The 115,343-nt window shown below is 63.2% G+C and carries 100 protein-coding genes (2 of these 100 only partly in view); 61 read left to right on the top strand and 39 right to left on the bottom strand.

Annotated elements, in window-relative coordinates; translation table 11 throughout:
• Positions 1–37, bottom strand: the 5' end (the start) of a protein-coding gene (locus tag FA04_RS20520; RefSeq protein WP_034789738.1) for a dicarboxylate/amino acid:cation symporter. The gene continues 1,325 nt to the left of window position 1, outside the view; the window shows 37 of its 1,362 coding nt (coding positions 1–37); the start codon lies at positions 35–37; its stop codon lies off the left edge, out of view.
• Between the two features lie 397 nt (positions 38–434).
• Between FA04_RS20520 and FA04_RS20525 the strand changes: the two genes are divergently transcribed.
• From FA04_RS20525 to FA04_RS20545, 5 genes are all read left to right on the top strand, one after another.
• Positions 435–1,787, top strand: coding sequence for an LLM class flavin-dependent oxidoreductase (locus tag FA04_RS20525; RefSeq protein WP_034789736.1), 1,353 nt, complete (start codon positions 435–437; stop codon positions 1,785–1,787).
• A gap of 9 nt (positions 1,788–1,796) precedes the next feature.
• Positions 1,797–2,681, top strand: a complete 885-nt coding sequence (locus FA04_RS20530; protein ID WP_034789734.1) for an ABC transporter permease — start codon at positions 1,797–1,799, stop codon at positions 2,679–2,681.
• Between the two features lie 35 nt (positions 2,682–2,716).
• Complete coding sequence (locus FA04_RS20535; RefSeq protein ID WP_034789726.1) at positions 2,717–3,700, top strand: ABC transporter substrate-binding protein; 984 nt, start codon at positions 2,717–2,719, stop codon at positions 3,698–3,700.
• A 9-nt stretch (positions 3,701–3,709) separates the two neighbouring features.
• The gene (locus FA04_RS20540) at positions 3,710–4,480 is read left to right on the top strand and encodes an ABC transporter ATP-binding protein (RefSeq protein ID WP_034789724.1); all 771 of its coding nucleotides are present in this window, start codon (positions 3,710–3,712) and stop codon (positions 4,478–4,480) included.
• Between the two features lie 113 nt (positions 4,481–4,593).
• Positions 4,594–4,980: a hypothetical protein gene (locus FA04_RS20545; RefSeq protein ID WP_034789721.1), complete on the top strand. Its 387-nt coding sequence runs from the start codon at positions 4,594–4,596 to the stop codon at positions 4,978–4,980.
• 112 nt (positions 4,981–5,092) lie between these two features.
• Here the strand turns inward: FA04_RS20545 and FA04_RS20550 are convergent, their stop codons facing one another.
• The 4 genes from FA04_RS20550 to FA04_RS20565 form a co-directional block, all read right to left on the bottom strand.
• Positions 5,093–6,115 (bottom strand): LLM class flavin-dependent oxidoreductase, encoded by a 1,023-nt coding sequence (locus tag FA04_RS20550; protein WP_034789718.1) that lies wholly within the window; start codon positions 6,113–6,115, stop codon positions 5,093–5,095.
• A 133-nt stretch (positions 6,116–6,248) separates the two neighbouring features.
• Positions 6,249–6,560, bottom strand: coding sequence for a cupredoxin domain-containing protein (locus FA04_RS20555; protein ID WP_034789875.1), 312 nt, complete (start codon positions 6,558–6,560; stop codon positions 6,249–6,251).
• An 11-nt stretch (positions 6,561–6,571) separates the two neighbouring features.
• Positions 6,572–7,093: a DUF4142 domain-containing protein gene (locus FA04_RS20560; RefSeq protein WP_034789715.1), complete on the bottom strand. Its 522-nt coding sequence runs from the start codon at positions 7,091–7,093 to the stop codon at positions 6,572–6,574.
• An 89-nt stretch (positions 7,094–7,182) separates the two neighbouring features.
• Positions 7,183–7,884: an RNA polymerase sigma factor gene (locus FA04_RS20565; RefSeq protein WP_082584561.1), complete on the bottom strand. Its 702-nt coding sequence runs from the start codon at positions 7,882–7,884 to the stop codon at positions 7,183–7,185.
• A 312-nt stretch (positions 7,885–8,196) separates the two neighbouring features.
• On the opposite strand from FA04_RS20565, the gene FA04_RS20570 reads away from it, so the two are divergent.
• The 3 genes from FA04_RS20570 (at position 8,197) to FA04_RS20580 (ending at position 11,781) form a co-directional block, all read left to right on the top strand.
• Complete coding sequence (locus FA04_RS20570; RefSeq protein WP_034789708.1) at positions 8,197–8,607, top strand: hypothetical protein; 411 nt, start codon at positions 8,197–8,199, stop codon at positions 8,605–8,607.
• 325 nt (positions 8,608–8,932) lie between these two features.
• Positions 8,933–10,636: an amidohydrolase gene (locus FA04_RS20575; RefSeq protein WP_034789705.1), complete on the top strand. Its 1,704-nt coding sequence runs from the start codon at positions 8,933–8,935 to the stop codon at positions 10,634–10,636.
• A 206-nt stretch (positions 10,637–10,842) separates the two neighbouring features.
• On the top strand, positions 10,843–11,781 hold the full coding sequence (locus FA04_RS20580) for a LysR family transcriptional regulator (RefSeq protein WP_034789702.1): 939 nt from the start codon (positions 10,843–10,845) through the stop codon (positions 11,779–11,781).
• A 57-nt stretch (positions 11,782–11,838) separates the two neighbouring features.
• Here FA04_RS20580 and FA04_RS20585 read toward each other — a convergent pair whose 3' ends face one another.
• From FA04_RS20585 to FA04_RS20590, 3 genes are read right to left on the bottom strand one after another with little or no spacing between them, the layout of a single operon-like run.
• Positions 11,839–13,671 (bottom strand): carbamoyltransferase family protein, encoded by a 1,833-nt coding sequence (locus FA04_RS20585; protein WP_034789695.1) that lies wholly within the window; start codon positions 13,669–13,671, stop codon positions 11,839–11,841.
• Between the two features lie 11 nt (positions 13,672–13,682).
• Positions 13,683–13,832 (bottom strand): DUF5989 family protein, encoded by a 150-nt coding sequence (locus tag FA04_RS35685; RefSeq protein WP_089043047.1) that lies wholly within the window; start codon positions 13,830–13,832, stop codon positions 13,683–13,685.
• A 46-nt stretch (positions 13,833–13,878) separates the two neighbouring features.
• Positions 13,879–14,310 (bottom strand): SxtJ family membrane protein, encoded by a 432-nt coding sequence (locus FA04_RS20590; RefSeq protein WP_034789693.1) that lies wholly within the window; start codon positions 14,308–14,310, stop codon positions 13,879–13,881.
• Between the two features lie 317 nt (positions 14,311–14,627).
• Here FA04_RS20590 and FA04_RS35275 point away from each other — a divergent pair, with 317 nt between their 5' ends.
• The 6 genes from FA04_RS35275 (at position 14,628) to FA04_RS20615 (ending at position 20,462) form a co-directional block, all read left to right on the top strand.
• Positions 14,628–14,795, top strand: a complete 168-nt coding sequence (locus FA04_RS35275) for a hypothetical protein (protein WP_156400694.1) — start codon at positions 14,628–14,630, stop codon at positions 14,793–14,795.
• Positions 14,792–16,600: a sensor histidine kinase gene (locus tag FA04_RS20595; RefSeq protein WP_082566252.1), complete on the top strand. Its 1,809-nt coding sequence runs from the start codon at positions 14,792–14,794 to the stop codon at positions 16,598–16,600. Before FA04_RS35275 ends, FA04_RS20595 begins: the two co-directional genes overlap by 4 nt.
• Positions 16,561–17,244, top strand: coding sequence for a response regulator (locus FA04_RS20600; protein ID WP_034789687.1), 684 nt, complete (start codon positions 16,561–16,563; stop codon positions 17,242–17,244). Before FA04_RS20595 ends, FA04_RS20600 begins: the two co-directional genes overlap by 40 nt.
• 382 nt (positions 17,245–17,626) lie before the next feature.
• Positions 17,627–18,040 (top strand): hypothetical protein, encoded by a 414-nt coding sequence (locus tag FA04_RS20605; protein ID WP_060519282.1) that lies wholly within the window; start codon positions 17,627–17,629, stop codon positions 18,038–18,040.
• A 66-nt stretch (positions 18,041–18,106) separates the two neighbouring features.
• Positions 18,107–19,354: an SGNH/GDSL hydrolase family protein gene (locus FA04_RS20610; protein ID WP_034789684.1), complete on the top strand. Its 1,248-nt coding sequence runs from the start codon at positions 18,107–18,109 to the stop codon at positions 19,352–19,354.
• A 25-nt stretch (positions 19,355–19,379) separates the two neighbouring features.
• Positions 19,380–20,462: an SGNH/GDSL hydrolase family protein gene (locus tag FA04_RS20615; protein ID WP_060519284.1), complete on the top strand. Its 1,083-nt coding sequence runs from the start codon at positions 19,380–19,382 to the stop codon at positions 20,460–20,462.
• A 46-nt stretch (positions 20,463–20,508) separates the two neighbouring features.
• Here FA04_RS20615 and FA04_RS20620 read toward each other — a convergent pair whose 3' ends face one another.
• The 3 genes from FA04_RS20620 to FA04_RS20630 all read right to left on the bottom strand — a co-directional run bounded on the left by FA04_RS20620 (position 20,509) and on the right by FA04_RS20630 (position 25,466).
• Positions 20,509–23,493, bottom strand: a complete 2,985-nt coding sequence (locus tag FA04_RS20620; protein WP_034789678.1) for an autotransporter outer membrane beta-barrel domain-containing protein — start codon at positions 23,491–23,493, stop codon at positions 20,509–20,511.
• Positions 23,494–23,679: 186 nt separating this feature from the next.
• Positions 23,680–25,074 carry an NAD(P)/FAD-dependent oxidoreductase gene (locus FA04_RS20625; RefSeq protein ID WP_034789670.1) on the bottom strand — a complete coding sequence of 465 codons (1,395 nt, stop codon included), beginning with the start codon at positions 25,072–25,074 and terminating at the stop codon, positions 23,680–23,682.
• A gap of 14 nt (positions 25,075–25,088) precedes the next feature.
• Positions 25,089–25,466: a cupin domain-containing protein gene (locus FA04_RS20630; protein WP_051659170.1), complete on the bottom strand. Its 378-nt coding sequence runs from the start codon at positions 25,464–25,466 to the stop codon at positions 25,089–25,091.
• Positions 25,467–25,851: 385 nt separating this feature from the next.
• Here FA04_RS20630 and FA04_RS20635 point away from each other — a divergent pair, with 385 nt between their 5' ends.
• Positions 25,852–26,736, top strand: a complete 885-nt coding sequence (locus FA04_RS20635; protein WP_051659169.1) for a helix-turn-helix transcriptional regulator — start codon at positions 25,852–25,854, stop codon at positions 26,734–26,736.
• A 52-nt stretch (positions 26,737–26,788) separates the two neighbouring features.
• Here FA04_RS20635 and FA04_RS20640 read toward each other — a convergent pair whose 3' ends face one another.
• Genes FA04_RS20640 through FA04_RS20655 form a run of 4 tightly spaced genes read right to left on the bottom strand, consistent with a single transcriptional unit; the run spans position 26,789 to position 30,729 of the window.
• The gene (locus FA04_RS20640; protein WP_034789668.1) at positions 26,789–27,586 is read right to left on the bottom strand and encodes an ABC transporter permease; all 798 of its coding nucleotides are present in this window, start codon (positions 27,584–27,586) and stop codon (positions 26,789–26,791) included.
• 10 nt (positions 27,587–27,596) lie between these two features.
• The gene (locus tag FA04_RS20645; RefSeq protein ID WP_051659178.1) at positions 27,597–28,505 is read right to left on the bottom strand and encodes an ABC transporter permease subunit; all 909 of its coding nucleotides are present in this window, start codon (positions 28,503–28,505) and stop codon (positions 27,597–27,599) included.
• A gap of 20 nt (positions 28,506–28,525) precedes the next feature.
• Complete coding sequence (locus FA04_RS20650) at positions 28,526–29,593, bottom strand: ABC transporter ATP-binding protein (RefSeq protein ID WP_234798796.1); 1,068 nt, start codon at positions 29,591–29,593, stop codon at positions 28,526–28,528.
• Between the two features lie 29 nt (positions 29,594–29,622).
• Positions 29,623–30,729 (bottom strand): extracellular solute-binding protein, encoded by a 1,107-nt coding sequence (locus FA04_RS20655; RefSeq protein WP_034789666.1) that lies wholly within the window; start codon positions 30,727–30,729, stop codon positions 29,623–29,625.
• A 239-nt stretch (positions 30,730–30,968) separates the two neighbouring features.
• Between FA04_RS20655 and speB the strand changes: the two genes are divergently transcribed.
• On the top strand, positions 30,969–31,922 hold the full coding sequence (speB, locus tag FA04_RS20660) for an agmatinase (RefSeq protein WP_034789665.1): 954 nt from the start codon (positions 30,969–30,971) through the stop codon (positions 31,920–31,922).
• A 75-nt stretch (positions 31,923–31,997) separates the two neighbouring features.
• Here the strand turns inward: speB and FA04_RS20665 are convergent, their stop codons facing one another.
• A complete protein-coding gene (locus FA04_RS20665) occupies positions 31,998–32,966 on the bottom strand; it encodes a DUF808 domain-containing protein (protein ID WP_034789661.1) in 969 nt (322 codons plus the stop codon).
• Positions 32,967–33,231: 265 nt separating this feature from the next.
• Between FA04_RS20665 and FA04_RS20670 the strand changes: the two genes are divergently transcribed.
• Genes FA04_RS20670 through FA04_RS20680 form a run of 3 tightly spaced genes read left to right on the top strand, consistent with a single transcriptional unit; the run spans position 33,232 to position 38,230 of the window.
• Positions 33,232–33,840 carry a TetR/AcrR family transcriptional regulator gene (locus FA04_RS20670; protein ID WP_034789660.1) on the top strand — a complete coding sequence of 203 codons (609 nt, stop codon included), beginning with the start codon at positions 33,232–33,234 and terminating at the stop codon, positions 33,838–33,840.
• Positions 33,841–33,896: 56 nt separating this feature from the next.
• On the top strand, positions 33,897–35,048 hold the full coding sequence (locus FA04_RS20675) for an efflux RND transporter periplasmic adaptor subunit (protein ID WP_082572805.1): 1,152 nt from the start codon (positions 33,897–33,899) through the stop codon (positions 35,046–35,048).
• Positions 35,049–35,074: 26 nt separating this feature from the next.
• A complete protein-coding gene (locus FA04_RS20680) occupies positions 35,075–38,230 on the top strand; it encodes an efflux RND transporter permease subunit (protein ID WP_034789658.1) in 3,156 nt (1,051 codons plus the stop codon).
• Positions 38,231–38,284: 54 nt separating this feature from the next.
• Here FA04_RS20680 and FA04_RS20685 read toward each other — a convergent pair whose 3' ends face one another.
• On the bottom strand, positions 38,285–39,082 hold the full coding sequence (locus tag FA04_RS20685) for a C1 family peptidase (protein WP_034789655.1): 798 nt from the start codon (positions 39,080–39,082) through the stop codon (positions 38,285–38,287).
• A 339-nt stretch (positions 39,083–39,421) separates the two neighbouring features.
• Here FA04_RS20685 and FA04_RS20690 point away from each other — a divergent pair, with 339 nt between their 5' ends.
• From FA04_RS20690 to FA04_RS20785, 20 genes are all read left to right on the top strand, one after another.
• Positions 39,422–40,351, top strand: a complete 930-nt coding sequence (locus tag FA04_RS20690) for a sugar ABC transporter substrate-binding protein (protein ID WP_034789652.1) — start codon at positions 39,422–39,424, stop codon at positions 40,349–40,351.
• Positions 40,352–40,462: 111 nt separating this feature from the next.
• Complete coding sequence (locus tag FA04_RS20695) at positions 40,463–41,356, top strand: DMT family transporter (RefSeq protein WP_034789649.1); 894 nt, start codon at positions 40,463–40,465, stop codon at positions 41,354–41,356.
• A gap of 282 nt (positions 41,357–41,638) precedes the next feature.
• Entirely contained in the window at positions 41,639–43,252 is a 1,614-nt protein-coding gene (locus tag FA04_RS20700; RefSeq protein ID WP_234798813.1) for an ABC transporter substrate-binding protein, read from the top strand.
• Between the two features lie 19 nt (positions 43,253–43,271).
• Positions 43,272–44,255 carry an ABC transporter permease gene (locus FA04_RS20705; RefSeq protein WP_034789647.1) on the top strand — a complete coding sequence of 328 codons (984 nt, stop codon included), beginning with the start codon at positions 43,272–43,274 and terminating at the stop codon, positions 44,253–44,255.
• Positions 44,252–45,154 (top strand): ABC transporter permease, encoded by a 903-nt coding sequence (locus FA04_RS20710; protein WP_034789645.1) that lies wholly within the window; start codon positions 44,252–44,254, stop codon positions 45,152–45,154. The genes FA04_RS20705 and FA04_RS20710 overlap by 4 nt, the downstream gene beginning before the upstream one ends.
• Complete coding sequence (locus FA04_RS20715; protein ID WP_034789644.1) at positions 45,151–45,966, top strand: ABC transporter ATP-binding protein; 816 nt, start codon at positions 45,151–45,153, stop codon at positions 45,964–45,966. The genes FA04_RS20710 and FA04_RS20715 overlap by 4 nt, the downstream gene beginning before the upstream one ends.
• Positions 45,963–46,904 carry an ABC transporter ATP-binding protein gene (locus FA04_RS20720; protein WP_051659167.1) on the top strand — a complete coding sequence of 314 codons (942 nt, stop codon included), beginning with the start codon at positions 45,963–45,965 and terminating at the stop codon, positions 46,902–46,904. The genes FA04_RS20715 and FA04_RS20720 overlap by 4 nt, the downstream gene beginning before the upstream one ends.
• 87 nt (positions 46,905–46,991) lie before the next feature.
• Positions 46,992–49,016, top strand: coding sequence for a beta-N-acetylhexosaminidase (locus tag FA04_RS20725; RefSeq protein WP_034789642.1), 2,025 nt, complete (start codon positions 46,992–46,994; stop codon positions 49,014–49,016).
• A 256-nt stretch (positions 49,017–49,272) separates the two neighbouring features.
• Positions 49,273–50,151, top strand: coding sequence for a LysR substrate-binding domain-containing protein (locus tag FA04_RS20730; RefSeq protein WP_090427612.1), 879 nt, complete (start codon positions 49,273–49,275; stop codon positions 50,149–50,151).
• A gap of 194 nt (positions 50,152–50,345) precedes the next feature.
• On the top strand, positions 50,346–51,770 hold the full coding sequence (gene aldA / locus FA04_RS20735; protein ID WP_034789638.1) for an aldehyde dehydrogenase: 1,425 nt from the start codon (positions 50,346–50,348) through the stop codon (positions 51,768–51,770).
• A gap of 68 nt (positions 51,771–51,838) precedes the next feature.
• Positions 51,839–53,155, top strand: a complete 1,317-nt coding sequence (locus FA04_RS20740) for an MFS transporter (protein ID WP_051659166.1) — start codon at positions 51,839–51,841, stop codon at positions 53,153–53,155.
• Positions 53,156–53,160: 5 nt separating this feature from the next.
• On the top strand, positions 53,161–54,378 hold the full coding sequence (locus FA04_RS20745; RefSeq protein ID WP_034789633.1) for a mandelate racemase/muconate lactonizing enzyme family protein: 1,218 nt from the start codon (positions 53,161–53,163) through the stop codon (positions 54,376–54,378).
• Positions 54,379–54,399: 21 nt separating this feature from the next.
• Positions 54,400–56,013 carry a GMC family oxidoreductase gene (locus tag FA04_RS20750; protein WP_034789849.1) on the top strand — a complete coding sequence of 538 codons (1,614 nt, stop codon included), beginning with the start codon at positions 54,400–54,402 and terminating at the stop codon, positions 56,011–56,013.
• A 245-nt stretch (positions 56,014–56,258) separates the two neighbouring features.
• Positions 56,259–57,998, top strand: coding sequence for a gamma-glutamyltransferase (ggt, locus tag FA04_RS20755; RefSeq protein ID WP_034789631.1), 1,740 nt, complete (start codon positions 56,259–56,261; stop codon positions 57,996–57,998).
• Positions 57,999–58,205: 207 nt separating this feature from the next.
• Complete coding sequence (locus FA04_RS20760) at positions 58,206–58,562, top strand: SPW repeat protein (RefSeq protein ID WP_034789629.1); 357 nt, start codon at positions 58,206–58,208, stop codon at positions 58,560–58,562.
• 784 nt (positions 58,563–59,346) lie between these two features.
• Positions 59,347–60,375 (top strand): YdcF family protein, encoded by a 1,029-nt coding sequence (locus FA04_RS20765; RefSeq protein ID WP_234798797.1) that lies wholly within the window; start codon positions 59,347–59,349, stop codon positions 60,373–60,375.
• 235 nt (positions 60,376–60,610) lie between these two features.
• Positions 60,611–61,321 (top strand): 7-cyano-7-deazaguanine synthase QueC, encoded by a 711-nt coding sequence (gene queC, locus FA04_RS20770; protein WP_034789627.1) that lies wholly within the window; start codon positions 60,611–60,613, stop codon positions 61,319–61,321.
• A complete protein-coding gene (gene queD / locus FA04_RS20775; RefSeq protein ID WP_034789625.1) occupies positions 61,321–61,677 on the top strand; it encodes a 6-carboxytetrahydropterin synthase QueD in 357 nt (118 codons plus the stop codon). Before queC ends, queD begins: the two co-directional genes overlap by 1 nt.
• The gene (gene queE / locus FA04_RS20780) at positions 61,674–62,411 is read left to right on the top strand and encodes a 7-carboxy-7-deazaguanine synthase QueE (RefSeq protein ID WP_034789624.1); all 738 of its coding nucleotides are present in this window, start codon (positions 61,674–61,676) and stop codon (positions 62,409–62,411) included. The genes queD and queE overlap by 4 nt, the downstream gene beginning before the upstream one ends.
• Positions 62,412–62,513: 102 nt before the next feature.
• Positions 62,514–62,864 (top strand): DUF488 domain-containing protein, encoded by a 351-nt coding sequence (locus FA04_RS20785; protein ID WP_034789623.1) that lies wholly within the window; start codon positions 62,514–62,516, stop codon positions 62,862–62,864.
• A 19-nt stretch (positions 62,865–62,883) separates the two neighbouring features.
• Here FA04_RS20785 and FA04_RS20790 read toward each other — a convergent pair whose 3' ends face one another.
• The gene (locus FA04_RS20790) at positions 62,884–63,729 is read right to left on the bottom strand and encodes an arylamine N-acetyltransferase family protein (RefSeq protein WP_034789622.1); all 846 of its coding nucleotides are present in this window, start codon (positions 63,727–63,729) and stop codon (positions 62,884–62,886) included.
• 2 nt (positions 63,730–63,731) lie between these two features.
• A complete protein-coding gene (locus tag FA04_RS20795) occupies positions 63,732–64,898 on the bottom strand; it encodes a serine hydrolase domain-containing protein (RefSeq protein ID WP_034789620.1) in 1,167 nt (388 codons plus the stop codon).
• A gap of 198 nt (positions 64,899–65,096) precedes the next feature.
• Here FA04_RS20795 and FA04_RS20800 point away from each other — a divergent pair, with 198 nt between their 5' ends.
• From FA04_RS20800 to FA04_RS20810, 3 genes are all read left to right on the top strand, one after another.
• A complete protein-coding gene (locus FA04_RS20800) occupies positions 65,097–65,912 on the top strand; it encodes an SDR family NAD(P)-dependent oxidoreductase (protein ID WP_034789616.1) in 816 nt (271 codons plus the stop codon).
• Between the two features lie 7 nt (positions 65,913–65,919).
• Positions 65,920–66,813: a LysR family transcriptional regulator gene (locus tag FA04_RS20805; protein ID WP_034789613.1), complete on the top strand. Its 894-nt coding sequence runs from the start codon at positions 65,920–65,922 to the stop codon at positions 66,811–66,813.
• Positions 66,814–66,962: 149 nt separating this feature from the next.
• Positions 66,963–67,814, top strand: a complete 852-nt coding sequence (locus tag FA04_RS20810; RefSeq protein WP_034789610.1) for an alpha/beta fold hydrolase — start codon at positions 66,963–66,965, stop codon at positions 67,812–67,814.
• A 57-nt stretch (positions 67,815–67,871) separates the two neighbouring features.
• On the opposite strand, the gene FA04_RS20815 is transcribed toward FA04_RS20810, so the two are convergent.
• From FA04_RS20815 to FA04_RS20845, 7 genes are all read right to left on the bottom strand, one after another.
• Positions 67,872–68,948, bottom strand: coding sequence for an ABC transporter ATP-binding protein (locus FA04_RS20815; RefSeq protein ID WP_034789608.1), 1,077 nt, complete (start codon positions 68,946–68,948; stop codon positions 67,872–67,874).
• Positions 68,945–71,209, bottom strand: coding sequence for a glycoside hydrolase family 2 protein (locus FA04_RS20820; protein WP_034789846.1), 2,265 nt, complete (start codon positions 71,207–71,209; stop codon positions 68,945–68,947). The genes FA04_RS20815 and FA04_RS20820 overlap by 4 nt, the downstream gene beginning before the upstream one ends.
• An 8-nt stretch (positions 71,210–71,217) precedes the next feature.
• Positions 71,218–72,039: a carbohydrate ABC transporter permease gene (locus FA04_RS20825; protein WP_051659165.1), complete on the bottom strand. Its 822-nt coding sequence runs from the start codon at positions 72,037–72,039 to the stop codon at positions 71,218–71,220.
• A complete protein-coding gene (locus tag FA04_RS20830; RefSeq protein WP_034789839.1) occupies positions 72,036–72,935 on the bottom strand; it encodes a carbohydrate ABC transporter permease in 900 nt (299 codons plus the stop codon). The genes FA04_RS20825 and FA04_RS20830 overlap by 4 nt, the downstream gene beginning before the upstream one ends.
• 82 nt (positions 72,936–73,017) lie before the next feature.
• Positions 73,018–74,286 (bottom strand): ABC transporter substrate-binding protein, encoded by a 1,269-nt coding sequence (locus FA04_RS20835; protein WP_034789605.1) that lies wholly within the window; start codon positions 74,284–74,286, stop codon positions 73,018–73,020.
• 126 nt (positions 74,287–74,412) lie between these two features.
• Positions 74,413–75,441 carry a LacI family DNA-binding transcriptional regulator gene (locus FA04_RS20840; protein ID WP_034789603.1) on the bottom strand — a complete coding sequence of 343 codons (1,029 nt, stop codon included), beginning with the start codon at positions 75,439–75,441 and terminating at the stop codon, positions 74,413–74,415.
• Between the two features lie 134 nt (positions 75,442–75,575).
• Complete coding sequence (locus tag FA04_RS20845) at positions 75,576–76,463, bottom strand: LysR family transcriptional regulator (RefSeq protein WP_051659164.1); 888 nt, start codon at positions 76,461–76,463, stop codon at positions 75,576–75,578.
• A gap of 91 nt (positions 76,464–76,554) precedes the next feature.
• On the opposite strand from FA04_RS20845, the gene FA04_RS20850 reads away from it, so the two are divergent.
• From FA04_RS20850 to FA04_RS20880, 7 genes are all read left to right on the top strand, one after another.
• Positions 76,555–77,454, top strand: coding sequence for an EamA family transporter (locus FA04_RS20850; protein ID WP_034789599.1), 900 nt, complete (start codon positions 76,555–76,557; stop codon positions 77,452–77,454).
• 203 nt (positions 77,455–77,657) lie between these two features.
• Entirely contained in the window at positions 77,658–78,620 is a 963-nt protein-coding gene (gene ytfQ, locus FA04_RS20855) for a galactofuranose ABC transporter, galactofuranose-binding protein YtfQ (RefSeq protein ID WP_034789595.1), read from the top strand.
• A 133-nt stretch (positions 78,621–78,753) separates the two neighbouring features.
• Positions 78,754–80,268, top strand: a complete 1,515-nt coding sequence (ytfR, locus tag FA04_RS20860; protein WP_034789593.1) for a galactofuranose ABC transporter, ATP-binding protein YtfR — start codon at positions 78,754–78,756, stop codon at positions 80,266–80,268.
• A complete protein-coding gene (locus FA04_RS20865; RefSeq protein WP_034789590.1) occupies positions 80,265–81,290 on the top strand; it encodes an ABC transporter permease in 1,026 nt (341 codons plus the stop codon). Before ytfR ends, FA04_RS20865 begins: the two co-directional genes overlap by 4 nt.
• Positions 81,287–82,255 carry a galactofuranose ABC transporter, permease protein YjfF gene (gene yjfF / locus FA04_RS20870; RefSeq protein ID WP_034789588.1) on the top strand — a complete coding sequence of 323 codons (969 nt, stop codon included), beginning with the start codon at positions 81,287–81,289 and terminating at the stop codon, positions 82,253–82,255. The genes FA04_RS20865 and yjfF overlap by 4 nt, the downstream gene beginning before the upstream one ends.
• 15 nt (positions 82,256–82,270) lie before the next feature.
• A complete protein-coding gene (locus FA04_RS20875) occupies positions 82,271–82,999 on the top strand; it encodes a FadR/GntR family transcriptional regulator (protein ID WP_034789585.1) in 729 nt (242 codons plus the stop codon).
• Between the two features lie 150 nt (positions 83,000–83,149).
• On the top strand, positions 83,150–84,673 hold the full coding sequence (locus tag FA04_RS20880) for an FAD-dependent monooxygenase (RefSeq protein WP_034789577.1): 1,524 nt from the start codon (positions 83,150–83,152) through the stop codon (positions 84,671–84,673).
• A 105-nt stretch (positions 84,674–84,778) separates the two neighbouring features.
• Here FA04_RS20880 and FA04_RS20885 read toward each other — a convergent pair whose 3' ends face one another.
• From FA04_RS20885 to katG, 3 genes are all read right to left on the bottom strand, one after another.
• Entirely contained in the window at positions 84,779–87,967 is a 3,189-nt protein-coding gene (locus FA04_RS20885; RefSeq protein ID WP_034789576.1) for an efflux RND transporter permease subunit, read from the bottom strand.
• Positions 87,968–87,970: 3 nt separating this feature from the next.
• Positions 87,971–89,083, bottom strand: coding sequence for an efflux RND transporter periplasmic adaptor subunit (locus tag FA04_RS20890; protein ID WP_034789574.1), 1,113 nt, complete (start codon positions 89,081–89,083; stop codon positions 87,971–87,973).
• Positions 89,084–89,488: 405 nt separating this feature from the next.
• Positions 89,489–91,696, bottom strand: a complete 2,208-nt coding sequence (gene katG, locus FA04_RS20895; RefSeq protein ID WP_034789573.1) for a catalase/peroxidase HPI — start codon at positions 91,694–91,696, stop codon at positions 89,489–89,491.
• A 439-nt stretch (positions 91,697–92,135) separates the two neighbouring features.
• Between katG and FA04_RS20900 the strand changes: the two genes are divergently transcribed.
• Positions 92,136–94,424: a prolipoprotein diacylglyceryl transferase gene (locus FA04_RS20900; protein ID WP_034789566.1), complete on the top strand. Its 2,289-nt coding sequence runs from the start codon at positions 92,136–92,138 to the stop codon at positions 94,422–94,424.
• A 42-nt stretch (positions 94,425–94,466) separates the two neighbouring features.
• Here FA04_RS20900 and FA04_RS20905 read toward each other — a convergent pair whose 3' ends face one another.
• Positions 94,467–94,847: an alpha/beta hydrolase gene (locus tag FA04_RS20905; RefSeq protein WP_064817024.1), complete on the bottom strand. Its 381-nt coding sequence runs from the start codon at positions 94,845–94,847 to the stop codon at positions 94,467–94,469.
• 319 nt (positions 94,848–95,166) lie between these two features.
• Here FA04_RS20905 and FA04_RS20910 point away from each other — a divergent pair, with 319 nt between their 5' ends.
• The 10 genes from FA04_RS20910 (at position 95,167) to FA04_RS20955 (ending at position 104,654) form a co-directional block, all read left to right on the top strand.
• Complete coding sequence (locus FA04_RS20910) at positions 95,167–96,060, top strand: helix-turn-helix domain-containing protein (protein ID WP_089043014.1); 894 nt, start codon at positions 95,167–95,169, stop codon at positions 96,058–96,060.
• Between the two features lie 133 nt (positions 96,061–96,193).
• Positions 96,194–97,102 carry a helix-turn-helix domain-containing protein gene (locus tag FA04_RS20915; protein ID WP_034789564.1) on the top strand — a complete coding sequence of 303 codons (909 nt, stop codon included), beginning with the start codon at positions 96,194–96,196 and terminating at the stop codon, positions 97,100–97,102.
• Between the two features lie 227 nt (positions 97,103–97,329).
• Positions 97,330–98,238, top strand: a complete 909-nt coding sequence (locus FA04_RS20920) for a helix-turn-helix domain-containing protein (protein WP_034789557.1) — start codon at positions 97,330–97,332, stop codon at positions 98,236–98,238.
• A gap of 146 nt (positions 98,239–98,384) precedes the next feature.
• Positions 98,385–99,035 (top strand): hydrolase, encoded by a 651-nt coding sequence (locus FA04_RS20925; RefSeq protein WP_034789554.1) that lies wholly within the window; start codon positions 98,385–98,387, stop codon positions 99,033–99,035.
• Positions 99,036–99,119: 84 nt separating this feature from the next.
• Complete coding sequence (locus FA04_RS20930; RefSeq protein ID WP_034789552.1) at positions 99,120–99,407, top strand: XapX domain-containing protein; 288 nt, start codon at positions 99,120–99,122, stop codon at positions 99,405–99,407.
• A 2-nt stretch (positions 99,408–99,409) separates the two neighbouring features.
• Positions 99,410–101,392: an amidohydrolase gene (locus FA04_RS20935; protein WP_064817025.1), complete on the top strand. Its 1,983-nt coding sequence runs from the start codon at positions 99,410–99,412 to the stop codon at positions 101,390–101,392.
• Between the two features lie 23 nt (positions 101,393–101,415).
• Complete coding sequence (locus tag FA04_RS20940; RefSeq protein ID WP_034790285.1) at positions 101,416–101,631, top strand: hypothetical protein; 216 nt, start codon at positions 101,416–101,418, stop codon at positions 101,629–101,631.
• Positions 101,632–101,753: 122 nt separating this feature from the next.
• The gene (locus tag FA04_RS20945; protein WP_413814635.1) at positions 101,754–102,140 is read left to right on the top strand and encodes a DoxX family protein; all 387 of its coding nucleotides are present in this window, start codon (positions 101,754–101,756) and stop codon (positions 102,138–102,140) included.
• A complete protein-coding gene (locus tag FA04_RS20950) occupies positions 102,137–103,738 on the top strand; it encodes an MFS transporter (protein WP_034790280.1) in 1,602 nt (533 codons plus the stop codon). Before FA04_RS20945 ends, FA04_RS20950 begins: the two co-directional genes overlap by 4 nt.
• A gap of 85 nt (positions 103,739–103,823) precedes the next feature.
• Positions 103,824–104,654, top strand: a complete 831-nt coding sequence (locus tag FA04_RS20955) for an alpha/beta fold hydrolase (RefSeq protein WP_034790278.1) — start codon at positions 103,824–103,826, stop codon at positions 104,652–104,654.
• A 223-nt stretch (positions 104,655–104,877) separates the two neighbouring features.
• On the opposite strand, the gene FA04_RS20960 is transcribed toward FA04_RS20955, so the two are convergent.
• Both FA04_RS20960 and FA04_RS20965 read right to left on the bottom strand, forming a co-directional pair.
• Positions 104,878–105,519: a Vgb family protein gene (locus tag FA04_RS20960; protein WP_034790276.1), complete on the bottom strand. Its 642-nt coding sequence runs from the start codon at positions 105,517–105,519 to the stop codon at positions 104,878–104,880.
• 10 nt (positions 105,520–105,529) lie between these two features.
• Positions 105,530–106,750, bottom strand: a complete 1,221-nt coding sequence (locus tag FA04_RS20965; RefSeq protein ID WP_034790274.1) for a hypothetical protein — start codon at positions 106,748–106,750, stop codon at positions 105,530–105,532.
• 320 nt (positions 106,751–107,070) lie between these two features.
• On the opposite strand from FA04_RS20965, the gene FA04_RS20970 reads away from it, so the two are divergent.
• A complete protein-coding gene (locus tag FA04_RS20970; RefSeq protein WP_034790272.1) occupies positions 107,071–108,285 on the top strand; it encodes an MFS transporter in 1,215 nt (404 codons plus the stop codon).
• A gap of 83 nt (positions 108,286–108,368) precedes the next feature.
• On the opposite strand, the gene FA04_RS20975 is transcribed toward FA04_RS20970, so the two are convergent.
• The 7 genes from FA04_RS20975 to FA04_RS21005 form a co-directional block, all read right to left on the bottom strand.
• Positions 108,369–109,673 carry a CynX/NimT family MFS transporter gene (locus tag FA04_RS20975; protein ID WP_051659188.1) on the bottom strand — a complete coding sequence of 435 codons (1,305 nt, stop codon included), beginning with the start codon at positions 109,671–109,673 and terminating at the stop codon, positions 108,369–108,371.
• Entirely contained in the window at positions 109,670–110,347 is a 678-nt protein-coding gene (locus FA04_RS20980; protein WP_034790270.1) for a FadR/GntR family transcriptional regulator, read from the bottom strand. Before FA04_RS20980 ends, FA04_RS20975 begins: the two co-directional genes overlap by 4 nt.
• A 219-nt stretch (positions 110,348–110,566) precedes the next feature.
• Positions 110,567–110,908, bottom strand: coding sequence for a slr1659 superfamily regulator (locus FA04_RS20985; RefSeq protein ID WP_034790268.1), 342 nt, complete (start codon positions 110,906–110,908; stop codon positions 110,567–110,569).
• 13 nt (positions 110,909–110,921) lie between these two features.
• Positions 110,922–111,482: a slr1658 superfamily regulator gene (locus FA04_RS20990; protein ID WP_034790266.1), complete on the bottom strand. Its 561-nt coding sequence runs from the start codon at positions 111,480–111,482 to the stop codon at positions 110,922–110,924.
• Between the two features lie 4 nt (positions 111,483–111,486).
• On the bottom strand, positions 111,487–113,847 hold the full coding sequence (locus tag FA04_RS20995; protein WP_034790264.1) for a SpoIIE family protein phosphatase: 2,361 nt from the start codon (positions 113,845–113,847) through the stop codon (positions 111,487–111,489).
• The gene (locus tag FA04_RS21000; protein WP_034790262.1) at positions 113,844–115,016 is read right to left on the bottom strand and encodes a class I SAM-dependent methyltransferase; all 1,173 of its coding nucleotides are present in this window, start codon (positions 115,014–115,016) and stop codon (positions 113,844–113,846) included. Before FA04_RS21000 ends, FA04_RS20995 begins: the two co-directional genes overlap by 4 nt.
• A protein-coding gene (locus FA04_RS21005) for a hypothetical protein (protein WP_034790260.1) crosses the window boundary here: on the bottom strand, positions 115,016–115,343 show its 3' portion. It continues 191 nt past the right edge of the window; the window shows 328 of its 519 coding nt (coding positions 192–519); the start codon falls outside the window, past its right edge; it ends in the stop codon at positions 115,016–115,018. The genes FA04_RS21000 and FA04_RS21005 overlap by 1 nt, the downstream gene beginning before the upstream one ends.

Genomic DNA, 115,343 nt, shown 5'->3' on the forward strand with positions numbered 1-115,343 from the left:
TCGGCTTTGGTGAGGATTGGGTGGTTGCTTGGGACACGTCTTTCACTCTCATTGTGTGGCGGCGGCCACATTTTTAGGCAATGGCCGCCGCAAGTGCCCGAAAAATAGTCGAGTATTCTGGTCGAGATAAGAAAACCTTTGGCTCGAAAACTATTCCAAGTGGAATATTTTCCCGGATCAACCGCGCACTCTCGCTCCGGCCGGATTGCGCCTGAGGGCGGCGAAGCGGTCATCGATCTCTAAACCGGGCGAACTGACGAAAAACATTTCAATCCCGGCACGTCTCGTTGAAATCCTCTTTCTCTATAAAATTAGTATATAATGTAACCTGTCTGTCGTGGCCGGAGTTCGCCGCGTGTTGCGGAGCGCCTTGTGCGCTTCGCCCTCGGCAGGGTGATCTCCTCGAGTTTAAAGCGAGACAGGAGAGGATTGAGATGACACGCAAGATCCGGCTTGGAGCCTTTCTTCCCGGCGGCGGGCAGCATATTGCCGCCTGGCGCCATCCCGACCAGCCAGCCGACGGGGCGACCAGTTTCGAGTTTCACAAGCAGCTGGCGCTGACCGCCGAACGTGGTCTGTTCGATGCCTACTTTCTTGCCGACGGGCTAGCGATCGGCTTCGGTGGCGCGCGAGAGGGCGGCAATGCCCGTGTTGCCGGCTTCGAACCGGTGACCCTGTTTTCGGCGCTGGCGCCACTCACCACCCATCTCGGTTTCATAGCCACCTCGTCGACGACCTATGAGGAACCCTATACGACAGCGCGCAAGTTCGCGTCGCTCGACCTCATTTCCGGCGGTCGCGCCGGATGGAACGTGGTGACGACCACGGGTGATCCGACCGCCCAGAATTTCAACCGCGACACGCAGCTTCCGCATGCCGAGCGTTACCGGCGCGCCGCCGAGCATGTCGATGTGGTCAAGAAGCTCTGGGACAGTTTCGAGGACGATACCTTCATCCGCGACAAGCAAACGGGCGTCTTTTTCGATCCGGCGAAGCTGCACGACACGGATCACCGCGGCGAGCATTTCAAGGTCCGCGGCCCGCTCAACATTTCGCGCTCGCCGCAGGGACATCCCGTCATCGTGCAGGCCGGCCAGTCCGATGATGGCAGGGGCCTTGCCGCCGCCACTGCGGAGGTGATCTTCACGGCGCACCAGCACATCGAAACGGCGCAGGAATTCTATCGCGATATCAAGGCCCGCGCCCGGGGCCTGGGCCGCAACCCGGACCACATCCTGGTCATGCCCGGTGTCTCGCCCTTCGTCGGCCGTACGGAAGCCGAGGCGCGGGAGAAATACGAACGGCTGACCTCGCTCATCGTCGAGGAGGACGGCATCGGCCTGCTCAACGGCCTGACCGGCGGAACGCTCGATCTCCGTGGTTACGACCTCGACGGGCCGCTGCCGCCGGCGCCGCCGACCGAGGGCATGAAGAGCCGCCAGGCGCTGATCCGCCAGATCGCCGACGAGAACAACTTCACCATTCGCCAGCTCTACCAATGGATCGCGTCGGCGCGCGGCCACTACACGATTGTCGGTACGGCGGGGCAGATCGCCGATACCCTGCAGGAATGGTTCGAGAACGAAGCCGCCGATGGCTTCAACATCCTGCCGCCATGGTTCCCGACGGCGCTCGACGACTTCGTCGAGCTGGTGATCCCGGAATTGCAGCGTCGCGGCCTGTTCCGCACTGCCTACGAGGGCAAGACGCTGCGCGAAAACCTCGGCCTGCCCGTTCCCGTCAACCGCTGGACTGCTGCCCGGTCGGCCGTTCAGGCAGCAGAGTGAGGTGTTGCCATGTCCTATGAAACCATCAACCCCTCGCTTGCGGCAGGCTTTGCAACGGCGCGCCGTGAGGCTCTTGCCAAGAGTTCCACTTCGCCCGCCGCGCATTCCCGGCCGAACTCCGTGCCGCGCTGGCGCCGCCTGCTCGGCGCAATCGTCGCCCGCTACGGCCTCGTGCTTACGTTTCTGGCCTTCTGGCAGGTTGCAAGCACCGTGGGCTGGGTCAACGCGGCGGTGTTTCCGCCGCTCGACGTGATCCTGTCGGCCCTTTGGGACGGCATCGCCGGCGGCGCGCTGCTCGACGACATCGCCATCAGCCTGCAGCGGTCGGGCATTGCCTTTGCAGCCGCCGTCGCGGTGGGAATCCCGCTCGGGCTGTTCATGGGCCAGGTCCGGCTTGTCGAACAGGCACTCGACCCCGTCCTTCAGCTTTTCCGCCAGACCTCGGCCCTGGCGCTCTACCCGGTCTTCATTCTGCTGCTCGGTCTCGGCGAAACGTCGAAGGTCTTCGTGATCTTCTGGGCGACGCTCTTTCCGATCCTCCTGTCGACGATCGGTGGGGTCAAGGAGGTCGACAGGAAGCTGATCGAGATGGCTCGCACCTACGGCGCCGGCTCGCTCGCCGTCTTCCGCCGCGTGGTTCTGCCGGCCTCCGTGCCTGCGATCTTCGTCGGCCTCAGGCTCTCGGCCACGACCGCGTTGCTGCTTCTGATCGCTGCCGAAATGATCGGAGCGAACAAGGGCATCGGCTTCCAGGTGATGAACGCCCAATACAACTTCCAGATCCCGCTGATGTTTGCATCGATCCTGCTGCTTGCCCTGCTCGGTCTCGCCGCCAATGCGCTGCTCGTTCTCATCCAACGCAATCTCTGCCGCTGGTCTGCGCCGAACGCCTGACCGCCTTACCAGTTCCCCTTCGAAAGGATATCGAGATGACCTTCCACCCCCGCAATCTTCTTCTCTCGGCAGCCGTCACACTTGGCCTTGTTTCACCGGCGGCCGCTGCCGACGCGGTCACGCTTCGCTATCTCGCCAGCCAAGGCGGTCTGTCGGCACATGAACTCGCGCAGGAACTCGGCTATTTTGATGGAACCGGCATCACGATCGAGAGCGTCGGCTACGCCACCGGCGGCCCGGCATCACTGATCGCGCTGGCCTCCGGCGACGTCGAGATCGGCAGTGCGGCGACATCGGCCGTGCTGAACTCGATTATCAGCGGCAACGATTTCGTGGCCGCCTATCCCTCCAACGGCATCAATGACGAAGTGCAGTCGATCTTCTACGTGCTGGAAGACAGCCCGATCAAAAGCATCAAGGACATCGCCGGCAAGAGCATAGCGGTGAACACGCTCGGTGCGCACCTCGACTATACGATCCGCGAGGCCTTGCACTCTGTCGGCCTGCCGACAGATGCCGCCAACCAGGTCGTCGTGCCCGGTCCGCAACTGGAACAGGTCCTGCGCTCCGGCCAGGTGGATATCTCGGCCTTCGGCTATTGGCAGACGACCTTCGAGGGCGCGGCTCGTAAGAATGGTGGTCTGCGCGCGATCTTCGACGACACCGACGTGCTCGGCGAGATCGCCGGCGGCTTCGTCGTGCTCAGACGCGACTTCGTGAAGGAGCATCCGGAAGCGGCAAAGACCTTCGTGCTGCAGTCGGCCCGCGCGCTCGACTATGCCCGCGAACATCCGCAGGAAACGAAGGACATCCTTGCCAAGGCCCTGAAAGCCCGCGGGGAAAATCCTGAGATCGCCCAGTACTTCCGCGGCTATGGGGTGCGGGCCGGTGGCCTGCCGGTCGAGCGTGACCTCCAATTCTGGATCGACGTGCTGGTGCGCGAAGGCAAGCTCAAGCAGGGCCAACTGGCGCCAAGGGACGTGCTCTTGGCCGTCGACGGCGCAACGGCCAGCAACTGAGGACGTTCCATGAGCGTTACCCAGAACCCTCGCCGGGGAGAGGTGACGATCCGTCACCTCTCCAAGTCCTACCGCCTGAACGGCACGCCCTTGCCTGTGCTTCGGGATATCAACCTTAATATCCGCTCCGGCGAGACGCTCGCTATCGTCGGCGCCAGCGGTTCGGGCAAGACGACCCTGCTTCGGGTGCTGGCGGGTCTTGAGGATCCGGATGCCGGAGAGGTGCTGATCGACGGAAAGCTGACGAGAGGTGTCGGCACCGACCGTGCCGTGATCTTCCAGGAGCCGCGGCTCCTGCCCTGGCTGACGGTGCTCGACAATGTCGGCTTCGGGCTGGAGACGCGTGGTCTTTCCCGTGGGCAGGCACGAGACCGGGCGCGGCGCTACGTGCAACTGGTCGGCCTGCAACAGTTCGAAGACGCCTATCCGCGGCAATTGTCGGGCGGTATGGCGCAACGCGTCGGCATTGCCCGGGCGCTTGCGGTCCAGCCGGAAATCCTGCTGCTCGACGAGCCGCTGGGCGCGCTGGACGCCATGACCAAGATCAGCATGCAGCAGGAGTTGGCGCGGATCTGGCGCGACGAGGACGTGACAACCGTGCTCGTCACCCATGATCTCGAGGAGGCGATCTATCTCGCCGACCGTATCCTCATCCTGCCGCGCGAAAAGGGCGGCGAACCTCGGCTGATCGAGATCGACCTGCCGCGGCCGCGCGACCGCAGCGCCAGCGCCTTCGTGCGCCAGCGCGAGGAACTGCTCGGCATCTTCGGACTGCACTAAGGTCGCGTGCGGAACGGTTGCAGCGATTACGCGTTATTCTCTCTCGACGTTCGCATCCACCGGGGGCGATGCTGCCAGATGGTCGGATGCTCAGCCGAGACAGGAGCAACGCCATGAAGCTTTCGAACGGAATGTCATTCGCCGCAATCGTTTTTGCCCTTGGCACGGCAACACCGGCGCTCGCCAACGGCTTCTACACCGGCATCGATCCGCACAATCCGCCGGGCACCCAGAACCGGGTGCTCTACGGGCAACCCTACTATGTCGAACCCGCGCCCGGCCCGGTCTATGTCGAGCCTGTAGAGCCGCAAGTCTATGTCGATCCGATGCCGACTGGCAGCATCTATGTCGATCCGTATGTCGATCCGGCGCCGGGTTATGTCTACCGCCCGCCGGCCCGCACGCTGGGTGATGCCCGCCAGCGCTACACGGGCGAGTATCAGAGCGGCGGACAGGGCGACTACTATCTGGGCGTCGCGCATCCGCCGCAGGTTCCCTGAAGAACCGGTTAAGCGAAGGGGCGCGGCAGTACCGCCGCGCTCCCTGATTCGGCCGGGTGCCTGAATTCAGATGCCTATTTCAGATGCCTGGAGTTTGAGGCGTCGCCTGTCGCTAGCGCCAACCAAGTGCCGGCGCGACATGCTTGAGGATCGCCTCGATCACATGGGCGTTGTACTCGACGCCAAGCTGGTTCGGGACCGTCAGGAGCAGCGTGTCGGCCTCGGCAATCGCCTCGTCCTTTGCCAGTTGCTCGACCAGCACGTCGGGTGCTGCGGCGTAGCTGCGCCCGAAAATCGCCCGCGTCTTGTCGTCGATGAAACCGATCTGGTCTTCCTGCTTGTTTCCGCCGCCGAAATACATGCGGTCGCGATCGTCCACCAACGCAAAGATGCTGCGGCTGACCGAGACGCGCGGCTCGCGCATGTGCCCCGCCGCCTTCCAGGCTTCCCGGTAGGCGCGGATCTGGTCGGCCTGCTGGACATGGAACGGCAGCCCGGTCTCGTCATCCTTCAGCGTCGAGCTCTGCAAGTTCATGCCGAGCTTGGCGGCCCAGACGGCCGTGGCGTTCGAGCTTGCGCCCCACCAGATGCGTTCTCTGAGGCCCGCGGAATGCGGCTCGAGGCGCAGCAGGCCGGGAGGATTGGGGAACATCGGCCGCGGATTGGGTTCGGCGAAGCCTTCGCCGCGCAGGACGTCGAGCAGCACTTCCGCGTGCCTTCTTGCCATGTCGCTCTCAGTCTCGCCCTCGGACGGCTGGTAGCCGAAGTGGCGCCAGCCATCGATCACCTGTTCCGGCGAGCCGCGGCTGATGCCGAGCTGCAGCCGTCCGCCGGCGATGAGATCGGCCGCACCCGCATCCTCGGCCATGTAGAGCGGGTTCTCGTAGCGCATGTCGATGACGGCGGTGCCGATCTCGATCCGGCTCGTCTTTGCACCGACCGCCGCCAAAAGCGGAAACGGCGAGGCGAGCTGGCGGGCGAAGTGATGAACGCGGAAATAGGCGCCGTCTACGCCGAGTTCTTCGGCCGCAACGGCGAGATCGATCGATTGCAGCAGGGCGTCGCCCGCCGATCGCGTCTGCGACTGCGGCGAGGGCGTCCAGTGTCCGAAGGAAAGAAAACCGATCTTCTTCATGGCCGTGCCGCCTCCTCGATGGAACCAGCCGCTTCCATGGCATAATTCGGTTCCCGGATACAGCCGGTGTCTGGTGACTTCGCCGTGAACGGCGGCGCGTGGGGATGCGCTCGCACCGCCGCCCTCAAGTCTTTCATCGCACCTGCAGGCGCGCTTTCATATTTGGGTGAAAGCGGCAGGTATAGTCGAAGGTTCCGGCCTTGGTGACGGTGAGTGTCGCCATCTTTTTCGGTGGTATCACCACGTCGAAATCACCCTTGGCCGTTGCCGTGTGCGCCATGACGTCCTTGTTGTCCCACTCGATCACGTCGCCGACGGCGGCGCTGATTTCGGCGGGCGAAAACACGAGCTTTTCGATCGTCACCCGGATGGTCTCCGCCCACGCCGATGGCGCAGCCAGCATCAGAGCCAGGCCGGAAATGGCGCCAAGGCTTCGCTTCCGCATCATGTCGCGGCCTACTTCATCATCCCGGCGACATGCTCGGCATGTTGCTGGTGCCCCTGGAACAGCTTGAGCCCGGTCTCCAGCAGGTCCTTGAGCTCGGCATTCTTCGCGGAGGGAATAAGCAGGGTTTCAAGCGCGCCATTGACCTGCTTGTGGTAGGCCACCTCGTTGGCGACATAGGCCTTGTCGAAGTCGGCGCCGCTCAGCTTCGCCAGCTTTTCACGCTCTTGCGTAGCCGCTTTCGTCAGCGCGCGGCTGGTGTCGTTGTCTTCGGGCGTCACCTTGAGCTTCTTGACGAGATCGAGGGCCTGCTTGTTCACGGCCTCGTGGTCGCGCAGCATGTCGTTGGCAAAGCCGATGACCTCCTTGTCCTTCGAGATTTTCAGGGCCTGCTTGGCGGCCTCGATATCGATGACGCCGGCGGTATAGGCGATATGGGCGATTTGCGGATCTTTGACCTTCGTGTCGGCTGCATGGGTAGCGCCACCGATGAGACAGGCGACGGCGAGGGCTGAAGTGAAACGGGCATACATCGGGAACTCCTTTTCCGGCCGCAAGTGGCACCGGTCTTGATGGATGACACCCGTTGGATGCGCGCCGCAGTCAAAGGTTCCCGAAAATGTCAGCCTGATAGCCCGAGCCGGTGCATGACCGCCTCCGTCAATCGCGCGCAGCGACGTCCAGCGAAGGGAAAGGCATTCAGGAGCACCGGCCCGACCTGGCGATCGATCTGCTGACGGACGAGCTGACGAGCCCGGTAGAGGCGGCTCCTGACCGTCTTTGGGTTGATGCTGAGGAGGGCGGCGGTTTCTTCGACGCTCATCGCTTCGATGACGCGGGCGGTAAAGACCAGGCGGAAGGCTTCCGGCAAAGCGTCGGCGGCCTCTTCCACCAGCCGCAGGATCTGACGCTGCGCGAGGCTGCGTTCCGGATCGTCGGCGTTCGCAGCATTGGGAAAGGGTACGATCTCGGCGCCGGCGTTGTCCGTCGGAAGCGGAACCTCCCGTCGCGTCGCCGACCGGCGCAGGCGTCCGAGCGCCTCGTTCAACACGACCCGATGCAGCCAGGTGGCGAGGCTGGCATCGCCACGAAACGTTTCGAGGTGTTCGAACGCGCGCAGATAGGCTTCCTGCACCACATCCTCGGCGATGCTGTCGTTGCGCACGACGGCGCGCGCGATGCGAAAAAGCCGCTGGTTGTGCCTTGTCATGATGATCCGGAAGGCTTCCGGATCCCTCGCAAGCGCACGCTCGACGAGAGTCTCGTCCGTCAAATGGTCCGCTTCCGCCGTGGCGGGTTTTGTCTGCACGGCATCCTTCATCATCCACCTCCAAACCACCGTTTGATGCGGATCGGGCAAAAACGTTCCCGAGAAAACATACGCCGCGTTAGCGGCAACCGAAATAGGGGCAGGGGCGTGCTTCCAGTCGCGAGGGTGTCTCTACGAAGCGGCATTTCGCGTGTTTTCGCCAGCGGAAGTTGGGTCTTGGGGCGCTGTTCGCGCAGCGGTATTGGCAAGCCCTCTTTTTTTCTCTGGCCAGGGAACTGGGGTTCCCTCTGGCGAGTTTGAGGATCGGCGACCCCGGTGTGCAGGGGCGCGTATCGCGGTCGCATCTTCGCACTAGGAGAGACGACGATGAAGCATCAAACAATAGAACAGTTGCAGGCGCTCGCCGAAATTCGTCCCGATCCCGTCATGACGAGAACGGAACGGCTTCAGCGTTGGGCCGAACTCTTGGAAAGCAATCCCGATCGCCGGCTTGGCACGCTTTCCGGTACTGAACGTGCGACTGCTGCCGTGCGTCAGGCCATGCAGGTCAACGGTTCGCCCATGACCGTCGCCTTCGAGGATACGCAATTGCGCCTCGCGGGGCTCGCAGACGACAGCTACGGCGAAGCAAAACGCTTTTTCGAAATATCGGATCATCAGCTGCACGACATCGTCTGCGACTGCAATTTCGGTAGTTCGGTGCGGGCTGCCTATGCCGCCCGTCGGGTTCGCGCGGCCATTGGTCTCTGGCCGCGTCTGAAGGCGCTCTTTAGCTGAGGGCTGAGCCCATCGGCCAGCCTCGGGGGAAGCCAGGGCGCCAGCCGGAAGCTTCCCTAACCTCCTGTTTCTCGTAAGCGGCGCGGCCTCGCTTTCGCGCCCGGTAAGGATATTGCGCCCGACTGGGTGGCAAACCTGGTTTTGGTCAGCCCGAGCCGATGCGCACCGCGTTGCAACGGACACAGTGTGGTCGTCGCGCGGCATGGCGCAAACCTAGCCCGAGGGAGTATATCGCGATCCTCCCCTCTTGCAGCATCATCCCCTCAACGCCGGTGCCGCGCGGCTCGCCGGGGGTGGAGGGATGTAGCCGCGGGAGGAGGATTTCATGACATTGGCAGCAGTAACCCGGGCTCTGGGTGCAACGTCCGCGCTGGCGATCCTGGTCGGCACGGCGCAGCCGGTTTGGGCCGCACCCGATCTGATCGTGCTCAACGGCGACGTGCGCACGGTGGACCAGGGCAAGCCGAAGGCACAGGCCTTCGCAATCGAGAACGGCAAGTTCACCGCAGTCGGCAGCAACGACGAGATCAAGGCACTGGCCGATGCCGAGACCAAGGTGATCGACGCCGGCGGCAAGACCGTGACCCCTGGCTTCATCGACGGGCATACGCACCTCACATCTGGCATGGACATGGTGACCGGCGTCGACCTCTCCTACATCCCGGACAAGAAGACCTGGCTCGAAAAGATCAAGGAAGCCGATCAGCGCCTGCCGAAGGGCGTCTGGCTGATGGGCGGCGGCTGGGACTACACGCTCGGCGAGGGCAAGCTGCCGACAAAGGAAGACCTCGACGCCGTGGTGCCGGATCGCGTGGTGGTCCTGCGAGATATCGATTTCCATTCCGTCTGGGTCAATTCCAAGGCGCTCGAAGTGGGCGGCGTTACCGCGAAGTCGGAAGTCGAAGAGGGCGGGCAGGTGCTCTTGAACGACAAGGGCGAGCCGAGCGGCATCCTGCTCGAAAAGGCCGGCGACCTCGTCGAGAAGCATCGTCCGGTGGCGACCGACAGCGAGCGGCGGGCAGCGCTGCTTGAGACGATGAAGTTTGCCAACAGCCTGGGGATCACCGGCGTCAACGACATGTCGGATCTCGCCGCCGTGCACGACTATGCCGCGATCCTCTCGGAAAAGAAGATGCCGCTTCGCGTCTGGTACGGCTTCTTCGAAGGAGATCCGAAGAAGATTGCCGCAGCGGTCAAGGATCGCGACGAGGTCGACAAAGCGGCCGCCGATTCCGGCGAGCAGGAGGTAAAGGGGCCGATGCTCAAGCTCGGCTACACCAAGTCGGTGATCGACGGGGTGCTCTCGACCCGCACCGCCTATATGCATGAGGACTATTCCGACCAGCACGGCTGGAAGGGCAAGCCCTTCGAGACCAAGGAGCAGCTGGCGGCGGCAATCAAGGCCTCCAACGAAAACGGCTTCCCGACGGCGGTGCATGCGATCGGCGATGGCGGCGTCAGCCTCGTTCTCGACGCTTTCGCCGAAGCCTCCGTGCCCCGGCCGCAGCCGAACCGTATCGAGCATATCGAGGTGGTCGAGACCAAGGACATCCAGCGCTTCAAGGATCTCGGTGTCGTCGCCTCGATGCAGCCGAACCATGCGACCGGCACGATCGGTAAGTACATCACCGAACGCATCGGTACCGATCGCGAGCCGCGGGCCTATGTCTGGCATTCGATGCTCGACGCCGGCGTACCGCTGGTGTTCGGTTCGGACTGGCCGACATCGCCGCTGAGCCCGCTGACTCAGATCAACGATGCCGTCTTCCGCGAGAGCCCCTTTGGCTTGGGTGACGGTCCCTGGCACCCCGAGCAAGCGGTCACCTTCGACCAGGCCCTGCATGGTCTCACCCAGGCGGGTGCCGACATGACGCCTTGGGGCGGTGAGATCGGCTCGATCAGCGTCGACAAGTGGGCGGATTTCGTCGTGATCGACGGCACTCTGTCCGATCCACTCGACCGTTCGATCCGCGAGCGCAAGGTGGAGGCGACCTATCTCGCCGGAAACGAGGTCTATCGCCGGCCCTGATCGGGGGCGGCAGCGTCCTTCTCTTGCCGGTCGCCGTGCGAGGACACGTCGATCGGCAGCCTTCCCACCGATCCAGATCACGCTCGGCCGGCGCTACCAGCGCCGGCCGATTTGCCGTTCAGGGCCATGGTGCACTAGCTTAGTGCCTGAAAATTCATAATAATTTCGCTTCACTTTGGAGCTTATCAAGCTAAGGACGCGATGGAATGGCGTTGGACTCGTTGGACGTGCGGCTGCTGCGGATCTTCGTGACAATCGTGGAGGCGGGTGGTTTTGCGGCGGCGCAGGGCGAGCTCAACCTGTCGCTCTCGACGATCTCCAACCATATCTCGGCGCTGGAAAGTCGCCTGGGTCTGATCCTCTGCCAGCGGGGCCGGTCCGGTTTCCGTCTTACCGAGGAGGGGCGTGCAGTCTACGAGGAGGCCAAGCGCCTGTTCGGCACGATCGACCAGTTCGATATCCGCATGAAGGGGCTACAGCACCGGCTGAACGGCACGCTTTCCGTTGGTCTGATCGACAACACCCTGTCCGACCCGGCCTCCCGTCTGACCCGCGTCTTTGCGCGGATGACGGATGAAGCGCCCGAGGTGGCGCTTTCGATCGTCACCCGACCGCCGCATGAACTGTTGCGCGACGTGATAACGGGCGAGCTCCACATCGCGATCGCGAGCTTCCCGCGCACGACGCTGGGGCTCGAATATGTCGATCTTTACGAGGAGACGCAGCGCTTCTATTGCGGGGCCGAGCATCCGCTGTTTTCCCGCGATGACAGCACGATCGAAATCGACGACATCCGGTCCTACAATCTGATCGGTCGCTCCTATTGGAATGCGCGCGACCTCAAGATATTCTCGATCGCCAATCCGCGCGCGACGGTCAGCGACATGGAGGCGGAGGCGCGGCTGATCCTTTCCGGGCGCTGTCTCGGCTATCTGCCCGATCACTTCGCCAGCCGCTATGTCAGCGCAGGGCTGCTGCGGCCGATCCGCCCGGATCTCTTCAGCTACAGGGCGCCTTTCCAGGCAGCCTTCGACAAGTCGCGGGCGAAATCGGGGCTGGTGCCGTTTTTCGTCAAGCTGCTGACGAGCGAGTTCGGCGTCGCGCCCTCCGGCCGAAGCGCCTCGCGGCTGCGTGCCGGACGTTAGAACGCCGGGTCGCTGCTGCGGCCCGGCGTTCTGAAGGAACAGATTACGTGGCCGGTTCTAGTCGAGCTCGAAGTTCTCTTTGTAGTCCTGCTTCAGGTGCTCCGGCTGGTTTTCCTTCTTCAGGATGCAATTGCCGACGACGAGGCGCTCGATCTCCGTTCCCATGAAGCAGCGATAGGCGTCTTCGGGATTGCAGACGATCGGCTCGCCACGCACGTTGAAGCTGGTGTTGACGAGCACCGGGCAGCCGGTGCGCGCCTTGAACCGGGTCAACAGCTCCCAGTAACGCGGGTTGGTCTCGCGGTGCACCGTCTGGATACGGGCGGAGTAATCGACATGGGTCACCGCCGGTATTTCCGAGCGCGGCACGTTGAGCAGATCGATGCCGAACAGATTTTCCTGCGGGTGATTGGCGTGCAGGCGGCGGCTTTCCAGGACGTCGCCGACAAGCAGCATGTAAGGGCTGTCGGTGTCGATATCGAACCAGTCCGACAGGTCTTCACGCCGGATCGACGGAGCGAAGGGACGGAAGCTCTCGCGATACTTGACCTTGAGATTGAGCATCTTCTGCATCGTCGGCGAACGGGCGTCGCCGAGGATCGACCGTCCGCCGAGAGCCCGCGGTCCGAATTCCATCCGCCCCTGCATCCAGCCGACCGCTTTTTCCTCGGTCAGCGCCGAGACGGTGGAGGAGGTGATCTCTTCGTCCGAGAGGACCTCGAAGTTCGCCCCGGCGTTGGCAAGCCGCTGCTCGACTTCACCTTGCGCGAAGGCCGGTCCCAGATAGCCGCCCGACATGGAATCGCTGTCCTTCACGACACGCGCGCTTCCAAGATATTCGTGCCAGACCGAGAGGGCCGCCCCGAGGGCGCCGCCCGCATCGCCTGCGGCGGGCTGGATCCAGATATCGTCGAAGATCCCGGCCTTCAGCAACTTGCCGTTCGCCACGCAGTTGAGCGCGACGCCACCGGCAAGGCAGAGGTTCTTTTCGCCTGTCTGGCGCCGGGCATAGCGGGCGAGCCGCATGACCGCCTCTTCGGTCACGACCTGCACGGAGGCCGCAAGGTCCATCTCGCGTTGGGTCAGCGGCGATTCCGGCTTGCGGGGTTCGCCTCCGAAGAGGTCGTGAAAGGCCGGCGAGGTCATCTTCAGGCCCGTGCAATAACCGAAATAGTGCTGGTCCAGACGGAAGGAGCCGTCGTCCTTGAGATCGATCAGGTTGTCGAGGATCGTCTGCGCAAAACGCGGCCGCCCGTAGGGCGCAAGCCCCATCACCTTGTACTCGCCCGAATTGACCTTGAAGCCCGTGTAATAGGTAAAGGCCGAATAAAGCAGGCCAAGGGAGTGCGGGAAATGCAGCTCCTTCAGGAAGTCGAGGCGATTGTCATGGCCATGGGCAAGCGATGTGGTGCACCACTCGCCGACGCCGTCCATGGTGAGGACTGCGGCTGAGGCGAAGGGCGAGGGAAAGAAGGCGCTCGCTGCATGGGACTGGTGGTGCTCGGTGAAAAGCAGCGAGCCATCCCATTCCTTCTTGCCGACAAGCTTGCCGAGATCCTTGCGCAGCATCTTCTTCTGGAAGAGCTTTTCCTTGATCCAGACCGGCATCGCCACGCGAAACGAACTGAAGCCGTGCGGCACTGTCGCAAGATAGGTCTCGACAAGCCGCTCGAACTTCAGGAACGGCTTTTCGTAGAAGACGACATGGTCGATGTCGTTCATGGTGCAGCCTGCTTCCGACAAGCAGTACTCTATTGCCCGCGCCGGAAAATCGGGGTCGTGTTTCCGGCGCGTAAAGCGCTCTTCCTGTGCAGCGGCTACGATGCGCCCGTCTTCGACGAGCGCGGCCGCGCTATCGTGGTAAAAGGCCGAGATACCGAGGATACGCACGATGGTGCCGCCTAGAACAGCGTATAGATGAAGGGGGCGACGGCCGTTCCCTGCGTCAGTACCACCAGGGTTCCGAAGATGGTCGTCATGACCAGGATCGGCAGCAACCAGTATTTCTTCCGGTTGCCCATGTAAGACAGGAGTTCCCTAGCAAGGTCCATTTTCGTGTCCTCTGTCCGATACAATAAGGGATAGGTTCTTCAAATTTCAGAACTGGTTTTTCATCGTTGCCTGGGCTGCTTCGCCCTGTGGCTTGTCGATCCAGTAGGTCTTGGCGTTCTTGTCGAACTGTTCGGTCAGCGCGTCATTGCCGCGAAGCCTGAGATAAATGCCGATCGGCACGAAGGTCGTGACGTAGATCAGGAACATCACGACCGGATTGACGATCTTGAACAGCACAAGGCCGAGCCGCATCCAGAGATGGTTGGCGCGTGTCAGGGTCGAAGGCGCGATCAGGGCCAGCACGACCAGAACCACGCCGATCAGGGCGAGCACAGCCGTTACGGTCGTAATCTCGGAAGCCCGCCACCATTTCACGAGCGCGATCAGGGTAAGGATGCCACCGACGGTGTAGCCGAAACTTCTGTTCGACGGTCCTTCCGGGGGCTTCTCGTTCAGTGGTCCGTGAGAAATGCTCATTGCTATCCACCTCAAAGCGGTTAGCTAAAAAACGCACAATTTTCATTGTGCCGACGAATGAAAAACTCTTTAGTCATTTATATTGGGAGAATATGAGCGGCAAATACTGGGGTAGGTCAATATGCCAATGGATATAGAGGGTCATATCCGGCTTACGATTCTTGGCGCGATCTTCTGATACTCGGGTTGATGTCCGCCGGTCGGCCCTGTTCCAGGGCTTGCCTGCAGCAGTGCAAGGTTCGTGTGGTCCGGGCGCGCGCGCGTAACCTTGGCTATACTGGTGGCGAATGCATTTGAGCGCTGGAAGAGACGAGCGTATGCTGACGACACTTGAATATGCTGATTGCAGCGGCTGCCAGGGCCGTGCCGTCCTCGTCGTCGAAGATGCGGTCGGCGACGGTCGGTGGCCGCGATTTGATTTATTCTCGCTCGTCACGCGCAGGGTTGTTTTCAAAGGGGCGGCGCAGAGCGGAGACTTGGCATGAAGCTAGAGCCGTCAAACCGTTTCAGCGCCCGCCGCGTGAGCCCGACGGCGGCCGCTCCACCACACGGTGCCGGCGCGCCGATGGATCTGGACCAGGCGTCCGGCCGCAAGGTCTGGACGAACACCTTCCGAGCTCGTTCCGACAAGGTGATCGCCGTCGGGCGCATTCTGCTGGCGCTCGGCAGCGTCTGGATCGCCTGGCTCGATTCCGTTCACGTGCCGCTGCCGCCAGAGCCCATCTACTTCCTGCTGATCGGCTATCTCTTCTATGCCATCGCGGCCGCCTTCCTCGTCTGGCGCACGGAGATTTCGCGCGTGCGCGGCACGCTGGTGCGTCACATCATCGATGTCGCGGCGTTTGCGATCTTCATGTCGATGACCGACGGCCCGGCAAGCCCGTTCTTCATGCTGATGCCGTTCACTTTGCTGTCCGCGACGCTGCACTGGCGCTGGCGCGGGGCGCTCTACACCGGTCTCGTCTGCCTGGCGGCCCTGCTCTACCTCGGTTACTTCGATGCCGGCGATATGCTCGATCCGGATGCCGATACGACGACGAACGCCTCGCGGATCCTCTTCATCTTCGTTGCGGCTGCGCTGCTCGTCTGGCTGGGCGCACACCAGGAGGCGGTCCGGGCCGAGCTTCTTCGGCTGGTGCAGCGAACACCGAGCCAGCCGCGGGGACGCGAGTGGCCGGCGCGCGCGGCCCTCGATTATGCCGCCCATGTCATGCTGGTTCCGCGGGCCCTCTTGTTGTGGACCGATGCGGAGGAGCCCTGGACCTATGCGGCCCTGTGGAACGAAGGCGAACTCGAGGTCATGCAGATGCCGCCCGATGCCTTCGGTACCTGGACGGACGAAAAATTGCTGCGCAGCAGCCTGCTTGTCACCGAGGCCGCGCGTGGTCGCGTTCTCGTGCATATCGGCGAGGGGCGGTTTCATCAATGGTCGGATCCCGATCCCCCGATCTCGCCAGCGCTTGTGGAAGCTTTCAACATCAACGCCGCGGTCTCGACCTTCTTCCAGGTCGACGATCTGCAGGCGCGCCTCTTCGTTCTGGAGCCGCCTGCGCTCACGCTCGATGACGTGGCGATCGCGGAGATCATCGCCGACAGGATCAAGGCGCTGTTCGAACAGGCGATCCTGGTTAGACGCCTGAGTGACGAGGCGGCCGTCGACGAGCGCATCCGCATCGGCCGCGACCTGCACGACGGGGTGCTTCAGGCGCTTGCGGGCACAGCACTGCAGCTTCAGTCGCTGCGCAAGCTCAAGGATGCGGGGCCGGATGTGCTTGCTGAACGCCTCGAGGCCATCCAGGCGATGCTGCTCGAAGAACAGCGGGAGCTTCGCGGCTTCATCCGCGCGCTCGAGCCGGGTGGCAATCTCCAGGCTACCGGCGAAATGCAGCTCGAGCGTCAACTGGAAGCGGTGGCCGCACGGCTGCGGCAGCAATGGCAGATCGACGTCTCGATCGCCTTCGACCCGCCGTCCGGCATCGACCTGCCGCTGGCGCTGACCTACGAGCTTGCGCGCATGACGTCCGAAGCGACCGCCAACGCGGTCAGGCACGGCGGCGCGCAGAAGGTCAGGATCACGCTCAGCATCGACAACGGATCGATCGTGCTGACGATCGACGACGACGGGGTCGGCTTCGGTTATGGTGAGCGTCTTGACCATGCCGAGCTTGAACGAGAAAAAATCGGACCGCGGAGCCTGCGTGAACGGGCGGCAGCGCGTGGCGGAAAACTTGCGATCGAAAGGATAGCGGAATGGACTCGAGTGGTCGTCATGCTGCCAATGCCGCAATAGCGTTGCGCGCGGTCGTCGTCGACGATCATCTGATCGTGCTCGACGGGCTTCGCCGGCTGATCGAGACCGTGCCCGGCTGGGAGGTGGTGGCGACCTGCGAGCGTGCGACCGATGCGCTGCAGGTTCTGTCCGAGCGGGGCGCCGATATCGTCGTCGCAGATCTTCGCATGCCGCATATGGACGGGCTCGAATTCATACGCCGGGTGCGCAGCGCCCACCGACAGCAGATCGCGATCGTCATCCTGACGGCTGATATCGGTGACGATCAGGTTGCCGAAGCGATCCGGCTCGGAGTGAACGGCATCGTCCTCAAGGAACAGGCCCCGGACACCCTGCTCGACTGCATGAATGTCGTGGCCAGCGGCAAGACCTATTTCCAGGATCAGGCGCTGAAGTCCGCGATCGAGCGGATACGCGCGCAGGAGGCCGTTGAGACCCGGGGCGTCGACCTCCTGACACAGCGCGAGATCGAGGTCTCGCGGCTGGCGGCCTCGGGGATCCGCAGCAAGGAGATCGGTGCCCGGCTCGGCATATCGCCGGGCACGGTCAAGCTGCATCTCCACAGCATCTACAGCAAGCTCGGAATCTCGACGCGCGTCGAGCTGGCCAATCTGGCGAACCGGCTCCCGAAGAGCCCACTATGACGGCGTCGCCCGCGCTTGCAGGCCCCCTGCTTCTGGCCTGAGCCTCCCCTTTCGAAAACATCCAGCCCGCGACGAGACGCCGCGACCGGCGCTTTCTGCCGCAAGCGAACTGTAAGAAACAGGGCCGGAGTATATCCATCTGGATATATTCAGAACGAAAATCCTAGGATAGAGTTCGGAATTGTAAGGCGTCTCCGGCAGAGAAGTGAAACCTCCGAAGCTCATGTCGCTATATAACGAATAAGTTCATGTTTTCGTATTCTGAAGATATTGACGGTGTTCTTCTCTGTTCCGGAGAGCCACTATGCATGTTCAAAGTGTTATTGAAATAGCTGAAACAGACGGTCGGCTTCCGGTCGAGATAATCATAAAGGGTTATCGTTTGAGCCAGAAGCGGCTTACCGTCTTCGTTTTAAACGAGGTGACGCCGGCCGCGGTCAACCGGATCCTGGATCCCGTGGTGCCGACGTTGCCTCTTTTCATTCCTGGCGTGCTTTACGTCAAGATTTCGGATGATGCCCGCGTGCGGGAAGCGGTCGAGACGGCGGATGTCGTCTATGCCGCGACCAGCCTGTTTCGCGATCAGTTGACCGGCTACGGGACTTTGCCCGGGCTGCTTCGACCGATCGAGCTCCTGCGGCCGGATTCCTCCAAGCGCATCCGGCTCGCAGATACTGGCGAACACGCAGGCTCCGACGAACCGAAGCGTCCCTCCGTCGCAAAGACATCGAGGCGCACGACCACCTATCTCGCCAGCCTGGCACGGTCCTATTGGCGCGAGGCCGGAAGCGCCTGAACCGGGCGATGCGGCAATCATCCGAAATGCTTCAACACAGATCGCACAATCAAGGTGTCAGCTGACATGCCCCGAAAAGCCGAACGTCAGGATGCGCTCAACAACAACAATCCGACGGCGACGCCTGCGGATTTCATCGATCAGAACAAGCCTCAATCGAGCGGAATCCTGCAACGCATGCGCCGTTCGCGCAATTTCGGCGGTGTCATGGATGGGCTGATCATTCTCGTTTCGGGACTTGTCGCCATTCTGCTGTGCGAACTGCTGCTGCGTCTGGTGCCGAGCCTGCAGCTTCCGGTCGGCGAGGGCGAATATGTCTATTGCGGCGTGCCGCGGGGGCGGCATCAGTCGCACGCGCTCTACGGCTATACGGAAATACCGGGCAACAGCTACTTCGAGCGTTTCAGCCCGCTCGATCCTTGGAACCGCGTCCAGATCAACCGCGACGGTTTCCGCGACAATGCGACGGGCACGGGTTCGCCGGTGTTCGTCCTCGGCGATTCCATGGTGCGCGGCTCGCTCGTCAAGGAAAGCGAAACCTTCAGCTCGCTCCTGAACGCATGGCACCCGCAACTGCTGCTCAAGAACTACGGCACCGGCGGCTACGGCCAGCCGAACGAGATCCGGGTCTATGAGGACAAGGGCCACAGCATCCCTCATAACCTCGTCGTCGTCGGGCTCTCGCTCAGCACCGACCTTGAGGACAATGCCGAGCGTGCGGTTCTGACGCCCTCGTCCATCGATATCACGGTCGAGCCGGCCGGTAGCGGAACCAAGAAGCCCAGCCTCGCTTTGCAGGCACATCTGTACCTGTGGCAGAACAGCAAGCTCTACAACTGGTTCTACTCGACCCTGCTCAGACCCTATGTTGGCGACCGGGCGTCCCGGCGTGACATCGGCCATGCGATCGAGCTGACGCGGCGCCTGTTCGTCCGGCTTGCCGACGATGCCCGCGCCAACGGCGCCGAGCTGCTCGTCGTCATCCTCCCGGGCTGGGCGGAACTGGTTGGTCGCGACGACGGCCTGCAGCCGGAAAAGCAGCGCGAAATGATCAAGGCGCTCGCCGCTGCGACGCCCGGAGTGTACGTGGTCGATCCGACCGAAAAGCTCTCCGCCAACGATCCGATGAAAACCTATGGCATCGGCGACAAGCACCTTTCTCCGCTCGGACATTTTCTTGTGGCCGAGGCGATCGACCAGTGGCTGGTCAATGATTGGAGCGGCGGCAAGGGCCTGACGGTCGGCGAGCACCAGTTCGTAAAAACCGCTCCGGTGGAGCCAGATTGCCTGAAGTTTTCTCAGGTCGGACAGTAATCGGCGGACCTGAAAGGAAGATCCGATGAATTCCAATGTAACACGCGTCGTTCAAATGGAACAAAACAGCGTCCGGAAATCCTCCATTCTCAAGCGAGCCCTGCTTGCGGTTCTCGCGACGGCTTTCAGCCTCGCCCTTTGCGGCCTCATGATCGAAGGCATGGCGCGCACCGTCTTCGACAACGGCATGGATTTCGACCTCGAGATGTGGAAATACGCCCGCGACCTGAAACGGGTCAGCGCCGAGCCGGCGATCGGCCACGAGCATATTCCCAATTCGAGCGGCGTCTTCATGGGTGTGCCGGTCAGCATCAACTCGATCGGCCTGCGCAACCGCGAAATCGGCCCGGTTGCCGCCGGGACGACGCGGGTGATGATGCTCGGGGATTCGCTGACCTTCGGCTGGGGCGTCAAAGAGGAAGATACGCCCTCCAGGCTGCTGGAAACGGTCCTCAACGGCGGCAGCCAGGGGGCGCCGAAATACGAGGTGATCAACACCGGTGTCGGCAACTACAACACCCAGATGGAAGTCGCCTATTTCATGACCAAGGGCGTCGAGCTCAAGCCGGACGTGGTCGTCCTCAACTATTTCATCAACGATGCCGAGCCGACGCCGCGCCGTCACGAGGTCGGCTGGGGCGAGTATTCGCAGGCCTATGTCGTACTCGCCTCGGCGGTCGACAAAATCTCGCGCATCTTCCTCGGTCGGGCGGACTGGAAGGCCTATTACCGGGGCCTCTATGAAGACGACCAGCCCGGCTGGACGGAAGGGCAGGATGCCATGCGGCGGCTGATCAGCTTCTGCCGCGAACGTGGCATCAAGCTCGTGCTCGTCAACTATCCCGAACTGCATGAAGTCAAGCAGTATCCGTTCCCGGAAGTCACCGGCGCGGTCGAGAAGATCGCCGAAAGCGAGGGGGTTCCCTTCCTCGATCTTCGCCCCTCGGTCGAGGATCTCGTTCCCGAAACGCTGTGGGTATCGCCATCGGATGCGCACCCGAACCGGATCGCCAACGAGCGCTTCGCCGCCGCGATCGCCGGAACGCTGGAACGCTCCTATCCGGACCTCTTCGCCGGAGCCGGATCGGTCGCCAAGGTCCAGCCGTGAGGCTAGCGCGACCGGCTGCTGAACGTCCTGGTCGGAGACATGCGCGTCAAAAATCGACGATCAGGTTTGCGCGGCCGGCACTCGACCGCGCGCCGTCGCCGAATTCGCCGAGATAGGTGATTGCCAGCCGCGCGGATTTGGAGAGCCGGGCGGAAATGCCCGCTTCCACCACCAGCGCATCGCGCGCGATGGGCACGCCTGCGATGGTGAAGGGGCTGGCATCGGCAAAGGCAAGGCGCGCGGACGGCGAAAGGTCGCCTTCCGCATGGCGCCAGCCGAGCATGCCGGAGGCTGAGATCGGCATTTGGTCTATCGGCAGATTCGCCCACCAGCGCACGCCGATGGTCGTAAGCATGGCGTCGTCAGTGGCACCTTCTGCCGAGAGCGCCGCCGAACCACCGTTTTCCTTGAACGCATCGGTATCGAGATAGACATAGGCCAGGTTTGCGAACGGCTGAAGCCTGATGTCGTCTGCGCTGAGCGTGAAGGAAAGGTCGGCGAACACCTGGGCAACAGTGCTGTCGTAGTCGGCGGTCAGGCGGTCTGTGAACGAGCCGAAGGCGAGGTCACGCTCCGACGAAACCTCGTTGTGGCTATAGATCGCGCCGCCTGCAAGGTTCAGCGCCCCGATGTTCCCATATCCGTAGAGGCCCGCATGGTAAGCATCGACACGCGCCTGCGGCTGAACGGTGAGATGGCTGTAGCCGAGGATCCCACCGAGGCGCCAATCGTCGGAAACCGCCGTATCAGCGCCGACGAGGGCACCCGCCGTGCGGTTACCGATAGCGGCTGCGTTGCCGTCACCGGACAAATGGCCCGCGCCTGCAAAACCCGACGTCCAGAAGACGGCGTCCTCGGTTTCCTGAAGGGTCGAGACGGCCGAGCCCGCGCGCTCCAGAATGGCGTCCCGCGGAAAACGGCTGTCCCACATCAGCGCGCTCTTGACTGAGGCGTGTACCTCGCCGCTCAGCTGGGAAAAGGCGCTTGCGGCCGTTGCATCATCCAGCGAGAGCACGGCCAGCGTGAGCGGGCTCGTGACGCCCAGCGCTTCGACAGCGCTTGCTGCTGCGCGCCCATTGGCGGTTTCTGCGAGGTCCGCGAACGCAACGTCGTTCCGGTCGAGCCTCAGATCGATGCCGGTGGCGCCATAGGTCAGCGTCGGCGACAGGAACGCAAGATTGCTTGTCACCGCATCGAACCGGCCGCTGACAGTGCCGGCGGAAGCGATCGTGTAGCTCGTCGACGGGTCATAGACGCCGCTGCCGGCGAGGACCGCTAGCCTGCCGCCCTCAAGCGAAAGCGCGCCCGAAACGGCCAGGCGGTCGGATTGCCCCGCCGCATCCACATCCACCTGATAGATCGAGCCCGAACGGAACGTCAGGTCGCCGTTGACGGTGGCAACCGCGATGCCCGGGCCGGGAGAGACCACGCCGCCGGCATTGACCGTCAGGCTGCCGACGATGCCGCTGCCGGACAAGAGACCGCCGTCGAAGATTTCGACCGTCCCGGCGACCGTACCCTGGTTGACGAGAGCGCCGCCCGTGATGTTCGCCGCGCCGCTGATCGTGCCGGTGTTTTGGAAGAGGCCGCCGCTGTTTGCGAGCGAAGCGATGGTTCCGTCGTTCGACCCGGTGCCGGCGTTGGAAACTGCCCCGGCAGTCGCGCCGCTGTTATTGGTGAAAGTGCCGTTGGCACCGATCTCGACGTCGGCGAGCGCCGCATTGTTGACGACGCTGCCGCCGGCGACGGTTGTCTTTCCGGTCACCGTGCCGTTGCCGTTGTTGGTGAAGGATCCGCCATCGTTGCGCACGGAAGCGATGGTTCCGGCATTGGACAGGGTGCCGGCGTTGGTGACGTTGGCGGCCACGGCGCCGCTGTTGTTGACGAAGGCTGCCGCGGCCGCGACGTCGGCGTCGCTAACGACGAAATTGTTCGTCACGGTGCCGCCTGTAACCGTCGTCTTGCCGGTGACTGTGCCACCGGCATTGTTGGCGAAGTTTCCGGCTGTGTTGGTAAGTCCGGCGATCGTGCCGGCATTCGACGCGGCGCCGCTGTTGGTGACCGCGCCGGCGCTTGCCCCCGACGTGTTCGTGAAGGTGCCGCCCGCGCCGACGGTGACCGTACCGAGGGTCGCGTTGTTGTTGACGGCGCCGCCAGAGACCGTGGTTTCGCCGGTCACTTCGCCGCCGAAATTGTTCGTGAAGCTTCCGGCGTCGTTGCGCACCGATGCGATGGTGCCAGCGTTCGAGACCGTGCCGGCGTTGGTAATCGCGCCCGCAGTTGCGCCATTGTTGTTGACGAAGGCGGCCGCTGCCGCGACATCCGCGTCGGTGACGACGAAGTTGTTGGTGACGGTTCCGCCCGCCACCGTCGTTTTCCCGGTGATCGTGCCGCCGGTATTGTTGGTGAAGTTCCCCTGGGTGTTCGTCAGCGAGCCCATGGTTCCGGCGTTGGAGGCGGTGCCGGCATTCACCGTCGCGCCGGCGACGGCGCCGGTGTTGTTCACGAAAGTGCCCCCAGCCGAGACTTTGACGTCACCAACCTCGCCGTTGTTGGAAAGCGACGTGGCGCTGCCGACGCTGGCGCTGTCCAGCGTTCCGTTCACCGACACGTTGCCGTTGTTCAGCGTCAGCCTTCCGTTGAGGTCCCCATCGATCGACAGGCTGCCGCCGTTCAGCTCGACATTGGAGGTGAGTGCGCCGCCCGCGTTGATGCTGACGCTCCCGGAATTGATCGTGCTACCGTTGGTGACGGTCAGCGCGCCGGTGTTGGAGATGGTGACATTGCCGCCGTCGACGCCAAGCTGGCGGATCGTACGGCCGTCGTTGACCTGCGGAGAGCCGGTGTTGACCTCCGCTGCGTCGCTCGCGCCGGGCAGGGCGGGCGCCCAGTTCGCGCCGTTGCCGAATTCGTTGTCGGCTCCCCCGGTCCAAACGGACTGGGCAAGCGCCGGTGTCGAGACGGCAAGAGAGGCTAGTGCCGTGAAAAGGCCGAGGCGTTTGGAAAGGACCGCGAGCGGTGTTTGTCGCATGGGTGCCGCCGGTGCTACGAACGCTCGCGAATCAGCCAGCGGAATGGGTAGCTTTGGCTATCTAATCATGGTTAACGATTTACTACCACCGTTGCTCCCGGGCCGGATGGGCCACCGCCATCGCCCGGTGGCAGAGCCGAAAGTCTCGGCTCCGCTTGCCCTTTGAAGCCGCCGGGAAACGCATGATCAACTGAGCGGGAAGCCCATGGCCGAGACCATCTTGAGCCACGGCCTGCGCCAGCCACCGGACTTGTCGGCGGTGTCGAGCGCATACATGGTGATCTGGGCGCCGAGCCAGCGGAACGGCTCGGGTGGGATCGTATTCGGAAGGCTGGTGGCGAAATCCAGCCGGCTCTCCGGGGTCTTCGAGCCGTCGAGGATATCGAGCGCTATGCGCGCGCCGAAACGTGAGGCCGAGACGCCGAAGCCAGAATAGCCGCCGGCATAAACGACCTTTTCGTCATGGTAACGCTGGAAGTGTACGGCCATGCGGGTGCTGAGGTCGATCGGCCCGCTCCAGGCATGGCTGAAGCGCAGGCCTTCGAGCTGTGGAAAGGTGTCGAAGAAAGCGGCGGCAAGGGGCTCATAGGTATCGAGTTCCCGGTCGATCGACGGAAACGGATCGCCGGCGAAGGCATAGGCGAGGCGGCCGCCGAAGATGATCCGGTTGTCCTTGGTGAGCCGCATGTAGTTCATCTGGGTGCGAGTGTCGTAAACGCCCTGACGATGGCTCCAGCCGATCGCTGCCATCTGCTCCGCTGACAGGGGCTCTGTCGCCAGCACCCGATCGCGCACGGCGACGACCCTGTTTTTGATCTTCCTGTGGCCGGCGGCAAAGGCGTTGGTGGCGAGCAGCACCTTCGGCGCGGTCACGCTGCCGGAAGCCGCGTGTGCCTTCATCCGGTCGCCGAGGTCTTCAAGGCCTGTCAGTTCGGTGTTTTCGAAGATCCGTACGCCGAGCGTGAGCGCGACCCGTTTCAGTCCGAACGCCAGCAGCGCCGGATGCACCGTGCCGCAGATATGCTTCGACCAGACGCCGGCCTTGTAGCGCGGCGAATTGATTTCGGCGCGGACGGCGCTCTGATCGAGGAAGACCGCCTGGTGGCCGTACTTCAGGTGAAGCTCGTGCTCCTCGTGCAGCGCTTCGATATGGGCGTCGTCGACCGCGACCGTTAGCTCCCCGCCCCACTCGGCATGACAGTCGATCGCATGCTCCTCAAGCGTCTTGAGAAAGCCGTGCATGTTCTCCTGGCCGAGCTTCTCGAGCGCTGCGATGTCTTTCGGGAAAATGCGCACGGCGTTCGACAGCCCGTGCATGACCGAGGTTGAGACGACACCGCCCGGCCGACCCGAGGCGCCGTTGGCGACCGAGCCTTTCTCGATCAGAATGACGTCGATCTCGGGCTGGCGCTGCTTTGCCTGGATGGCGCCCCACAACCCGGTAAAGCCGCCACCCACAACGAGAAGGTCGGCCTTCAGATGACGCGTCAGTCGCTCTCGCGGCTCGGGCGCATCCGGCCGGTCGAGCCAGAAGGGCGTCATCGTCACGTCTGCAAGGGCTTTGTTTCTTACCTGGGTCATGAGGACGGCTCACATCACTTCGCGGCAGGGGCGGTGTAGAGGACGTAGACCTTGCGCATCGTCTCCAGCACTTCGAAACGCACTTCGACGCCGGCTGGAAGCACGTAGCTTTCGCCCGCCGAAAAGGTCTCGACCGAGCCATCCGGGTTGGTGATCGCGACCTTGCCAGAGAGGATGACGCTGTATTCATTGCCATCGGGATAGGAGAGCATTTCCGCATAGGGCGTCGACTGCCACGTGCCGATGACGACGGCCTTATCGGGGCTTTCGAAATGAACGTCGCCGAGCTCGTCCGCAAAGCCCGAAAGGATCGCCTCCGGCGGCACGACGCTGCATTTTTCAAGCGCGTTGAGGCCGACACCATCGCGCCCGAGTTTGATGACCTTCGACATGTTCACTCCAGTTCAGAAAGACGAGCGCCAAGTCGATCGGCCGCGCGCCAGGGTTTCGTTGTTTCATTCTTCTACGGAACGATGGGATGTCCGAGATCAATATGCCGTCTCGACAGTCACGTGCCGCCTTGCCTGCCGCGGATCTACTGTGCGGCTTGCATCATTTTTCTAGGCGTCGGTATCGCTGCTCGGAATACGCCAAAGGGCTAGGTTCGCTCCGAGGCGGGCCATCCGTGCCGCGCCGCAAGGCCTTGCCCCGCCGGATGTCGGCCACCTATGCCGTTGTTTTGGTTCGCCAAAAGATAGTTTTGGAAATCCCGTAGTGAAATTCCGTTACTTGCGACCAACCCAACCTTCGCCTAGTCTGCGCTTGGAGGAGAACAATATGAACGACGATACGATCATCAAAGTCTGCGCGCCGGCGCAGCAGGTGTCCGGTGTAGGCGATCTGGCGCTGTCGCTGATGGAGGGGGTGGGCCGTTCGGATTTCCAGGACCGGCTGACACATTCGCTCAAGCGGCACATTGCGATCGATGCCGGTCTGATGCTCCTCTATCGACGCGACGCCGCGCCGAAGATCCTGTTTAACGACTGGCGCACGGACAGGGGGCTGTCGGATATTCGCGCCTATCTGCAGGGGCCGTACCGGATGGATCCGTTCTACCGGCTGGCGCTCGACAATGGCGACGACGGGCTTTATCGCCTGCGGCAAATCGATCCGTCCTTCGACCGGTCGCAGTACTACCGCGACTACTACCGGCATTCGGGCCTGCACGACGAATTCAACGTCTTCATCGGCATCGATGCCGACACGAAGATCGCAATCTCTCTGGCGCGCCGCCATGCGCACGCGGCCTTCAGCGGCGAAGATCAGGATTTCCTGCAGAATGCGGCGCCGCTCATCAGCATGGCCGTGCTTCGGCATTATCGCGACCTCAGACCCGAAGGCCTGGGCGACGACGGCTCGCCGCTTCAAAGCGCCCTGGCGCAGGCGGTGCGCAATTTTGGCCGCAGCCTGCTGACCGATCGCGAGTGCCAGGTGGCGCAGATGATCCTGCGCGGTTACTCGGTCAAGGGTGCTGCCGAAAAGCTCGGCATCTCGCCGGCGACCGTCAAGCTGCATCGCCGCAACCTCTACGCCAAGCTCGACATCACTTCGCAGACGGCATTGTTCTCGCTGTTTATCGATGCCGTGTCTTCGGCAAGCAATGCCTTCGAGGATCCGCTGGCCACGTATCTTTCGCCGGCTGGCGCGCTGAGGCCGCACTGACCCGGCGCATTTGTCGGGAATTCCGGGTAAGTCTATCTTCCTCAGAGTTACCTCAAGCCGCGGCGCTCACCCGTTGTTCGGAGCGCCGCGAGACCAGTTGAGCGGCCACCAATCCAAACACGACGATGCCGAGGATAATCGTCGAGATCGCGTTGATCTCCGGCGTCACGCCGAACTTGATCTGTGAATAGATCTTCATCGGCAGGGTCGATGCACCCGGCCCGGTCGTGAAGCTCGAGATGACCAGGTCGTCCAGCGACAGGGTGAAGGACAGCAGCCAGGCGGAGACGAGCGCCGGGATCATGTTCGGTAAGGCGACGCTGACGAACGCCTTTGCCGGAGGGCAGCCGAGATCGCGCGCCGCCTCCTCCAATGACGGGTCGAGTTCGACCAGCCGCGATTGCAGCACGACAGTCGCAAAACAGAGCGTGAAGGTGGTGTGCGCCAGCGTGATGGTGAGCGGCCCGCGGTCGATCCCGAGCGTCACGAACATCAGAAGCATCGACACGGCCATCACCACCTCGGGCATCACCATCGGGGCGAGCAGCATGCCGTTCAGCAGTGCCCGGCCACGGAAGCGACGCAGCCGCACCATGACGATGGCGGCAAGCGTGCCGAGAAGGGTGGCGGCGGTGGCCGAGACCGCCGCGACCAGGAAGCTGACTTTCGCGCCCTCGATGATCGAGGGATTGTTGAGAACAGTCGCATACCATTGGGTGGAGAAGCCGCCCCAGACCGTCACGAGCTTCGAGCCGTTGAAGCTGTAGACGACGAGCACGACGATAGGCAGATAGAGGAAGGCAAGACCGAACAGGATCGACAGCCGATTGAACCAGCGTGGTTTTGTCATGGCTTGCTCCTCAGCCTTGTTCACGCGATTGGCGCGACTGGAAATAGACGATCGGTACGACCAGCAGAGCGAGCAAGACGATGGTCACGGCAGCGGCCATCGGCCAGTCGCGGTTGTTGAAGAATTCGAGCCAGATGGCGCGGCCGATCATCTGCGTGTCGGCGCCACCCAAGAGATCCGGGATCACGAATTCACCGACGACCGGGATGAAGACCAGCGCGCAGCCCGCGAGCACGCCGGGCAGGCTCAACGGGAAGGTGACCCGCCAGAAGGCGGAGATGCGCGAGCAGCCGAGATCGCGCGCCGCCTCGATCAAAGTCCGATCGGCGCTGCTCAAGGTCGAATAGATCGGCAGCACCATGAAGGGCAGGTAGGTGTAGACGATGCCGATATAGATCGCCGTCTCGGTGTTGAGGATTCGCAGCGGCTCGCTGATCAGCCCGATCTTTAAAAGCAGCGCGTTCAAAAGACCGTCGTTCCTGAGAATGCTCATCCAGGAATAGACGCGGATCAGCATCGAGCTCCAGAACGGCACGATCACCAGAAAGACCAGCAGGGACCTGGAGGAGGGCGAGCAGGACGCGATGCCATAGGCGAGGGGATAGGCGATGAAGAGCATGGCAGCCGTGGAGATCGCCGCGATCTTGAGGCTCGTCAGATACGCCAGAAGATAGGTGTCGTCGGTCAGCACATAGAGGAAATTCTCGAAATTGAGCCTAAGGTTCAGGATCGAGCCGTCCCAGGCGGTCAGCGGCTCGAATGGCGGCATGCCGAGGCGGACGGTCGAAAGGCTGATACCGGCAACCAGCGCGAAGGGCGCGAGGAACAACACGAGCAGCCAGGCATAGGGGATGGCGATCAGCAGGCGCTTGCCCCAGTTCGCCTTTGCGGAGGGGGCGGCTGCGGAAGAATGGGCGATGGAAGACAAGGGTCGACCTCCTATTCGGCCAGCAGCCGGCTTGCCTGCGGCGGCCAGTTTGCGAACACGCGGTCGCCGACGCGAAGATCGCTCTCGGCGCCGAGATTGACCCGGCGCGCGTCGAGCGTCGCGCCCGACTTCAGCCGCACGCGGTAGTGTCTCTCGACACCGGTATAGGTGAGCTGTTCCACGGTGCCTTCGAGGCCGCTGCCCGAAGTTGTAAGCTCTACCCGTTCAGGGCGGACCGAAACCCAGAACGGCCGGTCGAGCGCCACCCGGTCGGTGAAGGCGGCGCGGACACCGCCGCCGGCCTCATCGCTTTCGATCCGCAGTTCTTCGCCATCGCGTTCCGATCGTCCGCCGGCAAAGACATTGGTTTCGCCAAGGAATTTCGCGACGTAGCGCGACCGCGGCGCCTCGTAGACGTCTGACGGCGAGCCGACCTGCAGCACCTGTCCCTGCTTCATGATGGCGATGCGGGTGGAAACGGTCATCGCCTCGTGCTGATCATGGGTGACGATGATGAAGGTGAGGCCGAGTTCGCGTTGCAGGCGGACGAGTTCGAGTTGGGTTTCGGTGCGCAGGTTCTTGTCGAGCGCGCCCAAGGGCTCGTCAAGCAGCAACACCTTCGGCCGCTTGACCAGTGCGCGGGCGAGCGCCACGCGCTGGCGCTGGCCGCCGGAAAGCTGCGCCGGCTTGCGATCGAGCAGTGCGGTCAGCTGCAGCTTTTCCGAGACCTCGTCGATCCGCTTCCTGATCTCGCTCTTGTCGAGACCGTCCTGGTGCAATCCGAAGGCGATGTTCTTGCCGACCGTCAGATGCGGAAAGAGCGCGTAGGATTGGAACATCATGTTGGTCGGACGCCGATGCGCCGGAACGTCGGTGACGTCGGCGCCTTCCAGCCTGATCGCGCCCGAGGTCGGCGTCTCGAAGCCGGCGATCATCCGCAGCAGCGTCGACTTTCCGCAGCCGGAGGGCCCAAGGAGCGAGAAGAATTCGCCCCTCTCGATGCCGAGGTTGATGTTGTTGACGGCCGTGACGACGCCATAGGACTTCGCCAGGTTTTCGATCGAAATATAGGATGGCACGGGATCTGGTCCTGCTGTTGACGGTTGGCCTATTGGCCGGCCCGGAATGCTGACCAGACGCGGGTGCGCTCGCGCGTCTGGCGCGGTGGCAGCGACTTGTCGACGAAGAGCTTGGAACGGACCTCGGCAGGCGGATAGATGTTCGGGTTGTCTCGGATGCCGGCGTCGACCTCTGCCGTCGCCGCGGCATTGGCGTTGGCGTAAAAGACGCGATTGCTGATCGCGGCGACTGTCTTCGGCTCGAGGATATAGTCGATGAAAGCCAGCGCCTGTTCCGGATCCGGTGCGTCGGCCGGGATCGCCATCGTGTCGAAGGAAATGATCGTGCCTTCCTTCGGGATCGAGTAGGCGACCGCAACACCGGTCTCCGCCTCTTCGGCGCGGGCCGCTGCAATGCCGGCGTCGCCGCTCCACATCAGCGCCAGGCAGAGCTGGCCGGAGGCCATGTCGGCCACGAGCTGGCCGCTTTGCATGTGCCGGATAAAGGGGCGCAGCTTCAGCAGCAGTTCCTTGGCTTTGTCGAGATCCTCCGCCTGTGTGGAATAGGGATCGAGGCCGAGATAGTTGAGCGCGATCGGGATCACCTCGTTCGGCGCATCGACGATGCCGATGCCGCAGTCCTGGAATTTCTGGGCGATCTCGGGCTTGAAGAACATGTCGAGGCTATTGACCGGTGCCTCGGGCAGGCGCTCGTTGACCAGCTTGGCGTTGTAGGCAACGCCCGTCGTCAGCCACATGTAGGGAACGAGATACTTGTTCTCCGGGTCGTGCTCGGCGACAAGCTTCAACAGGTCCTTGTCGAGATTGCCGTAGTTCTTGAGCGCTGTGACATCGATCGGCTTCAGTGCGCCGGACTGGATCAGGCGCTCGCCGACCGTGGCGCTCGGGAAGGCGACGTCGAAACCGCTGCCGCCGGCAAGCAGCCGGGTTTCAAGCACTTCAAGGGAATCGTAGAAGTCCACCCGAGTTTCAACGCTGGTCTTCGCCTGGAAATTCGAAACGGTGTCTTCGGCGAAGTAGTCGGAGAAATTGTAGATGAACAGCTTGTCCTGCGCCTGGGCGGTCGTTGAGGCCGCAATGGCGGCGAGCGACGCGGCGAACATGGAGCGCAGGGCGGTGCGGGTTAACTTTTGCATGGTTCCTCCCAAGAACAGCGTATTTTTGTTTTCGCCAAAGTGATTGGCGGGTCCTTTGAGGGCAACACTCCCTTTGGCTAGGTGTGGGAGACGCGGCGGCGTCGTAAACGGCAATCGACGCCGGCCTTTGCCGCATCGGGCATGTTTGTTTGACCGCGATCGAAGTAACGTTCGATCGAAGGGCATTTCTCGGGTGGCAATGGCTGCTAGGGTTCCGGCGACAGAAAGGGAGAACTTCCATGGACGAAAAATTCAACCAGCCGCTGGGCGGCAACGATATGCCCCGCTTCGGCGGCCCCGGCACGATGATGCGTCTTCCCACCGCGACCTCGGCTGAAGGCCTCGACGCCTGCTTCGTTGGCATCCCCATGGATATCGGCGCGTCCAACCGGTCTGGTACGCGCTACGGACCGCGCCAGATCCGCGCGGAATCCGTGATGATCCGTCCCTACAACATGGCGACCGGCGCCGCCCCGTTCGAAAGCCTGCAGGTCGCCGATATCGGCGACATCGCCATCAACACCTTCAACCTGCCGGCCAATATGGAGATCATCACCCGCGGCATCCGCGAGATCCTTAAGCATGACTGTATCCCGCTGACCCTCGGCGGCGATCACACGATCAGCTACCCGATCCTGAAGGCGATTGCCGAAAAACACGGGCCGGTCGCCCTCATCCATGTCGATGCGCATGCGGATATCAACGACACGATGTTCGGCGAGAAGATCGCGCACGGCACGCCGTTCCGTCGCGCCTATGAGGACGGCTGCCTCAATCCCAATCTCGTCTTCCAGATCGGCCTGCGCGGCACCGGCTATGCTTCCGACGATTTCGACTGGTCGCGCGACAGGGGCTTCACCGTCGTCCCGGCCGAGGAATGCTGGCACAAGTCGCTGGTGCCGCTGATCGAAGGCATCCGCGCGAAGATCGGCAACCACAAGACCTACCTGACCTTCGACATCGATAGCCTTGATCCGGCCTATGCGCCGGGCACCGGCACGCCCGAGATCGGGGGCCTTACCGTCATCCAGGCACTCGAGATCATCCGCGGCTGCCGCGGTCTCAACCTGGTCGGCGCCGATCTCGTCGAGGTGAGCCCGCCCTTCGACACGACTGGAACGACCGCGATCACCGCGGCGAACCTGCTTTATGAAATGCTCTGCGTGCTGCCGGGGGTGAAGTACAAGCGGTAACGGCTCCGGCAAGCTTGATTGCGGATTGGCAGGAGGCCGGAGGCGGCCTCCTTTCCGAAAACCTTTCGAACGCCTTTAGCGCTTTGCCGGGCGCAGACGCCCCCAGATCGGCGCGACGACATTACCCAAGACGACGATCGTGATGGCGCCGACGACGAGGGCGAGCAGTGCCTGCTGTGCCGAGGTCGCAAACCAGCCGACGAGCCCGGGCGCGAACTGAAGCGCCTGCGCGACATGCTCGGAGATGTCGTGGATGAAATGTTCAGGCCCGGCCTCGCCAAGTTGCGCCATGCCGTGCACGAGAATGCTGCCCCCGACCCACAGCATGGCGGCGGTGCCGATGGCGGCGAGAGCCTTGAGGAACACGGGCATGCCGAGCACCAGTCCGCGGCCGAGCGGCCGCAGGAGCGCGACGGGGTTTTTGGCAAGCGCGACGCCGGCGTCGTCGGCCTTCACGATCAAGCCGACCGCTCCGTAGACGGCAAGCGTGATGAGGATGCCGACCCCGGCCAGAACTGCTGCCTGTGTGTAGATGCTGGCGTCGGCAACGGTCGAGAGCGTCAGTGCCATGATCTCGGCGGAAAGAATGAAGTCGGTTCGGATGGCGCCCGCAACCTTCTCGTTTTCGAGCGCTACCGGATCGCTCGTCGCGCCGAGCACGGCTTCCTCATGTGCGTGGGCGGCATGGGGGAAGAGGGCACCATAGAGCTTCTCGGCGCCCTCGTAGCAGAGATAGATGCCGCCGAGCATGAGCAGCGGCGTGATCGCCCAGGGTGCGAAGTAGCCGAGCAGAAGGGCTCCCGGCAGAAGGAAGAGCAGCTTGTTCTTGAGCGAGCCGAAGGCGATCCGCGCGATGATCGGCAGTTCCCGTTCCGGCGTCAGGCCAACGACATAGCGTGGCGTCACGGCCGCATCGTCGATCACGACGCCAGCGGCCTTGGTGCTGGCCTTCACCGTCTGGGCGGCAACGTCGTCAAGCGAGGCCGCAGCCATCTTGGCGATCGCAGTGATGTCGTCGAGGAGGGCGATGAGACCTGTGGCCATCGATGGCTGAACCCTTTGAGAGAAATCCGAAAAACACGGCAGTTAAGTCGCCAGTAACCACCATAGCGTGTCGAGTCAACGGCGCCGCGGTTGCACCCCGTCACCCAGTCTGCGTCGCGGAGGCCCTCGTGTGCCAGAGGAGGGCGTCTCGCTCGTTCTTCAAAACGTGATCAACCACGCCCGACTGTGCCATTGACGCACACCTCGTTTCGATTTACGACTGACGAAATACGAAATTCGTCAGTCGTAAATCGAAAGGCCAGCGATGCCGGTGAGCAACGATATCGTCGTCGACCAGACACGGCAGGACAACATCACGCGCATCCTCGATGCAGCGGAGGGGCTGTTCCGGCACTTCGGCTACAGCAAGACCAATGTTGCCGACATCGCCCGCGAGCTCGGCATGTCGCCGGCAAACATCTACCGTTTCTTTGCCTCGAAGACCGAGATCCACCAGGCGCTTTGCGCGCGCATGCTCGCGGCCAGCTACCAGATGGCGCAGGAGATCTGCCAGTTGCCGCTGAGCGCGAGCGAGCGCCTGCACCGCTACGTCCACGCACAGCACAAAATGACGGTCGAACTGATGCTCGACGACACGAAGGTGCACGAGATGGTGATCGTTGCCATCGAACGCGAGTGGCACGTCATCGACAAGCACATCGACAGGATCGACGCGCTCCTCGCCGACGTCATCCGCGAGGGGATTGCCGCGGGCGAGTTTCGCGACCAGGACGCCGATGCCGCGTCCCGTTGCTTTGGGGCGGCGACCGTCACGCTTTGCCACCCGCAAATGGTCGCCCAGTGTCTGAGCAAGACGAACCGCGCAAGCCCGGAAGAGCTGGTCGAGTTCGCGATCAACGCATTGAAAATTTAGCAGAAATATTTCCGGCGCGGCTTCGGCCTGCGCCAGCCTGTTTTGGGAGTGCGAACATGTTTAAGCTCATAGAATTTCGCCGCCGTACTTCATTTTTTGCCACTGCTGCACTCCTCTCGATGCTCGCGGCGACACTGGCCGGCTGCTCGCAGGAAAAGACCGAAGCCACTGCGGTGGTGCGCCCGGTCAAGGTCGTCGAGATTGCTGAGGCCGACACGGCCCGCCAGCTCAGCTATTCCGGCTCCGTGCGGGCACGGACCGAAATGAACCTCGGCTTCCGCGTCAGCGGCAAGATCGTCGAGCGGGTCGTCAATGTCGGCGACCGCGTAAAGGTCGGCGATCTGCTCGCCCGCGTCGACGCCACCGATTATGAGCTCGCCGTGCGCAGCGCTTCGGCCAATCTGGAAGCGGCCGAGCGTCAGGTCGAGACAGTCAAGCTGGTGCGCGATCGCGCCGAACAACTGCTCGCCCGAAAATTTGCCTCGCAGGCCCAATTCGATCAGTCGGTGCTGAGCTACAATCAGGCCGTGGCGACGCGCGACGCTGCGAAGTCGGCGCTGTCGCAGGTGGAGAACCAGGTGACCTATACGAACCTCGTCTCCGACCGGCCGGGCATCGTCACCACGATCAATGCCGATGTCGGCCAGGTCGTCGGTTCGGGCACGCCTGTCGCGACTGTCGCCGTCGAAGGCGAAAAGGAAGTGCAGGTCGCCGTGCCCGAGACGGAGATCGCCAATTTCAAGACCGGCCTGCCGGTCAAGGTCGGGCTCTGGTCCGACACCGGGTTGTCGCTTGACGGCACGGTACGCGAGGTGGCGGGCAGCGCCGACCCGCAGTCGCGGACCTTTTCCGTGCGGGTAAGCCTGCCGAACGATCCGCGGGTTCTGCTCGGCATGACCGCGACCGTCGAGGCGTCGGCCGGCAACGGCAAGCCTTACGTCTCGGTCCCTTTGAGCGCGCTTGCACAGAAGGACGGCTACACCATCGTCTGGGTTGTCGATCGCGGCACCGAAACCGTCAGCAGCCGTCCCGTCACGCTTTCCGACTTCACCGCTGACGGCGTGCGCGTCACCGATGGGCTTGAGGTCGGCGACCTTGTCGTTGCTGCCGGGACGCAGTTCATGGCCGACGATCTCAAGGTGACGATCTCGAACGCGACGACGCAGCACTCCGCTTCGGCCCAGGCCGAAGTCCCGCTCCTGCGCTGACACTCGAAAACCGCGGAACCGAGCCGATGACCACCTCCTCTTCCGACGAAAACCGGCCCTTCAACCTTTCGCGCTGGGCGATCGCGCACCCGAGCATGGCGCGCTTCCTGTTCGGCCTCATCATCCTTGCCGGCGTCTTCGGCCTGATGCGCATGGGGCAGAAGGAAGACCCGGACTTCACCTTCCGCGTGATGGTCGTGCAGGCCTTCTGGCCGGGGGCCTCGATCGAGGAGATGCAGGACCAGGTCGTCAACAAGATCGAGCGCAAGCTGCAGGAAACGCCGCATCTCGATTTCGTGCGCTCCTATACGCGTGCCGGCAGCGCGATCATCACGTTGCAGGTCGAAGGCGACACCAATGCCGAACAGGTGGCGGATGCCTTCTACCAGGTCCGCAAGAAGGTCGGTGACATCTCCAACGAACTGCCCGAAGGTTTGCTCGGTCCCTATTTCAACGACGAGTTCGGCGACACCTTCATCACACTGCATTCGCTGAGCGGCGAAGGCTACAGCTATCCGGAGCTGAAGAAGTTCGCGATCCAGGCGCGTGACATGCTTTTGACGACGCCCGGCGTCGAGAAGGCCGTCATCATCGGCGACCAGCCGGAGAAGATCTATATCGACGTCTCATCCAATGCGCTGGCCGAGCGCGGGCTGACGCTCAACGACCTGCGCAGCACGATTGCCGGCCAGAACAACATCGACCCGGCCGGCGCGGTCGATACCGGCACGCGCTCGGTGCGCATCTCGGTCGAAGGCAGTCTTGACAAGGTGGAGGACCTGAAGAACCTGAGGCTTCGCGCCGGCGGCCAGATCACCCGACTTGGCGATATCGCCACGGTCAGCTCCGGTCTCGAAGATCCCTATTCGCGCAAATTCCGTTTCAACGGTGAAGACAGCGTCCAGATCGGCGTCGTCATGGCCAAGGGCTTCAAGGTGACCGATGTCGGCAACGCGGTGGAGGCGACCTATCAGCACTTCGAAGCGTCGCTGCCCTATGGCGTCAAGGTCGACCAGGTCTCCAACCAGCCTGAAGTGGTCAAGGAAGCCGTCGGCGAATTCATGAAGGCGCTCGGCGAGGCGCTGGCGATCGTGCTCGTCGTGTCGTTCCTGTCGATCGGCTGGCGCTCGGGCCTGGTGATCGCGATCACCATTCCGCTGGTGCTGGCTGCAACCTTCGCCATCATGTACGAGCTCGGCATCGACCTGCAGCGCATCTCGCTCGGCGCACTGATCATTGCGCTCGGCCTTCTGGTCGACGACGCCATGATCGTGGTCGAGATGATGGAACGAAAGCTGGAAGAGGGCTTGGTGAAGGTCGAGGCTGCGAGCTTCGCCTATACCTCCACTGCCTTCCCGATGCTGACCGGAACGCTGATCACCACGGCCGGCTTCATTCCCGTCGGTTTTGCCGCTTCGACCGCCGGGGAGTATGTGCGCTCGCTGTTCTACGTGGTCGGCATCGCGCTCGTCGTCTCGTGGTTCGTTGCCGTCTATTTCACCCCCTGGCTCGGCAATATGCTCCTGAAGCAGCGCAGCCACGCCGGCAATCATCACGACGTCTTCGACACGCGCTTCTACCGTCGCCTGCGCACGACGGTCACCTGGGCCGTGCGCCATCGCATCATCGTGCTGTCGACGACGCTCGCCCTCTTCTTCGTCAGCCTCTGGGCCTTCCAGTTCATTCCGAAGAACTTCTTCCCGCAGTCGTCGCGGCCGGAGATCCTCGTCGATCTCTGGCTGCCCGAGGGCACCAGCATCAAGGAAGTCGAGAAGCAGGCCAAGGCACTCGAAGCCCGCATGATGGACGACGAGGACAAGCGCTTCATCGCCACCTATATTGGCGAGGGCGCGCCGCGCTTCTTCCTGCCGCTCGACCAGCAGCTTCGCAATCCGAACTTTGCCCAGCTTCTCGTGATGGCCAAGGACGAGCCGGCGCGCGAACGGTTGATCGCCAAGATGCGCGGAATTCTAGCTGCCGACTTCCCCTCGATCCGCGCCAAGGTCGATCGCCTGTTCCTGGGCCCGCCAACCGGCTGGCCGGTGCAGATGCGCATCATGGGGCCGGATCGCGACGAAGTCAGGCGTATTGCCGATCGCGTCAAGGCGAAGTTCCACGAGAACCCGCTGCTCGGCGCCGTGCACGACGACTGGCTGGAGCCGGTGCCGGGCATGAAGCTGGTGATCGACCAGGACCGCGCCCGCGCGCTCGGGGTCACCTCGCAGCGCATTCGCCAGATACTGCAGGCAAGCGTCACGGGTGCGCCGCTCGACAATTTCCGCGATGGCGAGGAGACGGTGGCGATCGTTGCCCGCGAGCCCGCTGAAAGCCGCAAGCTGCTGAGTTCGGTCGACTCCATATACATCCCGACCGACTTCGGTGGCTTCGTACCGCTTTCGCAGGTTGCCAAGGTCGTGCCGGTGCTCGAGCAGGGCATCGAATGGCGCCGCGACCGCCTGCCGACGATCACCGTGCGCGGCACCCTGCCGGATGGTGTGCAGCCGAACGACGTGGCGATGAAGATGTTTGGCGAAATGCAGCCGCTGCGCGACAGCCTGCCCGCCGGCTACTCGATCGCCATCCAAGGGGGCGCGGAGGACTCTGCCGAAAGCCAGGCCTCGATCGCCGCCAAGGCGCCGATCATGCTCGGCGTCATCGTCATCCTGCTGATGATCCAGCTGCAGCATTTCGGCAAGGCGATGCTGGTTCTCGCGACCGGTCCGCTCGGCATCATCGGTGCGGCTGCTGCCCTTTTGATCAGCGGTGCGCCTTTCGGCTTCGTTGCGATCCTGGGCGTCATTGCGCTGCTCGGCATCATCATGCGCAACTCGATCATCCTCGTCGACCAGATCGACCAGGATATCGCCGCGGGCATGGACCGCGCCGAGGCGATCATCGGCTCCGCCGTCAGGCGTTTCCGGCCGATCACGCTTACCGCCTTGACGGCCGTGCTGGCGCTGATCCCGATCTCGCGCGGTGTCTTCTGGGGGCCGCTCGCCTACGCCATGATGGGTGGCATCCTGGTCGCGACCGTGCTGACCATCCTGGTTCTGCCGGCGGGCTATGCGCTCTTCTTCGGTCGCGAACCGAAGAAGAGCTCCGTCGAGCCTGAGACGCCGGCAAGCCTTGAGGCCGAGGACACGAAGACCGTAGCCTATCCCGCAGCCGTGGCGGCGGAGTAGGGCCACGGCTCCGTTCAGGGATGGTAGATCGGGCGGCGGGCAAGCCGCCCGACGTCAGCCGGTGATGTACATCGCCTGGCCCTGGGCGAGGCATTGGAACAACTCGTAACCCATCCAGATGTAGCCGCGACGCCCGTTCCATTCGCAGCCCCAATTCTCACCGAAGCTGTTCTGGATGAGGACGGCCTGCTGCTCGTCGTCATAGCCGATGACCAACATGCAATGGCCGGTGTTCGGCAACTTTTCCAGAGGCCCTCTCAATGGGCCCGGCCCTTCATATTGCATGAAGCTCTTGTTCAGTGACGTGCCGTAGCAGAGCGCTCCGCCCGCGACGATGACGGCCTTGATCGCGTCGAGATCGCTGGTCTCGACCGTCGCCCAGCCGGGTATCTGGAAGCTGGCGTCGGGAAGGGCGCCGGGATCGTAGCGCGACCACAGCTCGGGACAATTCGGAAAATAGGGAGCCGTCTCCCAGTTTGGGGTGCCGCCCTGCTTGAGCAGATTGAGATAGGAGGCCAGCTGTGATCCCGCGCAACCCGTTTTCCCGTAGCTCTTCATCACTTCGATGTAGATATGGGCCGGACTTGCCTGCCGCACGGGTTGCAACGGCGCTTCGCCGGTCGAAACGGCCGCCCAATAGGTGGCAAGCCCGTAGGTCGTGGCCCAGGCGGCGCAACTGCCGGGGCTGCCGACATGGCTCGGTGTGCCCTGCGCCTTGGGCGGCGGCAGGTAGAGCGCGTTGACGGTTGCCGCGCTCGGCAGTGATGCGGGTATCGGCGGCCGGAGCGTCGGGCCATCTTCCTTGATCGTGGGATCATAGCCGAAGTTGAGGATTGCTTCCTGTACGGTCATCGGGATCTCCTGCCGACAGCGAGGGTTGCGTGGGTTAAAGGCGTGATGTCACAGGCGTCGCGCGCCGCCGGCATTTCCGGTGAGACACAGCCGAAAGCGGCTCCCTCGTTTCCCGAAGGCGCAGTCGAAATCTCCCCGGATACGCGGTGCTCGTATCAAGATGATGCACTCATAGGTAGCTCTTATCAGGATTTTGCATGCCGAAAATCCCGAGTTTCGCGGGGTTTCGATCATTCCATTGCTGCACAATAATGAAATGCATGTTTCATTATTGACTTTCAATGGACCATGTATTCCGTTTATGACTCACAGGTCATCTGTTCCTTTGGGAGGTTTCGAATGAGGAAGTTGCTGTTTGCCGCCATGTCGGTTCTGCTGGCTGGTACCGCTCACGCCGAAAACATCGGCATCACCATTGCCCGTTCCGATAGCGCGTTCCTGACGATCCTGCGTCAGGGCATGGAAGACCGCGCCGCCAAGCTCGATGGCGTTTCGGTTCAGGTCGAGGACGCCCAGAACGATCCGAGCAAGCAGCTGGACCAGGTACAGAACTTCATATCCTCCGGCGTCGACGCGATCGTCGTGGTTGCCGTCGATGGCGACGGCACGCCGGCGCTGACGAAAATGGCGAGTGCCGCCGGTATTCCGATCGTCTACGCCAACCACCCGCCGGCCGATGCCGATGGGCTCCCGGCGACTGCCGCCTTCGTCGGTTCGAACGAGATCGATTCCGGCACGCTGGAAACGAAGGAAGTGTGCCGGCTGCTTGGCGGCAAGGGTTCCGTTTATGTGCTGATGGGACCGCTCAACAATCATTCGTCGCTGACCCGGACGAAGGATATTCACGACGTCATCGCCACCGATGACTGCAAGGGCATGAGCGTGATCGAGGAACAGAGCGCCAACTGGGATCGCCTCGAGGCGAGCAACATCATGACCAACTGGCTCTCGACAGGACGGGAATTCGATGCCGTCATCGCCAACAACGACGAGATGGCGATCGGCGCGATCCAGGCGATGAAAGCGGCGGGCACCGACATGTCGAAGGTGGTGGTCGGTGGCATCGATGCGACGCCGGACGGGCTTGCCGCCATGGCCGCAGGCGATCTCGACGTCACCGTCTTCCAGAACGCAATCGCGCAGGGCGCGACCGCGATGGATGCCGCCGTCGCCCTGGCGCGGGAGGAAAAGACCGAACGGCATATCTGGGTTCCGTTCGAACTGGTGACACCTGAGAACATGAAGGACTACGCCAAGGCGAACCAGTAGACGGCCGTTCTTGTCACAATCCGAACAATCACTGGTAGATCTCGGTTGTAACCGACAGAGAAGCCGGCAGGCCGCTCGCTACGGCCTTTCGGCTTCTCTGGTGTCCAACAGATGACCCCTGATCGTTCCGCCCAGCCCCCTTCCCAGCCGATTGCCGATCTGCAGATCGCGATCGCGGCCTTTGTGGCGGGCGCCGGATGGCTGTTTTCGATCCACGCTCTTGCCGAGTTTCCGCCACTGCTCTTCCTCAGCAGCCGTTTTGTCATCGCCGGTCTGCTGATCGGTCTCTTGGCGAGGTTCGCATCCTTTGCCGAACTCGGCAGGGCGGTGCGCCTGCTGCTTCCCGCCGCGCTCGCCCTTGCGGTCGCCATGATGGCCTGGATTTTCGGCCTGAAACAGACGACGAACCCGGGCGTTGCGGCCTTCATCACCTCGACCGGCAACCTGCTGGTGCCGGTTTTCGGTCTGCTGTTCTTCGGCTGGCCGGTCGGGCGAGCGCTCGGGATCTCGATCGCCGTCGCGCTTGCCGGGATGGGCTTGCTGTTTCTTGGCCCCGGCGCTCGGGTGGAGGTGGCTCACCTCTATTTTGTGGTCTCGGCCCTGCTTTGGGCGGCGAGCATTGCGTTGGTCAAACGCAATTCCACCGAAGTAGGCGCGGTGGCCACAGCCGCGATCCAGCTGGTGGCCGCAGGGGTGGTCATCCTCGCGGTCTCGCTGCCTGTCGAACAGATGCCCGCGGCAGTCCCTTCGATCGCGATCTGGGGCTGGTTTCTGGCAAGCATCCTGATCTCGACCTGCCTGCGCTTCGTCCTGCAGTTTCGCGGCCAGCAGATGATCTCTGCGGCGCGGGCATCGGTGATCATGTGCTGCGAACCGGTATGGGTTCTCGTCTTCGCGCTGGCGTTTCTGGGGTCACCCTTGAGCCTTTCCCAGATCCTGGGCTGCGCGGTGATTCTGCTCGCGATGCTTGGCCAAGTCGTTTTCCGACCAAATTCCGCCGCCTGAAAGAGCCGCCAAATCGCAAGATTTCGGAAGTGGTATTCTCGTTCGAAATACCACTTGGCGGTTCGGACCATAACTTTAGTCTCGGCGAAAATACCCCGATTGACAGCGCGACTTTGACGGACTTATCGTTAAGTCAAATTACTTGACTTAATAGTTCGATCAACGAAACCTGAGGGGGAATTCGTCATGACGGCAGTCGAGGAAATGCGGCCTTTGCGCAACGCGCCGGGGGGCGGAAGGAGCGGAACGACACGGCGTTTTGTTGGCGTCGCGTCCGTGCTGATGATGATCGGCGCCGCTGAGGCCCGCGCTGAATCCGTGCTCACCATGCACATCGAGGAGCAGACGAGCTGGGTGCAGAATTTCAACCCGTTCGACCTCGGCGGTCGGCGGCAGAGCACCATGGATTTCGTCTACGAGCCGCTGGTGATCTTCAATGATTACGACGGCGGCAAGCCGGTCTTTCGGCTTGCGACCGCCTACAAATTTGCCGACGATCTGAAGTCGATCACATATACATTGCGCGACGGCGTGAAATGGTCGGACGGCAAGCCGCTCACCTCGGCAGATATGAAATTCACGCTCGAGCTGATGCTGAAGAACCCGGCGGTCGATACCGTCGGCGTTGGCGAAACCGTCGCTTCGGTGGAGGCGCCGTCGACGACCGAGGTGAAGATCAACCTCAAGGATGTCGACACGCATTTTCCGGAGTCGCTTGCCGATTTCCCGGTGGTGCCCGAGCACATCTGGAAGGACGTGAAGGATCCGCTGGCCTTCAAGAACGAGACGCCCGTCGGCTCCGGCCCGATGACCGAGATCCGCCGCTTCACGCCCCAGGTCTACGAGCAGTGCCGCAACCCCAACTATTGGGACGCGGCGACGCTGAAGGTCGATTGCCTGAAGCTGCCGCAGATTTCCGGCAACGACCAGATGCTGGCGCTCCTGCCGGAGGGCTCGATCGACTGGTTCGGCTCGTTCCTGCCGCAGATCGACAAGACCTATGTCGGCCTCGACCCTGACCATAATGGCTACTGGCAGCCTCCAGCCGAAACCGTTTCGTTCCAGATGAACTTCAAGTCGTCGAATCCGGGCAACGCCGAGGCCTTCAACGATATGACGTTCCGGCGCGCCTTCAGCCTTTCCATGGATCGCACCGCGATGGTCGATATCGCCGGTTTCGGCTATCCCGTCGTCAACACCCATGCGAGCGGTCTGCCGCCGCGCTTCGACAGCTGGCGCAACAAGGCCGCCGAGGGTGCTCAGGACGAGTGGCTCGCCTATGACATCGACAAGGCCAACAAGCTGCTTGACGATGCCGGCTACAAGAAGGACGGCGAGGGCTTCCGCACCACGCCGAGCGGCAAACCGATCGCCTTTCCGATCATCGTGCCGAACGGCTGGACCGACTGGATCGACGCGGTGCAGATCGCGGCCGAAGGCTTGCGCAAGATTGGCATCAACGCCTCTGTCGCAACGCCCGAATACGAGCAGTGGCAGAAACAGATCCTCGACGGCAGCTTCGAGGCGGTGATGAATTCGCGTGCCGACGGCCCGACGCCTTTCCGCGGCTACTTCCAGTCGCTGTCGACCGGCTTCGGTGGGCGTATCACCAGCGCGCCGTCACGCTATTCCAACCCCGAACTCGACAAGGTCTTCGATGATTACCGCCGGGCGGCGACGGACGACGACCGCAAGAAGCTGTTCGATCAGGTGCAAGTGATCGTCGCCGACAACCTGCCCGTCGTTCCCGTCTTCAACGGTCCGACCTGGTATCAGTTCTCGACCAAGCGCTTTACCGGCTGGGTGACGAAGGACGAGCCTGTCATGAACCCCGAGGATCACGACAACAACCGGATGCGGCTGGTGCATCTGCTCCGCCTGAAGCCCGTACAATAAACGGCAGCGGGTTCCAGCGATGCGACTTTCCCGTCGACGGCTTACCGTCTACTGCGTGGCGTTCCTCTTCGCGATCGTCATGAACTTCGCGGTTCCCCGGCTGATGCCGGGGTCCCCCGTCGACAGCATGATCGCCCAACTCGGACCGCGGGCAACGCCCGCGGCCATCGAGGCGATCAAGGCGCGTTTCGGTGCGATCGAGCAACCGATCTGGCAGCAGTTCGTCGACTATGTCGTCGGGCTCGCCCATTTCGATCTCGGCGTCTCGGTCAAGTATTATCCGCAGACGGTGCTTGAAGTTCTCGGCCGCTCGGCCGGGTGGACGGCGTTTCTCGTGGTCACCGCCATAACCTTCTCTCTTTGCATCGGTGTGCTGCTCGGCGCCGTCGCCGCCTGGCGCCGTGGCGGGCGTTTCGACAGTTTCGTCTCGCCGTTCTCGGTGGTGCTGATTGCCGTTCCGCCCGTCATCATCGCGCTTGCGACGCTTTTCACTTTCGGCGTGACGCTCCGGCTGCTGCCGGTCGGCTACGCCTATGATCCGAGCCTCGACCCGGGGCTGAACTTCACCTTCTTCGGCAGCGTCTTCCTGCACGCGATCATGCCGGTGCTGACGCTCTCGCCCTATCTGATTGGCGAGTTTCAGACGACGATGCGCTCCAGCATGATCTCGGTGCTCGGTGAGGACTACGTCACCATGGGGCGAGCCAAGGGCCTCTCGGAAGCAGCCGTCATGTTCGGCTACGCGGCGCGCAACGCCATGCTGCCGGTGCTCACCAACCTGGCGCTGATGCTGGGGGCGGTCTTTGGCGGCTCGATCGTGACCGAGATCGTCTTCAACTATCCGGGTCTCGGACTGACGCTCTATACGGCAAGCGTTGCCCGCGACTATCCCGTGATCCAGGGGCAACTGCTGCTGATGACGATCGCCACGCTCGGCGCCAATCTTCTGGTCGACATCATCTATGGCGTGGTCGATCCGCGCATAAGGGAGGGCAGGGCATGAATGCGGGCGTCTCCTTGTTCTGGCGGCAGAAGAAAGCCGTCGCCGGCCTTGTCATCATTCTCACGCTCTGCCTGATGGCGCTGTTCGCGCCGGTTCTCGCACCGGGTGATCCGAGCGAGCGTGTCGGTCGTTCGCATCAGCCACCAACCGTCGAGCATGTCTTCGGCACCACGAAGATGGGCCGCGACGTCTTCTCGCAATTCGTCTGGGGTGCCAGGCCGTCGCTTGCGGTCGGCTTTGCCACCGGCCTTGCGATTACTGCGCTCGGCACAATCGTCGGCCTCGTCGCCGGTTACTTCGGCGGCCGCACGGATGCGACGCTTGATCTCGCCACCAATGCCGTCCTTGTCATACCGAATATTCCGCTGCTGATCCTGCTTGCGTCTTTTGCCGGCACGGTCGGGCCGATGGCGATCATGGCGATCATCGCGCTCACCTCCTGGCCCTGGGGGGCGCGGATGACGCGGTCGCAGACCATGGCGCTCCGGCAGCGTGAATTCGTGGTGGCGGCGCGCATGGTCGGCGAGCCGCATTGGCGGGTCATCTTCGTCGAGATCCTGCCCAATCTGGTGCCGCTGATCGGCATCAACGTGGTCGGCAGCATCATCTATGCGATCGTCGCGCAGACGACGCTCGAATATCTCGGCTTCGGCGATCCGCTCCGGGTGACCTGGGGCACCATGCTCTACAATGCGCAAAACTCCTCGGCGATCATCGTCGGCGCCTGGTGGGACATCGCCGTTCCGGCCGCGGGCATCGCGCTCGTCGGTCTTGGTCTCGCGCTCATCAACTTCACCTTTGACGAGATCGCCAATCCGCAGCTTCGCTCCGGTCCGGCGCTCAGCCGCTGGCTGCGTCTCACGCGGCTACGCCGTCGCGAACTGGAGGCGGCCCGATGAGCGATGCACTCCTGGAAATCCGCAACCTGAACGTCGATTACCTGCTTGACGACGGCGCTTTCCGCGCGGTTAACGATGTCTCCTTCGAGGTGCGCCGCGGCGAACTCTTCGGCCTTGCCGGCGAATCCGGCTGCGGCAAGAGCACGATCGCCTATGCGATCACGCGGCTATCAAAACCGCCGGCCTGGGTCGCCGGCGGCGAGATCCTGCTCGATGGTCAAAACCTCCTGAAGATGCCGGAAGCGTTGCTTCAAAACGTCCGCTGGCGGCGGATCGGCATGGTGTTCCAGAGCGCAATGAACTCGCTCAACCCGCTGATGCGGGTCGAGGCGCAGTTTTTCGACGTCTTGCGCAAGCACACCGGCGCGACCAGGCCGCAGGCCCGTGCACGGGCCGAAGAAATGTTCCGGCTCGTTGGAATCCCGATCAACCGCCTCGACGACTATCCGCACCAGTTCAGCGGCGGCATGCGCCAGCGCATCGTTATCGCAATCTGCCTGGCGCTGAAGCCGGAACTGATCATCATGGACGAGCCGACGACGGCGCTCGACGTCGTCGTGCAGCGGGAAATCCTGGAGCAACTCGTCGACCTGCAGCGCAACCTCGGTTTTTCGGTGCTGTTCATCACCCACGACCTGCACCTGATGGCGCAGCTCTGCCATCGCATCGGTGTTATGCTCAAAGGGCAATTGGTCGAGGTCGGCGACACGCAGCAGATCAGCCGTGCGCCGGAACACGACTACACGCGGAAACTCTGGGGCGCGATCCCGCAACTGCCCTCATCCGTCCGCAGCCTGGGGGTCGTCGAATGAACGTGATGCCGCTAACGACGACCATGGCTGACGAAGACGATGCGATCGTGCGCCTCAAGGACATCAGGCGCAGCTTCGGTACCGTCGAGGCTTTGCGCGGCATTTCGCTTGCCTTAAAGCCCGGCCGGGCGCTGGCGCTCGTCGGCGAATCCGGTTGCGGCAAGACCACCTGCGCCCGCATCGTCGCGCGGCTCGATGCGCCGACATCGGGGACGATGGCGTTTCGCGGCGCCGACGTTACCCAGGCCGGAGGAAGGGCCGACGAAAAGATGCGTCGGCGGGCGATCCAGATGGTGTTTCAGGATCCCTTCGCCTCACTCAACCCGGTGTTCTCCGTCTACCATCACCTCGCGCGGCCACTGCTTTTGCATGGTCACGCCAAGAACGGGGGCGAGGCGAAAGCTGCCGTCGCGCGTCTGCTCGCCGATGTCGGTCTGGACGCCGATGTGACGGCACGAAAGTTTCCGCACGAACTGTCCGGTGGCCAGCGCCAGCGCGTCAACATTGCCCGGGCGCTTGCCGTCGGGCCGGATGTGCTCGTTGCCGACGAGCCGACATCGATGCTCGACGTGTCGATCCGCCTCGACATCCTGGAACTGCTCGCGCGCATCAAGCGCGAGCGGAACCTCGCCATGCTCTACATCACCCACGATATAGCCACGGCCGCCCACATCGCCGAGGAGGTCGTGGTGATGTTTGCCGGGCAGATGGTCGAGTGGGGCGAGACCAGCGCCGTCATCGGCAATCCCCGCCATCCCTATACGCAACTGCTTCTTTCCGCGGTCCCCGACCCCGATCGCCCCTTTGTGCCAGGGCAAAGCGCCCGCTTCCTTGCCCATGCCGACGACGTGCGGCGAAAGAGCCGTCCGGCCTCCGACAACGTGGAAGAAGTTACCGTGAATCACTTCGTCCGTGCCCTTGGCCGAACGCCGGCGTGAGCTATGTGAACCGAGGACCCGCATTCCCCAAGAAACGCGCTGGCCCCCGGGGCGGCCGCAGAGACCAATCACTCATGGAGCCATTTGATGACGTTTGCCGCCAAATCTGACTATCTTCTGGAAACGCTCTGGGTGCCCGTCGGCACCGCCGACAGGTCGGTCTATGCGCTGACGCTCACCAACAATTCGGACCGGCCGATCAAGGGCTTTCGCCTCGGCGTCTCGGGCCCGGCGCGCATCGATCCTGCCGCTGAGGTCGAGGGCGGGCAGCTTCTGGTCCGGCTCTCCAACTATGCGGAATTCGCGCCGCCGGAAGGTTTTGAGCTGAAGCCCGGCGCGACCTGGACGCTCAAGGCTCACGGCATGAGCTTCGAGCCGCGCCACTGGACCGATGGCGCCAACGCCGCCTTCCTCGTCCTGTCCGATGGCACGAATGCGCCGGTTGCCGTGCTTGCCTCGCGGGCGCACGGTGACAATGCCGAGCTGAAGCGTGGCGCCGCCGTCTATCCGGTGCCGAAGGTGGCCCCCGTGCCAGTCTCGATCGTGCCGTGGCCGCAAGCGGTTGCGGTCTCCGGTCAGCTATTGGCGCCTCCGGGCCTCGATCTGAAGGCCGAAGGCAGTGAAGCGTCCGCCGCGGCGAAGGCGTTTGCCGATCTCACGGCCAGCCTGTTTCCGGTCGAGGGCATTGTCCGGCCGGCGGCGGAGGGCGGTTTCCCGGTCGAATTGTCAAAGGCGTCGCACCTTGGTCCGGAGGCCTACACGATCCGTTTCTCGCCTGCCGGCGTCGCCATTTCGGGCGGTAGCCAGACGGGTATTCTCTACGGCCTGATCACGCTCGGCCAGGTCCTGCGCGGGGCGCGGTCGCATCCGGGCACCTTCGTGTTTCCGACGGGCGGGGAGATCAAGGACGAGCCGGCGCTCGCCTGGCGCGGCACCCACCTCGACGTCGCCCGGCAGTTCTATAGCACCGCGGAGGTAGAGCGCTTCCTGCAGCTGATGGCCTGGAACAAACTCAACCGTTTCCACTGGCACCTGACCGACGACGAGGCCTGGCGCGTGGAGATCGACGCCTATCCGGCGCTCACTGAAATCGGCGCCTGGCGCGGCCATGGTCGCAAAATCCCGCCGCTGCTCGGCTCGGGTCCTGAACCGACCGGCGGCTACTACACCAAGGCGGCGGTTCGTCAGATCGTAGCGCTTGCCGCCAGCCTCGGCATCGAGGTGATGCCGGAAATCGACATCCCCGGTCATTCCTATGCGATGCTGCAGGCAATCCCGGAACTGCGCGATCCCGAGGAAAAGGGAAGCTATCATTCGGTCCAGGGCTTCCCGGACAACTGCCTGAACCCGGCGCGCGAAGAGACCTATCGCGTGCTGGAAGTCATCTTCGACGAGTTGATCGAACTCTTCCCGATGCGGGCGATTCATGTTGGCGCCGACGAGGTGCCGCTTGGTGCCTGGTCCGGCTCGCCGGAAGCGCTCACGCGGCTTCGTGCACTTGCCGGTGACGAGGTCGCCGAAACCCACGCCAAACGCCTGAACGTCGTCACCAACACCCATGGCGCCGACGAGATCGACGGTTCGGGTGCGGCGGTGCTGCAGGGCGAGTTCCTGGCGCGCGTCCAGGCGTTCCTGGCGAGCCGAAATTGCGTTACCGGCGGTTGGCAGGAGGCGGCCCACGGCAACGTCATCGACAAGGCGAAGTCGTTGCTCTTCGGTTGGCGCACGGTCGAGGCGTCGGCCGCGCTTGCCGAGGAAGGTTACGACATCGTCGTCTGCCCGGGCCAAGTCTACTATCTCGACATGGCCAACAGCCCGGCCTGGTCGGAGCCCGGCGGCAGCTGGGCCGGCTGGTCAGACCCGGAAAAGCTCTACACCTTTGACCCGGTCGAAGGCTGGACCGACGCACAGAAAAAGCACCTGCTCGGCGTGCAATGCTGCATCTGGTCCGAACCGATGACCGACCGCGCCGTCTTCGACCGGCTCGTCTTCCCGCGGCTTTCGGCGCTCGCCGAAACCGGATGGACGCGACCCGAACGTAAGTCCTTCAAGCGCTTCGAGGCGCTGGTCGGGCTGATGCCGGTGCTCTACGGCTTTTATGCTGCGGAGTAGGAGCGGTTAAGTTTCCAGTTTTCGTCTGGGCTTGGCCAGGCGATGGATTGGATAGGCAAACGGCGGCGAGAGCCGCCGTTCGTCGTTCGGAGCTAGCCAGGCGTGCGCTTCCGCTTTGCTGGATACGATTTGGATTTTCGTGCTTGTGCGCCGGAGCGTGACACGCAAAGGTGCGCATCGATCCCGCGACGACCCGCGGGATGCAGCGTTTCCTGAGGCCAAGTTATCGATGCGAAGACTTCCTGGATTGTCGGCGATGAAGGTCTTCGAAGTGGTCGGGCAGACCCGCAGCTTCACGCGGGCGGCCGAGCGGCTCAACCTCACGCAAAGTGCGGTCAGCCGCCAGGTTCGCAACCTCGAGGATGAGCTTGGCGAAGACCTGCTCATCCGTCGCCACCACCATCTCGAGCTGACGCCGGCCGGTGCCGAACTGCTGGCGACGATCCAGGAAGCGTTCCATAGCATCGAGGTTTCGCTGCGCAGCATCACCGAGAAGAGCAACCAGAACCGCTTGCGGATCAACGTTCCGCCGACCTTTGCCAAGCGCTGGCTGCTGCCGCGTCTGCCGCGGCTGCGCGTGGCCCTGCCCGACGTCGATATCAGCCTCAGCACCGAAGCCACGGACACGATTGCCGAGCGCGGTCTTCTCGACTGCGCCATCCGCTTCGGCGATGGCGAGTGGCCGATGCTGGATGCCAGCATCCTGATGACGGAGCGGCATGTGGTCGTCTGTGCGCCATCACTGCTCGAAGGGGTGAAAGTCGAGGGTCCGACGGACCTGCAGCGCTTTACCTTCCTGCACGTGCTCGCTTCACCCGACCGGCGTTATCTGACCTGGCGCCATTGGCTGGATGCAGCCGGGTTCCAGGATGTCGATACCCGCGGCGGGCTAGAGTTCGACCTGCTCGATCTGGCGATCGAAGCGGCCTGTGCGGGCCTCGGCGTCACCGTTGCCGATCGTTCGATGGTTCGCAATCAGCTTGAGACCGGGCAGCTCGTGCAGCTTTTCGACGTCGAGGTCGAGGGGCATGAATCCTACTGGTTCGTCACGCGGCCCCAGGCCGGAAACGACCGCAAGGTCGACGCGTTCCGTGCCTGGCTGCTTACGGAAGTTTCGGCCGACCGGGCTGCCTGAGCCAAGCATTCCATTTTGGAATGCTCTCGCTGAAAATTACTCGCTTGTGCCTCCGGCCCTATCGTCGCAACAGTTTCGTGACGGTCTCGGTCGGGAGAGAGACGGGCCGTCGCTCATTGTGCTCTCTCCCGCGCAGTCCGCTTGTCCTGCGCGCCTTTGGCGCCCGGAGCCGCGGCCAACACATCCGAGATGCCATGAGCCCCTATCGCAATTTTTCCGGCGGTCGTTTCATCGAAAGCACGTCTGCGGTGACGATCGACGTCCGTAATCCGGCGACAGGCCAGGTCTTCACATCGGTGCCGGCAGCAACGGATGAGGAGGCAACAGCAGCGGTCGAGGCAGCCATGAAGGCGCAGCGCGCCTGGGCGGCACTGCCGGCCATCCAGCGTGGCGATGCGCTGCGTCGACTGGCGACGGTGCTGGAAAGCCGGGCTGAGACCATCGGCGCTGCCCTGGCGAAAGAGTCGGGCAAGAGCCTCGCCGACGCGACCGCGGAAGTCATCTACGGCGCCGAACTGATGCGCTACCACGCCGAATGGGCGCGCCGCATCGAGGGCGAAGTGATCGAGAGCGACAATCCCGGTGAAACCCTGCTCTTGAAGCGTGTTCCGATCGGCGTCGTTGCCGGGCTGATCCCGTTCAACTATCCGATCTACACACTGGTGCGCAAAATCGCCCCGGCGCTGATTGCAGGAAACGCCGTTGTCGTACGGCCGAGCAACAATACGCCGACATCCGCCTTCGTTTTTGCCGAAGCGATCGTCGAGGCCGGCCTGCCGGAAGGCCTCGTTAACATCCTCACGATGTCGCATGACGTTGCGAAAACGCTCTGCACTCATCCCGGCGTCGGCATGATCACGCTGACCGGCAGCGTTTCGGCCGGCCGCATCGTGCTCGACTACTGCAAGGAAAACATCGCCAAGCCCTCTCTCGAACTCGGCGGCAAGACTCCCGTCATCGTCGAGCCGGATGGGGATCTCGATGCTGTGGCACAGGCGATCATCGCCGCCAAGACCGCCCATTGCGGCCAGGTCTGCACCAGTGCCGAGCGGCTCTACCTACACGAAAGCGTGCATGACACGCTGCTCGCCAAGCTGCGCGAAGGTTTCGCTGCCCGCGCCTTCGGCGACCGCGCCGAGGATGCGACCCGCATGGGCCCGCTCGCCAACGACGCCGCGCAGAAACGCGTGCATGAAATGGTCGAGCAGGCGCGGGCGGAAGGCGGAACGGTCGAGACCGGCGGTTACCTGCCGGAAGGACCGGGCTACTTCTATCCGCCGACGTTGATTTCCGGCTGCCGCCAGGAGATGGAGATCGTGCGCGAGGAGGTCTTCGGGCCTGTTCTCGCGGTGATCCGCTACTCGACCTTCGAGGAAGCGCTGGCGCTGGCGAGCGACCATCAGTTCGGCCTGAGCTCGGTGCTCTTCACCGAGAACTATCGCACCGTCATGCGGGCCAGCGACGCCATCGAGGCCGGCGAACTCTACGTCAACCGTTTCCCGGCGGATCCCTATCAGGGCTTCCACGCCGGCTGGAAACGCTCGGGTCTCGGCGGCGACGACGGCAAGCACGGGATGCTGGAATTCACCCAGACGCGCCTCGTCGTCCTGAAACACTGATCATTTGAAATGACGCAATTCCGGACGGGAACCGGAATTGTTCGGACATCAACATCAAGACCGGGCCGATGGCATGCTCCCGCCATCGGTCGGGGAGGAGACTACCCTTGAGCTCAATTTCCGAAACAGAAATCGCTGCGCCGTCCGTGTCGGCCCGCAGCCGTTACCTGCAACTGGCGCTGATCGTGATCGCCGCGGGCGCGATCTATCCGATCCTCTACCTGCGCCAGTCCTACCAGACGACGATGCTGGAGGTACTCAAGCTCACCAACACCGAGCTTGGCGTTCTCTATTCCATTCTCGGCACCAGCTTCCTGGTCGGCTACCTGCCGAGCGGCTGGCTCGCCGACCGCGTCCAGCCGCGCATCCTGATCCTCGTTTCCATGGTCGGCACGGGACTGCTCGGCCTCTGGTACGCGACGCTGCCCGGCTACTCATCGCTTCTCGTCATCTATTGCGGCTTCGGCGTCACGACGGGCCTGACGTTCTGGGCGGCGACGCTGAAGCAGGTGAACCTGATCGCCGGCGCCAATGAGCAGGGACGCTTCTTCGGCATTCTCGACGGCGGCCGTGGCCTGGTCGAGGCGCTGCTTGCCAGCGTCGCCATCGCGCTCTTTGTCTTCACGACGGAAACGCGCGGCGCCGGGCTTGCCATGGGTTTCCGTGATGTCGTGCTGCTCTATGCCGTTTTCTGCATCGTCGTCGGCATCGCCTATTTCGCCGTGTCGCAGCCCGTCGTTGTCGAGAAAGGCGCGCGCAAGCGCGAAGGCAACCTGCTGGCCGACATCAAGACGCTGCTCCGTATCCCCGAGGTCTGGCTCGTCGCCGCCATCATCTTCTGCGGCTATCACGTGTTCCTCGCGACCTACAGCTTCTCGGCCTATCTGCAGGAAGGCGGCTTCGGCATTTCCGCCGCCATGGCCGGCGTGATCGTCACGATCAAGCTGTGGCTGCGCCCGGTCGGCGGTATCGGCGGCGGCCTGCTTGGCGACCGCTACGGCAAGACCGCGATCCTGCTCCTGAGTTTCATCGTGGCAGCCGCCAGCCTCGTGGCGATGATCGCCCTGCCGGGCATCGGCTCCACGGTCCTCTTCGTCGGACTGGTGCTGCTCGTCGGCCTCATCACCTATACGATCCGTGGCCTCTACTGGGCGATCCTCGACGATTGCCACGTGCCGGCCAACATCACCGGCCTTGCGATCGGCATCATCTCGCTCGTCGGCTACGCGCCCGACACCTACCTGCCGCTCGTCAACGGATACCTCTCAGACCGTTATCCGGGCATCGCCGGCTACCAGTTCTATTTCGGCTACATCGCCGCCATCTGCGTCCTCGGCGCCATCGCCACCCTGGTGCTGATGGCCCGCCTCAAGAAAAAGGGATGACACAAATGAAGATCGCGTCTCTCAAGACCTATGCCGTCGCCGTCCCGCCGCCGCATGTGGGCGGAATGTACTGGATCTTCGTGCGCCTCACGACCGCCTGCGGCATCGAAGGCATCGGCGAGATCTACGCGACCTCGTTCCATCCAAAGGCGCTGACGCCGCTGATCGAAGACGTCTTCGAGCGGCATCTGCTCGGCCATGATCCGCACCAGATCGAGCGCTTCTGGCGCTCGGCCTATTCGAGCGGCTTCACCCAGCGCCCGGACCCGACGATGATGGGTATCGTCTCGGGTCTCGAAATCGCCTGCTGGGATATCATCGGCAAGGCCGCCGGCCGGCCCGTCGCGGACCTGCTCGGCGGCACCGTGCACGAGAAGCTCCGCGCCTACACCTATCTCTACCCGAAGAACGCGGCTGGAGAGTTCGACTTCAACGATCCGGATCTCGCCGCCGGATGCGCCGTCGAAATGGTCGAAATGGGCTTCACCGCCGTCAAGTTCGACCCGGCCGGTCCCTACACCAACTATTCCGGCCACCAGCTTTCGCTCGGCGTGATGGACCGCTCGGAGGAATTCTGCCGCAAGATCCGCGACGCCGTTGGAAGCAGCGCCGATCTGCTCTTCGGCACGCACGGCCAGATGGTGCCGTCCTCGGCGATCCGGCTGGCGCGGCGTCTCGAAAAATACGACCCGCTCTGGTTCGAAGAACCGGTTCCTCCCGGACAGGAAGCGGCGATGGCAGAGGTGGCGCGCGCGACCTCGATCCCGATTTCGACCGGCGAGCGCCTGACGACCAAGTACGAGTTCCAGCGCGTCCTCGAACTGAAGGCTGCCTCGATCCTGCAGATGAACGTCGCACGCGTCGGTGGGCTTCTCGAGGCGAAGAAGATCGCCGGCATGGCAGAAGCCTATTACGCCCAGATCGCCCCGCATCTCTATAACGGCCCGGTCGGGGCTGCGGCCAGTATCCAGCTGTCAGCTGCGTCGCCGAACTTCCTCATCCATGAGGCGATCCTCGATTTCAGCGGATTTCATGCGGATGTGCTGAAGACCAAGCTCGCCGTCGAGGATGGCTACATCATCCCGTCGCGCGAGCCTGGCCTTGGCATCGAGCTCAACATGGACGTCGTCGAAAAGCACACGCCGTACACCGGCGAGCGCCTGCACCTGCAGATGGACAGCCGGCCGGCGGACGTGAAGGCCTTCGCGCCGGCACGCGGATAACTCCGACGATAGGACATGCAGATGATCTACGACTACATCATCGTCGGCGCCGGGTCGGCCGGCTGCATTCTTGCGAGCCGGCTCAGCGAAAATGGTCGCCACAGGGTGCTTTTGATCGAGGCTGGCGGCAACGACAATTCCTTCTGGTTCAAGATCCCGGTCGGCTACGCCCGCAGCTACTACAATCCCCAGGTCAACTGGATGTATTCGAGCGAGCCGGAGGCCGAGCTTCAGGATCGCAGCATTTACGTGCCGCGTGGCAAGGTCCAGGGCGGATCCGGCTCGATCAATGCGATGATCTATGTGCGCGGCGCGCGCGACGACTTCGACGACTGGAAAAACGCCGGCAATACGGGCTGGGGCTATGACGATGTCCTGCCCTATTTCCGCCGGCTCGAAACCCATGCGCGCGGATCGTCCGAATGGCACGGCGGCGAAGGCCCGATCCACATCACCCCGATGCGCGGCATGACGCACCCGATCACCGACGCTTTCCTCGAAAGCTGCGGATCGTTGCAGCTGCCGCTGAACGAGGATTTCAACGGCGCCTCGATCGAGGGCGCCGGCGTCTACGACGTCAACACCAACAACGGCCGCCGCTCGCATTCGAGCGCGGAGTATCTGAGGCCCGCCCTCAAGCGTCCCAATCTCACGATCGAACGCTACGCGCAGGCAGAAAAGCTGGTCTTCGGCGAAGACGGACGCGTGACCGGTGTCGATGTCATACAGAATGGGACGCGGCGCCGCTTCACGGCGGGGCGCGAGGTCATCCTGGCCGCCGGTGCGGTCGGTAGCCCGCAGCTGCTGCAGGTCTCGGGCATTGGCGACGGCAAGGCGCTGTCGTCGCTCGGGGTCGAAACGCGCCGGCATCTGCCGTCGGTCGGCCTGAACCTGCAGGATCATCTCTGCGCCAGCTTCTATTATCGTGCGACGATCCCGACGCTCAACGACGAGTTCGGCAGTCTCTTCGGCCAGATGCGTCTCGGTCTGCAGTATCTCTTGACCGGCAAAGGACCGTTCTCGATGAGCGTCAACCAAGCGGGTGGTTTCTTCCGCGGCCGGCCAGACGAAGAGCGGCCGAACATCCAGCTCTATTTCAACCCGCTCTCCTACCGCATCCCGACGGATCCGAAGGCCGGGCTGAAGCCGGAGCCCTATCCCGGCTACCTGATCTGCTTCAATTCCTGCCGGCCGACGAGCCGCGGCAGCATCTCGATTGCGTCCGGCGACCCCTCGGTGAAACCGCTGATCCGGCCGAACTACCTGACGACCGATCGCGACATCGACGAAGTGCTGCAGGGAAGCCGGCTTGTCCGCCGGATCGCGTCGGCCTCGGCACTCTCATCGTTGACGGCGGAAGAGATTTCGCCGGCGCCGCGCGTGGAAAGCGACGAAGCGCTGATGGACTATTTCCGCGAAAACTCCGGCTCGATCTATCATCTTTGCGGCACCTGTGCGATGGGGCCGGACCAGGAGAGCTCGGTGGTCGACAGCCGCCTGAAGGTTCACGGTGTGCCCGGTCTTCGCGTCGTCGACGCCTCGATCTTCCCCAACATCACCGCGGGCAACATCAACGCGCCGACGATGATGGTTGCGGAGAAAGGTGCCGATCTGATCCTTGCCGATGCCGCCTGAGCGGCACGGCTTTCCTGTCGACTGGGGGACCCGACGCAGTGGTCGCCGGTCAGGCGTAGGGGTGTCGTTGAACGTCAGGCGTGATTTGCCATCGTCGATTGAGCGTGACTATACTTCCCGCACTTCATAGCCGTCCATATCAGGTGCTTGCCCCTACCGAACGATCGTTGCCACCGCGCTCGACGCGGCGAGACCACGGTCATTGAAATCTGGCAATGCGCCGCGAGCCTGCGAGGGAGAGACGCATGCCGAGTTTCCGCTTGAAGACCCTGTCGATTACGTTGCTCTTTGCATCGAGCCTGACGCCCTGGGCGGTGCAGGCGGCTTCACCCGAGCCCGTGAAGGCGGAGCACGGCATGGTGGTCACGGCCCAACACCTGGCATCCGATATCGGTGTTGCCGTGCTGAAAAGCGGTGGCAATGCCGTGGATGCAGCCGTTGCCGTCGGCTATGCGCTTGCCGTCACCTATCCGACCGCCGGCAATATCGGCGGCGGCGGTTTCATGACCATCCGCTTTAAGGACGGCAAGACGACGTTCCTCGATTTCCGCGAGCGGGCGCCTCAAGCTGCGACCAAGACCATGTATCTCGACGCCAAGGGCAATGTCGTCGACGGCCTGAGTACCGAGGGCTATCTCGCCGTCGGCGTTCCCGGCCCGGTCATGGGCTTCGAAATGGCGCGCAGCCGATATGGCACCAAGCCGCTTGCCGAGTTGATCGCGCCGGCGATCGCGCTTGCCAAAGACGGCTTCGTGCTGGAGCAGGGCGATATCGATTCCTTCGAGGGCGAGACGGACAGGCTCGCCAAGGACCCGGCCGCGGCCGCGATCTTCCTGAAGGACGGCAAGCCGTTCGTCGCCGGCGAGAAGCTGATCCAGGCCGATCTTGCCGCATCGCTTTCGAGCATCGCCGAGAAGGGCACCGACGCCTTCTACAAGGGCGCGATCGCCGACCAGATCGTCAAGGCGAGCGCGGAGAAAGGCGGCGTGCTCGCCAAGGCAGATTTCGAGCGCTACGCCGTGCGCGAACTGGAGCCGGTCAAGTGCAACTACCGCGGCTATGACATCGTCTCCTCGCCGCCGCCATCCTCCGGTGGCGTGATCATCTGCGAAATCCTCAACGTTCTCGAAGGCTACCCCATTTCCTACATGGGCTATGGCGCCGCCGACACCGTGCATGTGATGATCGAGGCCATGCGCCACGCCTATGTCGACCGCAACACGTCGCTCGGCGATCCTGATTTCGTCGAGAACCCCGTCGCCAAGCTCACCGACAAGGCCTATGCCAAGGACATCCGCGACAAGATCGATCCGTTCCGCGCCGGCGTTTCCGCCACGCTGATCCCCAAGGGTTTCGGCGAAAGCAAGGAGACGACGCACTATTCGATCATCGACGACGAGGGCAATGCGGTTGCGGTCACCTATACGCTGAACGGCTCCTTCGGCGCCGGCGTCGTGGCGCCCGGAACCGGCATCCTGCTCAACAACGAGATGGATGATTTCACTGCCAAGCCAGGCGTGCCCAATCTCTACGGTCTGGTGCAGGGCGAGGCCAATGCGATCGCGCCCGGAAAGACGCCGCTGTCATCGATGAGCCCGACGATCATCTCCAAGGACGGCAAGCCCTTCATGGTGATCGGCAGCCCCGGCGGTGCACGCATCATCACCATCACGCTCGAAGCGATACTCAACGTCATCGACCACGGCATGAACATCCAGGAAGCGGTCGACGCGCCGCGCGTCCATCACCAGTGGCTGCCGGACAAGGTGTTCATGGAGCCCTATGCGCTCTCGCCAGATACCCGCAAGCTGCTGTCGGCCATGGGCCACAATGTCCAGATCGATGAAAGCTGGACGATCTGGGGACAGGCGACCGGCATCCTCGTCGGCGGCGAGAGCCTTTCGGACATCGAGGCCGGCGGCGGCGCCCGCTACAATGGCGCAGTCGACAGCCGCATCGGCGCGGGTGCTGCGCGCGGTTACTAGACGCGCGCGAATCGGCGCAAAGCTGCGCCCTCGACACCCATTCAGAGCGGCGGATCGTCAGTTCGCCGCCTGATTTCGCGCATGCGACCACCGCGTGCTCACGCGAAAAAGATTTGAAAGCGGTTCCGGTTGAATTTATTATGTTTTCAGAGCGTGCGACCGCACGCGATCGTACGCTTTGGCCAAGCTTCATTCGTGGAGGTTGTCATGGCACTGATGGAAGGAAAGAAAGCACAGGACTGGATCAATCTGGTTCTTGCCGTCTGCCTGTTCGTCTCCCCCTGGATCATGGGTTTCGTTGTCGAAAGCGTTCCGGCCTGGAACGCTTGGGGCGCCGGCGTCGTGCTCGGCGTTCTGGCTATCGCGACGCTTGCCATGTTTGCGGAATGGGAAGAATGGGCAAGCCTCATCGTCGGGCTCTGGCTGATCGCTTCACCCTGGCTGCTCGGTTTCTCGACCAGTCCCAACCCCATGTGGACGCATGTCGTCCTTGGGGTGTTGGTGACCGCGCTCGCGATCTGGGCCGTCTGGGACGAACGGCAGCATCCGCATGCACATGCATGACGATGAGTAGAGAAGATTGCGGCCCGGCGCCGCAGCGCCGGGCCGCAATCAGTTTGCATCATTCGCTGCAATTTTGCGTTTGCGGCTGGCCGGATCGAGAGCGAAATCTGAAAAACCGTGCGGAACCGTCCTCTTCGGATTTGCGTGAGTTCAAAGGTCAGATCCCTTCGAACAATCCAAACGGGCCAGCGCATGGATTCACCTTACGGTGTCTTCGACAGCACGGCGCGCAACGACCGCCACGAACTCCCGAGCGCCGGGGTAGGTTTTCGGCTACCCATCGGCAGCGAGGTCGTTGAAGCAGGCTTTGCTCTTGCCGAACCATGGAAATCACTGCCGGCAAGCCAATGTTCATGACATCCTGGTCATTCAGCGATTGCGCACGCCCGCTGCGCGGGCGATGGCGTGCAATTGGATAATACCAATATAACGCCAATCAGCGACTGTTTCGGAACGTGAACGCAACTTGTATGCGCTATCTGTAAGAAATGTAACACGAATTATCCCGGCTTCAGTCACCATTACGGATAGTTGCGCCGCCGCGATCTGGACAGGTGGTCATGTTTTGGTATTTCTAATACTGGCCGCAAGGAGATGGGCCAAATCGGAAGTGAATACGGAACGCTATTGGCCCGAGGGCGAGCAAGCCGGCGGGCAACCGGAAAACTGGGAGATTTAAATGAAGCCGAGTTCCATTTTTGCCCCGTTGGGGTCGACCGTGACAGCATCGGGCACCCCGCGTTCGGTAAAAGCGGGTAGCGCACGGCGCCGCCTCCTTGGACTGTTGACAGCGACAGCGTGTCTCATTTCAGCGGCTCCAGCCGGCGCCTTCGACCAGGCAAACGCTGCCCGTATAAAACAGCTGGTCGACACCGGCATGCAGTATTACTGGTCGGGCGGCGACGTCAAAAAGGCGGAAGCCGAAGTCTTCAAGGGCATTACGCTGCATGGCAAATATGATGTCGTGGAGGAAGCCTTCAAGGAAGCGTCGACGCTCGCGCCTGAGCGGTTGGATTTCCAATATGCCGTTGCTGCGACCCAGATCATCCAGAAGAAGCTCGACGACGCGCAGGCGACCTTCCAGAGCATCCTTGGCAAGGACCCGACCGCTTTTGATGCGCAAAGCTGGCTTGAGGCAATTGCCCGCATCCGTGGCGATGAGACCGGCGCGGCGCTTGCCCACCAGGCTCTGGCCGGTCTCGATCGCGAGCGAGCGGAAGAGTATCGCAAGCGGTTTGTTCGCGCAGAACAGATCATGGCTGAAAAGCCGAACTTCGACGTCCCGACTGTGCCAGGGAAAGTCGTGATCGTCGCGCTGGGCTACGCGCTCGCCGATGACGGCAAGGCGCAGCAAACCTTGCTCGATCGTCTCGAGGTGACGTTGAAGGTCGCCGAGGCCAACCCGACAGCGCTCGTCATGGTGAGTGGCGGCGTGCCGAAAAATGGCGTTACGGAAGGTGACGTCATGTCCAAGTGGCTGGTCGACAAGGGTATCAGTCGCGATCGCATCATGATTGAGGACAAGTCGAAAGATACGATCGGCAATGTGATCAATGCCGCCAATCTCCTGGTGCGGCATCAGGCCGACACGGTAATCCTGGTGACCAGTTCGAGCCACATGCGCCGCGCGCGCACGGTCATGGAGGATGCCTTGAAGCAGCGCGACCTGCCATCGGCAGTGGTGCCGCTGAATGCACTGGACGCGCCAACCCAGGATGAAGCGGCAAAGATCGGGGCGGACGAGCGGTTGGTCATCTACCGTGATCTGATGCGGGTTTCGGGCGTATGGGCCTATCCGGGGCTGCAGCAGTAGTCATCGGAACATCCCCGAAAGCGCCTGATGCTTGCGCGTCCCACCCTTGCACTTAAGGGTGGGACGCGTGCGTTTCTGGCTCAGTTTGAGAATGCGCCGGTCGCGTGTATGGCACGCAGGAAGAGGCTGCGTACTCCCGCACTTCAACATAATGCTTCCCATCCGTCCTGCTTTGCCCTAGAAGGCGCGCCGTAATCCGGTCGCAGCCTACCCGGTCAAAACAAGGACACCTATCATGAAGACAATCGTCATCTGCTCCGGCGGATTGGACTCGGTATCGCTTGCCCACAAGGTCGCAGCCGAACACGAACTCATTGGCCTGCTCTCCTTCGATTACGGCCAGCGACACCGCAAGGAGCTGGACTTTGCCGCCGCCTGTGCCAAGCGGCTCGGCGTTCCGCATCAGGTCATCGACATCAGCGCGATCGGCGCCCATCTCACGGGATCGGCATTGACGGACGATGTCGACGTGCCCGACGGCCACTACGCCGAGGAAACGATGAAAGCGACGGTGGTTCCGAACCGCAACGCCATCATGCTCGCCATCGCCTTCGGGTTGGCAGCAGCGCAGAAGGCGGATGCGGTGGCCGTCGCCGTGCATGGCGGCGACCATTTCATCTATCCCGACTGCCGTCCCGGCTTCATCGACGCGTTTCAGGCGATGCAGAACCACGCGCTCGACGGCTACGCCGACGTCACGCTCTACGCGCCCTATGTGACGATTTCGAAGGCGGATATCGTCACCGACGGCGCGAGCCACCAGACGCCCTTCGAAGCGACCTGGTCCTGCTACAAGGGCGGCGCGCGCCATTGCGGGCGCTGCGGCACCTGCGTCGAGCGGCGCGAGGCCTTCCATCTGGCCGGCGTTGCGGATCCGACCGACTACGAAGATCCGGATTTCTGGGTGGCGGCGACGTCGGCCTTTGCGGCCGAGGAGGTGAAGTGATGTTCCGGATCACCAAGGAATTCCATTTCTCCGCCTCGCATCAGTTGAAGAGCCTGCCGGCAGACCATCAATGTGCGCGGCTGCACGGCCACAACTACGTCGTCGAAGTCGAGCTTGCCGGCGCGGAGCTCAACGAGCACGGCTTCGTGCGCGACTATCACGAGCTTTCGCCACTGAAGCGCTACATCGACGAGAGTTTCGATCACCGCCATCTGAACGACGTTCTCGGCCACGACCGGGTGACGGCCGAATGTCTGGCGAAGCACTTTTACGACTGGTGCAAGGCGAGGCTGCCGGAAACCTCCGCCGTGCGTGTCAGCGAGACGCCGAAGACCTGGGCGGAATACCGGCCATGAGCGGGCCCGGCGAAACGCGCATCCGTGTCAGCGAAATCTTCGGGCCGACGATCCAGGGCGAGGGCATCCTGATCGGGCTTCCGACCGTGTTCGTGCGAACCGGCGGCTGCGACTATCGCTGCAGTTGGTGCGACACGCTGCACGCGGTCGACAGCGAGTATCGCGACCAATGGCTGCCGATGGGCGTCGAAGAGATCTGGAGCGAGGTCGTCACGCTCTCCGGTGGCAAGCCGCTGACGGTCTCGCTTTCCGGCGGCAATCCGGCGATCCAGCCGCTGGCGCCCCTGATCGCCCGCGGGAAAGCCGATGGCTATCGCTTCGCGCTGGAAACGCAGGGCAGCATCGCCAAGGACTGGTTTGCGGATCTCGACGTGCTGGTGCTGAGCCCGAAGCCGCCGTCGAGCGGCATGGAAACGGACTGGCAGACCTTCGACGACTGTCTTCGAATGGCAGCGGATGGGCCGCAGGTGGCGCTGAAGATCGTCGTTTTCGACGAGCGCGACTATGCCTATGCCCGGGATACGGCGGCCCGGTACCCCCATCTGCCGCTCTACCTGCAGCCTGGCAACCATACGCCTCCACCCCCTGACGACGACGACGCCAAAGTCGACATCGACGGCATCATCGATCGCATGCTCTGGCTTGTCGGCAAGGTGACGGAAGATCGTTGGTTCGAGGCCCGCGTCCTGCCGCAGCTGCACGTCCTGCTCTGGGGCAACAGGCGCGGGGTGTAGGCGGCAGACGCGCCCTTACCGCTTGCCGGCAAGCGCCTTCGCGCTTGGATCGCCAATCGGCGGCAGCTATGGTCCTCAAATCAAGACCAATGAGGGGCGTTCATGCAGCTGAAGACGAAACGTGTCTATGAGCCGAAGGCCGATGGCGACGGGATGCGCGTCCTCGTCGATCGCCTCTGGCCGCGCGGTTTGACCAAGGCGGAAGCCGCGGTCGATCTCTGGCTGAAGGACATGGCGCCGACCACGGAGCTGCGCCGCTGGTTCCATGCGGGTGAAGGCACGTGGGAAGAGTTTCGCGAGCGCTACCTTGCCGAGCTCGACGGCAATCCGGTGGCAGTTGACCTGTTGCGACAGCGCATTGCTGAGGGCCCGGTGACTTTGCTTTACAGCGTGAAGGATGAGGCCCGCAATCATGCGGAGATCCTCAAAGGCTACATCCTCACCCATCGATAGACGAGGCGCCGGGTTCACGTCATGTCGTTGGAATGGATGCCTCGAATGCGCCGCCGGCGCGCGCAGCGATCCGGCGCCAGTCGCCGTCGAGGGGTAATCCGAAGACGTTGATAAGGGCAGATTCGATTGCCGGTGCATCGAATTCCTGGCGCGTCACGGTGCCGTTCCTGTCACGGATCGTCAGCCGGTTTCCGAGCAGGATATTACGTGTCTCCTCGGTGGTCAACGTCACCAGCAGGGTCTGTCGGAAAAGCGAATGCGGATCCGTGTATGTCGCGATGTTTGCGATCCGATACGCGTCCTCTCCACAAATGCTCGGCGATACCACGTAGACCGGTACCCAGTCACGACCAAGTAATGCCTCCAGCACGTAGCCATCGAGCGTTCGGCTGAGACGGAACGGCTCATGCGGCGTCGGTTGCGGCGTGGTCCGGTCGAAACGCAGCGGCGCGGTCGGCACGCAACTGCCGAAGCCGACATCGACCAGATAGCCGACATCGTTCACGAAGACGCGGAGCGCCATGTGCGACCAGGCCGGCGGCGGCGCACCCGGGGCGCGCATCCACAGGACGCGGGCAATCAAGGGATCCACCCGGTAGCCGAGCGACGTGAGCACGCGCTGCAACAGGCTGTTCTGCTCGAAGCAATAGCCGCCACGCCGGCGGTCGATGAGCTTGGCGTCGACCGCCGCCGGCGAAAGGTCGATCCGACGGCCGAGAAGCACGTCGATGGCCTCGAAGGGGATCGACGCGGCATGGCGGGCGACGATCCTGCCAAGCGTTGTGAGATCGGGCGAGAGCGGCCCGACATGACCGATGCGGGCGAAGTAGCGGCCGAGGTCGACGGGAAATGGGGCGTTCCGCATGGCTAGAGGCTCCGATAGATGGCGTCGCGAAGATCGTCCGGGAAGCGTCCGTTCATGCCCTCAAAAGCGGTGTTGGTGAGCGCAACGACTGTCAGGCCGCGGGCCGGGTCGATGAACCACTTGTGCCCGTAGGCGCCGTCCCATTGCAGCGTGCCGCGCGACTGCGGTGTTCCCGCCATCTCGGGTTCGACAAGCACGGCGCCGCCGAAACCGAACTCCCACCCGGCGCCGGCGGCCAATCCGCCCGTCCTTGCCTGAATGTCGAACATCGAGCGGGTGCTGGCGGCGTCGAGCACCGGCGAGTGTCCGGTCCTGAGGCTTTCGAGAAGGCGGATCACGTCGCCGGCCGTGCCTGCCATGCCGGCTCCTCCGGAGGGAAAGGCTCGAGGATTGAAGATCCGGCCGGGCGACAGGCGCACGGGATTGCCGAAGAAGGGAACCGCATCGTCGCCAACGAGCAGCCGTGGCCGCGGCGAGGCATCGCCATAGTGGACCACGAGCCTGCGTGTATCGGTCACGGAAAAGTCGGTGTCGTTCATCCCCATCGGGCGTGTGACGAGCGTAGCAATCGCCTCCGGCAGCTTTGATCCCGTCGCCTCTTCGATAACGGCGCCAAGCACGTCGAGGCTCATCGAATAGCCCCAGCCGTGTCCGGGCGGATAGGATAACGGAATGGCGGTGAGCTTGCCGATGAGGGCGGTGAGATCATCGTCGGTGTCGTCGAGGCCGCTGCTGATGGCGTGCCGGCGATAAGGGCCGTCGCCTCGCTCCATGAACACGTAGCTCAAGCCGGCACTGTGCGTCAGGAGTTGGCGGAGGGTTATCCGAGGCTCGCTGCCGTCCGGCAGCTGCGGCCTGAACGCGGGAAGCCATTCCGACACGATATCGTCGAGACCGATGGTGCCGCTTTGCGCCAGGTTGAGAGCAGCGACCGTGACGATTGGCTTTGCGACCGAGGAGAGCAGGAAGATGCTGTCCTCGGTCATCGGCCGGTCGGCCTCGCGTTCCGCAAGCCCGGCGGCATGTCGGTAGCCGGGCTCGCCGTCGATAAGGATCTCGACGACTGTGCCGACGATGCGCTGTTCATCCAGGGCTTCCGCGATCACCCGGTCGAGTTCGGCCTTCAGCCGCGTTCTGCGCTCCGATCTTCCCTGTCTTGTCGCATCCATGCTCGTCTCCTGTGCTCCTCGAAACTGCGGCCCGGTCGACGCTTCAGGGCGAAATTCGGGCTCCCGGACAAAGGCAAAGCCCGTTCGCAGCGAAAGTCGATCGTCTGTTCCCGTATGGGAGGCATACGCGCCTGCACGAGGCAGCCGTCGTCGTCCGGCGCTAAAAACGGTGCGACAACGTCAGATGGAGTCGGGTTGATGAACACAAACAATCTGGGATTTGCAGGCAAAGTCGCCTTAGTCGCAGGCGCCAGCAAGGGTATCGGCGCGGCCACCGCCCGCGCCTTTGCGCAGGCCGGCGCATCCGTTGTCCTTCTTTCCCGCTCGCAGCCGGCGGTCGAGGCGTTGGCGGTTTCCATCCGCCAGGCGGGCGGCGACGCACTGGCGATCGCGGCCGATGTCGGCGACGAGAATGCCATGAAGCAGGCGCTTGCAAGCGTGATGCAGCACTATGGCCGGCTCGACGCCGCCTTCAACAATGCGACGGATGGAACCATGCCGGCCCCGCTTGCCGATCTCGACATCGAAGGGTTCGATCGCGGCATCCGCACCAACATTCGTGGCACCTTTCTCGGCATGCGTTACCAGATCGAGGCGATGGCGAGGGCTGGTGGCGGCGCGATCGTCAACATGGCCTCCGTCGCTGGCATCAACGGCACCTCCGGGCTTTCCGGCTATGTCAGTGCGAAGGCCGGGATCATCGGGCTGAGCAAGGCTGCGGCGCTCGACTATGCCGACCAGGGCATCCGGATCAATGTCGTTGCGCCCGGGCCGATCCTCACCCACCATCTCGAGGCCGCCGGCGCGGACATCCAGCGGCACGCAGCACTTTCGACGCCGATGCGCCGGCTTGGCCGGATGGAGGAGGTGGCCGCAAGTGTCCTCTGGCTCTGTTCCGATGCGGCGAGTTACATCACCGGCGTGGTGCTGCCTATCGACGGGGGCATGACGGCGGGCACGAAAGTGCCTATGAATTACCGTCGAGGCGAGCCGCCTCGGCCGGCTGAACCCTGAGGTGCCTGTGGACTGGGAAGAACTCCATCTTGTTCAGCACTTGGTCCGCCACGGCTCGCTGAGTGCAGCGGCCCGTGCGATGGGCACAACGCAACCGACGCTCAGCCGTCGCCTCGAGGCTTTTGAGCAGAAGACGCGCAAAACACTGTTCGAGCGGCAACCGGGCGGCCTCGTGCCGACCGCCGTGTGCCTCTCCAACCTTTCTGCGCTCGAGCACATGGAGGCGAACGCGCTTGCGGTGGAGCGGCGCCTTGCGGTGCAGGACGACGCACTTGAAGGCACCATCACCGTGACCAGCCTCGACTGGATCGGAGACTACCTCCTGGCGCCGATCCTGACCAAGTTTGCAGCAATGCATCCCGGCGTCAGCATTCACCTTTTGAACGATGGCCGGCGCTTCAACCTGTCCCGACGGGACGCGGACATCGCCTTGCGTTTCGGCAGTTTCGACCAAAACGATATCGTCGAGCGCAAGGTTGCCGATGTCGCCTACGGCCTGTTTGCAACAGAGGCCTACCTTGATCGTTTCGGCCATCCGGATGTTGCGGGCGAAGGCAGGAACCAGACGATTGTCGAGCTGGTGGAGGTGCCTGTGCGGGTATCGCTCTCGACCTGGCTGAAAGATCTTTTACCGGAGGCGAGAGTGCTGCTGCGCACGAATTCGATCCGCTCGCAATTGAGTGCGGTTGAAACCGGACAGGCACTTGCCACGCTGCCGCACTTTATCGCCGCCGGCCGGAATGGCCTCGTGGCCCTTAACCTCGGCGTTGCCGCGCCGGTTCTGCCGCTGAAGCTCGGTGTTCACCCGGAATTACGTGAATTGCCGCGGGTGCGAAAGCTCATGGATTTTGCCGTATCGCAGTTCGCGCCCCTGCGGGTGAGCCTCAACCCGTCAGGCTGAAGCGCCGGCGGACCAAGGCGCGACGCGTTTGCTGGGCACTGCAACGAATGCGCGAAATTTTCTTGGCTGTCGATGTCGGGAGATGACGACGTCATGCGTCTTAATCTCGAAGGCGGTGCTCAACCGCGCTGACAACAAGGAGATTGAGAATGTTTCGTACCGCTTTGATCGCTGGCGCCCTGCTCATGTCCGGCACGGCCTTTGCCGAGGCTGAGACCGTCGAAGTCAACGGCATGAAGATGTATTACGAGGTCTCGGGCGAGGGCGAGCCGCTGGTCGTGCTACACGGCGCCTACATGAACATTCCCTCGATGGGTGCGATCATCCCGAAGCTGGCCGAGACCCACAAGGTCTATGCAATCGAGTTCCAGGGCCATGGCCGCACCACCGATATCGATCGCCCGATCACCTATCCGAACCTCGCGGACGACGTCGCCGCCTTCATGGATGCGGTGAAGCTGGAGAAGGCCGATGTCTTCGGCTACTCAATGGGTGCGGCTGCCGGCCTGCAGCTGGCAATCCGCCATCCGGACAAGGTGAACAAGCTAGCCGCCGCGTCCGTCGGCTACGATGCCGAGGGCTGGCAGCCGGAATTCAAAGCATTCATCCCGCAGATGACTGTCGAGATGTTCGTCGGCATGCCCTTTGCCGAAGACTACCGCAAGCTCGCCGCCAATCCGGATGGGTTTCCCGATCTGGTCAAGAAGCTGATCCAGCTCGAAAAAGAACCGATGGCCTGGGAGGCGGATGTCAAGGCACTGAAGACCCCGGTTCTCGTCATCGCCGGCGATGCCGATGTGGCGACGTTGGAGCACACGGTGGCACTGTTCCGCCTGCTTGGTGGCGGCGCCATGGGCGACATGGGAAAGCCGCTATCGCCTTCGCGGCTCGCGATCCTGCCGGCGACGTCGCACACCGCCGTCATCAACCAGACGGAACTGTTGGAGGCTTTCATCGAGCCCTTTCTGAAGGGTGAGACACCGAAGGGCATGTTCCCGTGACAACGACGAACGGCGCCATCTTCGCAGATGGCGCCGCCCTCCTATGGTGGATAGCTTCTAGCGCAGGCGCCTGCCGTCTGCGTCGAACACCAGAGCGGCTGTGGGTTCGAAACGGGCGGCGATGCTATCGCCGGACTTCAGGCCGCGGCCGTTTTTTGTTTCGATGATGATCAGTTCGCCGTCGCCGTGCCGGGCATAGGCAAAGGTCTCGCCGCCCAGATGCTCCAGCATGTCGATCGTCAAATCGAGGCTCGCCGAGCCGCTGTCGCCGAAATGCTCGGGGCGAATGCCGATGGTCACGGTGCTGCCGGGCGTTACGTCCTTGACCGCAATCGGCAGCGTCGCATTGCCGAAATCCGCCAGGCGGACATGTTTCTCCCCGCCCGCGTTTGTTTCGACGATCCCCTTCAAAAAGTTCATCTTCGGCGAACCGATGAAACCGGCGACGAAGAGATTGGCCGGATCGTCGTAGAGGTCGAGCGGCGAGCCTACCTGCTCGACCACACCGCCGCGCATGACGACGATCTTGTCGGCAAGCGTCATCGCCTCGACCTGATCGTGGGTGACGTAGATGATTGTCGTTGCAAGCTTCTTGTGCAGCCTGGCGATCTCGATGCGCATGTGCACGCGCAGTTCCGCATCGAGGTTCGAGAGCGGCTCGTCGAAGAGAAAGATCTTCGGGTGCCGCACGATCGCCCGGCCGATCGCCACGCGCTGGCGCTGGCCGCCCGAAAGCTGTTTTGGCTTGCGGTCGAGCAGCGGCCCGAGTTCCAGGATGTTCGCGGCTTCGCCGACGCGTTGTGCGATCTCGGCCTTCGGCACGCCGGCAAATCGCAGCGCGAAACCCATGTTCTCCCGAACCGTCATATGCGGGTAGAGCGCATAGGACTGGAACACCATGGCGATGCCGCGTTTCGACGGATCGACATCGTTCATGCGCTCGCCGCCGATCGTGAGATCACCTGACGTGATCTCCTCCAGTCCGGCGATCATCCGAAGCAGGGTCGACTTGCCGCAGCCGGATGGCCCGACGAAGACGACGAACTCACCGGTCTTGATGTCGAGGTCTACACCCTTGATGACCTCGAAGTTGCCATAGGACTTTCTGACGTGCTTAAGTTGGAGTTCGCTCATGCAGCCGCCGCCTCGTCCGACACCGCCGAAAGCTCCAGCCTTACGGTTCCAAGCCGCGTCGAGGTCACCGCGACGGCGATGCCGCCGGCAGCACCCGTCGTTTCCAGCCAGAAGCCGGTCGAACCGCCCTGGAAGATCAGGCGATCGGGGCCGAGCAGGCGGGCAGGGCCGGTGACTGTCACGTCGACCGCGTCATTGAGGAAGGGCAGGATGTTGCCGGCCTGATCGAGCGCCCGCACGATCACCCGCACGCTGTCGCGCCCTTCGGCCCGAAGCGCCGTGCTGTCGGGGACGACTTCCAGCGCCGTCGGCACCGGATCGGCGACCATGCGCAGGTTGGCGACGGGCTCGCCGTCGATAAAGCCGGTGAAGGCTGCGTCTTCCCACTTCATGCCCCAGACGCCGAGTTCGTCCTTGGTGAAGTGGCGATGGTCGATGACGACGGGCGGGTGCGGCAGATGCGGGAAGTTCTCGCGGTCGGGGCCGACGCGCTTGACGAGCGATCCGTATTTCAGCTCGACCTCGTCGCAGTTGGTGAGCACGATCAAGGGCAGCACGCCGCCGATGTTGCGCTCGCCGCGTGCCCAGAAGGTGACCGGCTTCATCACCACGCCCTCCGACGGTTCGCATTGGCTGGCATAGACATAAGCCGCGAATTTCGGCTGGCGGAACATGTCCATGACACCGTGATAGCAGATCCGGTCGCCGGAGCCGAAGTCCTTGTGGGTGTTGTAGTCGAACATGCACCAGCCGACGGCGCCTGAAATGCTTGGGTCGCCATAGGCCGCGTTCAGCACTTCCAGGTGCCGGCGCACATGCTCTGCCTGCCGTTGTTCCTGGTCGTAGATCTTCGTCGGAAACATGTGGCCGCCGAATTCGGTGATGAGATAGGGCACCTTGCGGGTGAGCCCGGTGCATTCCTGCTGCGGACGTAGCGCCGTGCGCGGGCGGTTTGCGCCCGGCAGTTCCTCGTTGCCGAGGATAAAGTCGTTCATGGTGTAGACGTCTTCGAGGTATTCGCTGTCGGTAATGTAGCGCACGCCGCCGGTCTGGCGCGTGGGGTCGAGTTCGCGTGCGAGCCGGTTGGTCTCGACGTAGAAATCATGCGAGTCCTGGGATTCGTTGATGCGCACGCCCCAGATGATGATCGACGGGTGGTTCCAGTCGCGCTCGATCATGCGGCGGACGTTTTGGATCGCCTCCTGTTTCCAGCCCTCGCCGCCGATATGCTGCCAGCCGGGGATTTCCTCGAAGACGAGCAGGCCGATGCGGTCGCAATGGTCGAGGAACCACTTGGATTGCGGATAATGCGAGGTGCGCACGAGGTTGCAATGCAGCGTGTTCTTCAGGATCTCGGCATCGCGCTCCTGCGCCGTGCGGCCCATGGCGTAGCCGACATAGGGGAAAGCCTGATGGCGGTTGAGGCCGCGGATTGTCAGCGGCCGTCCGTTGAGCTTGAAACCATCCGTGGTGAACTCGGCGGTGCGGAAGCCGAAGCGTGACGACAGCCGGTCGCTGCCGCGATCGCTGCGCAGCTGCGCTTCCACTTCATAGAGAACGGGGCTGTCGATATCCCAGAGCGAGAGGCCCTTCAGGCCCGTGATCTCAAGGGTGACGCTCTCGCCGCGGCTTTCACCGGCTGCTTCCGCCAGCACCTTGCCGTTCGCGTCCTTGAGGAGTGCCGTGACCGTGCCGGCAAAGTTGACGCCTTGCGGATTGCCGAGATCGCAGCGGATCGAGACGGACTTGGCATCGCTGAGCGCATCGCGGGTTTCGATCTTGAGATTGGCGATCGAAACGGCATCGGTGACCTTCAACCAGACGTCGCGATAGATGCCGGCATAGGTGAGATAGTCGATGCGGCCGCCGAAGGGCGGGATCTCAGGGTTTTCGCTGCCGTCGATCTTGACCGTGATCAGGTTGTCGCCTTCCCGCAGCTTATCCGTCAGTCTTGCTTCAAAGGGCGTGTAACCGTCCTTGTGGGCGATGATCTCCTCGCCGTTGAGATAGACGACGGCGTCGGCCATGGCGGCGTCGAACACGAGCGAGACCTCGCGGCCGTGGAACTCGCGACGCCAGGTAAGCACCTTCTGATAGGTGAAGGCGCGCTGATAGGATGCCTCGTCGAAATAGTTGAACGGCAATTCCACCGCATTGTGCGGCAGGCTGACCGATTTGCCTGCCTGCAGCCGGCCAGCGCTTGCCGCATCGAAGCCTTCGGAGAAAGTCCAGGTATCGTTGAAAGAGGTAACAGAACGCATGATCATTCCTATTTGACTGAGCCCAGCATTCCCTGGACGAATTGGCGTTGCATGAAGAAGAAGACGGCGAGGGTGGGAAGTGTCGCGAGAATGGTGCCGACCATGACGACGCCGTAGTCGGGGTAGTAGGCGGAAGCGAGCGAGGAGATGACCAGCGTGATCGTCTTCTGCTCGTTCGACTGCAGCACGATCAGCGGCCAGAGATAGTTGTTCCACGCCGTCATGAAGACGATGATGAAGGCCGCCGCATAGGTCGAGCGCATGACCGGCACATAGATGAACAGGAAGATCTGCCATTCCTTGAGCCCGTCGACCTTTGCGGCGTCCCGCAGTTCCGACGGGAAGGCCTTGGTGGTCTGGCGGAAATAGAAGACGACGAAGGCAGAGCCGATGGTCGGCAGCACGACAGCGAGGTGCGTGTTGATCAGCCCCGCCTTGCCCATCATGATGAACAGCGGAATCATCAGCGCGGCAAACGGGATCATCATCGTCAACAGAAGGGCGCTGTAGATCCTATCGCGGTGGCGCGAGCGGAACATCTCGAAGCCGTAGCCAGCCAACGACGACACGGCGAGCGTCAGCACCGTCGCGAGAATGGCGATCTTGGCCGAATTCCAGAAGACCAGCGGTGCGTTCACCTGGGTGAAGAAAGTGGCGATGTTGGTGGCAAGCGCGCTGCCCGGCATCATCCTGCCCTTGATGATGTCGATCGAAGAATTGGTCGCGCCGAGCAGCATCCAGACGAAGGGAAAGATCGAGAGAAAGGCCATCAGCCCGACGAAGCCGTAGGTGACGATGGTGCCGACGATACGTGTGGTTCCGTTGTTCATCGGTCGCGCTCCCGTGCCGCGAAAAATTGCAGGCAGGCGAGCAGGGCGACGAGCACCACGATCACATAGGACACCGTCGCCGCGTAGCCGAAATTCGGCATGAAGCGGAAGGTCAGGTTGTAGATATAGAGCGACAGGGTCAGCGTGGCGTTGGACGGTCCGCCCTTGCCTTCGGTGAGGTTATAGACCTCGTCGAAGAGCTGGATCGTGCCGATCGTCGAGATGATCGTCGTGAACAGAATGACGGGCTTCAACAGCGGGATAGTGATGTGGGTGAAACGCGCCCAGGCAGGCACGCCGTCTATCCGCGCGACCTCGTAGATCGACTTGTCGATGTTCTGCATCGCCGCGAGATAGAAGATCATGTTGTAGCCGGTCCAGCGCCAGGTGATGGCGAGGATGACGAGCACCTTCGCCCAGAAGGGATGGGTCAGCCACGGGATCGGCGAGGCGATGAGGCCGATCGCCTCGAGCGTCGAGTTGACGATCCCGTCGAGCGCGAACATGCCCTTGAACAGCACCGAATAAGCAACCAGCGAGGTGACGCAGGGCAGGAAGATGGCGGTGCGGAAGAAGCCGCGGCCGACGAGTTTCGGATTGTTGAGCAGCGACGCCAGAATCAGCGCCAGCAGGATCATGATCGGCACCTGCACGACGAAATAGGTCAGCGTGTTCGTCAGTGCCTTGATGAAGACCGGATCGTTCCAGAGGCGGATGATGTTCGAAAAGCCGGCGAATTTCAGCATCATGCCGCGGCCGGACTGGAACGACATCCACAGCGACCAGACGATCGGATAGATCATGAAAAGGGCGATCAGCCCGAGTGCCGGCGCGACGAAGAGCCAGCCATTGACGTTGTAATATCGGCCGATGCCGCCGCGACGCGCGAGAGCCATCATCATCCCCATGGATAGCAGGAGCCGTTGGCCGCGGCGTGTTTACCGCGGCCAGGAGCAATGCAGATAATCGCCGCGGCGATTACTGGACCTGTGCGCTGACCTCGGCGTCGATCGCCTTCAGGATGTCGTCGACGGGCGTTCCCTGCTGCAGTGCCGGAAGCTGTGCGGTAACGGCCGTGTCCGCCTCGTTGGTGAAGACGCCGTAGTTGACCGAGGGGACCTTCGCGAGCCAGTCGGAGAAGTTCTGCCAGACCTTTTCGCCACCGAAGAAGGCATCGGCCTCGCCATAGGCGGCCCCGCCGCGGGCAGCGAGCAGTGAGCCGACGGCGCCGCGGTCCGTAAGGATCGTCTGGTAGAAGTCGACGTCCTTGGCGTAGACCTCGTTCAGGAAGTCGATCGCTTCGGCCTTCTCGGCTGAGCTTTCAAGCACGTACCAGCTCGAGCCGCCGAGGTTCGAGGCGTGCGTCGCGCCGTCGATCGAAAGCGCCGGGATCGGCGCCACGCCCCATTTGCCCGACTGGTCCGGCTGCGCCTTGACGGTGCCGGTGATCCAGACGCCGGTGATGACGGTGGCGACATCGCCGGACGTGAAGGTGCCGACCCAGTCGGCCCAGCCGGCGGCGGGCTTGTAGATGTTGGCGGCCATGATCTTGCCGACCGTTTCAAGCGACGCCTTCAGCGCCGCGTTGCCGGTGATGTTCGTCTTGCCTTCCTTGTCGAAATACCATTGCCCGGCCGATTGCATGATGATGCGCACGAGCCCGGCGTCGGTCGGGTCGAGACCCATCATCTTCTTGCCGGTCTTGGCTTCGACCTGCTTTCCGATCTCGATGAAGCGATCCCAGGTGATGCCTTGCATGTCCTCCGGCTTGAAGCCGGCCTGCTCCAGATAGTCCTTGCGGTAGTAGAGGCCGGTGACGCCGGAATCGAATGGCATGCCGTAGACCTGGCCATCCAGCGTCATCACCTCGACCTTGTAGGGAGCGAAGCCGGAGTAATCGACGGTGCCGGAGAGCGGCGCGAAGGCGCCGGGGAAGGACTGCAGATATTTCTGCGCGCCGTAGTCCTCGATGAGAACGATATCGGGCAGGGCGTCTGCGGTGCCGGACGAGAGGCCGGTCTGCAGTTTCTGCTCGACGTCGGCCTTGGCGAAATCGACGATGTTGAAGGTCACGTCCGGGTGCGTCTTGGTGTAGCGCGCGCCGGCCTCCTTCATGATCGCGACGTTGAAGTTCGGATCCCAGCACCAGATGGTGATTTCCTTGGCCTCGGCGGCCGTGACGGCCAAGAAGCTGGCGCCTGCAAGCGCGATGGCGGCAAAGCGCGGCAGATAGGTACGCGTGTCCATAGTTTCTCCTCCCTCGAAATTCGTTCCCCGAGACGTTCCTCCTAGTCTCGGCGCGGAGTATTTCGCAAAATTCTGGAGAAGGCAATATTTCAGTAAATTTTTACCACGCGTTTTTTACCGACCGTTTTACGCACCGGGAGCGGCGGCTCTCGCCATCGTGCTGCCGCGCCAGACCATCTCGGTTCCGAGGATCACCTTCTTGGCCACGTCTCGCCCGGTCAGCCGCTCGACCAGGAGGTCAACGGCGGTCTCGCCGATCACTTCGGCGGGGATCTTCACCGTCGAAAGCGGCGGCCCGAGAAACTGGGCGACAGGAATGTCGTTGAAACTCGCCACGGCAACATCGTCGGGGATCCGCAGGCCCATTTCGTGAATCGCGCGGTAAGCGCCGATCGCCATATTGTCGTTGCAGGTGACGAGGATCTTGGGCGGATTGGGCTTCGACAGCATCGCCTTGGCGAGCGTATAGCCGCTATCGGGCGTCAGCTTTTCGACCATGCAGAGTTCGGGATCGTAGAGGCCGGCCTTCGTCATCCATTGTATGAAGGCGCGGCAGCGACGCTCCGAATGGATGTCGTCCTTGTCTCTGAAAGCGTCGATCCAGCCGAGAAAGCCGATGCGGCGGTAGCCCATGCCGTAAACGCCGTCGAGCAGGCGGTTCATCGCGATCGAGACGTCGCTCATCACGCTGTCGTCGACGTCATCGTCGGGGGCAAAGTCCGCAAAGACCAGATGGCGGCTGTGCCGGCGCAGCCAATGGACCTCTTCGCCATAATGGTGGCCGACGGCGACGACGCCGCTGGCGCCCTGCAGGATCGCGGCCTCCGGCAGGTTGCCGTTGTGGAAGACCTTGACCACCTCGATCTTCAGCGCCTGACAGCGGTTTTCGATGCCGAGCCGGACGCCGACATAATAGGGGTCGATCAGTTCCTGGGCGGGTTGAAGGAAGTGCACCAGCGCGAATTTCAGGCCCTGCATTGCCCCGGCGCCGCGGCCGCGGTTGCGCGGGGTGGCGTAATTCAGCGCCTCGGCCGTTTCGATGATCGCCTGTCGCTTCTTGGTGGAGATCGAGAGGGTCGGATCGTAATTCAGCACCCGAGAAACAGTCGCCGAAGAGACCCCGACAGCCGAAGCGATTTCCTTGATTGTTACCATGTCCAACGTCCCGCCCGCCGCCGCGGCCCTCCTTTCGGGCGCGGCGCAATTTTTATTTAGTAAAATTTTGCCTGGGGTTTTTCAATCGCTGGGCGTCTTATTTCGTTCATGGAACGGGACGCAACCGCGCGTGGTCACGCCGCGCGGCCGATTGCCAAGGCCTGCGCTTGCAGTTCGTCGGAAAGAAACGCCCAAAGAGCCGAGACCGGGCGGGACGCCAGACCCTGATCGTCGGCGGCGAAAAGCCCCAGCTCGATCACCGGGGCAGGGGGCAGACCCTCTTCACCGCCGAGAACCCGCATCGTGTTGGGACGGATGTTGAGATCGAGGAGAACGGCTATGCCGAGGCCCGCCTCGATCATCGACTGGATGGAAGACAGGCTGGCGCTCGTCAGCACCGTGCGCCAGGGGCGATCCCCGCCCTTCAGCGCCTCGATCATCTTCTGCCGCCAGGTGCAGACGCCGTCGAAGGTGATGAGTGGCAGAGGCCCTTCCGCCGGCACCTCGAAACCGCGCGCCGCGACCCATCGGAGCGGCAGTCGCCAGGTAAGGATCGGCTCGCCGCGGATCAGCGCCGGATCGCCGATCGCGACATCGAGCCGGCCCTGCGAGAGCCTCTCCGACAACACGGTGCTTTCGGTCACCGTCAGTTCGAGCGCGACATTCGGATGGCATTCGGCAAACCGTTGCAACGCTTTTGGTAGCGAGCCGACCGCGATATCCTCGATCATGCCGAAGCGGATCGGTCCCTGGACGGCCTGCCCGGCAAGCGCCCGCCGGGCGCCGGCGCTCAGGCCCAACATCTTCTGGGCATAGGGCAGCAGCACATGCCCGGCTTCGGTCAGGTCCATGCCCCTTGCATTGCGGTTCAGGAGCTTGGCGCCGAGATCGTCCTCCAGCCGGCGCAACTGCATGCTGACGGCCGCTTGCGTCCTGGCCAGCCGCTGCGCAGCGCCGCTGACGCTGCCGCATTCGGCGGTCACGACGAAGGCGCGCAAAAGGGCGATATCCAGATCATGCATATAACGATCCCTTATGAAGGTATCACAATTATTAGCGTTCCTTATTGTGCCGGGATTGTTATGTCTGTTCAAGCCCAAGGGGAGAACGGACATGGCGGAAACAGAGACGACAGCGGATAGCGCGTGGAGCGAACCGGGTGCGACGGATGACACCAACGGGCGCGTCACACTCGCCATCGTCTTCTGCCTGCTCTCGATGTCGAGCGTGCAGTTTGGCGCAGCCCTTTCGAAGCCCGCCATGGAAAGCGTCGGAGCCTTTGGCGCAACCTGGCTGCGGCTATCCTGGGCGGCCGCCTTCCTGCTCATCCTCGTCCGCCCGCCTTTTCTCCGCTACACCCGGGCGCAATGGATTTCCGCGCTTTCGCTCGGCGCGACGATGGCGGTGATGACGCTCTGCTTCTTCGCGGCGATCGCCCGCATTCCCCTCGGCCTTGCCGTGGCGATCGAGTTTCTCGGTCCTCTGACGGTCGCTGCCGTTTTCGGCGGCCGTGGCTGGCGCCTGCTTTGTCCCGTTATCGCTGCGGCCGGCGTGCTCTGCCTCTCCTGGGACGGTTCCTCCTGGGTCGCAGATACGCGCGGGCTTCTGTTCGCCTTCGGTGCGGCGATCGGCTGGGCCGGCTACATCATCCTGATGAAGCAGGCTGGCCAACGCTTCAAGGGACTGGAAGGGCTCGCTGTTTCGCTGCTGTTTGCCGCGCTCTTTGCGACTCCGTTCGGCCTGTCTCAGGCGCAGTCCGGCTTCTCCTTCGACATGCTCTTGATGACGGCCGGGCTTGCCATCCTGGTGCCGCTGCTGCCTTATGCGCTCGAATTCATGGCGCTGCGGCGCATGCAGCCATCGGCCTTCGGCATCCTGATGAGCCTGGAGCCGGCGATCGGCGCGGTTGCCGGCTTCATCGTGCTGGGTCAGGCGCTTTCCCTCAACCAGATCTTCGGCGTGGCCCTCGTCATGCTCGCGAGCGCCGCCGGAACCTTGCTGGCGAAAGCCTAGAGCGCAGCAGCCAGGCTGTTTTGCCTGACATCGGCTTTCTGAAACTCGCAGTTGGGGGGCTGGCGCTTCAGCCCGCCGCGCCAACCTCTCCAAAAAAATAGGCACGTTGCGCACGACAGGCGAGATGTGCCCGTTTACAAAAGTAATATTATATGATTTTTTCTCGATGGCTGCGTGGAGGCAGCTTTCTTTGGGAGGAAATCATGAAAATCGCCAAGGCACTTGCGAGTGCAACGATCCTTGCTGCCTGCACGTTTGGCAGCGCATCCGCGGCCGATCTGGTCGTCGGCTTTTCGCAGATCGGCTCGGAGTCCGGCTGGCGCGCCGCCGAGACGACACTGACCAAGCAGCAGGCCGAACAGCGCGGCATCGACCTCAAATTTGCTGACGCACAGCAGAAGCAGGAAAACCAGATCAAGGCGATCCGCTCCTTCATTGCGCAAGGGGTGAACGCCATTCTCGTGGCGCCAGTGGTTGCAACCGGCTGGGACGAAGTGCTGCAGGAAGCCAAGGACGCGGAAATTCCGGTCATCCTGCTCGACCGCACGGTCGATTCGTCGAATGAGCTTTACCTGACGGCCGTCACGTCCGACCTCGTGCATGAGGGCAATGTTGCCGGCAAATGGTTGGTCGACACGACCGCGGGCAAGCCCTGCAACGTCGTCGAGCTTCAGGGCACGACCGGCTCCTCGCCGGCGATCGACCGCAAGAAGGGATTTGAACAGGCGCTATCCGGCCACGACAACCTGAAGATCATCCGCAGCCAGACCGGTGACTTCACCCGCACCAAGGGCAAGGAAGTCATGGAGAGCTTCCTCAAAGCTGAGGACGGCGGCAAGAACATCTGCGCGCTCTACGCCCACAACGACGACATGGCCGTCGGCGCCATCCAGGCAATCAAGGAAGCCGGCCTGAAGCCGGGCAAGGACATCCTTGTCGTGTCGATCGATGCCGTTCCGGACATCTTCCAGGCGATGGCAGCCGGCGAAGCCAATGCCACGGTCGAGCTGACGCCGAACATGGCCGGTCCCGCATTCGATGCGCTTGCCGCCTTCCAGAAGGACGGCACCGCGCCGCCGAAGTGGATCCAGACGGAATCGAAGCTCTACACGCAAGCCGACGAGCCGCTGAAGGTCTACGAGGAAAAGAAGGGCCTCGGCTACTGACGTCGGCCGTGGCCCGCGCTGCTTCTCGCGCGGGCCAAGCTCTTTCCCAAGTTTCCGTCTGAAGAGCACAGCTTGCCGCAGCTAGGCGCTGTGCTTCTCGTCAGTAGATACCAGCATCGCGGAGACGGTATCGATGCAGACCAATGACCACATTCTCCAGGCGATCCGGATCGAAAAGACTTTTCCGGGGACCAGAGCCCTCGACAAGGTCGATTTTCACCTCAGGCGCGGAGAGGTTCATGCGCTGCTTGGCGAAAACGGTGCCGGCAAGTCGACCCTGATCAAATGCCTGACCGGCGCCTATCGTCGCGACGGCGGCGCCATCCTGCTCGACGATGCCGAGGTTGATCCGCGCGACACCTTCGAAGCCCAGGCGCTCGGCATCGGCACGGTCTATCAGGAGGTAAACCTGCTGCCGAACCTGACGGTTGCCGAGAACCTCTTCCTCGGGCGCCAGCCGCGCCGCTTCGGCATGGTTGACGCCCGTGCCATGAATCGGCGGGCTCGGGATCTGCTTGCCGATTATGAACTCGACATCGACGTCACCCGCGATCTCGCCAGCTATTCGGTGGCGATCCAGCAGGTGGTCGCCATTGCCCGCGCCGTCGATCTCTCCGGCAAGGTGCTGATCCTCGACGAGCCGACGGCGAGCCTCGATGCGCATGAGGTGGCGATGCTGTTCCGCATTATCCGGCGCCTCAAGGCACGCGGGCTCGGCATCGTCTTCGTCACCCACTTCCTCGAACAGGTCTATGAGATTTCCGACCGGATTACCGTGCTTAGGAACGGGCAGCTCGTCGGAACGCGTGAAACCGCCAATCTCGATCGCCGCGAGCTGATTGCGATGATGATTGGCCGTGAGCTGGCGGCGGAAATCCACGCGCCGCGCGCTGAGGTCCGGCAAGGGCCGTTGCGCTACCGCTTCCGAAACTACGGCCGCAAGGGGCGCGTCCGACCCTTCGACCTCGATGTCCGGGCCGGCGAAGTGGTCGGCATGGCCGGCCTGCTCGGCTCCGGACGGACGGAGACCGCCGAGCTTCTCTTCGGCGCCCATCGCGCCGACAGCGGCGGGGCCGAGATCGATGGTCGTGCGGTCGACCTTGCGTCGCCGCGCGCTGCCATTCGCCATCGCTTCGGCTTCTGCCCGGAGGATCGCAAGACTTCGGGCATTATCGGCGATCTCTCGGTGCGCGAAAACATCGTGCTGGCGCTGCAGGCCCGCCGAGGCTGGACGCGGCCGATCTCGCGGGCGGAGCAGAACCGGCTGGCGGACCACTATATCCGCGCGCTCGATATCCGCACGGCCGATCGGGAGAAGCCGATCAAGCTTCTGTCCGGCGGCAACCAGCAGAAAGCGATCCTCGCGCGCTGGCTCGCGACCGAGCCCGAATTCCTGATCCTCGACGAGCCGACGCGCGGCATCGATGTCGGCGCCCATGCGGAAATCGTCAAGCTGATCGAGGCGCTGCGCGAGAAGGGCCTGTCGCTGATCGTCGTCTCCTCGGAGATCGAGGAACTGGTCGCTTACAGCACCCGGGTCATCGTGCTTCGCGATCGCGCCCATGTCGCCGAACTCGACGGCAGCCGCATCACTGCCAGTGAGATCGTCGAAGCGATCGCCGCAACCAATGAAAGGAGGACGTCGTGACGTCGTTCCTCAGGCTCTATTTCAACCGGTTGCTGCCGCAGCTGATTGCGCTCGGCATAATCGTCGCGGCGGTATCACTGGTGTTTCCCGGCTTCCTCAACCTGCAGATCCAGAATGGCCGCCTCTATGGCAGCCTCATCGATATCCTCAATCGCGGCGCGCCGGTGGTGCTTTTGGCAATCGGCATGACGGTCGTCATCGCCACCAAGGGCATCGACCTCTCGGTTGGCGCGGTCATGGCGATCTGCGGCGCAACGGCCGCCGCGGCGATCACGTCGGGACACTCGCTCGCCGCGACGCTGCTGATCACGCTTGGTGTCGGTATCCTTTGCGGTCTCTGGAACGGGGTGCTGGTCGCGGTGCTCGACATCCAGCCGATCATCGCGACGCTGGTGTTGATGGTCGCCGGTCGCGGCGTCGCCCAGCTCATCACCGAGGGGGCGATCCTGACCTTCAACGACCCCGACCTCGTCTTCATCGGCAGCGGTTCCTTTGCCGGCCTACCGATGCCGGTGGTGATCTGGTTGATATTCGGCATATTGACTGCGCTGCTCGTAAGGCGGACGGCGCTCGGCATGCTGATCGAGGCGATCGGTGTCAATCGCCAGGCAAGCACGCTGTCCGGGGTGCTGACGCCTGTGCTGTTGATCGCCGCCTATGTGCTTTCCGGTCTCTGCGCTGCCATCGCCGGCATTATCGCCGCCGCTGACATCCGCGGTGCGGATGCCAACAATGCCGGTCTGTGGCTGGAGCTCGATGCCATCCTTGCGGTCGTCGTCGGCGGCACGTCGCTGCTCGGCGGCCGCTTCAGCATCGCCGCATCGGTGCTCGGCGCGATCATCATCCAGGCGATCAACACCGGCATTCTTCTCTCCGGCTTCCCGCCAGAGTTCAACCTGATCATCAAGGCCGCGATCATCGTCTTCATCCTGGTGCTTCAGTCGCCGCGCTTCCGCACGGCCTTTGCCTTCCTCGTGCCGGCGCGCGGTGCGAGAAACCCGAGCGAGCGAGCCGCAAAATGAAGCCGAAATATCTTCCGCTCACGGCAACGCTCGTGATCTTCCTGCTCGGCTACGCGCTTTGCGTGGCGCAATATCCGAACATGCTGTCGACGCGTGTCATCGGCAACCTTCTGACGGACAACGCCTTCCTCGGCATTGCCGCTGTCGGCATGACCTTCGTCATCATCTCCGGCGGCATCGATCTTTCGATCGGCTCGGTGATCGCCTTTACCGGCGTGTTTCTCGCCGTCGTGCTGGAACACACGAGCATCCACCCGCTCATTGCCTTCGCGATGGTTCTGGCGATCGCGACGCTCTTCGGCGCCGCGATGGGGGCGATCATCCACTATCTGGAAATGCCGCCCTTCATCGTCACGCTGGCGGGCATGTTCTTGGCGCGGGGCATGGCCTTCGTGTTGTCGATCGACAGCATTCCGATCAAGCATCCCTTCTACGCGACCTTGAAGGCGCTCTACTTCAAGCTGCCGGGCGGCGGGCGCATCACCCTGATTGGCGGCCTGATGTTGCTCGTCTTCGCGATCGGTATCCTGATCGCGCACCGCACACGCTTCGGCACCAATGTCTATGCGCTCGGCGGCGGCACGGCGACGGCGCGACTGATGGGCGTGCCGGTTGCGGCGACGACGATCCGCATCTATGCGCTCTCGGGCCTGCTTGCGGGATTGTCCGGCATCGTCTTTTCGCTCTACACCTCGGCCGGCTATTCCCTTGCCGCCGTCGGCGTCGAGCTCGACGCCATCACCGCGGTCGTCATCGGGGGCACGCTTTTGACCGGTGGTTCGGGCTTTGTTGCCGGCACGCTGGTGGGCATCCTCATTCAAGGGTTGATCCAGACCTACATCACCTTTGACGGATCGCTGTCGAGCTGGTGGACGAAGATCCTGATCGGCCTTCTGCTCTTTGCTTTTATCCTGCTGCAGAAGGGTATCATCTTCGTTTCGCGCCAGCGCCAGCAGCGGGCGTGAGGCAAGGGTCGCGCGATGTGGCCGTCCCCCCATCAGCCGCGCAAACGCACGAGCCACCGGCTCGTCGTCGAGGAACTCGGCCAGGCGGTGGTCGGAGGGGAATTCTCCGTCGGGGATATCCTGCCGGGTGATGTGGAGCTGGCGGCACGCTTCAACGTTTCGCGCACGGTCCTGCGCGAGGCGATGAAGACGCTTGCCGCCAAGGGGCTGATCGTCGCCCGCGCCCGCATCGGCACGCGCGTGATGCCGCAGGCAAACTGGAACCTGTTCGATGGTGACGTGCTTTCCTGGCATTTCCGGGCCGGCGTTGATGAGGCGTTTCTCCGCCATGTCAGCGAGGTCCGCCTGGCGCTCGAGCCCTATGCGGCCGGACTGGCGGCACGCCGCGCCACGGACGCGGATATTTCCCAGATGATGCGGCTGGCCGTTGCCATGGGCGATGCCGGCCATAGCGCGCAGACGCTGGCGCGCGCCGATCTCGAATTCCATCTCCGTCTGCTTGAAGCGTCGCTCAATCCGTTCATGCAGACCGTTGGCAGCCTGATCGAGGCGGCGCTGATGGGTGTCTTTCAATTGAGCAACACGGCCGCCGATTGCGCCGAGATCGACCGCGTCGCGGTCGCGCATATCCGCATCGTCGAGCAGATCCGCCTGCGCAACGAGGAAGGTGCACGGGTTGCGATGGAGCAGGTGATCCGCGTCGGCCAGCAGCAGTTGATCGCCAATTTGAGGGCACGCGGCTGATCCGCAGCCGTGTCCGTCGGCAAGACACAAGGCGGAATTCGCCGCGCTGCTTGGCATTTGCCGGCACCTGCGCGTAGGCTGCCGTTGTGGGCGGAGAAACCCAAATCCCGATGCGACCGGGCCGCCGACAGAGCGAGCGGGGAGAGCAGGGTGAAACAGGATGTGCTGATCGCCGGCGCGGGACCGACCGGCCTGGTGCTGGCTCTCTGGCTGACCGCCCAGGGTGTCAAGGTCCGCATCATCGACAAGAACGTTGGTCCCGGCCCGACATCGCGGGCGATGGTCGTGCATGCGCGAACGCTTGAGCTTTACCGGCAGCTCGATCTGGCCGATGCCGTGCTCGAGGCGGGACACCGCAACCCTTCGGTCAACCTCTGGGCGAAGGGCAAGGTCAGGGCGCGGATCTCCTTCAGTCCGACCGGCGGGAAAATGACGCCCTATCCCTTCGTTCTTGTCTATCCGCAGGATCATCACGAGCGGTTGCTCGAGGCCCGACTGGCGGCATTGGGCGTCAAGGTCGATCGGCAGACCGAGCTTGTCGACTTCGAGCACGACGCCGCCGGGGTGAGCGCTCGCTTGCAGTTGCCCGATGGCGGCTCGGACGTTTGCACGGCGCAGTATCTTGCCGGGTGCGACGGCGCGCGCTCGCCGGTCCGGCACAGACTGGAGGTCGATTTTGCCGGCGGAACCTACGACCAGACCTTTTACGTCGCTGACGTTGAAATGAGTGGGGCGACTGCGAATGGAGAAGCCCATATATCGCTCGAAACCGGTGATTTCGTCGCCTTGCTCGCCTATGCCGAGGGGCGGGGCCGCCTCATCGGTCTGGTGCGGGAGAAGCGGGAGGATGCAGACGCACTCACCTTCGCCGATGTGAGCCATCGCGCCATCGAAAGCCTTCGCCTCACCGTCGACAAGGTCAACTGGTTCTCCACCTACCGTGTGCATCATCGTGTCGCCGATCGCTTCGAGCGCGGGCGCGTGTTTCTGCTCGGCGACGCTGCGCATGTGCATAGTCCGGTCGGCGGCCAGGGCATGAACACCGGCATCGGCGACGCCATCAATCTGGCCTGGAAGCTTGCAGCGGTGCTGAAGGGACAGGCGCCGGACCGCCTGCTCGCCAGCTATGAAGGCGAACGGATCGCATTTGCCCGCCAGCTTGTCGAAACGACCGACCGGCTGTTCACCTTCGTGACGGCCGAAGGCAGCGTCGCGGATTTCCTGCGCATCCACGTCGCCCCAGCCTTGGCTGGTGTCGCCTACCGCGTCGGCGGTGTCAGAGAATTCCTGTTTCGCATCCTGTCGCAGACGCAGCTCAACTATCGCGGCGGCCCCTTGAGCCGGAGTGCGCGCGGCCGGGTGCAGGGTGGCGATCGGCTGCCCTGGCTAGGCATCAATGGCCTCGACAATTACGCTTCGCTGGCGGCCATCGCCTGGCAGGTGCATGTCTATGGCGAGGCGCAAAACGACATAAGAGCTTGGTGCGCGGCCAAGCACATGCCGCTTCACGTCTTCCCATGGGGCGAGCAACAGGCTGCCGGCGGCCTGGTGCGGGATGCTGCCTATCTGTTGCGTCCGGACAGCTATGTGGCGGTGGTTGCGGACCGAGCGATGCCGGAAGCCCTCGAAGCCTACTTCGCCGACCAGGGGATCCGCCTGTCGGCGCCGGCTTGAGATTTCTCGAGACGGCGGCGCGGTGCGCCGCCGATGCTTGGTCGCAAGGGGCGTCAAGCTGAGACGAGAGATACGATCCCTTGTCGGCTTGAACTCGACCGGCGGTCAGTGCCCGGCCGGCGTCTCGGCCTTGCGTTCCGCTGCTTCGCCTTCAACGGCCGGATGCCGGGAAATGCCCACGAGCTTGTGGCCGCGCTCACGCAGCCACTGGAAAGCGACGTAGAGCGCCGGAATGACGAAGATGCCGACGAGCGCTGCGGCAAGCATGCCGCCAGCGACACCGGTGCCGACCGCGCGCCGACTGAGTTCGCCGGCGCCCTTGGCGACCACCAGCGGCACCAGGCCAACGATGAAGGCGAAGCTCGTCATCATCACGGCGCGGAAGCGGGCGCGGGCGCCTTCGATCGCCGCATCGACGATGCTTGCTCCAGCCTCGCGGTGCGCCTTGGCAAACTCGACGATCAGGATCGCGTTCTTCGAGGCGAGCGCGATCAGCACGACGAGGCCGATCTGGGCGTAGATGTCGAAGGACAGACCCGCGACGAGCACGGACAAGAGCGCGCCCGAGACGCCGAAGGCAACCGACAGGAGCACCGGCACGGGGATCGTCCAGCTTTCGTAGAGCGCGACGAGGAAGAGGTAGGCGAACAGCACGGCCATTGCCAGGATGGCGGTGGTCTTGCCCGCCGCCTCCAGCTCCTGCAACGCCGTTCCGGTCCATTCGTAGCTGTAGCCGGGCGGCAGGGTCGAGGCCGACAACGCTTCCATGGCGGCAAGCGCCTCGCCCGAGGAGTGGCCGGCGGCCGGCTGGCCGTTCAGCGTGATCGAGCGATAATTGTTGTAGCGCACGATCGACTGGGGACCGACGATATAGTCGACCTTGGCGACCGAGGCGACCGGCACCATGTCGCCGCTCGTATTGCGCACGTGTAGGCGCTGGATGTCGTCGACGGCGTTGCGGTCGGCTTGCGCCGCCTGCATCGTCACCTTCCAGGTGCGGCCGAAGAGGTTGAAGTCGTTGACGTAGTAGCTGCCGAGCGTGCCCTGCAGCGTGGTGAAGAGGTCGCTCACCGAAACGCCGAGGGCCTGCAGGCGGTCGCGGTCGATATCGAGATAGAGCTGCGGCGAGCTTGCCGAATAGGTGGTGAAGGTCGGCCCGAGCGCTGGGTTCTGGTTGGCGGCGATAATCAAGCCGCCCGCCGTTGCCGAAAGATCGGCGACGGAACGGCCCTGCAGATCGAGCAACTGGTACTCAAAGCCCGAGCCGGTGCCGAGGCCCATGATCGGCGGCAGGTTGAAGGCGAAGATCTGCGCGCCGCGGATCGCCTGGCCCTTGACCATGGTCGTGCGGATCGCCGCCTCGACGCCGGCCGCATCGCTCAGGCGTTCCGCAAAGGGTTTCATCGTGACGATCGCGAAGGCCGAGTTGGACTTCGACAAACCGTCGAGGAAGGAGTAGCCGGTGACGGTGATGACGTTGGCAACGCCCTCGATGCCGCCGAGCATCGTCTCGACCTGTTTCACGACTTCGTCGGTGCGGTTGTAGGAGGCGCCTTCCGGCAGACGGATTTCCGTGAAGAACGCGCCCTGGTCTTCCGCCGGCAGGAAGCCGGTCGGCACGACCTTGAAGAGGAAGCCCGTGGCGACGAAGGCGACCGCGAGCAGTGCCAGGCCGATGATGGCGCGCCGGGCGATGTGTCCGGCGACGAAGGCATAGCCGTCACGCCCCTTGTCGATGGTCCGCGAGATGTAACCGAGGATGCCGCGCTTCGGCCCATGATGGGGTTTCAAGAGCACCGCGCAGAGCGCCGGGCTGAGCGTCAGCGCGTTGATCGCCGAGATCACCATCGACACCGAAACGGCGACGGCAAACTGCTGGAACAGCTGGCCGCTGAGGCCAGGAATGAAGGCGACGGGCACGAAGACGGAGAGCAGCACGAGCGTGATGGCGACGATGGCGCCGGTGATTTCGCCCATCGCACGCCTTGCCGCTTCCGCAGCCGACAGGCCTGGATTTTCCTCCATCACCCGCTCGACGTTTTCGACGACCACGATCGCGTCGTCAACGACGATGCCGATCGCCAGCACCATGGCAAGCAGCGACACGGTATTGAGCGAGAAACCCATGGCGAGCAGCACGGCGAAGGTGCCGATGAGTGCGACGGGAACGGCAACGAGTGGGATCAGGGTCGCCCGCCAGTTTCCGAGGAACAGGAAGACGATGATGATGACGAGGATGAAGGCCTCAAACAGCGTCTCCTCGACGTTGTCGACGCTGGCTTCGACGAACTGGGCTGTGTCGTAGGAGACCGAATAGGTGAGGCCCGGCGGGAAGGATTTCGACAGCCGTTCCATCGCCTCCTGCACGCCCCTGGCGGCGGCAAGCGCGTTGGCGCCCGGCGCCTGGTAGGTGCCGATCATGGCGACCGGCTTGCCGTTGATCCGGGCGTTGGAATCGGAGCTGGCGGCGCCGAGCTCGACGCGCGCGACGTCGCGGATGCGCACATAGGAGCCGTCGGGCCGTGCCCTCAGAACCACGTCCTCAAACTGTTTGGGATCGGTGAGGCGCCCTTGCGTCTGGAGATTGAGCTGGAACAGCGGGTCGTCGGTCATCGGCTGGGCGCCGATGCGGCCGATCGCGGCCTGGACGTTCTGGGCCTTCAGCGCATTGATCACATCGGTCGGCGTCAGGTCGAGGCTGGTCATGCGGTCGATGTCGAGCACGACGCGCATCGAGTAGTCCTGGGCGCCGAAGAGCTGGGCATCGCCGACGCCGGGCACGCGCTTGACCGTGTCGAGCACGTTGATCGTGGCGTAGTTGGACAGGAACAGGCTGTCGAAGTTCTGCTTCTCGTCCGCTGCAAAGATCGTGACGACCTGCATCAGCGCGGAGGACTTCTTGCGCACGCTGACGCCGCTCTGCTTGACCTCGGAGGGCAGGCCGGCCTCGGCGAGCGACACGCGGTTCTGCACGTTGACGGTGGCGATGTCGGGGTCGGTGCCGACGGCGAAGGTGACGGTCAGTGTATAAGAGCCGTCGGCGCCGCTCGTCGACTTCATGTAGAGCATGTCGTCGACGCCGACGACTTTGCTTTCGATCGGCTGGGCGACGGTGGTTTCGACCACGTCGGCGCCGGCGCCGGGATAACTGGCGGTGACGCTCACCTGCGGCGGCACGATATCGGGGAACTGGGCGATCGGCAGACGGGTGAGCGCAAGCAGACCCGCCAGCGTCAGCACGATGGAAATGACCGTGGCGAAGCGCGGGCGATCGATAAAGATCTCTGAAATCATCGCTTAGCCACCTGCTGCCGTGGCTGCATCGACGGTGATGCCGGGCCGCACCTTGCCGGCGCCCTCTGTGATGACGTTCTCGCCTTCCTTGAGGCCCTTGCTGATGACCGCCTGGCCGCGGGCGTTGCGTGACACGTCGATGCGGCGAAGCTCGACCTTGGAGCTGGCGTCGACCACCAGAACGAAGGCGCCCTGCTGGTCACGCTGGACCGCCTGCTGCGGCACGGCAAGCACGTTCTGCTTGTCGGATTGTTCGAGCATCACCCGCACCAGCGCACCGTCGAGCAGGATGCTGTCCGGATTGGGGAACTCGGCGCGCACGGTCACGGTGTCCGTCCCTTGCGAGACGTTGCTGGCGATAAAGTTGATCGTGCCTTTTTGCTTGTACTCGGTGCCGTTCGGAAGGCCGAGCCCGACATTGGCGCCGCCGCTGATCTCGCCCTTCAGCACCCGTTCGCGATAGGTGAGGTAAAGTGCGGTCGCCACCGGAAACTGGACATAGATCGGGTCGAGCCGGGTCAGCGTGACGAGCGGGCCGCTGTCCGGGCCGACGAGGGCGCCGACATCGGCCGCCGTCAGGCCGACGATGCCGTCGAAAGGCGCCGTGATCTTCGTATAGGAGAGGTTGAGGTCGGCGTTGTCCTTGCTGCCCTTGAGCCGGATCAGGTCGCCTTCGGCTTTCCTGACTTGCGCGTGCGCTTCGTCGACCTTGGCTTGGCTGATCGTCTTGCTGGTGAGGAGCTGCTCGGCGCGGTCGCGCTCGAGGATCGCGAATTCCTTGGCGGCTTCGGCCGCCTCGATCTGCCCTTCGATCTCCTGCACGGCGGCGCGGTAGGCGCCGTCTTCCACCCGGTAGAGCTCCGTGCCCGCCGTCACCTTCTGCCCTTCGGTGAAGTTGACCGCCTCGAGGAAACCCGAAACGCGGGCGCGAATATCGACTTTCTGGATCGCCGTAACCTTGCCCGTCAGATCCACGCTCTCGCGCAGGTCCATGATGGTGGCCGGCGCCACGACCACGGCTGGCGCCTGCTGCGCCAATGCCGTTTGCGCGGAAAACCCGATCGCGACAAGCAGTGCTGATGATAGTGAAAGGGCAGGAATTCTCGAACGACGCATGCAACGTTCCCCCTGAACGAAACAGCTGGAGATAAGATCAGTCCTTGGCAGTGCATTGAAATCAGAACATGTTCTCCGCGCCAAGTCACGCAATCATGGGTTGATTTAAGTGGAGGCTTGCAAAGATGATGCAAATACCCGCGAAAGGTGGGTTCAGAGAGAACTTGTCACAAAAGCAATGATTTGCCAGACCATCGTCCGTTCACGGTAGAGGGAGGCGACAGGCTGATTTTGTCGGATTTCGGTTGAGGGAGATGCGTGGAGGCGAACGTTTTACGTGTGCCACATCGTCACAATTGACGAGACCGGTCTGCAACCTCCGGTGACAGTTTCGCGAAGCCGCTGGGCAGACAGGTCCCGGCGCGATGCCGGGACCATGCTTAGTACTGTTGCCGGATCCAGCCGTCAGACGAGGTCGAAACGGTCGGCGTTCATCACCTTGTTCCAGGCCGCGACGAAATCGCGTACGAACTTCGCCTTTGCATCCGCCTGGCCGTAGACTTCGGCGATGGCCCGCAGCTGCGAGTTCGAACCGAAGACGAGATCGATGCGGGTGGCCGTCCGCTTGACGTCGCCGGTTCTGCGGTCACGCCCTTCGAAGACATCCTTCGCGTCGGATGTCGCCGTCCAGGCCGTGCCCATGTCGAGCAGGTTGACGAAGAAGTCGTTGCTGAGCGTTTCCGGACGATCGGTGAAGACGCCGTGGGCGGTCTGCCCGTGGTTCGCGCCGAGAACGCGCAAGCCCCCGACGAGCACGGTCATCTCCGGCGCGGTCAGCGTCAGCAACTGCGCCCTGTCGATCAGCAGCTCTTCCGGCGAAACCGCGTACTGGGCCCGCTGGTAGTTGCGGAAGCCGTCGGCGATCGGTTCGAGAACCGCGAAGGACTCGACATCGGTCTGCTCTTGCGTCGCATCCATGCGGCCAGGCGCAAAGGCGACCTCGATGTCGTGGCCGGCGGCTTTGGCTGCCTTCTCGACCGCTGCGGCGCCGCCGAGCACGATCATGTCGGCGAGCGACACCTTCTTGCCGCCGGACTGGGCGTCGTTGAAACTACGCTGGATGCCTTCGAGGACCTCGAGAACCTTCGCCAGCTGCGCCGGCTGGTTGACCTGCCAGTCCTTCTGCGGGGAAAGGCGGATGCGCGCGCCATTGGCGCCGCCGCGCTTGTCCGAGCCGCGGAAGGTCGAGGCCGACGCCCAGGCGGTCGAAACCAGTTCGGAGACCGAAAGGCCCGAAGCGAGGATCCTGGCCTTGAGATCGGCGATATCCTTGGCGTCGACGAGCGGATGATCGACGACCGGGATCGGATCCTGCCAGATCAACTCTTCGGCCGGCACTTCCGGGCCGAGATAGCGGGCGCGTGGACCCATGTCGCGGTGCGTCAGCTTGTACCAGGCGCGGGCGAAGGCGTCGGCGAAGGCATCCGGGTTCTCGTAGAAATGCCGTGCGACCTTCTCGTAGGCCGGGTCGACGCGCAGGGCGAGGTCGGTCGTCAGCATCGACGGCGCATGGCGCTTGGATTTGTCGTGCGCGTCCGGCACGGTGTTGGCACCCATGCCATGCTTCGGCGTCCACTGGTGTGCGCCGGCCGGGCTCTTCGTCAGTTCCCATTCGTAGCCGAAGAGGTTCCAGAAGAAGTTGTTGCTCCATTTGGTCGGCGTCGTCGTCCAGGTGACTTCGAGGCCACTCGTGATGGTGTCGCCACCACGGCCGCTGGCGTAGGTGCTTGCCCAGCCGAGGCCCTGTTCCTCGATACCGGCAGCTTCCGGCTCGCGGCCGACATTGGCCGCATCGCCGGCGCCATGGGTCTTGCCGAAGGTGTGGCCGCCGGCGATCAGCGCCACGGTTTCCTCGTCGTTCATCGCCATGCGCGCGAAGGTTTCGCGGATGTCACGCGCGGCGGCGAGCGGGTCCGGAGTGCCGTTCGGGCCTTCCGGATTGACGTAGATCAGGCCCATCTGAACGGCGGCGAGCGGGTTTTCGAGGTCGCGGTCGCCCGAGTAGCGCTTGTCGTCGAGCCAGGTCTTTTCCGTGCCCCAGTAGATGTCTTCCTCCGGTTCCCAGACGTCGGGGCGGCCACCGGCAAAGCCGAAGGTCTTGAAGCCCATAGACTCGAGCGCACAGTTGCCGGCGAGGATCATCAGGTCGGCCCAGGAGATGCTGTTGCCGTATTTCTGCTTGATCGGCCACAGCAGCCGGCGTGCCTTGTCGAGGTTGGCGTTGTCCGGCCAGCTGTTGAGTGGCGCAAAGCGCTGCTGTCCGGCGCCCGCGCCGCCGCGGCCGTCACCGGTACGGTAGGTGCCGGCGCTGTGCCAGGCCATGCGGATGAAGAGCGGGCCATAGTGACCGAAGTCGGCCGGCCACCAATCCTGCGAATCGGTCATCAGCGCGAAGAGGTCCCTCTTCACCGCCGGCAGGTCGAGTTTCTTGAATTCCTCGGCGTAGTCGAAGGCTTCGCCCATCGGATCGGACAGCGAAGAGTTCTGGTGCAGGATCTTCAGGTTGAGCTGGTTCGGCCACCAGTCGCGGTTCGAGGTGCCGGGCGACTGTGCGCTCGTCTGGGCTCCGTGCATGACGGGACATTTGTCCGTTTTGTCGGCTTTCGCGTCCATTTTTATCTCCCTTCAAGATGACGTGAATTTTGGATGGGTCAGAGGAAAAGCGCCAGGCGCTGACAGGCGCCCAGCCGAGCCCGCGGCCCGGCATGTCTGGTGCCGTCGGTGGTTGTCGTTCCGCGAAGCGGTGTCGCCACTGGCTGCGTCTCCCTCATTGTGCCGTAGACTCTATCAAAGTGGTTCCATTAATTTAAGTTGGATTTCCTGATTGTGGCGATAAGAGGATCCTATCGCTAATGGACATGGGTCCCATGGGCACATGCTTGCAGCCCTCCATGCATTTTTGATGACGTTGGAGCGTTTGCCGATTGCAGCCGATACAAGAAAATTGTTGCACTGCACTCCCGCCAAACTTGCGGAAGGTAGCGCCAATGGTTAGTCACACCGCAACGACTCAAGAGCTTTCCATTTTTCGTGTGACGAAAGGACAGAAATCGTGGCTGAGACAGAAATTGGTGCCGGCAAGGGCCGTCGCAAAGCACTTTGGGCTGCTGTCGCGGTCATCGCGATCGCAGCCGCGGGTGTCGTCGGCGGCAAGTTCATGCTCGAAAAGGCGGTCGGGACCTTCATCGCCGAGCGCGGCGGGAAGGCCGGCTCGGTTGAGGCGGACTTCTTCGGCCGCATTCATCTGCGCGACGTCACGCTGCCTTTCGCCGATGGCGTCAGCGCGCGCATCGCGGCAATCGACGGACGTCCGAAGATCTTTTCGCTGAGCGGCAAGCTCGACGTGAAGGGCCTGGAGCTCGACCTGAAGGCCGCCAAGCTTTCCGTGCCTGCGGCAACGCTGGAAGATCCCGACTTTTTCGCAGCCGGCCTGACGGCAAGCGGGGAAAAGGCTGACCTTTTGAAGCGCATCGAGCGTTTCGCGGCAAAGCAGGTCTCCGCGCCGGAAGTGGCCATCGTCCAGAACGTTGCAAGCTCCGAGCAGAAGACGGTCTACAAGGATGTCCGGCTCGAGGATATCGCCAGCGGCCGCGTTGCGGGCTATTCGGCGAGCGGCGCCACGTTCGCCTTTGCCATGGATATTCCTGACGGCGAAGGGGCAACGAAGCGGGAAAAAATGGACGGCACCATGGGCGCCGTCACCGGAGAGAGCTTCGATGTGGCCTACATGGCCCGCATCTACACGCAAAAAGCCGGTCCTGAGGACAAGGAACCGAAGCTGCTCTACGGCCCGATCTCCGTAAAGAACCTTGCCTTCTCCGACAGCAAGTCGCGTTTCGGCTACGACGAAGTGCGCAGCAGCGGCCTCAGCGTCCGCATGCCGACCGAGCCGCTTCTCGAAACGCTCGAGCAACTCCAGGCGGTCAGCGATCCGCAAGCCCTGCCACCGGCGGAGCGCCAGGCATTCTTCAAACGCATTCTTTCGCTGGTCGACATGCTGGCAAAGGGCGACATGGAACTGCTCGGCCTGAAGATGGAAGTGCCGGAGCAGGAAAGCGCCGAGGGCAAGCTCGTGAAGCTCGCCGTCGACAAGATGGCGTTCCAGCTCAACGGTCGCAGTTTCGATGGCACGATGAACGGTGTCACGGCGGGCGAGGGGACCGACTACTTCAAGTTTGCCGAAGCCAGCATCAACGGTTTCTCCTGGGCTCCGACCATGGAGGCACTGACGAAGCTTGCGGGCCTGAAGGAGGAGGAATTCGAGACCTTCCCCTACACCACGCTGATGCCGGAATTCGGCACGATCCGGATCGCCGGGCTCGACGTGGACATGCCCGGCGGCGACCCGGCAGCCGTGACGGACAGTGAAACCGTCGAGGACGAGAGCGCGACCGAAACCGAGGTCGATCCGTCGATCAGTGCCGAACAGGCGCCGGAAGCCGAGCAGGTGCCGGACGAAACGACAAACGGCGAAGCCGCCAGCGACGCGGCGGTCCCCGGCGATGCAGCAGAAGAGCCGATGGCCGAGGCGCCTGCAGAGCAGTCGGCGGATGAAGCGACCGACGGCGAAGCCGCCAGCGGCGCGGAGATCGCCGGTGAAGTGCCGGAAGACCCGATGGCCGAGGCGCCCGTAGAGCAGTCGGCCGTGCCGTCCGTTCCGGAACGCGTTCGTTTCACGCTCGATACCTATGAAATCGCGCTGACGAAGCCGCGCAACGGCATTCCGACGGATGTCCGCGTCAGCTACCGCGACCTCAGCGTTCCGATCCCTGCGGACACGCAGGAAGAGGGCTTCAAGACGCTGCGCAAGATCGGCCTCGACAAGCTGGTCTTCTCGTCCAACGTCGAACTGTCGTGGGATGAGCCCAACGAGAACTTCGTCATCAAGCAGATTTCGCTGGATGGCAAGGACATGGGCAGCCTCTCCTTCTCCGGCGTCATGGGCGGCGCTTCGGAGGACTTCTTCTCTGGCGACCTCAATGCCGCGCAGATCGCGATGTTCGGTCTTACGGCGAGGGAAGTCACGCTCAAGCTCGAGGACAAGGGCATCATGGCCAAGGGCATCAAGCTCTATGCCGAAGATAACCACATGACCGAGGACAGCGTTCGCGGCCTGCTCGTGTTGATGACGAGCGCCGGTGTGCAGCATTTTGCCGCCACGCAGCCGAAACTGCAGGACGCGGCGACGGCGTTTACCCAGTTCATCAGCAAGCCCGGCACCTTCACGCTGAAGGTCAAGGCCAAGGATGAAGCCGGTGTCGGCGCGCTCGAACTGATGGGAGCTGCCGAAAACCCGGCGCTTCTGCTCGAGCAAGTCGATATCGAAGCCAAGGCGCAGTAAAATCTATCGCGGGCCGCGTCATCAGATGCGGCCCGCATTGCTTCAGTCGATGGCCGCCTGAAGGAAATCCCGAAGCGCTATCAATTCATCCTGCCCGATCTCGTGTGCGCCCCGATTGTAGAGGGCCCGGACATCAGCTTTCTGCCCCGCAAGATAACCGACCAGTTGTTCGGCGAGCGCCAATGGACCGGTAGGATCGTCTTGGCCGCCGGTGGCCAGGATCGGTTTGCCCTGAAGTCCGGCGTTGCCGGGTGGCACCCACGACACAAGGGGATGCAGCAGGACCGCTCGCTCGAACAGACCAGGATATTTGACCAGGAGTGCGGCGAGCAGCGTCGCGCCTGTGGCGTAGCCGATGCCATAGACGGCTTGGCCCGGGTACACACGCCGCCTGTCGCCGATGGTGTTCGCCAGGTCTTCCACGGAGGCCGCGAATGCCCGGATATCGCACAGCCCGTCAACGGCTGCCGCTCAGGGTTGCCAAGTTCTCCGATTTCTTCGAGAGCTACGTCACCGAGACGCGGCCGCTTTGAAGCGGCGGGATCATGCGGCATGAAGTCAATACAGAGCCGTTTGCGGCTAAATGTGAGCAAAGGATACAAGAAATTACTGGCAGCACCCCCCATGTTTTCTCGGATATGAGCGGCAATAGCGAGATGCCCCCTTGCGTCGGATCTTTCGCGCATCGAATCGGATTGCACGCGAGGAGTGAACTCCATCGCCAGGGGGCGGGGCTGGACGGATGATGACAGAGCCAAGCGGTATTGGAGCGTATTTTGGCGAGCCGAAGGCGCCGTTTCTCATGGTGCGGCCCGTGCGGGACGCCCGGTTTTCGGTGACGCGCCTGCGGTGCCGGCTGAACGGAGAACTGAGCCGCATCGTATCGCTGCCGGCCGACGACGCCTATTTCCTGATGTTCTACTTCAAGGATGTCATGCACTGCGACCTGGTGCCGGGCGAAAGCGAAAGTGAAATTCGCCGCTACCGGCAGGGGTCGATCTGTCTCGTCGATCTCGCTGAGGGCGCCAGTATCCGGCTCGTCAGCGATCTCGATTCACTCGCTTTCCATCTGCCACGGGCCTTGTTTCATGAAGTCTGCGAGTTTTCGCATGCTCCCGCCGCCACCAGTCTTAGATGCCGTCGCGGCGAGGTCGACGACGTCATGCACAATCTCGCCTTGGCGCTGTCGCCGCTTCTTGACGAGAGCGAGGGTGAACCGGGTGCGGTGCTGCAGCACATCGCCGTCGCCATCTGCGCGCATCTTCTGCATTCCTACCCGGATCGCGCCGTCGCATCCGGCGGCCCCGATCTGTCTGTGTGGCAGGAGAAGGCGGCCAAGGACTTCATGATCGACCATTGGGCCAAGGACTTTTCGTTTGCGGCAGCAGCAGCGGCCGCAAATCTTTCGGAAGAGGGTTTTGCCGCGGCTTTTGCATCCGTGACCGGCCAGACGCCGCAAGAGTGGTTGATGCGGTACCGGATCGGTCGCGCCAAGCGCTATCTGATCGAAGAGGGATGGTCGCTGAGCAAAACCGCCGCCAGTTGCGGCTATGCCGACGAGGCCCGGTTCGTCGAGGCCTTTCGTGAGGTGACGGGCGTGACACCCGCCGTCTGGCGCGCGCGCTGGCTGCAGTGAGGGTACCATGCTGACCTTTGACGCTCGGCGATGCATCGCTGGATTTGCCTCTATATTGCGACAGCCAACCGTTGTAGCATCCGCCCGGCCGCTGAAGCGGGCGGCTGAGCTGGAAATCGGGAGACCCTGACCGATGGCCTTGCAAGAAGGACTGAGCGCAGACGAACGCACACCGCGCCCGATCGCCAAGCGGATCAGCGTCGGTGACATCACCGTCACGAGAACCTTCTCGGATCGCTTCGATCTGGAAGTCGGGCCGCTGATTCCGGTCGCCGATGCCTTCAACGTCATCGTCCAGATGCATGACTTCGAGGCGCATCGCCTGTGGCGGCGTGGCGAACTCGTGTATGAGGGAGGGCATCCCAAGGCCTCGCTCGCGATCACCGATCTTCGCGACCAATGGCAGTGCCACCATCTGTCGCCCTTCGACAATGTCCGCTTCCACATTCCCTTTGCCTCTATGCGGAGCTTTACCGAAAGGGCCGGGCGCGGCGAGTATGTGTCGCTGTCTCCCGTGCAGGGACGCGTGGATCCGGTCATGTTCGGCCTTGCCCAGGCCCTGCTGCCCTCGCTCGATGAGCCGGACCGGGCCAATCTCCTGTTCGTCGAACAGATCAACCTTGCCGCATTGGCCCATCTCAGCCAGGCCTATGGCGGTCTGCATTTCCCCGTCGACAAGAAGGGGACGCTGGCGCCATGGCAGGAGAGGCTGGCGACGGAGTTTCTGGTCGCCCATTTCAACACGCCGTTCTCGATCGGCGATCTTGCGGCCCAGTGCGCGCTCTCGCGCAGCTATTTCAACAAGGCTTTCAAGGAAAGCTTCGGGCGCACACCGTCCAGGTGGCTGTCCGAATATCGGATCGCGCGGGTCAAGGAGTGTCTGCTTCAGGACACACCCCTTGCTGAAATTGCTATCCACTGCGGCTTTGCCGACCAGAGCCACATGACCCGGGTATTCACCAGCCTGACGGGGGAAACGCCGGCACGCTTCCGGAAAAAGAACCGGTCGGTCGTCGTCGCTGTGGATCGACCTCCGCAATAGGGTGGAAAGAGGGCGCGCCCTCGTGCAAAATTTTCAAAACAGGTGAAAAACGTGCAAGAATGATGCGGCGACCGGGGCAATCATAGGGCCGTTCCTGCAAATGATTTGGTGAAACCGAGAATGAGTTGCGCGCACGTTTACCCTGCGCACGGCGACTTACGTCTTTCGTTTTCGTCGTCACGGCAGGTGGGTTTGGCGGGCAGTCTCGACACATAGGAGCGAAGACGATGACGAATGTTTCCGCTGCCTCGGCCGGAGCGCGACCGCGCGACAGTCTCGGATGCTCGCTCGACCAGCTGGATGACGACAGGACGATCGAAGGCCGCGACATGGTCTTCCACCGCAAGCGGTCGACAGCGGGACCGCCGGGCCAGGTCACGACACCTGGCAACGGGCGAGGCTATCTGATCGGCCTATCGCTTGTGGGCGGTCATCGCCGCCGGGTTTTCGGAGCGCACCACTCTGCGACCCAGGAATTCGGCCAAAACTCGATCTACGTCAGGAACTTTGCCGACGATTATAAAGCCGATCTCAAAGGATCCTTCGATTTCACCTTGCTTGAAATCGGCCACGGTGCGCTCGAACGCATCGCAGACGCGGCAAATGCTTCTGGCGTGAGCGAGCTGCGGCCCGTTTCCGGCTCGCCCGACCCTGTTCTCGGCGGCATGCTCGGCGCTTTGTTTGCGTCGGTGGACGGATACACGGATCGAAGCGCGCTGTTTGTCGACCAGCTCTCGGTGGCAATCGGCGTGCATATGGTCCGGCAGTACGGTAACGGCCGTGGCGAGAGCCTTGCCGGAGGACGCAGGCTTTCGCAGCGCTGCCAGGCAAAGATCCGCGATCTGGTGCAAGCCCGTCTGGATGGCGAGCTCACCGTCGAGGACATGGCTGCGACCTGCAATCTGTCGCAGGCGGCTTTTTTGCGTGCCTTTCGCGAGACCATGGGCAGCACGCCCTACCGCTGGCTGCTGCAGCAGAGGATCGAAAAGGCCAAGGATCTGTTGCAGTTCTCGCCCACGTCCCTAAGTGGAATTGCCGTCGTCTGCGGCTTTTCGGATCAGAGCCATTTTACCCGGGCCTTTGCGCAGGCCGCAGGTGCCACGCCGCGCCAGTGGCGGCGCAGCCGACAGTCGTAACCCTCTGAAAGTACACGCGCCCTGCCGGCTGAAGGCGAGCGAAACTTTCAAAAATCCACCTTTGGCGACAAGAACGGGTCGCCGGTCGGCGGCATAGTTGGGCCTCTCCAATCGGAGTTCAGTTTCAACAGTAAGAGGTCACGACCATGTCTGCGACAGCGACCCCCGGTAAACTCCTCGTCTCGCCCAAAGACCACACCCTGATCATGATCGACTTCCAGTCGCAGATGTCCTTTGCGACCAAGTCGATCGACGCGGTGCTCCTGCGCAACAACGCAGCACTTGTCGCCAATGCGGCGGCAGGTTTCGGCGTTTCGACCATCCTCACGACCGTTGCCGAAAAGACCTTCTCCGGCCCGATGTTCTCCGAGATCACCGATGCCTTCCCCGGCCAGAAACTGCTGGACCGCACCTCGATGAACACCTGGGAAGACGTCGCGGTGATCGAAGAGGTCAACCGCATCGGCAAGAAGCGCCTTGTCATGTGCGGGCTGTGGACCTCGGTCTGCATCGTCGGCCCGACCCTCTCGGCGCTCGATCAGGGATTCGAGGTCTATGTCATCGCCGACGCCTGCGGCGACGTTTCGGATGAGGCGCATGAGCGGGCGATGGACCGCATGGTGCAGGCCGGCGTCCGGCCGATGACCTCGCTGCAATACATGCTCGAGCTGCAGCGCGACTGGGCGCGCCCCGAGACCTACGACATGACCACCGGTATCGCCAAGAAGTTCGGCGGTTCGTATGGCCTCGGCATCATCTACGCCAAGTCGATGTTCGGCGCGTCCGAAGGCCACTGACAGAACGCTTCCGCGCTCTAGATTAACGCTCTGGCCGCCTCGCTGCGGCCGGAGCGCCACCTTTATCCCCTAAAGGAGTTGGCGATGAAGATGTACCTTCTCTCGCTTGGAGCCGGGCTGGTCGTCGGCGTCATCTATGCGCTGCTCAACGTCCGCTCGCCGGCGCCGCCGGTCATCGCGCTGATCGGTCTGCTTGGCATTCTCATCGGGGAGCAATCCGTCCCCCTGGTCAAGCGCGCCCTGTCGGGTGAGCCGGTCAACCTCTCCTGGTTCAATCGGCAGTGCATGCCGCACGTGTTCGGCCATCTGCCCGGCGGGCAGATCGCAACCGGCACGGCGAAGGATGCTGCCGGCACCGACGAAAGGGCCTGACGATGCCGACTAGACGCTCGTTCCTCGGTGCCGCCTCGTCGCTGGCGCTGCCCGCTCTCTTCCCGTCGGCCCGCACCGCCGGCGCCCAACAGACCGGAGATACTTCGATGACGCCCGACCTGATCCTTCACAGCGGCCTCGTGACGACGCTCGACCGCGCCAATCCGACTGCCACTGCCGTTGCCGTCAAGGATGGCCTGATCCTCGCTGTCGGTGACGACAGGACGATCATGGCGCTGGCAGGCTCAGGCACAAAGACCATCGACCTCAAGGGCAAGCGCGTCCTGCCGGGCCTGAACGACAATCATACCCACGTCGTGCGTGGCGGCCTCAACTTCAACATGGAGCTGCGCTGGGACGGCGTGCGCTCGCTTGCCGATGCGATGGACATGCTGAAGCGGCAGGTGGCGATCACGCCGGCGCCGCAATGGGTGCGGGTCGTCGGCGGCTTCACCGAGCACCAGTTCGCCGAAAAGCGGTTGCCGACGATCGATGAGATCAACGCGGTCGCGCCCGATACGCCGGTGTTCCTGCTGCATCTCTATGACCGGGCGCTGCTCAATGCCGCGGCGCTACGCGCCGTCGGCTACACCAGGGACACGCCGAACCCGCCGGGCGGCGAGATCACTCGCGATGCCAGCGGCAACCCGACGGGGCTGCTCTTGGCCAAGCCCAATGCCGGCATCCTCTATTCGACGCTCGCCAAGGGGCCGAAGCTGCCCTTCGATTACCAGGTCAACTCGACCCGTCATTTCATGCGCGAGCTCAACCGGCTCGGCGTCACCAGCGTCATCGACGCCGGCGGCGGCTTCCAGAACTACCCGGATGACTATGCCGTCATCCAGAAGCTCTCGGACGAGGGCCAGATGACGGTCCGCCTTGCCTACAACCTCTTCACCCAGAAGCCGAAGCAGGAGAAGGACGACTTCCTCAAATGGACGTCGTCGGTCAAGTACAAGCAGGGTAACGACTATTTCCGCCACAACGGTGCCGGCGAGATGCTGGTGTTTTCCGCCGCCGACTTCGAGGACTTCCGCGAGCCGCGCCCGGACATGCCGCCGGAGATGGAGGGCGAACTCGAAGAGGTCGTGCGCATTCTTGCGGAGAACCGCTGGCCCTGGCGACTGCATGCCACCTATGACGAGACGATCACCCGTGCGCTCGACGTCTTCGAGAAGGTCAACCGGGATATCCCGCTTGAGGGCATCAACTGGTTCTTCGACCATGCGGAGACGATCTCTGACCGCTCGATCGACCGGATCGCCGCCCTTGGCGGCGGCATCGCCGTGCAGCACCGCATGGCCTATCAGGGCGAGTACTTCGTCGAGCGCTACGGCCATGGTGTCGCTGAAGCGACGCCGCCGGTGGCCAAGATGCTGGCAAAGGGCGTCAACGTCTCCGCCGGCACCGATGCGACCCGCGTCGCATCCTACAACCCCTGGGTTTCGCTGTCGTGGATGGTGACCGGCAAGACTGTCGGCGGCCTGCAGCTCTACCCGCGCGCCAACTGCCTCGATCGCGAGACGGCGCTTCGGATGTGGACCGAGAAGGTGCAGTGGTTTTCAAACGAGGAAGGCAAGAAAGGCCGGATTGAGAAAGGGCAGTTCGCCGACCTCATCGTGCCGAACAAGGATTTTTTCAACTGCGCCGAGGACGAGATTTCCTTCCTCACGTCAGAGCTCACGATGGTCGGCGGCAAGATCGTCTATGCGGCCGGCGAATTTGCCTCTCACGACGAGAACAAGGTGCCGCCGGCAATGCCCGACTGGTCGCCGGTCCGCACCTTCGGCGGTTATGCCGCCTGGGGTGAGCCCGAGGGCGCCGGAAAGCGCTCGCTCCGGCGCACCGCGATCACGTCGTGCGGCTGCGCCAGCGATTGCGGCGTCCATGGCCACGATCATGCCGGCGCCTGGACGTCGAAACTGCCGATCGCCGACCTTAAGGGTTTCTTCGGCGCGCTTGGATGCTCCTGTTGGGCGGTGTGACGATAGCGGAAGGGAAACGCAGAATGCGCACGAAAGCCGGCGCCGTCGCGATGGCCGCGGTCTCAATCTTGCTCAACGCATCGCTCGGATCGGAGCAGGCCTCGGCCTCGCCGACTGAGGGCGTCCGGCACCTCTCGGCGAAAGTCGTGGTGAACCATCCGCCGGCGAAGCATGGAGCCTACTACCAAGGCATATCCCAGAGCGCGGTCACCGCTTTGAAATGGCCGAAAAATCGATGACGGCGGCTTTGCCGCCCATCAAGCCGAAGACCGCCTGACAAGGAAACGAAAGATTGAGCCTCTCTTCCCTCGAAAACCGTCTCGCCGCTCGCCTCCGGCCGGGCCTTACCGGCAACCGTGTCATATTCGTCGGCTTGCTGGCGCTCTGCTCGGCCTATATCCAGGGACCCTTGACGAAAATTTTCGACTTCCCGGGCGCGCTTGCCGAGATGGAGCATTTCGGCCTCTATCCGGCACCGCTCTTTGCTGTCGGCGTCATCGTGTTTGAGCTTGCGATGTCGGCTCTCGTTCTCTCAGGCTTCTACCGCTGGGCGGCGGCAGGCGCGCTTGCGGCCTTCACCCTCGCCGCCACCTTGCTCGCATTCCGCTTCTGGGAACTGCCGCCCGGCATGGAGCGCGCGATGGCGACAAACGGTTTCTTCGAACATATCGGCCTTGCCGGCGCATTCGTGCTCGTTGCAGTTTATGATCTGCGCGAACGTGCATCCACGGAGAGGGGCGGCCAATGACGCAGGCAGCGACCAACAACGCCGGCACTTTCGCGCCCTTGCGCCAGAAGGTCTTCGCCGTGCTCTGGGTGGCGACGATCATCGGCAACACCGGCAGCTTCATCCGCGATGTCGCGAGCTCCTGGCTCGTCACCGACCTGTCGGCAACGCCCGCCGCCGTCTCGATGATCCAGGCGGCCGCGACGCTGCCGATCTTCCTGCTCGCCATTCCCGCCGGCGTGCTCTCCGATATTCTCGACCGACGCAAATTCCTGATCGTCGTGCAGTTCCTGCTCGCATCCGCGAGCCTCTGCCTGTTGTTCCTCTCTGCAAGCGGGCTGCAGTCGGTGACCTCGCTGATTGCGCTTACCTTTGTCGGTGGCATCGGCGCAGCGCTGGTTGCCCCCACCTGGCAGGCGATCGTGCCGGAGCTCGTGTCGCGACCGGACGTCAAGGGCGCGGTCGCGCTGAACTCGCTCGGCATCAACATCTCCCGCGCGATCGGCCCGGCGCTTGGCGGCCTGCTGCTTGCATGGTTTGGCGCGGCCGTCACCTATGGCGTCGATGTCATCAGCTATGTCTTCGTCGTTGCCGCATTGGTCTGGTGGCGGCGGCAGGTGCCGGAGGACGACGCGCTCGCCGAGCGCTTCCTCGGCGCCTTCCGGGCCGGCCTGCGCTATGCGCGCGCCAGCCGCGAGCTGCATGTGGTGCTTTTGCGTGCAGCCGTGTTCTTCGCTTTTTCAAGTGCGATCTGGGCGCTGCTGCCGCTGGTCGCCCGCCAGCTTCTCGGCGGCGGCGCCAGCTTCTACGGCATCCTGCTCGGCGCCGTCGGCGCCGGCGCGATCGGCGGCGCGCTGGTGATGCCGCGCTTGCGGGCCCGGATGGATGCCGACGGATTGCTGCTTTTGTCCGCGGTCCTGACCGCCGCCGTCATGGGCGTGCTTTCCTTCGCGCCGGCGCAATGGGTGGCGGTGGCGGCGCTGCTCGTCTGTGGTGCGGCCTGGATCACGGCGTTGACGACGCTGAACAGCACCGCGCAAGCGATCCTGCCCAACTGGGTGCGCGGACGCACGCTCGCCGTCTATCTGACCGTCTTCAACGGCGCGATGACCGGCGGGAGCCTTGCCTGGGGCGCGACCGCCTCGGCGATCGGCGTGCCCTTCACGCTCGCCGTGGCGGCCATCGGCCTTCTCTCAGTCGGCTTCGCCTTCCACGCCATGAAGCTGCCGAAAGGTGAGGCGGATCTCATTCCTTCCAATCATTGGCCGGAGCCCCTGACCAGCGAGCCGGTCGAACACGACCGCGGACCGGTTCTCGTCCTGATCGAATATACGATCGACAAGGCGGATCGGTCCGAGTTCCTGAAGGCGCTCGCCCGCCTGTCGCACGAGCGGCGGCGCGACGGCGCCTATGGCTGGGGCGTGACCGAGGACGCGGCCGATCCCGGACGGCTGGTCGAATGGTTTATGGTCGAATCCTGGGCAGAGCATCTGCGCCAGCACAAGCGCGTGTCGAAGGCCGATGCCGACATTCAGGACGATGTCCGCCGCTACCACAAGGGGCCGGCCGCGCCGGTCGTCAACCACTTTCTCGCGATCAACCACCCCCATCTCGGTTGACGCGGACCGCACGTCCCGGCGCGGATCTCGCGCCGGGGCCACATCTCGAAGACATACACCCAACCCAAACAAAGGAACCGTTCCCATGACCGAGAACTTCGTCAGGACTGAAGACGGCGTCGATATCTTCTACAAGGATTGGGGCTCGGGCCAGCCCATCGTCTTTCACCATGGCTGGCCCCTGTCGGCGGACGATTGGGATTCGCAGATGCTCTATTTCGTCAGCAAGGGCTACCGGGTCATCGCCCATGACCGCCGCGGCCATGGCCGTTCGACGCAGGTGAGCGAGGGACACGACATTGCACACTACGCGAAGGATGTTGCGGCGCTGACCACCAAGCTCGGCCTCAGCGATGCAATCCACATCGGTCACTCCACCGGTGGCGGCGAAGCGGTGGCTTACGTGGCGCGCCACGGCGGCGGCCGGGTTTCCAAGCTGATCATCGTCGGCGCCGTGCCGCCGATCATGGTCAAGACCGAAAACAATCCGGGCGGCCTGCCGATCGAGGTGTTCGACGGTTTCCGGGCGGCGCTTGCTGCCAACCGCGCCCAGTTCTTCCTCGACGTTCCGGCCGGCCCGTTCTACGGCTACAACCGCCCGGGTGCCGAAGTATCGGAAGGCGTCGTCCGCAACTGGTGGCGTCAGGGCATGATGGGCAGCGCCAAGGCCCATTACGAAGGCATCAAGGCCTTCTCCGAAACCGACTTCACCGAAGACTTGAAGGCGATCGACGTGCCGACGCTGGTCATGCACGGCGACGACGACCAGATCGTGCCGATCGACGACAGCGCGCGACTGGCGGTGAAGCTGCTGAAGAACGGCACGCTCAAGGTCTATGAGGGTTATCCACATGGCATGTTGACAACCCATGCCGATGTCATCAATCCCGACCTGCTCGCCTTCATTAAGGCCTAAAGCTCGGGCACGGTCCGCGGTGTCCGGGTATTGCGGACCGTGCCGGGACAACGCTACTGCATGGTTCCCTATTCATCGCCGGTTGTGCGGACGGAACATGCAGCGCTTCGAAGCGCTACAGCGCCCTCTATGCGCCTCAAAGGCGCGCGGCGCTGTAGTGCCGGCGCCGCACCGACAGCGGCGCGCAGCCGCGCCGGTTGCCAGGAATTCATCGTCAGTGTCTTCAGCGCGCCCGCTTCGGCCGGCGAACGGCCCGGACGACGCCGCTCGGGCCGCCGCCACAGAAGAAGCGCTCGCCGCCATCGGACTCCAGGCCCGATACGCCCATTCCGGTCGGCATGGCGACCGTTTCGAGCACCGCTCCCGTTTGCGGATCGATGCGCCTGATATCGCTTTCGTCACCCTCCCAGGTGCCGTGCCAGAGTTCGCCATCGACCCAGGTCACCCCGGTCACGACGCGCTTGGATTCGATCGTGCGCAGGATTGCGCCGTTCTCGGGATCGATCTGATGAATTTTGCGGCCCCGATGCTGCCCAACCCAAAGCGTGCCCTCGGCCCAGGCAAGGCCGGAATCGCCGCCACCGCCTGGCGCCGGGATTGTCGCGAGAATTTTCCCGGTTTCCGGATCGATCTTCTGGATGCGATCTTCGGCGATCTGGAAGAGGTGCTTGCCGTCAAACGCCGTACCGGCATGCGCGGCGACGTCGATCGAGCGGACGGGCGCACCGTTTTCCGGGTCGAAGGCGTTGATCGTGTCACCGGCGGCGAACCATACGTTCCGGCCGTCGAAGGTGACGCCATGGACCTGGTCTGCCCCGGGGAACGGGCCATATATCTGGATGATTTCGGCTTCGGATCTTTTCATGGGTCTGATCCTATTCGTTTGGCAAAGGGCCAGGGAGTAACAACACTGTCGGGAATGCGGCAATCGGCGGCACGACCCAGCGCCGTGCCCGCCCGCGCCCGATCGGCATAACCTTGCCTTGCGAGGCGAGCTCTTCGAGCGCCCGCTGCACGGTGCGCGCGCTGGCGTCGAGCGCGATTGCGAGCGCCGAACTTGACCAGGCCTCGCCGTCCGCCAGCAGCGCCCGCATCGTCGCATGTCGCTCGTCGACCGGCGGGGCAAGGACGACGACCGTGTGCTTGCCGTGCGGCACCAGCCGGAAGCCATCGCTCGTCGCCGTGATATCCGCAAGCGGGCGCAGTTCCTCGCGCAGCCGGCCGATTTCGACACGCAGCCTTGCCCGGTGGGATTCGTCGACATGTCGTGCGCCGAAGGCCCGGGCGAGCAAGGTTCGCCTTGAGACGTCTCCCGGCCAGGCTTCGCCCAGCGCGCGCGCCAGCGCAAAGAGCACCGGCCGAGTGGCAAGCGTGCACAAGGTCGCTTGTCTTCGGACGAGGTTCCGGCAGGCGTCGATGACGAGGGCGCCGGAAGCAAGCAGCTCTTCGACCTCGCCAAGCAGCAGCGAGCGCTCTTCCCCATCCGCCATGAGGCGGGCAGCCGGCGCTTTAAGCACGGCGGCCGCGTTTTCAACTTCCAAGATCAGGGCCGGAATGCCGGTCGCCCGTGCCGCTTCGCCCGCCCGCCCGAAGGCGGCGGTGGCGGCCTCGGTTCGCAACCGGCGCACGGCGATGCCGGCGAGCGCCAGGTCGTGGGCGGCTTTCGACAGCGGTGTCAGCCGCGCCGTATCGATATCGGCAAGCAAGTTCTCGGCCTCGTCCAGACGGCCGATCAAGAGCAGGCGCCGTGCCCCGAGATTGCGGGCGTGGGCGGCGTTGAGGTGGTCGCCATGGGTTTCGAGCGTCGAGCGGGCGGCGTCGAGCGCCCGCATCGGCCAGGAAAGATCACGGGAGACGATGGCGATCTCTGCCTCGGCGACGATGCACCGCGCCCGCGCCACCGCTTCCTTCGTGCCGAAGGCGCGCGCGGCGTTCTTCAGCAGGACCTTTGCGCGGGTGAAGTCTCCAAGCTGGGCCATGGCGATGCCGCGCAGCGCCAGTGCCGGCGGATCGTCGCGTAGCGCCACCCGCTTCAGCGCGCCGAGCGGGTCGCCCGACGCCAGTGCTCGCGCCGCGGCGGTGATCAGCGAATCCATCGAAATCCCGTCACACTTGTCACTCCCGCAAGCCGTGTTCCAGCCTTTATCTATCTCTCAGGTGGCAACGGACAACAGAAAGAAGCTTCGTCGCACAATCAAGCGGAAACAGTCGGGCGCATGCCTTCAAGGCTGCATCGAATGTGAATCTGCACCTATTATGAAATTCTTTCGAAGCTCCTGTCGGCTTGGCACCGGCGTGAGCGTCTTTCAATCGGGCGGGCGAGGGGATGTCCCAGGCACGGTCCGTCGCGCGATCAGGTTGCACAATTTTTCGGCGTGGCCGGACGTCCGGCCGGGCGGATTTAAGGAGATTTGCAATGACCAATTTGCATTACCGTTGGGTCATCGTGGCGGCGGGCGGGCTGCTCGGCTGCCTGGCGATCGGCGCCATGTTTTCGCTTCCGGTGTTCCTGCTGCCGATTTCGCGCGACACCGGCTGGTCGGTGACAGGCGTTTCGAGCGCCATGACCATCGGCTTCCTGGCCATGGCATTTGCCAGCATCGCTTGGGGCAGCCTTTCCGACCGATGGGGCGCGCGTCCGATCGTGCTCATCGGCTCGGTGCTCTTGGCCGTCAGCCTCATGGCAGCGAGCTGGACGACCTCGCTGATCGCCTTCCAAATCCTTTTCGGTGTCGTGGTCGGCACCGCGACGGCGGCGATCTTCGCGCCGATGATGGCTTGCGTTACCGGCTGGTTCGATACGCATCGCAGCCTCGCGGTCTCGCTCGTCTCGGCCGGTATGGGCATGGCGCCGATGACGATGTCGCCCTTTGCCGCCTGGCTGGTATCCGCCTACGACTGGAGAACCGCTCTGCAGATCATCGCGCTGGTCGTTGCCGTCATCATGATCCCGGTCTCGTTTCTCGTTCGCCAGGCGCCGGCACTTGCCGACGGTGCTGCCGCGGCCTCGCCCGAGGAAGAGCCCCATTCGTCGATGACGACCAGCCAGGTGCTGAAATCGCCGCTCTTCATCATCCTGCTTCTGACCAACTTCTTCTGCTGCGCCACCCATTCCGGCCCGATCTTCCACACGGTGAGCTACGCGATCACCTGCGGCATTCCGGTCATGGCGGCCGTGTCGATCTACAGCGTCGAGGGTCTTGCCGGCATGGGCGGCCGCGTCGTCTTCGGTCTGCTCGGCGACCGTTTCGGGGCCAAACGTGTGCTCGTTCTTGGACTTCTGGCCCAGGCCTTCGGCGCGCTTGCCTATGTCTTTGCCGCCGGGCTCGGCTCGTTCTATGCGGTCGCCGCCCTGTTCGGCTTCATCTATGCGGGCGTCATGCCGCTCTATGCGGTGCTTGCCCGCGAGAATTTCCCCTTGCGGATGATGGGGACGGTGATCGGCGGTACGGCCATGGCTGGCAGCCTTGGCATGGCGACGGGACCGATTGCCGGGGGCCTGATCTATGATGCGCTGGCAAGCTACACCTGGCTTTACATCGGTTCCTGGGGCATCGGCCTCGGCGCGTTCCTGATCGCGCTCACCTTCCGGCCGGCGCCGCGCTACCAGGCGGCGGTGGCCGCGGCCTGATGCGAGCGTGCTGACAGCGAGAGAAAGGGCTCCGCCTGGGAAGGGGACCTTTGGATCATTGCAGGCGCTGATCCGCGTCCGTCTTAGCGGTCGTCTATCCGGACGGTTCGTGCGCCGACATGCAGCGCCCGGCCGGCGCCCAGACCCATGATCGCCACGCCGATGCCGAGCGCGATGAAGAGAACGGCGCTGGCGGCGAAGCTGCCGGTCCAGCTGCGGATGAAGCCGACAAGCAGGGGGCCGATGGCGGCAAGCACGTAGCCGACGCCCTGGGCCATGCCGGAGAGATGGGCCGCCACGTGCGAATCGGGCGAGCGCAGCACAATGAGGGTCATCGCCGCAGCAATCAGGCCGCCCTGTCCGATCCCTTGCAGAACAGCCCAGACGAGCACCGTCGAGAGCGGCGCGAAAAGGATGCCGATCAGCGCGATGACGGCGGCGGCGACGAGCGCCACGCAGACGGCGCGCTGGTCGCGGCGCCTTACGGCGAAGGATGGCACGAGCAGGCAGGTGACGACCTGCATCATGATCGAGGCGGAGACGACCACACCGGCAGTTGCGGCATCTAGGCCACGCTCACGCAGGATCGGCGCCATCCAGCCGAAGACGCAATAGGCGAGTGCGGATTGCAGACCCATGAAGAGCGTCACCTGCCAGGCGAGCCGATCGCGCCAGAGGCCGACGACGCGGAAGCCGCTGTGGCGGGCTTGCGCCTTGCCGCGCAGCGCCTGCGGTGCCCAGATCATCAGCACGATGAGGGCGGGTACCGCCCAGGCCGCGAGCGCGCCTGACCAGGAGCCGACCACATGGTGTTCGATCGTCAGCGTCAGGCCGGCGGCGCTGGCAGCACCGGCGCACAGCGCCATGGTATAAAGGCCCGTCATCATCGCGGCGCGGTCGGGAAAGTCACGCTTGACGAGCCCGGGAAGCAGCACGTTGCCGATTGCGATCGCCGCACCTGCCGCAAATGTCGAAAGGAAAAGCAGCGGCACGGACTGAACGCCGCGCAGACCCGTGCCGAGCGTCAGCAGGACGAGCACCCCGAGAAGCGTGCGTTCGGCACCAAAGCGTTGGGCGAGCTTCGGCGCAAGCGGCGCGAAAAGGCCGAGGCAGAGCACCGGCAGGGTGGTGAGCACGCTGGCGCTGGCGGTGGAAAGGCCGGTCGCCTGCATCACCTCGGGCAGCAGCACCGAGAGACTTGAAAACAGCGGCCTGAGGTTAAAAGCGATGAGCACGAGGCTGGCGCCCAGCAGGATGCGGGCGCTGCGGCTCAGCACCGGTGGTTGCGGTGCCGGCAGGCTGTCGGCCTCGGCATCGATAAGCTGGTCTTCGATGTCCAGCGGTTCGGCGGCTTCGGCTTTGTGGGGATCACGAAAAGTCTGGTTCATTGGGAAAGTAGCCGATCAAGTTCAGCGAGGACGGGGGCCATGAACGCCCGAACGGCGGCCGCGGCCTTGTCCGGATCACTGGCCGCAATGGCCTCGACGATCGCCGCATGCGCCCGGTCGTCCGGCTCCGGCAGGTCGCCTGACAGCGTCGAGTGAATGGTTTCAAGAATGGCCGAAGTGAAAAAGTCATAGAGCTCGACGATGGCCCTGTTGCCGGAGGCCTCGACGATCGACCGATGAAAGGCGATGTCGCGCCGTCCGAAGGCCTCACGCCCGCCATCGGAAACCGTGCCGCGGGCGAGAAGAAGGCGCTTCATATGTTCCAGATCCTTGGGCGAATGTCGCAGCGCCGCCAGGCGTGCGGCTTCCACGTCGAGGGCCGCGCGCGCCTCCCATTGGTCGCGCAGGCTCGCCCGCTTGACGCGGTCAAGCGCGCCCGAGCTATCGACCGTCGAGCGGACATAGGTGCCGGAGCCCTGGCGGGCGTCGAGCAGCCCCTTCGAGATCAGGACCCGAACGGCCTCGCGCACGGTTCCGCGGCTCACCGCCAGAAGCTCGGTCAGCGCCGTCTCGTTGGGAATGCGTTCGCCGATAGCCCAGCGGCCGCTGAGGATTTCCGCCCGCAGGCTTTCGGCAGCGCTCTCGGCAAGGTTGGTACGATTGATCGGTTGCATTGTCTGCTCATCAAGTCATCAGATGATTTGATCAATAGGGTGAGGCGTTCGCAGAGTCAAGCGTGACGACGGGGAATGAAGAAGGCGTCGAAGCGTCGTGAGGCCGGTTTCGGCGACAGGATTTGTCGGTGGCTGGCGCGCGGAATCGCGGTCGCGCGCCGGTCGGCGCGCGATACTCAGGCTTTAGCTACGGGAATCCAGTCCCGGCACCGCGTGATCTCAGTTGAGCCTGAGATCGAGGCCGGGATGCAGCTTCTTGAGGTTCGGCAGCGATTTCGACTGCCACGGGATCTCAGAGGTTCCGCGCACCGTCAATTGCACGTTCGGGCGGTTGCGTGCCTCGATCGTCAGCTTGGCGAGCAGGTTGATCCCGGACGAGTTCAGGAACTGCAGTTCGGTGAGGTCGATCGTGATGTGCTCAGGCTCGGTCTCCAGAACGCCCATCACCGTCGAGAAGATCGGGGCATAGGCCTCCGTTCCCGGCAGCCGCATCGTGCCTTCAAAATGAATATCGTTGCCTTCGGACCAAACGCGATACTCTTCTTCGTCCTTGTTTTCCATGTTCACCGGCTCATCAGTTCGAGAGGTCTGGGACCGCAATGGAGGCATAAGTCTCCAATGAGGTTTCGCCGTCGTCACCCTGGGCGCCAAAAACCCAAGCGAAACGAACGCCATAATCGCTCATCAGCGTCAAAAGACCAAGCCCCGAGCCGCTCTTGCCGAGCCCGGTTGCGTTGGCTTCGATGCGCTCGATGAGCAGGTCGCCCGGGTCGCCGTCGGCGATCTCGGACAAAAGATCCTGGAAGCGCGCAGCCGCTTCGTTGTCGATCACGTTCGACACTTTCGTGCGGAAGCTGTGGCCCTCGAGGGCGGCCTCGACGACCACGGAACCGGAAGCGCGGAACTTCACGGCATTCTCGACCAGTTCGTTGGTGAGGTAGCCGATGTTGTGGCGCACTTCCCGATAGGTGTTGCGCGACGCGCGATAGCGCAGCGCCGCCAGTTCGGCGACGAAATCCGAAGCCATGGCGCAATGCTTCCAGCTGAGATCCAGCGGCCCGTCGTAAAGACGCAGCCGGGTCATCTTCTGGTGGGCGCCGATCGTCAGGTCCGCCAGTCCGTAGAGCGTGGTCATCTGATCACCTGTGTCTCATGACGACGAGCGTGATGTCGTCGTAGATCTTCTGCTTGCCGATATGCGCCATCAGGTCGTTGATGATACCCGATTTGACGTCCTCGGCGCTCTGTCCGTAAAACTTTCCGGCACTCTCGCACAGTCGCTCGATGCCAAACAGTTCGCCCTTGGCGTTCGCTGCCTCGGTCACGCCGTCCGTATGCAGCACGATCATGTCGCCGCGGCCGAACGAGATCTCGCGGGTGGCAACAAAGCGCGAAATGTCCGATTCCAGGCCAATCGGCAGGCCGAGGTCGAGCGTGTCGATCCGCTCGATTTCCGCACCCTTGCGCACGACGATCAGTTCCTCGTGCTGCCCCGACAGCGTCAGGCGGCCGTGGTCGTAGTCGAGGAAGGCCAACGACAGATGCTTGTCAGTGTTGGTGCGCACGATGTTCTTGTAGATGGCGCGGTTGAGGCGGTTGAGAAACTGCTCCGGGTCCATGTCGCCGGCTTCCTGCAGGGCCCTTGCGACCGACTGCACCATCAGCATCAGCACGCCGCTTTCAAGGCCATGACCGGTCACGTCGCCGATGCCGATCTTCAGCCGCTCACCGTCGCGCAGCACATCGTAGTAGTCGCCGCCCACCTCGTCGGCCGGGCGCATATAGGCGGCGATTTCGAGATCGGCGATTTCCGCGAGCTCGCCGGCCTTCGGCAGCACCATCATCTGGATCTGCTTGGCGACGGCGAGTTCGGCGCCAAGGCGCAGGTTCTCGCTGCGCAGTTGGGTATTCAGCGTCGAAATCTGATGGTTGGCGTCCTCGAGCTGCTTGGTGCGTTCGGTCACCAGGTTTTCGAGGTTCTCGGTATGGTAGCTGATCTCCTCAGCCATTCTATTGAACGCGATAGCGGCTTCACCGACTTCGTCGCGCGTCGTGATGGGCACACGGACGGAGTAGTCCTTCGCCTCGATGCTGGTTGCCGCTCCGGCGAGCGCGCTGATGCCGCGGGTGACCCGCTTGGAGATGCCGAACACGGCGAGCGTGACGAACAGCAGCGAAGCGAGCAGGGCCAGGATCTGATAGATGAGGATGCGGTTCGTCGCTTCAGAGATACTCGCCTGTGCCGCAAACAGCGAGGCATAGATTTCGCGCTCCGGCACGACGATGCCGATCGACATGGTCTCGCGGCGCACCGGGCCGGAAACCCAGAGGTTCTCCGGCTCGAGCTGCTTGAGGAGAATGAGATAGGGGACCTTCTCACCACCCTCATCGAGCAGCACCCGCTGAATGGCGCCATCGGTGCCAAGCGGCAGCTCTGCGATCGCGGGCTGGGCGCTGCGGCGCAGCGAGCGCTCCAACCCGGTGACGCCTTGTCCACCCGTGTCGCTGGACCGCCGCAGGCCGATCACCTTTTCGCCGACCGGATTGATGGCAAGCACGTTGCCGTCGGACATCACCAGAAATCCGAAGCCGCTGTCGCCGACCTTGACGCTTTCGACAACCTCGGCCAGCTGGTCGAGCGTGATATCGGTTCCGGTTGCTCCGGCGACACCTTTGCGGTCGGGCGTCCAGAGTGGCTGGAAGAAGCTGACGATCAGTTTGCCCGAGGCGGCATCGGTATAAGGTGCCGTTTGCGTGGTATCGGCTGCAACGGGCCTGAGGCTCGGTTGCTTCGCCCATTCCTCCCAGGACTCATAGAGGCCGGGGAAGAAGAAGTTCCAGAAGTTGGCTTCGTTATGGCCGGGGTAGAGACGGTCGAACGTCTGCGCCTGATCCGCATAGGGCGCCATCCGCAAGATCGGCCGCTCTTTTGGTCCGACGTAGTACATCTGCAGTTTGGAGCGGCCGTGCGCAAGCAGGGCGGGCGCAACCAGATCGAGAACGGCGCTGTTCTCAATATCGGCCTGCACCTCGGGTAGTGGCCGATGGTCGGGGCCAAGGAGATAGCTCCAGACGCTTACGCTCGAGAGCGGCCCCGGAAGGTTTTGCGCCCACCCACCTTTGGCATCGTAAGTGACGGTAACGGACTCCGGTGCGTGCCGCGCAAGTGCCTCACCGACGTCGGACCGGCGCACGGGGCGGTCGATCTGCGCCTGGATTACGCCCGCGAGCGTGGCGACGTCGGCGTGAACCTGGCCGAGCAGAAGATTAACCCGCGCGGCCGTCGATTCCGCGTAGGTGAGCATGTAGTCTTCGTTGGCGTTTTGCAGGCCCTGTCCGACTTCCGTCGTCGCGTCGCGCGACAGTCTTTGAACGTTCCAGAGCGCCAGCCCGCCTGTCAGCAGGAGGTCGAAGAGCACGGCGCTGCCGACGACCAGCACGAACTTGGCGCGAAAGGATCTCAAACCGAACCGGGGGCGTTTGATATTGCTCGCGCTCATAGTGGTTTGCGCCCGGACGCTGCCCAGATCGGCCAGCCCGCATAGCCCTTCGGATGCAGTGCAGCGAAGATGTGATCCCGGAAGCCCTGGCGGAACCGCTCGATGAATTCGGGTGTTTCGCCGTGCCTCACCGCCATGTCCGCAAACATCTTCTCCCAGCCGGCGATGATATCGGCGAAATCCTGTGGGTCACCGTCCAGATTGGTGACCATGAAGGATTCGACCAGGATGTCGTCGAAGCCCGTGTCGGCAAGATAGCGCCGGCTCTTCGGCCCGAACTCCACATCTATCTCGAAATTGCTCAAAAGCCGCGCGAGCTCATTGTAGGTCCATTGGATGCTTTGCGCCCGCGGCTCGCCGAGGCAGTGCGAGTTCTTCTCGTTGGTGATGTAGACGCGGCCGCCCGGCTTCACGATCCGATAGAGTTCCTTGAGAAGCAGCTCCGGCTGATTGAAGACCTGCAGCGAGTGGCGGCAACTCACGAAGTCGAACTGGTTGTCCTCAAGCAGCATCTCCGACGCGTCGCCGTAGGTGTATTCGATACCCGTCACGCCGAACTCGGCGGCCACCTTTCGGGCATAGGCGAGGCTCGGCTTCGAGTGGTCGAGCGCGACGATCCGCGACGGCTGGAACTCCTTCTGCGCGAGCACGGCGAAATCGCCGATGCCGCAGCAGATGTCGGCCACGGCGATGCCGGGCCGCATGCCGTGGCGCGGCAGGATGGTGCGCTCGTGGCGCCAGGTCAATTTCGTCTGCGCGCGCAGGATTGGGATGAAGCTCGTATCCTCGAAGTAGTCCTGGCCAGGATAGAACATCGAATCATAGACCTCGACGGAGATCTGCGGCTCGATCGTGCTCAGGTGCCGGAACATGCGCGTCGTCCAGCTGACGACGCTTGACGTGATGACGATCAGGCGCAGGTCCGACCGCTCCCGGCAGGCGTCGAGGGCGACCCGGATGAAGGCCTGGAAGGCCGTGTTGTTCATCTGGATGAGGCGCTTCACATCGATATAGAGAACGCCGCGCACCGTATCGATGGCTTCCCTCAGCGCATGGATACTCTCGGCGATTTCATCGATCGAACGCGGCCGAATCGTTCCGGCAAGCGAGAAGATCTGGCTGTTCGGATCGAAGTCGACCTTGAAACGCTGAGGAAGGCTCGCCGCCATCAACTCACCATTCCTTCAAGAGGAAGATCCACGATCAGGGTGATGGCCGGAGCCGCATCCTCGTCAAGCCGGAGGCGGGCGTCATAGTTGACCGCCAGGTCCAGAAGCACCGATTCCCGGCTGGGGGCAAGGTCGTTGGAAATGGCGTCGAGATAGCGGGCCTGGGCATCGCTCTCACGGGTTTTCGAGACAGCCTCGCGATAGAAGCGCGCCTGACCAGGTGGGCATGGAAAGCTCAGTTGAACCCGTTCCGTGGCGCCTTGGCGATAGATCGACAGGCCGATCTTTCCGTCGGTGGTGCCGCCGCGAAACGAAACCTCCAGAAGC

Source organism: Ensifer adhaerens (assembly GCF_000697965.2).
Classification (GTDB): domain Bacteria; phylum Pseudomonadota; class Alphaproteobacteria; order Rhizobiales; family Rhizobiaceae; genus Ensifer; species Ensifer adhaerens.

What these genes read in the sequence shown, in the direction of transcription:
- queD (WP_034789625.1), top strand. Translation starts at nt 61,321, where the DNA reads ATGTTCCGGATCACCAAGGAATTCCATTTCTCCGCCTCGCATCAGTTG.
- FA04_RS20550 (WP_034789718.1), bottom strand. Translation starts at nt 6,115, where the DNA reads ATGAAGAAGATCGGTTTTCTTTCCTTCGGACACTGGACGCCCTCGCCG.
- FA04_RS20730 (WP_090427612.1), top strand. Translation starts at nt 49,273, where the DNA reads ATGAAGGTCTTCGAAGTGGTCGGGCAGACCCGCAGCTTCACGCGGGCG.
- FA04_RS20580 (WP_034789702.1), top strand. Translation starts at nt 10,843, where the DNA reads ATGGCGTTGGACTCGTTGGACGTGCGGCTGCTGCGGATCTTCGTGACA.
- speB (WP_034789665.1), top strand. Translation starts at nt 30,969, where the DNA reads ATGGACGAAAAATTCAACCAGCCGCTGGGCGGCAACGATATGCCCCGC.
- FA04_RS20635 (WP_051659169.1), top strand. Translation starts at nt 25,852, where the DNA reads ATGAACGACGATACGATCATCAAAGTCTGCGCGCCGGCGCAGCAGGTG.
- FA04_RS20595 (WP_082566252.1), top strand. Translation starts at nt 14,792, where the DNA reads ATGAAGCTAGAGCCGTCAAACCGTTTCAGCGCCCGCCGCGTGAGCCCG.
- FA04_RS20710 (WP_034789645.1), top strand. Translation starts at nt 44,252, where the DNA reads ATGAATGCGGGCGTCTCCTTGTTCTGGCGGCAGAAGAAAGCCGTCGCC.
- ggt (WP_034789631.1), top strand. Translation starts at nt 56,259, where the DNA reads ATGCCGAGTTTCCGCTTGAAGACCCTGTCGATTACGTTGCTCTTTGCA.
- FA04_RS20830 (WP_034789839.1), bottom strand. Translation starts at nt 72,935, where the DNA reads ATGGCTCTCGCGCGTCGCGGCGGCATCGGCCGATATTACAACGTCAAT.
- aldA (WP_034789638.1), top strand. Translation starts at nt 50,346, where the DNA reads ATGAGCCCCTATCGCAATTTTTCCGGCGGTCGTTTCATCGAAAGCACG.
- FA04_RS20845 (WP_051659164.1), bottom strand. Translation starts at nt 76,463, where the DNA reads ATGCATGATCTGGATATCGCCCTTTTGCGCGCCTTCGTCGTGACCGCC.
- FA04_RS20970 (WP_034790272.1), top strand. Translation starts at nt 107,071, where the DNA reads ATGACCAATTTGCATTACCGTTGGGTCATCGTGGCGGCGGGCGGGCTG.
- FA04_RS20990 (WP_034790266.1), bottom strand. Translation starts at nt 111,482, where the DNA reads ATGACCACGCTCTACGGACTGGCGGACCTGACGATCGGCGCCCACCAG.
- FA04_RS20715 (WP_034789644.1), top strand. Translation starts at nt 45,151, where the DNA reads ATGAGCGATGCACTCCTGGAAATCCGCAACCTGAACGTCGATTACCTG.
- FA04_RS20985 (WP_034790268.1), bottom strand. Translation starts at nt 110,908, where the DNA reads ATGGAAAACAAGGACGAAGAAGAGTATCGCGTTTGGTCCGAAGGCAAC.
- FA04_RS20800 (WP_034789616.1), top strand. Translation starts at nt 65,097, where the DNA reads ATGAACACAAACAATCTGGGATTTGCAGGCAAAGTCGCCTTAGTCGCA.
- FA04_RS20560 (WP_034789715.1), bottom strand. Translation starts at nt 7,093, where the DNA reads ATGTATGCCCGTTTCACTTCAGCCCTCGCCGTCGCCTGTCTCATCGGT.
- FA04_RS20590 (WP_034789693.1), bottom strand. Translation starts at nt 14,310, where the DNA reads ATGAGCATTTCTCACGGACCACTGAACGAGAAGCCCCCGGAAGGACCG.
- FA04_RS20965 (WP_034790274.1), bottom strand. Translation starts at nt 106,750, where the DNA reads ATGGATTCGCTGATCACCGCCGCGGCGCGAGCACTGGCGTCGGGCGAC.
- FA04_RS20890 (WP_034789574.1), bottom strand. Translation starts at nt 89,083, where the DNA reads ATGCGTCGTTCGAGAATTCCTGCCCTTTCACTATCATCAGCACTGCTT.
- FA04_RS20920 (WP_034789557.1), top strand. Translation starts at nt 97,330, where the DNA reads ATGACGAATGTTTCCGCTGCCTCGGCCGGAGCGCGACCGCGCGACAGT.
- FA04_RS20740 (WP_051659166.1), top strand. Translation starts at nt 51,839, where the DNA reads ATGGCATGCTCCCGCCATCGGTCGGGGAGGAGACTACCCTTGAGCTCA.
- FA04_RS20565 (WP_082584561.1), bottom strand. Translation starts at nt 7,884, where the DNA reads ATGATGAAGGATGCCGTGCAGACAAAACCCGCCACGGCGGAAGCGGAC.
- yjfF (WP_034789588.1), top strand. Translation starts at nt 81,287, where the DNA reads ATGAAGCCGAAATATCTTCCGCTCACGGCAACGCTCGTGATCTTCCTG.
- FA04_RS20980 (WP_034790270.1), bottom strand. Translation starts at nt 110,347, where the DNA reads ATGCAACCGATCAATCGTACCAACCTTGCCGAGAGCGCTGCCGAAAGC.
- FA04_RS20885 (WP_034789576.1), bottom strand. Translation starts at nt 87,967, where the DNA reads ATGATTTCAGAGATCTTTATCGATCGCCCGCGCTTCGCCACGGTCATT.
- FA04_RS20610 (WP_034789684.1), top strand. Translation starts at nt 18,107, where the DNA reads ATGCCCCGAAAAGCCGAACGTCAGGATGCGCTCAACAACAACAATCCG.
- FA04_RS20620 (WP_034789678.1), bottom strand. Translation starts at nt 23,493, where the DNA reads ATGCGACAAACACCGCTCGCGGTCCTTTCCAAACGCCTCGGCCTTTTC.
- FA04_RS20720 (WP_051659167.1), top strand. Translation starts at nt 45,963, where the DNA reads ATGAACGTGATGCCGCTAACGACGACCATGGCTGACGAAGACGATGCG.
- FA04_RS20950 (WP_034790280.1), top strand. Translation starts at nt 102,137, where the DNA reads ATGACGCAGGCAGCGACCAACAACGCCGGCACTTTCGCGCCCTTGCGC.
- FA04_RS20570 (WP_034789708.1), top strand. Translation starts at nt 8,197, where the DNA reads ATGAAGCATCAAACAATAGAACAGTTGCAGGCGCTCGCCGAAATTCGT.
- FA04_RS20955 (WP_034790278.1), top strand. Translation starts at nt 103,824, where the DNA reads ATGACCGAGAACTTCGTCAGGACTGAAGACGGCGTCGATATCTTCTAC.
- FA04_RS20705 (WP_034789647.1), top strand. Translation starts at nt 43,272, where the DNA reads ATGCGACTTTCCCGTCGACGGCTTACCGTCTACTGCGTGGCGTTCCTC.
- FA04_RS20760 (WP_034789629.1), top strand. Translation starts at nt 58,206, where the DNA reads ATGGCACTGATGGAAGGAAAGAAAGCACAGGACTGGATCAATCTGGTT.
- FA04_RS20525 (WP_034789736.1), top strand. Translation starts at nt 435, where the DNA reads ATGACACGCAAGATCCGGCTTGGAGCCTTTCTTCCCGGCGGCGGGCAG.
- FA04_RS20825 (WP_051659165.1), bottom strand. Translation starts at nt 72,039, where the DNA reads ATGAACAACGGAACCACACGTATCGTCGGCACCATCGTCACCTACGGC.
- FA04_RS35685 (WP_089043047.1), bottom strand. Translation starts at nt 13,832, where the DNA reads ATGGACCTTGCTAGGGAACTCCTGTCTTACATGGGCAACCGGAAGAAA.
- FA04_RS20535 (WP_034789726.1), top strand. Translation starts at nt 2,717, where the DNA reads ATGACCTTCCACCCCCGCAATCTTCTTCTCTCGGCAGCCGTCACACTT.
- FA04_RS20820 (WP_034789846.1), bottom strand. Translation starts at nt 71,209, where the DNA reads ATGCGTTCTGTTACCTCTTTCAACGATACCTGGACTTTCTCCGAAGGC.
- FA04_RS20925 (WP_034789554.1), top strand. Translation starts at nt 98,385, where the DNA reads ATGTCTGCGACAGCGACCCCCGGTAAACTCCTCGTCTCGCCCAAAGAC.
- FA04_RS20935 (WP_064817025.1), top strand. Translation starts at nt 99,410, where the DNA reads ATGCCGACTAGACGCTCGTTCCTCGGTGCCGCCTCGTCGCTGGCGCTG.
- FA04_RS20530 (WP_034789734.1), top strand. Translation starts at nt 1,797, where the DNA reads ATGTCCTATGAAACCATCAACCCCTCGCTTGCGGCAGGCTTTGCAACG.
- FA04_RS20675 (WP_082572805.1), top strand. Translation starts at nt 33,897, where the DNA reads ATGTTTAAGCTCATAGAATTTCGCCGCCGTACTTCATTTTTTGCCACT.
- FA04_RS20810 (WP_034789610.1), top strand. Translation starts at nt 66,963, where the DNA reads ATGTTTCGTACCGCTTTGATCGCTGGCGCCCTGCTCATGTCCGGCACG.
- FA04_RS20630 (WP_051659170.1), bottom strand. Translation starts at nt 25,466, where the DNA reads ATGTCGAAGGTCATCAAACTCGGGCGCGATGGTGTCGGCCTCAACGCG.
- FA04_RS20600 (WP_034789687.1), top strand. Translation starts at nt 16,561, where the DNA reads ATGGACTCGAGTGGTCGTCATGCTGCCAATGCCGCAATAGCGTTGCGC.
- FA04_RS20680 (WP_034789658.1), top strand. Translation starts at nt 35,075, where the DNA reads ATGACCACCTCCTCTTCCGACGAAAACCGGCCCTTCAACCTTTCGCGC.
- FA04_RS20815 (WP_034789608.1), bottom strand. Translation starts at nt 68,948, where the DNA reads ATGAGCGAACTCCAACTTAAGCACGTCAGAAAGTCCTATGGCAACTTC.
- FA04_RS20960 (WP_034790276.1), bottom strand. Translation starts at nt 105,519, where the DNA reads ATGAAAAGATCCGAAGCCGAAATCATCCAGATATATGGCCCGTTCCCC.
- FA04_RS20725 (WP_034789642.1), top strand. Translation starts at nt 46,992, where the DNA reads ATGACGTTTGCCGCCAAATCTGACTATCTTCTGGAAACGCTCTGGGTG.
- FA04_RS20670 (WP_034789660.1), top strand. Translation starts at nt 33,232, where the DNA reads ATGCCGGTGAGCAACGATATCGTCGTCGACCAGACACGGCAGGACAAC.
- katG (WP_034789573.1), bottom strand. Translation starts at nt 91,696, where the DNA reads ATGGACGCGAAAGCCGACAAAACGGACAAATGTCCCGTCATGCACGGA.
- FA04_RS35275 (WP_156400694.1), top strand. Translation starts at nt 14,628, where the DNA reads ATGCTGACGACACTTGAATATGCTGATTGCAGCGGCTGCCAGGGCCGT.
- FA04_RS20840 (WP_034789603.1), bottom strand. Translation starts at nt 75,441, where the DNA reads ATGGTAACAATCAAGGAAATCGCTTCGGCTGTCGGGGTCTCTTCGGCG.
- FA04_RS20745 (WP_034789633.1), top strand. Translation starts at nt 53,161, where the DNA reads ATGAAGATCGCGTCTCTCAAGACCTATGCCGTCGCCGTCCCGCCGCCG.
- FA04_RS20615 (WP_060519284.1), top strand. Translation starts at nt 19,380, where the DNA reads ATGAATTCCAATGTAACACGCGTCGTTCAAATGGAACAAAACAGCGTC.
- FA04_RS20545 (WP_034789721.1), top strand. Translation starts at nt 4,594, where the DNA reads ATGAAGCTTTCGAACGGAATGTCATTCGCCGCAATCGTTTTTGCCCTT.
- FA04_RS20655 (WP_034789666.1), bottom strand. Translation starts at nt 30,729, where the DNA reads ATGCAAAAGTTAACCCGCACCGCCCTGCGCTCCATGTTCGCCGCGTCG.
- FA04_RS20975 (WP_051659188.1), bottom strand. Translation starts at nt 109,673, where the DNA reads ATGAACCAGACTTTTCGTGATCCCCACAAAGCCGAAGCCGCCGAACCG.
- FA04_RS20685 (WP_034789655.1), bottom strand. Translation starts at nt 39,082, where the DNA reads ATGACCGTACAGGAAGCAATCCTCAACTTCGGCTATGATCCCACGATC.
- FA04_RS20625 (WP_034789670.1), bottom strand. Translation starts at nt 25,074, where the DNA reads ATGACCCAGGTAAGAAACAAAGCCCTTGCAGACGTGACGATGACGCCC.
- FA04_RS20940 (WP_034790285.1), top strand. Translation starts at nt 101,416, where the DNA reads ATGCGCACGAAAGCCGGCGCCGTCGCGATGGCCGCGGTCTCAATCTTG.
- FA04_RS20795 (WP_034789620.1), bottom strand. Translation starts at nt 64,898, where the DNA reads ATGGATGCGACAAGACAGGGAAGATCGGAGCGCAGAACGCGGCTGAAG.
- FA04_RS20700 (WP_234798813.1), top strand. Translation starts at nt 41,639, where the DNA reads ATGATGATCGGCGCCGCTGAGGCCCGCGCTGAATCCGTGCTCACCATG.
- FA04_RS20930 (WP_034789552.1), top strand. Translation starts at nt 99,120, where the DNA reads ATGAAGATGTACCTTCTCTCGCTTGGAGCCGGGCTGGTCGTCGGCGTC.
- FA04_RS20695 (WP_034789649.1), top strand. Translation starts at nt 40,463, where the DNA reads ATGACCCCTGATCGTTCCGCCCAGCCCCCTTCCCAGCCGATTGCCGAT.
- FA04_RS20835 (WP_034789605.1), bottom strand. Translation starts at nt 74,286, where the DNA reads ATGGACACGCGTACCTATCTGCCGCGCTTTGCCGCCATCGCGCTTGCA.
- FA04_RS20555 (WP_034789875.1), bottom strand. Translation starts at nt 6,560, where the DNA reads ATGCGGAAGCGAAGCCTTGGCGCCATTTCCGGCCTGGCTCTGATGCTG.
- FA04_RS20540 (WP_034789724.1), top strand. Translation starts at nt 3,710, where the DNA reads ATGAGCGTTACCCAGAACCCTCGCCGGGGAGAGGTGACGATCCGTCAC.
- queE (WP_034789624.1), top strand. Translation starts at nt 61,674, where the DNA reads ATGAGCGGGCCCGGCGAAACGCGCATCCGTGTCAGCGAAATCTTCGGG.
- FA04_RS20790 (WP_034789622.1), bottom strand. Translation starts at nt 63,729, where the DNA reads ATGCGGAACGCCCCATTTCCCGTCGACCTCGGCCGCTACTTCGCCCGC.
- FA04_RS20575 (WP_034789705.1), top strand. Translation starts at nt 8,933, where the DNA reads ATGACATTGGCAGCAGTAACCCGGGCTCTGGGTGCAACGTCCGCGCTG.
- FA04_RS20875 (WP_034789585.1), top strand. Translation starts at nt 82,271, where the DNA reads ATGTGGCCGTCCCCCCATCAGCCGCGCAAACGCACGAGCCACCGGCTC.
- FA04_RS20690 (WP_034789652.1), top strand. Translation starts at nt 39,422, where the DNA reads ATGAGGAAGTTGCTGTTTGCCGCCATGTCGGTTCTGCTGGCTGGTACC.
- FA04_RS20915 (WP_034789564.1), top strand. Translation starts at nt 96,194, where the DNA reads ATGGCCTTGCAAGAAGGACTGAGCGCAGACGAACGCACACCGCGCCCG.
- FA04_RS20910 (WP_089043014.1), top strand. Translation starts at nt 95,167, where the DNA reads ATGATGACAGAGCCAAGCGGTATTGGAGCGTATTTTGGCGAGCCGAAG.
- FA04_RS20750 (WP_034789849.1), top strand. Translation starts at nt 54,400, where the DNA reads ATGATCTACGACTACATCATCGTCGGCGCCGGGTCGGCCGGCTGCATT.
- FA04_RS20640 (WP_034789668.1), bottom strand. Translation starts at nt 27,586, where the DNA reads ATGACAAAACCACGCTGGTTCAATCGGCTGTCGATCCTGTTCGGTCTT.
- FA04_RS20995 (WP_034790264.1), bottom strand. Translation starts at nt 113,847, where the DNA reads ATGAGCGCGAGCAATATCAAACGCCCCCGGTTCGGTTTGAGATCCTTT.
- FA04_RS20785 (WP_034789623.1), top strand. Translation starts at nt 62,514, where the DNA reads ATGCAGCTGAAGACGAAACGTGTCTATGAGCCGAAGGCCGATGGCGAC.
- FA04_RS20665 (WP_034789661.1), bottom strand. Translation starts at nt 32,966, where the DNA reads ATGGCCACAGGTCTCATCGCCCTCCTCGACGACATCACTGCGATCGCC.
- queC (WP_034789627.1), top strand. Translation starts at nt 60,611, where the DNA reads ATGAAGACAATCGTCATCTGCTCCGGCGGATTGGACTCGGTATCGCTT.
- ytfQ (WP_034789595.1), top strand. Translation starts at nt 77,658, where the DNA reads ATGAAAATCGCCAAGGCACTTGCGAGTGCAACGATCCTTGCTGCCTGC.
- FA04_RS21000 (WP_034790262.1), bottom strand. Translation starts at nt 115,016, where the DNA reads ATGGCGGCGAGCCTTCCTCAGCGTTTCAAGGTCGACTTCGATCCGAAC.
- FA04_RS20850 (WP_034789599.1), top strand. Translation starts at nt 76,555, where the DNA reads ATGGCGGAAACAGAGACGACAGCGGATAGCGCGTGGAGCGAACCGGGT.
- ytfR (WP_034789593.1), top strand. Translation starts at nt 78,754, where the DNA reads ATGCAGACCAATGACCACATTCTCCAGGCGATCCGGATCGAAAAGACT.